General features: G+C 56.7%; 108 protein-coding genes and 1 pseudogene (2 of these 109 running past the window's edge). 39 read left to right on the top strand and 70 right to left on the bottom strand.

All coding sequences use genetic code 11. The features are described from left to right. Positions 1-336, top strand: partial view of a 3'-5' exonuclease gene (locus tag AACW30_RS30505; RefSeq protein ID WP_200624115.1) — the 3' portion only. The gene continues 213 nt to the left of window position 1, outside the view; 336 of the gene's 549 nt are visible here — the last part of the coding sequence; its start codon lies off the left edge, out of view; its stop codon occupies positions 334-336. A 29-nt stretch (positions 337-365) separates the two neighbouring features. Here AACW30_RS30505 and AACW30_RS30510 read toward each other — a convergent pair whose 3' ends face one another. The 12 genes from AACW30_RS30510 to AACW30_RS30565 all read right to left on the bottom strand — a co-directional run bounded on the left by AACW30_RS30510 (position 366) and on the right by AACW30_RS30565 (position 15,537). Further along, positions 366-848, bottom strand: coding sequence for a Mov34/MPN/PAD-1 family protein (locus AACW30_RS30510; protein ID WP_200624116.1), 483 nt, complete (start codon positions 846-848; stop codon positions 366-368). Next, on the bottom strand, positions 845-2,629 hold the full coding sequence (locus AACW30_RS30515; protein WP_200624117.1) for a ThiF family adenylyltransferase: 1,785 nt from the start codon (positions 2,627-2,629) through the stop codon (positions 845-847). The genes AACW30_RS30510 and AACW30_RS30515 overlap by 4 nt, the downstream gene beginning before the upstream one ends. After that, the gene (locus tag AACW30_RS30520) at positions 2,613-3,863 is read right to left on the bottom strand and encodes a nucleotidyltransferase domain-containing protein (RefSeq protein ID WP_200624118.1); all 1,251 of its coding nucleotides are present in this window, start codon (positions 3,861-3,863) and stop codon (positions 2,613-2,615) included. Before AACW30_RS30520 ends, AACW30_RS30515 begins: the two co-directional genes overlap by 17 nt. Then, positions 3,864-5,030 carry an SAVED domain-containing protein gene (locus AACW30_RS30525; protein ID WP_200624119.1) on the bottom strand — a complete coding sequence of 389 codons (1,167 nt, stop codon included), beginning with the start codon at positions 5,028-5,030 and terminating at the stop codon, positions 3,864-3,866. It lies immediately after the preceding gene. A gap of 354 nt (positions 5,031-5,384) precedes the next feature. Beyond that, complete coding sequence (locus AACW30_RS30530; protein ID WP_200624120.1) at positions 5,385-8,528, bottom strand: efflux RND transporter permease subunit; 3,144 nt, start codon at positions 8,526-8,528, stop codon at positions 5,385-5,387. Further along, complete coding sequence (locus tag AACW30_RS30535) at positions 8,525-10,009, bottom strand: efflux RND transporter periplasmic adaptor subunit (RefSeq protein ID WP_200624121.1); 1,485 nt, start codon at positions 10,007-10,009, stop codon at positions 8,525-8,527. The genes AACW30_RS30530 and AACW30_RS30535 overlap by 4 nt, the downstream gene beginning before the upstream one ends. Next, a complete protein-coding gene (locus AACW30_RS30540) occupies positions 10,006-11,262 on the bottom strand; it encodes a TolC family protein (protein WP_200624122.1) in 1,257 nt (418 codons plus the stop codon). The genes AACW30_RS30535 and AACW30_RS30540 overlap by 4 nt, the downstream gene beginning before the upstream one ends. A gap of 99 nt (positions 11,263-11,361) precedes the next feature. Continuing rightward, on the bottom strand, positions 11,362-11,703 hold the full coding sequence (locus AACW30_RS30545; RefSeq protein WP_234452563.1) for a hypothetical protein: 342 nt from the start codon (positions 11,701-11,703) through the stop codon (positions 11,362-11,364). Between the two features lie 74 nt (positions 11,704-11,777). Beyond that, positions 11,778-12,716 carry a copper homeostasis membrane protein CopD gene (gene copD, locus AACW30_RS30550; protein ID WP_200624123.1) on the bottom strand — a complete coding sequence of 313 codons (939 nt, stop codon included), beginning with the start codon at positions 12,714-12,716 and terminating at the stop codon, positions 11,778-11,780. A gap of 3 nt (positions 12,717-12,719) precedes the next feature. Further along, positions 12,720-13,103: a copper homeostasis periplasmic binding protein CopC gene (gene copC / locus AACW30_RS30555; RefSeq protein ID WP_200624124.1), complete on the bottom strand. Its 384-nt coding sequence runs from the start codon at positions 13,101-13,103 to the stop codon at positions 12,720-12,722. Positions 13,104-13,462: 359 nt separating this feature from the next. Further along, on the bottom strand, positions 13,463-14,851 hold the full coding sequence (gene copS, locus AACW30_RS30560) for a copper resistance membrane spanning protein CopS (RefSeq protein ID WP_200624125.1): 1,389 nt from the start codon (positions 14,849-14,851) through the stop codon (positions 13,463-13,465). Continuing rightward, a complete protein-coding gene (locus AACW30_RS30565) occupies positions 14,848-15,537 on the bottom strand; it encodes a heavy metal response regulator transcription factor (protein WP_200624126.1) in 690 nt (229 codons plus the stop codon). Before AACW30_RS30565 ends, copS begins: the two co-directional genes overlap by 4 nt. Before the next feature lie 206 nt (positions 15,538-15,743). Between AACW30_RS30565 and AACW30_RS30570 the strand changes: the two genes are divergently transcribed. The 5 genes from AACW30_RS30570 to AACW30_RS30590 all read left to right on the top strand — a co-directional run bounded on the left by AACW30_RS30570 (position 15,744) and on the right by AACW30_RS30590 (position 19,815). Continuing rightward, positions 15,744-16,097: a co-regulatory protein PtrA N-terminal domain-containing protein gene (locus AACW30_RS30570; RefSeq protein ID WP_200624127.1), complete on the top strand. Its 354-nt coding sequence runs from the start codon at positions 15,744-15,746 to the stop codon at positions 16,095-16,097. A 165-nt stretch (positions 16,098-16,262) separates the two neighbouring features. After that, entirely contained in the window at positions 16,263-16,799 is a 537-nt protein-coding gene (locus AACW30_RS30575) for a cupredoxin domain-containing protein (protein WP_200624128.1), read from the top strand. A gap of 91 nt (positions 16,800-16,890) precedes the next feature. Further along, positions 16,891-17,136, top strand: a complete 246-nt coding sequence (locus AACW30_RS30580) for a DUF2933 domain-containing protein (protein WP_200624129.1) — start codon at positions 16,891-16,893, stop codon at positions 17,134-17,136. 2 nt (positions 17,137-17,138) lie between these two features. Continuing rightward, a complete protein-coding gene (locus AACW30_RS30585; protein ID WP_200624130.1) occupies positions 17,139-19,502 on the top strand; it encodes a heavy metal translocating P-type ATPase in 2,364 nt (787 codons plus the stop codon). Between the two features lie 112 nt (positions 19,503-19,614). Continuing rightward, entirely contained in the window at positions 19,615-19,815 is a 201-nt protein-coding gene (locus tag AACW30_RS30590; RefSeq protein ID WP_200624131.1) for a heavy-metal-associated domain-containing protein, read from the top strand. Between the two features lie 30 nt (positions 19,816-19,845). Here AACW30_RS30590 and flgB read toward each other — a convergent pair whose 3' ends face one another. Further along, positions 19,846-20,259: a flagellar basal body rod protein FlgB gene (gene flgB / locus AACW30_RS30595; RefSeq protein ID WP_200624132.1), complete on the bottom strand. Its 414-nt coding sequence runs from the start codon at positions 20,257-20,259 to the stop codon at positions 19,846-19,848. A 399-nt stretch (positions 20,260-20,658) separates the two neighbouring features. Here flgB and AACW30_RS30600 point away from each other — a divergent pair, with 399 nt between their 5' ends. From AACW30_RS30600 to AACW30_RS30620, 5 genes are all read left to right on the top strand, one after another. Next, positions 20,659-20,865: a co-regulatory protein PtrA N-terminal domain-containing protein gene (locus AACW30_RS30600; RefSeq protein ID WP_200624133.1), complete on the top strand. Its 207-nt coding sequence runs from the start codon at positions 20,659-20,661 to the stop codon at positions 20,863-20,865. A gap of 178 nt (positions 20,866-21,043) precedes the next feature. Then, positions 21,044-22,996, top strand: a complete 1,953-nt coding sequence (locus AACW30_RS30605; RefSeq protein ID WP_016963499.1) for a copper resistance system multicopper oxidase — start codon at positions 21,044-21,046, stop codon at positions 22,994-22,996. Between the two features lie 12 nt (positions 22,997-23,008). Beyond that, entirely contained in the window at positions 23,009-23,257 is a 249-nt protein-coding gene (locus AACW30_RS30610; RefSeq protein ID WP_200624134.1) for a hypothetical protein, read from the top strand. Beyond that, positions 23,229-24,293, top strand: coding sequence for a copper resistance protein B (locus AACW30_RS30615; RefSeq protein WP_034116567.1), 1,065 nt, complete (start codon positions 23,229-23,231; stop codon positions 24,291-24,293). The genes AACW30_RS30610 and AACW30_RS30615 overlap by 29 nt, the downstream gene beginning before the upstream one ends. Before the next feature lie 129 nt (positions 24,294-24,422). Further along, positions 24,423-24,890: a DUF411 domain-containing protein gene (locus AACW30_RS30620; protein WP_200624135.1), complete on the top strand. Its 468-nt coding sequence runs from the start codon at positions 24,423-24,425 to the stop codon at positions 24,888-24,890. A gap of 345 nt (positions 24,891-25,235) precedes the next feature. Here AACW30_RS30620 and AACW30_RS30625 read toward each other — a convergent pair whose 3' ends face one another. Genes AACW30_RS30625 through AACW30_RS30635 form a run of 3 tightly spaced genes read right to left on the bottom strand, consistent with a single transcriptional unit; the run spans position 25,236 to position 26,713 of the window. Beyond that, positions 25,236-25,418, bottom strand: coding sequence for a DUF1289 domain-containing protein (locus AACW30_RS30625; protein WP_010565098.1), 183 nt, complete (start codon positions 25,416-25,418; stop codon positions 25,236-25,238). A 36-nt stretch (positions 25,419-25,454) separates the two neighbouring features. After that, the gene (gene dmeF / locus AACW30_RS30630) at positions 25,455-26,426 is read right to left on the bottom strand and encodes a CDF family Co(II)/Ni(II) efflux transporter DmeF (protein ID WP_200624136.1); all 972 of its coding nucleotides are present in this window, start codon (positions 26,424-26,426) and stop codon (positions 25,455-25,457) included. 11 nt (positions 26,427-26,437) lie between these two features. After that, positions 26,438-26,713: a metal/formaldehyde-sensitive transcriptional repressor gene (locus AACW30_RS30635; RefSeq protein WP_028621219.1), complete on the bottom strand. Its 276-nt coding sequence runs from the start codon at positions 26,711-26,713 to the stop codon at positions 26,438-26,440. A gap of 359 nt (positions 26,714-27,072) precedes the next feature. Between AACW30_RS30635 and AACW30_RS30640 the strand changes: the two genes are divergently transcribed. Then, the gene (locus AACW30_RS30640) at positions 27,073-28,389 is read left to right on the top strand and encodes an MFS transporter (RefSeq protein WP_200624137.1); all 1,317 of its coding nucleotides are present in this window, start codon (positions 27,073-27,075) and stop codon (positions 28,387-28,389) included. Between the two features lie 35 nt (positions 28,390-28,424). Here AACW30_RS30640 and AACW30_RS30645 read toward each other — a convergent pair whose 3' ends face one another. Genes AACW30_RS30645 through AACW30_RS30660 form a run of 4 tightly spaced genes read right to left on the bottom strand, consistent with a single transcriptional unit; the run spans position 28,425 to position 31,058 of the window. After that, positions 28,425-29,168 (bottom strand): TraX family protein, encoded by a 744-nt coding sequence (locus AACW30_RS30645; RefSeq protein WP_200624138.1) that lies wholly within the window; start codon positions 29,166-29,168, stop codon positions 28,425-28,427. Beyond that, positions 29,165-29,602 carry a YqaA family protein gene (locus AACW30_RS30650; RefSeq protein ID WP_200624139.1) on the bottom strand — a complete coding sequence of 146 codons (438 nt, stop codon included), beginning with the start codon at positions 29,600-29,602 and terminating at the stop codon, positions 29,165-29,167. Before AACW30_RS30650 ends, AACW30_RS30645 begins: the two co-directional genes overlap by 4 nt. A gap of 12 nt (positions 29,603-29,614) precedes the next feature. After that, positions 29,615-30,751, bottom strand: a complete 1,137-nt coding sequence (locus AACW30_RS30655) for a nickel/cobalt efflux protein RcnA (protein WP_200624140.1) — start codon at positions 30,749-30,751, stop codon at positions 29,615-29,617. Between the two features lie 7 nt (positions 30,752-30,758). Then, complete coding sequence (locus tag AACW30_RS30660; RefSeq protein WP_200624141.1) at positions 30,759-31,058, bottom strand: metal-sensing transcriptional repressor; 300 nt, start codon at positions 31,056-31,058, stop codon at positions 30,759-30,761. 143 nt (positions 31,059-31,201) lie between these two features. On the opposite strand from AACW30_RS30660, the gene AACW30_RS30665 reads away from it, so the two are divergent. The 3 genes from AACW30_RS30665 to AACW30_RS30675 are packed head-to-tail and all read left to right on the top strand — an operon-like array spanning position 31,202 to position 32,970. Next, on the top strand, positions 31,202-31,525 hold the full coding sequence (locus AACW30_RS30665) for a hypothetical protein (RefSeq protein WP_325167549.1): 324 nt from the start codon (positions 31,202-31,204) through the stop codon (positions 31,523-31,525). A gap of 47 nt (positions 31,526-31,572) precedes the next feature. Continuing rightward, positions 31,573-32,310 (top strand): HupE/UreJ family protein, encoded by a 738-nt coding sequence (locus tag AACW30_RS30670; protein ID WP_200624143.1) that lies wholly within the window; start codon positions 31,573-31,575, stop codon positions 32,308-32,310. A 12-nt stretch (positions 32,311-32,322) separates the two neighbouring features. After that, positions 32,323-32,970: a transmembrane anchor protein gene (locus AACW30_RS30675; protein ID WP_200624144.1), complete on the top strand. Its 648-nt coding sequence runs from the start codon at positions 32,323-32,325 to the stop codon at positions 32,968-32,970. A 288-nt stretch (positions 32,971-33,258) separates the two neighbouring features. Here the strand turns inward: AACW30_RS30675 and AACW30_RS30680 are convergent. The 27 genes and pseudogenes from AACW30_RS30680 to mnmG form a co-directional block, all read right to left on the bottom strand. Next, positions 33,259-33,644, bottom strand: a pseudogene (locus AACW30_RS30680) (KUP/HAK/KT family potassium transporter); the annotation flags it as partial. Positions 33,645-33,817: 173 nt separating this feature from the next. Next, positions 33,818-35,143, bottom strand: coding sequence for an OprD family porin (locus tag AACW30_RS30685; RefSeq protein WP_200624145.1), 1,326 nt, complete (start codon positions 35,141-35,143; stop codon positions 33,818-33,820). Between the two features lie 217 nt (positions 35,144-35,360). After that, positions 35,361-35,693: a DUF2790 domain-containing protein gene (locus AACW30_RS30690; protein ID WP_200624146.1), complete on the bottom strand. Its 333-nt coding sequence runs from the start codon at positions 35,691-35,693 to the stop codon at positions 35,361-35,363. A 317-nt stretch (positions 35,694-36,010) separates the two neighbouring features. Further along, positions 36,011-37,273: a hypothetical protein gene (locus tag AACW30_RS30695; RefSeq protein ID WP_200624147.1), complete on the bottom strand. Its 1,263-nt coding sequence runs from the start codon at positions 37,271-37,273 to the stop codon at positions 36,011-36,013. A gap of 2 nt (positions 37,274-37,275) precedes the next feature. Continuing rightward, positions 37,276-38,409, bottom strand: a complete 1,134-nt coding sequence (locus AACW30_RS30700; protein ID WP_200624148.1) for a nucleoid-associated protein — start codon at positions 38,407-38,409, stop codon at positions 37,276-37,278. Between the two features lie 778 nt (positions 38,410-39,187). Continuing rightward, positions 39,188-39,580 carry a DUF6957 family protein gene (locus AACW30_RS31705; protein ID WP_442793496.1) on the bottom strand — a complete coding sequence of 131 codons (393 nt, stop codon included), beginning with the start codon at positions 39,578-39,580 and terminating at the stop codon, positions 39,188-39,190. 537 nt (positions 39,581-40,117) lie between these two features. Continuing rightward, positions 40,118-41,788, bottom strand: a complete 1,671-nt coding sequence (locus AACW30_RS30705) for a TnsD family Tn7-like transposition protein (protein ID WP_200624149.1) — start codon at positions 41,786-41,788, stop codon at positions 40,118-40,120. 242 nt (positions 41,789-42,030) lie between these two features. After that, positions 42,031-43,782, bottom strand: coding sequence for a TnsD family Tn7-like transposition protein (locus AACW30_RS30710; RefSeq protein ID WP_200624150.1), 1,752 nt, complete (start codon positions 43,780-43,782; stop codon positions 42,031-42,033). 15 nt (positions 43,783-43,797) lie between these two features. Beyond that, positions 43,798-45,267 (bottom strand): ATP-binding protein, encoded by a 1,470-nt coding sequence (locus AACW30_RS30715; RefSeq protein WP_200624151.1) that lies wholly within the window; start codon positions 45,265-45,267, stop codon positions 43,798-43,800. After that, on the bottom strand, positions 45,267-47,432 hold the full coding sequence (locus AACW30_RS30720; RefSeq protein ID WP_200624152.1) for a Mu transposase C-terminal domain-containing protein: 2,166 nt from the start codon (positions 47,430-47,432) through the stop codon (positions 45,267-45,269). Before AACW30_RS30720 ends, AACW30_RS30715 begins: the two co-directional genes overlap by 1 nt. Further along, positions 47,429-48,286, bottom strand: a complete 858-nt coding sequence (locus tag AACW30_RS30725) for a TnsA endonuclease N-terminal domain-containing protein (protein WP_200624153.1) — start codon at positions 48,284-48,286, stop codon at positions 47,429-47,431. Before AACW30_RS30725 ends, AACW30_RS30720 begins: the two co-directional genes overlap by 4 nt. A gap of 278 nt (positions 48,287-48,564) precedes the next feature. After that, positions 48,565-50,397 (bottom strand): glutamine--fructose-6-phosphate transaminase (isomerizing), encoded by a 1,833-nt coding sequence (gene glmS / locus AACW30_RS30730; RefSeq protein ID WP_200624154.1) that lies wholly within the window; start codon positions 50,395-50,397, stop codon positions 48,565-48,567. Between the two features lie 10 nt (positions 50,398-50,407). After that, on the bottom strand, positions 50,408-51,175 hold the full coding sequence (locus AACW30_RS30735) for a DeoR/GlpR family DNA-binding transcription regulator (protein ID WP_106575964.1): 768 nt from the start codon (positions 51,173-51,175) through the stop codon (positions 50,408-50,410). Positions 51,176-51,386: 211 nt separating this feature from the next. After that, positions 51,387-52,754: a bifunctional UDP-N-acetylglucosamine diphosphorylase/glucosamine-1-phosphate N-acetyltransferase GlmU gene (gene glmU / locus AACW30_RS30740; RefSeq protein ID WP_124418817.1), complete on the bottom strand. Its 1,368-nt coding sequence runs from the start codon at positions 52,752-52,754 to the stop codon at positions 51,387-51,389. Between the two features lie 123 nt (positions 52,755-52,877). Further along, positions 52,878-53,294 (bottom strand): F0F1 ATP synthase subunit epsilon, encoded by a 417-nt coding sequence (locus tag AACW30_RS30745; protein WP_003177061.1) that lies wholly within the window; start codon positions 53,292-53,294, stop codon positions 52,878-52,880. Positions 53,295-53,338: 44 nt separating this feature from the next. Continuing rightward, positions 53,339-54,715 carry a F0F1 ATP synthase subunit beta gene (gene atpD / locus AACW30_RS30750; protein ID WP_017135118.1) on the bottom strand — a complete coding sequence of 459 codons (1,377 nt, stop codon included), beginning with the start codon at positions 54,713-54,715 and terminating at the stop codon, positions 53,339-53,341. A gap of 27 nt (positions 54,716-54,742) precedes the next feature. Continuing rightward, the gene (gene atpG, locus AACW30_RS30755; protein ID WP_003233565.1) at positions 54,743-55,603 is read right to left on the bottom strand and encodes a F0F1 ATP synthase subunit gamma; all 861 of its coding nucleotides are present in this window, start codon (positions 55,601-55,603) and stop codon (positions 54,743-54,745) included. Positions 55,604-55,653: 50 nt separating this feature from the next. Then, positions 55,654-57,198: a F0F1 ATP synthase subunit alpha gene (gene atpA, locus AACW30_RS30760; RefSeq protein ID WP_017135120.1), complete on the bottom strand. Its 1,545-nt coding sequence runs from the start codon at positions 57,196-57,198 to the stop codon at positions 55,654-55,656. Positions 57,199-57,219: 21 nt separating this feature from the next. Further along, positions 57,220-57,756 carry a F0F1 ATP synthase subunit delta gene (locus AACW30_RS30765; RefSeq protein ID WP_119741244.1) on the bottom strand — a complete coding sequence of 179 codons (537 nt, stop codon included), beginning with the start codon at positions 57,754-57,756 and terminating at the stop codon, positions 57,220-57,222. A gap of 12 nt (positions 57,757-57,768) precedes the next feature. Beyond that, on the bottom strand, positions 57,769-58,239 hold the full coding sequence (locus AACW30_RS30770) for a F0F1 ATP synthase subunit B (protein ID WP_200624155.1): 471 nt from the start codon (positions 58,237-58,239) through the stop codon (positions 57,769-57,771). A gap of 58 nt (positions 58,240-58,297) precedes the next feature. Next, positions 58,298-58,555 (bottom strand): F0F1 ATP synthase subunit C, encoded by a 258-nt coding sequence (atpE, locus tag AACW30_RS30775; protein ID WP_002555987.1) that lies wholly within the window; start codon positions 58,553-58,555, stop codon positions 58,298-58,300. A gap of 134 nt (positions 58,556-58,689) precedes the next feature. Beyond that, positions 58,690-59,559, bottom strand: a complete 870-nt coding sequence (gene atpB, locus AACW30_RS30780) for a F0F1 ATP synthase subunit A (protein WP_017848936.1) — start codon at positions 59,557-59,559, stop codon at positions 58,690-58,692. A 16-nt stretch (positions 59,560-59,575) separates the two neighbouring features. After that, on the bottom strand, positions 59,576-59,983 hold the full coding sequence (locus AACW30_RS30785) for a F0F1 ATP synthase subunit I (protein WP_010565865.1): 408 nt from the start codon (positions 59,981-59,983) through the stop codon (positions 59,576-59,578). Positions 59,984-60,131: 148 nt separating this feature from the next. Beyond that, entirely contained in the window at positions 60,132-61,004 is an 873-nt protein-coding gene (locus AACW30_RS30790; protein WP_094949087.1) for a ParB/RepB/Spo0J family partition protein, read from the bottom strand. A gap of 9 nt (positions 61,005-61,013) precedes the next feature. Then, the gene (locus AACW30_RS30795; protein WP_017477894.1) at positions 61,014-61,811 is read right to left on the bottom strand and encodes a ParA family protein; all 798 of its coding nucleotides are present in this window, start codon (positions 61,809-61,811) and stop codon (positions 61,014-61,016) included. Between the two features lie 18 nt (positions 61,812-61,829). After that, entirely contained in the window at positions 61,830-62,474 is a 645-nt protein-coding gene (rsmG, locus tag AACW30_RS30800; RefSeq protein WP_145158405.1) for a 16S rRNA (guanine(527)-N(7))-methyltransferase RsmG, read from the bottom strand. After that, complete coding sequence (mnmG, locus tag AACW30_RS30805) at positions 62,471-64,363, bottom strand: tRNA uridine-5-carboxymethylaminomethyl(34) synthesis enzyme MnmG (RefSeq protein WP_200624156.1); 1,893 nt, start codon at positions 64,361-64,363, stop codon at positions 62,471-62,473. The genes rsmG and mnmG overlap by 4 nt, the downstream gene beginning before the upstream one ends. Before the next feature lie 553 nt (positions 64,364-64,916). On the opposite strand from mnmG, the gene AACW30_RS30810 reads away from it, so the two are divergent. The 3 genes from AACW30_RS30810 to AACW30_RS30820 all read left to right on the top strand — a co-directional run bounded on the left by AACW30_RS30810 (position 64,917) and on the right by AACW30_RS30820 (position 68,892). Beyond that, positions 64,917-65,420 (top strand): sigma-70 family RNA polymerase sigma factor, encoded by a 504-nt coding sequence (locus AACW30_RS30810; protein ID WP_124418818.1) that lies wholly within the window; start codon positions 64,917-64,919, stop codon positions 65,418-65,420. Then, positions 65,420-66,364 (top strand): FecR domain-containing protein, encoded by a 945-nt coding sequence (locus tag AACW30_RS30815; protein ID WP_200624157.1) that lies wholly within the window; start codon positions 65,420-65,422, stop codon positions 66,362-66,364. Before AACW30_RS30810 ends, AACW30_RS30815 begins: the two co-directional genes overlap by 1 nt. A gap of 92 nt (positions 66,365-66,456) precedes the next feature. After that, positions 66,457-68,892, top strand: coding sequence for a TonB-dependent siderophore receptor (locus tag AACW30_RS30820; protein ID WP_200624158.1), 2,436 nt, complete (start codon positions 66,457-66,459; stop codon positions 68,890-68,892). Between the two features lie 88 nt (positions 68,893-68,980). On the opposite strand, the gene mnmE is transcribed toward AACW30_RS30820, so the two are convergent. The 5 genes from mnmE to rpmH all read right to left on the bottom strand — a co-directional run bounded on the left by mnmE (position 68,981) and on the right by rpmH (position 72,909). Next, complete coding sequence (gene mnmE, locus AACW30_RS30825; protein WP_106575971.1) at positions 68,981-70,351, bottom strand: tRNA uridine-5-carboxymethylaminomethyl(34) synthesis GTPase MnmE; 1,371 nt, start codon at positions 70,349-70,351, stop codon at positions 68,981-68,983. Positions 70,352-70,430: 79 nt separating this feature from the next. Then, on the bottom strand, positions 70,431-72,113 hold the full coding sequence (gene yidC, locus AACW30_RS30830; RefSeq protein ID WP_106575972.1) for a membrane protein insertase YidC: 1,683 nt from the start codon (positions 72,111-72,113) through the stop codon (positions 70,431-70,433). A gap of 2 nt (positions 72,114-72,115) precedes the next feature. Next, positions 72,116-72,361 carry a membrane protein insertion efficiency factor YidD gene (gene yidD, locus AACW30_RS30835; RefSeq protein ID WP_073636650.1) on the bottom strand — a complete coding sequence of 82 codons (246 nt, stop codon included), beginning with the start codon at positions 72,359-72,361 and terminating at the stop codon, positions 72,116-72,118. Then, a complete protein-coding gene (gene rnpA / locus AACW30_RS30840; RefSeq protein ID WP_197629997.1) occupies positions 72,354-72,758 on the bottom strand; it encodes a ribonuclease P protein component in 405 nt (134 codons plus the stop codon). Before rnpA ends, yidD begins: the two co-directional genes overlap by 8 nt. A gap of 16 nt (positions 72,759-72,774) precedes the next feature. Next, positions 72,775-72,909 (bottom strand): 50S ribosomal protein L34, encoded by a 135-nt coding sequence (gene rpmH, locus AACW30_RS30845; RefSeq protein ID WP_003213577.1) that lies wholly within the window; start codon positions 72,907-72,909, stop codon positions 72,775-72,777. Positions 72,910-73,494: 585 nt separating this feature from the next. On the opposite strand from rpmH, the gene dnaA reads away from it, so the two are divergent. Genes dnaA through gyrB form a run of 4 tightly spaced genes read left to right on the top strand, consistent with a single transcriptional unit; the run spans position 73,495 to position 79,703 of the window. Then, positions 73,495-75,015: a chromosomal replication initiator protein DnaA gene (gene dnaA, locus AACW30_RS30850; protein WP_119741254.1), complete on the top strand. Its 1,521-nt coding sequence runs from the start codon at positions 73,495-73,497 to the stop codon at positions 75,013-75,015. Positions 75,016-75,053: 38 nt separating this feature from the next. Further along, positions 75,054-76,157, top strand: a complete 1,104-nt coding sequence (gene dnaN, locus AACW30_RS30855; RefSeq protein ID WP_083355987.1) for a DNA polymerase III subunit beta — start codon at positions 75,054-75,056, stop codon at positions 76,155-76,157. A 20-nt stretch (positions 76,158-76,177) separates the two neighbouring features. Further along, positions 76,178-77,281 (top strand): DNA replication/repair protein RecF, encoded by a 1,104-nt coding sequence (gene recF, locus AACW30_RS30860; RefSeq protein ID WP_010565854.1) that lies wholly within the window; start codon positions 76,178-76,180, stop codon positions 77,279-77,281. A 4-nt stretch (positions 77,282-77,285) separates the two neighbouring features. Further along, on the top strand, positions 77,286-79,703 hold the full coding sequence (gene gyrB, locus AACW30_RS30865) for a DNA topoisomerase (ATP-hydrolyzing) subunit B (protein WP_106575975.1): 2,418 nt from the start codon (positions 77,286-77,288) through the stop codon (positions 79,701-79,703). A 102-nt stretch (positions 79,704-79,805) separates the two neighbouring features. Here gyrB and AACW30_RS30870 read toward each other — a convergent pair whose 3' ends face one another. After that, complete coding sequence (locus tag AACW30_RS30870) at positions 79,806-80,531, bottom strand: response regulator transcription factor (protein ID WP_106575976.1); 726 nt, start codon at positions 80,529-80,531, stop codon at positions 79,806-79,808. 333 nt (positions 80,532-80,864) lie between these two features. Here AACW30_RS30870 and AACW30_RS30875 point away from each other — a divergent pair, with 333 nt between their 5' ends. Then, positions 80,865-83,126, top strand: coding sequence for a CHASE2 domain-containing protein (locus AACW30_RS30875; RefSeq protein WP_200624159.1), 2,262 nt, complete (start codon positions 80,865-80,867; stop codon positions 83,124-83,126). A 181-nt stretch (positions 83,127-83,307) separates the two neighbouring features. On the opposite strand, the gene AACW30_RS30880 is transcribed toward AACW30_RS30875, so the two are convergent. From AACW30_RS30880 to glyQ, 4 genes are all read right to left on the bottom strand, one after another. Further along, on the bottom strand, positions 83,308-84,078 hold the full coding sequence (locus AACW30_RS30880) for a lysophospholipid acyltransferase family protein (protein ID WP_106575978.1): 771 nt from the start codon (positions 84,076-84,078) through the stop codon (positions 83,308-83,310). An 82-nt stretch (positions 84,079-84,160) separates the two neighbouring features. Then, on the bottom strand, positions 84,161-84,700 hold the full coding sequence (gene gmhB / locus AACW30_RS30885; RefSeq protein WP_200624196.1) for a D-glycero-beta-D-manno-heptose 1,7-bisphosphate 7-phosphatase: 540 nt from the start codon (positions 84,698-84,700) through the stop codon (positions 84,161-84,163). Continuing rightward, a complete protein-coding gene (glyS, locus tag AACW30_RS30890; RefSeq protein ID WP_200624160.1) occupies positions 84,700-86,754 on the bottom strand; it encodes a glycine--tRNA ligase subunit beta in 2,055 nt (684 codons plus the stop codon). Before glyS ends, gmhB begins: the two co-directional genes overlap by 1 nt. Continuing rightward, complete coding sequence (gene glyQ, locus AACW30_RS30895) at positions 86,751-87,704, bottom strand: glycine--tRNA ligase subunit alpha (protein WP_003187265.1); 954 nt, start codon at positions 87,702-87,704, stop codon at positions 86,751-86,753. Before glyQ ends, glyS begins: the two co-directional genes overlap by 4 nt. Before the next feature lie 81 nt (positions 87,705-87,785). Here glyQ and AACW30_RS30900 point away from each other — a divergent pair, with 81 nt between their 5' ends. Both AACW30_RS30900 and AACW30_RS30905 read left to right on the top strand, forming a co-directional pair. Further along, positions 87,786-88,343 carry a DNA-3-methyladenine glycosylase I gene (locus AACW30_RS30900; protein WP_200624161.1) on the top strand — a complete coding sequence of 186 codons (558 nt, stop codon included), beginning with the start codon at positions 87,786-87,788 and terminating at the stop codon, positions 88,341-88,343. A gap of 40 nt (positions 88,344-88,383) precedes the next feature. Further along, entirely contained in the window at positions 88,384-89,271 is an 888-nt protein-coding gene (locus tag AACW30_RS30905; RefSeq protein ID WP_106575981.1) for a lysophospholipid acyltransferase, read from the top strand. A 136-nt stretch (positions 89,272-89,407) separates the two neighbouring features. Here the strand turns inward: AACW30_RS30905 and AACW30_RS30910 are convergent, their stop codons facing one another. From AACW30_RS30910 to def, 5 genes are all read right to left on the bottom strand, one after another. Continuing rightward, positions 89,408-89,719 carry a hypothetical protein gene (locus AACW30_RS30910; protein ID WP_200624162.1) on the bottom strand — a complete coding sequence of 104 codons (312 nt, stop codon included), beginning with the start codon at positions 89,717-89,719 and terminating at the stop codon, positions 89,408-89,410. 137 nt (positions 89,720-89,856) lie between these two features. Then, entirely contained in the window at positions 89,857-91,230 is a 1,374-nt protein-coding gene (gene trkA, locus AACW30_RS30915; protein ID WP_106575983.1) for a Trk system potassium transporter TrkA, read from the bottom strand. Positions 91,231-91,251: 21 nt separating this feature from the next. Beyond that, a complete protein-coding gene (gene rsmB, locus AACW30_RS30920; protein WP_106575984.1) occupies positions 91,252-92,562 on the bottom strand; it encodes a 16S rRNA (cytosine(967)-C(5))-methyltransferase RsmB in 1,311 nt (436 codons plus the stop codon). Beyond that, positions 92,559-93,512: a methionyl-tRNA formyltransferase gene (fmt, locus tag AACW30_RS30925; protein ID WP_106575985.1), complete on the bottom strand. Its 954-nt coding sequence runs from the start codon at positions 93,510-93,512 to the stop codon at positions 92,559-92,561. Before fmt ends, rsmB begins: the two co-directional genes overlap by 4 nt. A gap of 69 nt (positions 93,513-93,581) precedes the next feature. Further along, positions 93,582-94,088: a peptide deformylase gene (gene def, locus AACW30_RS30930; RefSeq protein ID WP_016970668.1), complete on the bottom strand. Its 507-nt coding sequence runs from the start codon at positions 94,086-94,088 to the stop codon at positions 93,582-93,584. A 135-nt stretch (positions 94,089-94,223) separates the two neighbouring features. On the opposite strand from def, the gene AACW30_RS30935 reads away from it, so the two are divergent. The 3 genes from AACW30_RS30935 to AACW30_RS30945 all read left to right on the top strand — a co-directional run bounded on the left by AACW30_RS30935 (position 94,224) and on the right by AACW30_RS30945 (position 96,761). Then, positions 94,224-94,991: a peptidoglycan-binding protein gene (locus AACW30_RS30935; RefSeq protein ID WP_200624163.1), complete on the top strand. Its 768-nt coding sequence runs from the start codon at positions 94,224-94,226 to the stop codon at positions 94,989-94,991. A gap of 63 nt (positions 94,992-95,054) precedes the next feature. Beyond that, entirely contained in the window at positions 95,055-96,149 is a 1,095-nt protein-coding gene (dprA, locus tag AACW30_RS30940) for a DNA-processing protein DprA (protein ID WP_179676425.1), read from the top strand. Positions 96,150-96,203: 54 nt separating this feature from the next. Continuing rightward, positions 96,204-96,761, top strand: coding sequence for an L-threonylcarbamoyladenylate synthase (locus tag AACW30_RS30945; protein ID WP_106575988.1), 558 nt, complete (start codon positions 96,204-96,206; stop codon positions 96,759-96,761). A gap of 132 nt (positions 96,762-96,893) precedes the next feature. Here the strand turns inward: AACW30_RS30945 and AACW30_RS30950 are convergent, their stop codons facing one another. After that, positions 96,894-97,871, bottom strand: a complete 978-nt coding sequence (locus tag AACW30_RS30950) for an NADPH:quinone reductase (protein ID WP_106575989.1) — start codon at positions 97,869-97,871, stop codon at positions 96,894-96,896. A 176-nt stretch (positions 97,872-98,047) separates the two neighbouring features. Between AACW30_RS30950 and hemF the strand changes: the two genes are divergently transcribed. Together hemF and aroE are read left to right on the top strand one after the other, a co-directional pair. Beyond that, positions 98,048-98,980: an oxygen-dependent coproporphyrinogen oxidase gene (gene hemF / locus AACW30_RS30955; RefSeq protein WP_119741272.1), complete on the top strand. Its 933-nt coding sequence runs from the start codon at positions 98,048-98,050 to the stop codon at positions 98,978-98,980. Then, positions 98,980-99,804 carry a shikimate dehydrogenase gene (gene aroE, locus AACW30_RS30960; RefSeq protein WP_200624164.1) on the top strand — a complete coding sequence of 275 codons (825 nt, stop codon included), beginning with the start codon at positions 98,980-98,982 and terminating at the stop codon, positions 99,802-99,804. Before hemF ends, aroE begins: the two co-directional genes overlap by 1 nt. A 126-nt stretch (positions 99,805-99,930) precedes the next feature. On the opposite strand, the gene AACW30_RS30965 is transcribed toward aroE, so the two are convergent. From AACW30_RS30965 to betC, 3 genes are all read right to left on the bottom strand, one after another. Then, positions 99,931-101,499 carry a SulP family inorganic anion transporter gene (locus AACW30_RS30965; RefSeq protein ID WP_200624165.1) on the bottom strand — a complete coding sequence of 523 codons (1,569 nt, stop codon included), beginning with the start codon at positions 101,497-101,499 and terminating at the stop codon, positions 99,931-99,933. Between the two features lie 173 nt (positions 101,500-101,672). Further along, entirely contained in the window at positions 101,673-102,587 is a 915-nt protein-coding gene (gene choX, locus AACW30_RS30970) for a choline ABC transporter substrate-binding protein (RefSeq protein WP_124416082.1), read from the bottom strand. An 18-nt stretch (positions 102,588-102,605) separates the two neighbouring features. After that, positions 102,606-104,120 carry a choline-sulfatase gene (gene betC, locus AACW30_RS30975; protein ID WP_200624166.1) on the bottom strand — a complete coding sequence of 505 codons (1,515 nt, stop codon included), beginning with the start codon at positions 104,118-104,120 and terminating at the stop codon, positions 102,606-102,608. A 103-nt stretch (positions 104,121-104,223) separates the two neighbouring features. On the opposite strand from betC, the gene AACW30_RS30980 reads away from it, so the two are divergent. From AACW30_RS30980 to AACW30_RS31005, 6 genes are all read left to right on the top strand, one after another. Further along, the gene (locus AACW30_RS30980; protein WP_119741280.1) at positions 104,224-105,174 is read left to right on the top strand and encodes a choline sulfate utilization transcriptional regulator; all 951 of its coding nucleotides are present in this window, start codon (positions 104,224-104,226) and stop codon (positions 105,172-105,174) included. A gap of 30 nt (positions 105,175-105,204) precedes the next feature. Beyond that, complete coding sequence (locus tag AACW30_RS30985) at positions 105,205-105,531, top strand: DOPA 4,5-dioxygenase family protein (protein WP_106575995.1); 327 nt, start codon at positions 105,205-105,207, stop codon at positions 105,529-105,531. 162 nt (positions 105,532-105,693) lie between these two features. Next, positions 105,694-106,653, top strand: a complete 960-nt coding sequence (locus AACW30_RS30990; protein ID WP_200624167.1) for a 2-dehydro-3-deoxygalactonokinase — start codon at positions 105,694-105,696, stop codon at positions 106,651-106,653. Position 106,654: 1 nt separating this feature from the next. Beyond that, the gene (locus tag AACW30_RS30995) at positions 106,655-107,275 is read left to right on the top strand and encodes a 2-dehydro-3-deoxy-6-phosphogalactonate aldolase (RefSeq protein WP_106575997.1); all 621 of its coding nucleotides are present in this window, start codon (positions 106,655-106,657) and stop codon (positions 107,273-107,275) included. Between the two features lie 61 nt (positions 107,276-107,336). After that, complete coding sequence (gene dgoD / locus AACW30_RS31000; protein WP_017137927.1) at positions 107,337-108,485, top strand: galactonate dehydratase; 1,149 nt, start codon at positions 107,337-107,339, stop codon at positions 108,483-108,485. Positions 108,486-108,597: 112 nt separating this feature from the next. Continuing rightward, positions 108,598-109,908 carry an MFS transporter gene (locus AACW30_RS31005; RefSeq protein ID WP_200624168.1) on the top strand — a complete coding sequence of 437 codons (1,311 nt, stop codon included), beginning with the start codon at positions 108,598-108,600 and terminating at the stop codon, positions 109,906-109,908. A 205-nt stretch (positions 109,909-110,113) separates the two neighbouring features. On the opposite strand, the gene AACW30_RS31010 is transcribed toward AACW30_RS31005, so the two are convergent. The 3 genes from AACW30_RS31010 to trpB all read right to left on the bottom strand — a co-directional run bounded on the left by AACW30_RS31010 (position 110,114) and on the right by trpB (position 112,737). Further along, a complete protein-coding gene (locus tag AACW30_RS31010) occupies positions 110,114-110,563 on the bottom strand; it encodes an anti-virulence regulator CigR family protein (RefSeq protein ID WP_106575999.1) in 450 nt (149 codons plus the stop codon). A gap of 138 nt (positions 110,564-110,701) precedes the next feature. Continuing rightward, positions 110,702-111,511, bottom strand: coding sequence for a tryptophan synthase subunit alpha (gene trpA / locus AACW30_RS31015; protein WP_200624169.1), 810 nt, complete (start codon positions 111,509-111,511; stop codon positions 110,702-110,704). Next, a complete protein-coding gene (gene trpB, locus AACW30_RS31020; protein ID WP_200624170.1) occupies positions 111,511-112,737 on the bottom strand; it encodes a tryptophan synthase subunit beta in 1,227 nt (408 codons plus the stop codon). The genes trpA and trpB overlap by 1 nt, the downstream gene beginning before the upstream one ends. Before the next feature lie 109 nt (positions 112,738-112,846). On the opposite strand from trpB, the gene AACW30_RS31025 reads away from it, so the two are divergent. Continuing rightward, positions 112,847-113,743 carry a LysR family transcriptional regulator gene (locus AACW30_RS31025; RefSeq protein ID WP_200624171.1) on the top strand — a complete coding sequence of 299 codons (897 nt, stop codon included), beginning with the start codon at positions 112,847-112,849 and terminating at the stop codon, positions 113,741-113,743. A gap of 8 nt (positions 113,744-113,751) precedes the next feature. On the opposite strand, the gene AACW30_RS31030 is transcribed toward AACW30_RS31025, so the two are convergent. Next, complete coding sequence (locus AACW30_RS31030; protein ID WP_003170746.1) at positions 113,752-114,078, bottom strand: DUF883 family protein; 327 nt, start codon at positions 114,076-114,078, stop codon at positions 113,752-113,754. A gap of 154 nt (positions 114,079-114,232) precedes the next feature. Between AACW30_RS31030 and AACW30_RS31035 the strand changes: the two genes are divergently transcribed. Together AACW30_RS31035 and AACW30_RS31040 are read left to right on the top strand one after the other, a co-directional pair. Further along, positions 114,233-114,448: a dodecin gene (locus AACW30_RS31035; RefSeq protein ID WP_003187305.1), complete on the top strand. Its 216-nt coding sequence runs from the start codon at positions 114,233-114,235 to the stop codon at positions 114,446-114,448. 115 nt (positions 114,449-114,563) lie between these two features. Next, a protein-coding gene (locus AACW30_RS31040) for a DUF1161 domain-containing protein (protein WP_106576003.1) crosses the window boundary here: on the top strand, positions 114,564-114,621 show its 5' portion. The gene runs 170 nt beyond the window's last position; the window shows 58 of its 228 coding nt (coding positions 1-58); it begins with the start codon at positions 114,564-114,566; its stop codon lies beyond the right edge, outside the window.

Below are 114,621 nucleotides of genomic sequence, written 5' to 3' on the forward strand. Positions count from 1 at the left end.
CCTCAACAGGCGATGCTGACATTTGATGAATGGCTGAAATCATCCTGCCAAACGGGGCAGAAGGTCATTTTCGTAGGACTCAATGCACCGTTTGACTGGTCATTCGTCAATTACTACTTCCACAAATACTTGGAAACCAACCCCTTTGGTTTTACTGCTATCGATATGAAAGCCTACTTCATGGGAGCTGTAGGATGCAGCTGGCAGGAAACGAAATCTTCCAAGATGACCGCTGCGCTGAAGCCACTCAGCGAACCGAACCATAACGCATTGGATGATGCTCGCTTTCAGGCAGAGCTCTTCGCCCTAATGCTGGCTGGTAAAGGTAACCGCTGACCCTGCCTCCCACGGCACCGACGTGAAACTTATCTAAGCCAGGTTGCCTCAACATATCTGCCGCCCCTGAACGACCACGCCTTGATGCCTTCTGGTTTTTCGGACTTGCCAACGATAACGGCCATTGGGTGCGGCAGATCCTGCGTGTAACGCGCAGCAAATTTGGAGAAACTTCCTATGTCTGCCGGAGAAATCACCGGAACAGATTGGGGATGCGTATGCCAATAGCCCACCAGACGTAACCCTTGTTCGTTGGCAGACTGGATCTCCTGACGGCACCGCTCCGCATCCAGTTCTAGCCAAGACCACCCTGAGCGATCGGCGCGATGAGGCAACGTGGCCAAGGCCAGCAGCAACCCTTTCGGATTAACCGGGTTGACGAATAACTGTCCCCCTCGCTCCACGCCAAAAAGGCCTTGCCGATGACTATCCAAGATGTCCGCGACAGCTTGCGAGACCAATAGCTCGGAATCCACCTCCGCCCATCTCCAGCGCCAAGCGATATCCGTCATACCGTTTCATCCTTATGTTCCGGCCATCCGCGCTCGAGTAGGAGTTGCTGCGCCCCCTCTGGGAGTTTGGGCCCATGGTATTGGCCTCCGAGACTCGGCACATCTTCAGGCCTGTAGATACTGCTGACCCAAGATGCAGTGGCGATGTTGCCGGTCAATGCGCGTAAAGCCGTGTGCGACACCATAGAGGCGATATTGGTCATCCCTAGCGATCCGCCGGGAATAAAGCTCTCCCCACACGCGGGCAATGGAACCACACCTCCTCCCGGCCACTCTGTAAACTTATGGAGAAAATCGCCGATGTCCGTGAATAAATGACGGCCATCAAAGGTACCGGCTGGTGCGAATAGCGCATGGCCTACCTGGGTATACGGTTCGCTCCAGGCTTGTAAAAGTCCCCAAGAAACGCCGCTGGATTTGGCTCGCCATACAGTGACCTCCGACTGCCAGTCTGCTGTCGTGATCACCACCAGATCTGCGTTATCGAACACTTCTGGTTTGCTGCTCATCACTACTTCGGCAAAAGTCGAATAAGCGGTGCATTCTGTAGTCGGAAGATCTAACAGAATCTTGTCCCTCAATGCTGAGGCTTTCAGTCTCCCTAGGCTATCCGCTCCCAGAACATGCCTGCCCAGATTGGCTGACACCAAAGTGTCAGGATCGATGAGGGTAAGGTGGCCGACACCGGATCGTGCCAATTGTATTGCCACCGCACTGCCTAGCGAGCCAACACCAACACAAACTACCCGAGCAGTTTCAAGGTGCTGTGCAGTACCGCTTATATCGCGGGACAGAATGGACGCTCGATCAAGCACGTCCAGTGCAGTTGCTCGGACGAGCGCCGGAGGATGTGCATCTGCGATAGCTGGCCGGCGGCGCGCTGTACGCAAGCCAAACTTTGCCCCCCGCTCCTGCTGTACGCCGAGCGAGCGCACATTGAGGCAATATGTTGGAGCATCTGCCCCTCCCGGAAGCTCCAGAACAATCCATCGACTCGCCAACGTTCCATGCAGATCAAACCATGCCAGCAATTGCTCGGCATCGTCTGGTTGAAGGTGTGGCGTGAGCCACAGCAATAAATCTTCTGGATCCGGGGTGCGGATATCCGGATAAGTCTGAAGCTTGACGTAAAAACCGGGAGTTTCGGCCGCGCGAATGACAGCGGAGCGCCCGACAACCCGTCGGTAATGCCCTTTGAGTGCAGCTACGTTAGATGCTAGCCAAACCGTTTCCTGACCGGATGGCACCGCCCGGCGAGGATCACTGAGAGCAAACAACTGCGAAGCGGCCTGAGGTCGATCCAAAAGTAAGAGGTTCTGGAATGACTGACCGTGCTGAAAAGACCAATAGGTGGTGATCTCATTCTGAAATTCGATATCGCGCGTTGCCTGGCTTGATCCCATCTTGGACAACGAAACGATCTGGGCCAAGCGAGCAAGGCTGTCCTCTACCACGACCTCCGGGGAGCCCATAATGGGGCGCTCCTGAAAGCCATGAAGGCAAAGCCCCGACTTGGTGGCATGCGGCCAAACCAGCCATGGAGAGGGTTCGACGTTCAGCCGCAAGAGTCCACGGGGAAAGTTGGAGGGGAAACCGATACGCAGTCGCCGCTCCTGCCCCGTGTAATCGATGGGCAAGGGGAAGTGAAAGCACGCCGCTTCGTCAGCCCGCATGAGTGCGGGCTGGAGCAATGCATCGGCAGCATCCTGACCTAGGGTGTTTCGCAGTGCGGCAATTCCGCGCTGCAATGGCGTCTTAATAGGATCAGCCAAGGCGTCCAACTGGCTTTACGCTCGACTGAGAGGTTCCGCCACCGCTGGCCCCTCCGAAGAGCGAACCCATCGAAGCAGTGTTTCGAGTAGTGCCATCCGGTCGACCGGGCATCGTCCAATTCGCAGGGATTTCATTGTTCACTGCTGTGATGAACGCCGGCGCAATACCGAAGTTCTTTTTCACTGCCTCGGCAAAAGAATCATTGGATTCAAAACTTTCCAAACCTAATGACACAGATGCACTGGCGTCCGCATGCCACTTGGCGAATGCCTGACGGTAGCCTTGCCCCTCGCCCGGTCGATTCCACTTCTCTGCAAAGTTTTCGCCGTTATCGGCAGGGTTGCAGACATAGCAGTCGCTACCTCTATGCGCGATGTGCTGCGGCATTCTGCGAACGATTTCCAAAATTGCATCGAGCGGTGCCAGAGGCTTCGACTGCGACTCCTTTACGACATCCAGGTATGCGTGCGTGGCTAGGGTGGTGATGACCGCAGATATTGGGCGAGTATCAGCGCTCCTTGTCTTGATGGCCCATTCATCGCGATGCCGCTTGAGCAGCTTAATGGTCGCACGCAGGGGATCTTGATCGATGTAATCCTGATAATGCGGCAAAGGATCTTGTGTCGCGGCATCAAGCATCCGCTGGCTTTTGGCAACTACCAAGCTTTCCAGAGAGATTTTTTGGGCAGAAGCAACCTGCAACCAATTCGAGTAAGGGATAGGGCTGCTTGCTTTCCACCCTGTGACCCGATCCGGAACCTCCAGCTTACCTTCGCCGTTTGCTTCGCCATTTCCGTTGATCGCGCGGGCAGGCGTGACATCGATGTGGAAACCTGGATTTTCGTCGGCATAAACGATCCGGATGCCACGACGTAATTGCTTAACTTCTTCTTGAACGCGGGAGCCTTCCCTAAAACGCTGCTCAATCGCTTCTAGAACTTCCTTTGCACCAGCGCCCTGAGCGTGGGGAAGCCAAATAATCGCGTCCGCATCAATGGTGTCCAGATCCGCAGGCGCGCCGGGGATTGGCTTGATAGTCGTTTTTAGCCGCATCGAGCCTTGAACGAAGATATGGGCTTCAGCGAGCAGCGGGTTGTCGGAAGCCGAGAGAATTTTTTCCAGTTGGGAGTAGCGGTCATTGATTTTTTCGTACTGCGCTTCCGACAGCGAGATTTCCCGCGCGGCGCGAAGCAGAAAATATTCCCAACTGCTGCGCTTGGTCTGTTCGTTGCTCAAAAGCATTTACCTAGCCTCCTGGGCCACCGAGCCCAATTGCAGTGTTTGCGTAAACCGATCTTGGTTTTCTTTGTCCCGATCGAAGATCAGGTACGTATGTTGATGCTGTGTTGTGAGCAACGCACCAAACTCGATGGCCAATGCCGCAGGAATGGCGGCGAAGACGTGGATAGGGTCAGGAGTCAGAGCCTCAAGCTGGCTCAGTCGTATTTGAAGTGCGTCGCGAAAGGCATGAATCACCCGACGGTTTTGTACCATCGCATAGCTTGGTTCTGGGATCGACAGCTCTGCAATACGTGCATCGGGCAGAGCGTCGGTCACGTCGCGAACTGGAACCTGCGCAGAAATGGAGAGCACCAGCGCCAGTGGCCCGTCGCCGTCGGGGGGAGGTGTAAACAAAAAAGCGGGCGGCTCAGCGGACTGATCGGGCCAGCGCAAGAGATGCTCGCGGTGAAAGGAGAAGATCAAGCGCTTTGAACGGTCGCCGATACTCTGGCCCAACATCATCAAAGCCGGGATGTCGGCCAAGCCGACTACTGCTAGCGCAGGCGAGTCGCCATAAGTGCCGCCGCGACGCTTGAGTTGCTGCTCCAGCTCATACTGGACGCTGTCTTTGACGTTCTGCCAATAGGTAGTGTCCCTGCCACGTGGTCCGGGCGCAGCGAAGGCGATTTTGATGCCTTGATCGAAGGCGGTTAATCCCTCGGCGGACATCGCAGTCAACAGATCGCGAACGGGGATATCGTTGATCGTCTGAAAATGCTGACTCTGGACGATGAGAGGAATGGCTCTGCCACCATCGGGGGTCGTTGCGGCGAGTCGGATGCGTTCGAGGTACGCTTGGTGCAAACCGCTCAGATCATTTTCAGGGTAGCCATCTGCGTCACGATCAATTTTGTCATGACAGCCTGGGCACAGGAGCATCAGGTTAGCAGTATCGTTAGTGTGCGCCTCAGCATCATGATCCGCGCGTCCCCGAGGCCCCTTGGGACTGGCGGGTAGGATATGCGCCACTTCGCCCCATTTCATTGGCTTGCCGGCACGATAGTCGAACGTTAGATCTGTGCCGCACAGTTCACAATGACCAGCGGTCTGTGTCCATACGATCCGCTTCGTCTCATCATTCGTGTTAAAGCGCCCGCTCGCGGGCTTAGCGTCTTCTTGTTCTGCCATTCGACCTACCCCCGAGAAACATCCATGATTGAAAACGATGATGGCAAGATAAGATCATATTAGGGTCATTTGTCCCGATTTCAAGAGAGATCTGAGGGTGACGAATGCTGAGTCGCCTTTAAGCAGGATGCTTTTTTTGGCTCATCGAAATGGAGTGGTGGCAGCGTTCGTTTTTCTGGCAAGTGCTGGTGGGTAATGGCACTGACCACAGCGTATGTATCGAAATTAGCGAGTTTATGCAAAAGACATAAACTTGCTAATTTCGATACATACCGCGCGTAGGACTGATGAAAACGGGCTATGCAGCTCAAACGAGGCTGCAAGCGCAGCCCCTTTCGTATGCATTTTTACGCGTCAGTGCTTGCCAGGCTCAACGGACAAGTGTCGACGACGCATGAGGTGATAGGCCGCCGGGATCACAAACAGCGATAGCAAGGGTGCCGTAACCATACCGCCAATCATCGGGGCGGCAATGCGGCTCATAACCTCGCTACCGGTACCGCTTCCCAAAAGTATAGGTAACAAACCAGCGATAACCACTGCCACGGTCATAGCCTTAGGTCGAACGCGCTGGACAGCGCCTTCACGAATCGCGGCCATCAACCCGCGTTCTGTGTTGTCACCGAGGTCTTGACGCTCGGTCCATGCATTTTTCAGGTAGAGCAGCATGATCACGCCAAATTCGGCAGAAACACCGGCCAAGGCGATAAAGCCGACCCCGGTGGCAACCGACAGGTTGAATCCCAACAGATAGAGAAACCATGCCCCACCAGTCAGTGCGAATGGCAGAGTGGCCATGATCAGCAAGGCCTCATCAAAGCGAGAAAACGTTAGGTAGAGCAGCACGAATATGATCAACAGCGTGGCAGGCACCACCAGTTTGAGTCGTGCGTTGGCCCTTTCGAGAAATTCGAACTGTCCTGAGTAGCTCAGGCTCATACCGGGCTGCAACTTAACCTGCTCGCTGACGATCCGTCGAAGATCGGCGACTACTGAGGCAATGTCCCGGCCACGCACGTCGATATACACCCAGCCTGAAGGTCGTGCGTTCTCACTCTTGAGCATCGGCGGACCATCGCTGACCTTGATCTTCGCCACAGTGCCAAGGGTGATCTGACTACCCAAAGGTGTGTAGATCGGCAACTGCTCCAGGGCACCGAGTGAGTCACGCCACTCGCGAGGGTAACGGACGTTGATCGGGAAACGAGCCAGCCCTTCAATCGTCTCCCCGACGTTTTCACCGCCGATTGCGCCGGCCACGATCGACTGCACATCGGCAATATTTAACCCATAGCGGGCCGCAGCTTTACGATCTATATCCACGTCAATATAGCGGCCACCGGTCAGTCGTTCGGCCAACGCTGAACTGACACCTGGCACGTCCTTGGCCACACGTTCGACAGCTTGGGTTACGGCATCGATCTCCGTCAGATTGGTACCGGCAACCTTCACACCAATCGGGCTTTTGATACCGGTAGCCAGCATGTCGATGCGGTTACGAATCGGCGGTATCCAGATGTTGGTCAAGCCTGGGACACGCACCACTCGGTCCAGCTCCTCCACGAGCTTTTCCTGGGTCATGCCTGGCCGCCACTGTTCGTGTGGTTTGAATTGGATGGTGGTTTCGAACATTTCCAACGGTGCGGGGTCAGTCGCGGTTTCAGCGCGGCCGGCTTTACCGAAGACGTGTTCGACCTCTGGGACTGTCTTTATCAGACGGTCAGTCTGTTGAAGCAGTTGCGCGGCCTTCTGCGCCGATAATCCCGGCAGAGCTGATGGCATATAGAGCAGGTCCCCTTCGTCCAGCGGGGGAAGAAACTCACCACCCAGACGAGAGATCGGCCACAACGCGCTGACAAAGACCAGCAACGCAACCAGCAGCGTTACTTTGGGTCGACGTAACACGGCGTCCAGAGCGGGCTCGTAGATCCGGATCAGCCAACGATTTAACGGATTCTGCTGCTCATTGGGAATTCGTCCACGAATCCAATACCCCATCAACACCGGTACGAGAGTTACCGACAGTCCAGCCGCTGCGGCCATAGCGTAGGTTTTGGTGAACGCCAATGGACCGAATAGACGTCCTTCCTGAGCCTCCAGCGTGAACACCGGAATGAACGACAGGGTGATGATCAGCAGACAGAAGAATAATGCAGGTCCTACCTCGGCAGCCGCTTCGGTCATCACCTGCCAGTGATGCTCACCCTTGAGTTCCTCCCCAGGGTGGGCCACATGCCAGGCTTCTACCTTCTTGTGGGCGTTCTCGATCATCACCACTGCGGCGTCGACCATAGCGCCGATGGCGATTGCGATCCCACCCAAGGACATGATGTTGGCATTGATGCCTTGGTAGCGCATGACGATGAAGGCAATCAACACCCCCACTGGCAGGGAGATAATTGCCACAAGGGATGAGCGCAGGTGCCAGAGAAAGATCCCGCAGACCAACGCGACGACGATGAACTCTTCGATCAGCTTGTGGCTGAGGTTTTCCACGGCACGATCAATCAACTTGCTGCGGTCGTAGGTGGTGACGATTTCTACCCCGGCCGGCAGACTGCTTTTCAGCTCGTCGAGTTTGGTTTTGACCGCCGCAATGGTTTCACGAGCATTCTTACCGCTGCGCAGAATCACCACGCCGCCGACAGTCTCACCTTCGCCATCCAGTTCGGTGATGCCTCGACGCATCTCAGGCCCCAACTGAATCGTGGCAACATCGCCCAGAGTGACCGGCACACCGCCCGTGCCCAGTTTGAGTGGGATAGCGCGAAAGTCATTGAGCGTCTTCAGGTAGCCGGAAGCTCGTACGATGAACTCTGTCTCCGCCATTTCCAGCACGGCCCCACCGGTTTCCTGATTGGCCTTGCCGATCGCCTCGGTCACCTCAGACTGCGTGATACCCAAGTTCGCCAACTTAAGCGGATCGAGCTGGACCTGGTACTGTTTGACCATGCCACCCACGGTGGCCACTTCCGCAACGTTCGGCAGTGTCTTGAGCTCGAACTTGAGAAACCAATCCTGTAGGGCTCGCAGTTGCGCCAGATCGTGCCCACCGCTGCGATCAACCAGCGCGTACTGAAAAATCCAGCCAACCCCTGTGGCATCAGGTCCTAAGGCGGGCTTGGCACTGGCCGGAAGGCGACTCTGTATCTGGCTCAAGTACTCCAACACCCGCGAGCGGGCCCAGTACAAGTCAGTTCCGTCTTCGAACAGCACGTAAACGAAGCTGTCGCCAAAGAAGGAATAACCGCGCACAGTCTTGGCCCCAGGCACTGAGAGCATGGTGGTTGCCAATGGATAGGTCACCTGGTTCTCGACGATCTGTGGGGCTTGGCCTGGATAAGGTGTACGGATAATTACCTGAACATCCGACAGGTCTGGCAATGCATCGATGGGCGTACTTTGAACCGCCCAGATACCCCATGCCGTGACGAACAGCGTCGCCAGCAACACAAGAAAGCGGTTGGCCACCGACCAGCGAATAAGGGCCGCAATCATGGCTGGTTCCCAGAGCGTTCAAGACGCTCAACGCGCAGACCATCATCCGTCTGGCTGACAGCAATCCGAACCTTGTCGCCCGTTTTTAGGCCCTTCATCAGAGCTGGAGTGGCGAGAGGGAAAGTCATCGTCATGCCTGGCATACCCAATGTCTTGAAGGGACCGTGGGCGAGCGTGACTTCTTTGTCGTTGATCTCAACGATCTGACCATCGGCCTCATGCAAAGCTACGACGGTTACAGTAGATGGCGAAACGTCCAATGAGCTTGCGACAACGCCCTTGAGACTGGCCTCCGAGTCGAGCAGGAACTGGCCAGAGGTCACCACTTTCTGCCCCTCTTCCAAGCCTTTCAATATAGCCGTCTTGCCATCGTTATCCTGTCCTAACTGCACCTCCACCGGGCGATATCGACCAGCGTCTTCAGAGAGCATCACCAACGCACGTCGACCGGTACGAATGACGGCCTCGCTCGGCACCCACAAAACACTTTGCTCCGTCGAACGGTTGAGGCTTACCTGTGCGGTCAAACCTGGTCTGAGTCGACCATCCGGATTGGGTAACTCGACTCGAACGCGAAGTGTGCGACTGTCCGAACTGGTTTCCGGAAGAATCGCACTAACAACGCCCTTGAGCACAACTCCAGGGAACGCGGACAAACGCGCTTCAGCTGCTTGTCCTACGACGATTGACCCAGCTTCCGACTCTGGTACAGCCACGGCCAGCCAAACACTGCTCAAACCATTAACACGAGCCAGCGTCTCGCCTGCGGCCACCGTCATACCTTCACGCACACTCAGTTCTTGAAGCACACCACCGATAGGGGTGGTCAGAGTCAGGTTCGGCTGAACCTTGCCACTGCGCTCAACTTGAGCAATTAACGAAGTTGGCATTCCGGTAAGCCGCAATCGCTGACGGGCCGCTGTCAGCAAGCCAGCATCGCCAATACGCTTGAGGGCGAGAAATTCCTCCTGCGCAGCTGCCCACTCCGGCACCAAGATATCTGCCAAGGCGGCATTCGCCTTCAGCACATCACCAGGTGCATGGGCATACACGCGCTCGACAAAACCCGCCGTACGGGCCTGAATGACTGCAACGTCCCGTTCGTTGAAGGCCAGCACACCTACCACGTTCAGTGTCGAGTCAAATACGCCTCGACTGACGCTAGCCAGTCGCACACCAAGGTTCTGAGTCAGGCTTGGATCAATTCGAATGGCAGCGCTGTCCCCCTTGGTATCTGCGTATTGAGGGATCATCTGCATGTCCATGAAGGGTGACTTACCCGGTTTATCGAATTTCTGTTGTGGGTACATTGGGTCATACCAATACAGAACTTTTCGATCGGCAGAGGCTTTGGGTTCCTGATCCGACACGACACCAGCTACTCCGCTCATTCGCGGTTGAGCAAACCAGTAACCACCGGCAACACCCAGGGCAATCGAGATGCCGACGACTAAAGCCCCTTTCCAGACTTTAAAAATCATTGAGCGGACTCCCCGTAAGAGAAATACAGGCGAGCGCTGGTAAGAGCACGTTGCTCTTCAACGTCAATCTGCTTGAGACGGGCTTCGATGAGTTCGCGTCGAGCGGCCACAACCGAGTTCAAATCACCCTTGCCGGAGCGGTAGCTGGCCATGGTGAGTTCGACCTTTTCTTTAGCCAGCGGCAACAAGCTTTCCTGATTACGGTTGACTGCACGATTGAGGCGCTCGTAGTCGGCCAGCTCATCCTCCAGTTGCTGGGTATGCTCGCGTGACAGGGCTTCGCGCTCAGCCTCAAGTTGGTTTAGTTCGGCGTGCTTGGCCGCAATCTTGGGGTTTTGCCGAGAGTCAGGAAACAGCGGGAGATCCCATGAAAACTGCACGCTGACCATGTCACCGAATTGTTGGCGTCGATGCTGATAATCGAATTCCCAGCTCCAGTCAGATTGTTTTTCCGCCTCAGCTTCACGGATCTTGGCTTGTGCTTCACGGGTCATCGGCACAAAAGCCGCTAATTCGGGGTGATGTTGCAGCTTATGGGAGTAACCAGAGGTTTCGATGGGCCAATCAGGCAAGCTGCCCACCGGTTTGTCATTGGCGGCAGGGCCAATCCAGCGCTTGAGGGCAGCCCGGGCCTGTGCACGTTGGCGAACTAAATCATCCTGTTGCTCCGCCAGTTGAGCAGCTTCCTGTTTAGGTGTCACCGCATCGGCGGGTTGGGCGCGGCCACCCGCAATCTGAGATCTGACGGTATCGGTCAGAAGACGGTTTTCTTTGTAGAAGTCCTGGAACATCGCATCTTTACGCTCAACCGAGTAGCTACTGATCCAGGCCAATGCCGTGGACTGTCGGACGTTTAGACGCGCCACTCGGCGCTCGGCGGACGCTCGATCAACAGCCGCATCCGCGACCTCGATACGTGCTTTGCGCTTGTCGCTGTTGGGCATCTCCTGCCTGATCCCGACCACTTGCATGGTCATGAAGTCCTGGTCGATGCTCCATCTGTCGGGACCACCAATGGGGTAGTTCTGCACGCCCAGCAGCAACTTGGGATCTGGAAGTTCGCCAGCGGGAATGGCCGCGCTGGTGGCTGCTTGAATTTTGGCGTCTTGTGCGGTCAACGACGGTGCATTGTTTTCGGCCAGCCGCAAAGCTTCATCGAGTGTCAATGCGCCAGCGAGGCTCGGCAATGCCAGTACGCTTACCGCCAGGCCGGCCACGAGGGACCAACCTGTGCAATAGCACTTGGAGTTCATGTTCACGATTCCTGTGATGATCCACCGCGCGCTTCATAAGACATGCGCGCAGATATGCCATCCCGCTAACGCGGAATGAGGCTCAGTGTGGTACAGGAATCAAGTACGGGGCGGTCGCCATACCCCTGAAGGGGTTTGTACGAGTGGGAAATGGCTGGAGAAGGGCAGAACGAGAGGACTGGACAAGGTGATAGGAGGCTTGATGATCGAGACTTGCAGCATACCGCCAGTTTTGCATTCCTGACCCGGCTTACAAGGTTTGCCATGCTCGGTGGGACTTTTCATGTCGTGGCAGCAGTCTTGCCCCATACCATCCATCATCGCCATGCCCATGGTTCTCATCGGGCATGGTTCAGTCGATGCCTGAACACCCGCCATCCCACTGAGGGGAAGCGCCAAGCTAATCAGGAAAATCAGGCAAAACCGCAGATAGTATTTCATGGGCTGGAGTGTAGACGGTGCAAATGGCCCTTACAATTCACCCTTAAGACTCCTTTATTGGCTGCCACCAACCGCTATGCCGCGCTCATTTCCATTACTGGGCTTAAAGTACCTAACCATGCGACGAGACAAATAATGATGACTGCCATTGAAAATTCGAGCTTCATACTACGGCGCAAGGCATTGACCGCGACAGCATAGTCTCCATCTCGGACAGAACGTTCCAAGAGCGGGCTTAGGTGAAAGCGGTTGAGCGTCGCTAATACGATCATCCCGGCAAAGAGCAGGACCTTCAAAAATAGCAACTCGCCATAAGTGCTGAGCATCACCTCATCGAGATTTGGCCCAACGATAAATAGATAGTTCGCCACTCCCGTAATGCTGATGATCAATACAATCACTGCGCCGGCCGATTCAAACCCTGTCAGTACCCGAGCAAGAATTCGTGCTTCTCGCTCACCTTTCAGTGATTTCAAACGCAGCAGCAGGGCAAATGCCGCTAGCGCACCCAACCAACCGCCTGCGGCCAAAAGATGGAAGATGTCGCTAATAAAGTGCCAGTAGCGACGGCTTCCCTCGTCCATTGCTCCGTGTCCCGTCCATGCCAGCGTCGCTAGCGCAATCGCGCCACAGACAGTGACAATCCAAAGACTCAGTGTTGGAAAGCGCTTGTTCAGGGAAACGCCAATAATTGCCATCACCAACGCCCCTATTCGGACCATCCAGGTCAAACCGACGTCAGTCCCCATGAGAACCATTTGAAAAATATGGTGATGTAGCTCCATGAAGCCCGATACGCCACTCATTGCTTTCGCAAGCAACAGCATGGCTGCAAGGGACAGAGCTACACCTACAACAGATGTACCGTAAAGAAGCGACTCAAAATTCAAAACCGCTCCCGATACTCTTTCTTTACCCCTCAGGCTATAAAGACCGAAAATTGCCAGTCCAAATAAGAGCATAAGGTCGAAATAAAGAGCAAAGCGAACAGCGATATTTATTGAGTCGCTCATGAATCATTTCACTTTGAAGGAAAAGTTACCGGTAATCGGGTGAGTGTCCGATGAGACGGCACGCCATTCGACTTTATAAGTACCCGTGGTCAATGGCGATGCGGGCGTGATAACCATCGTCTTCGGATCACCGCCACCTGCAACGCCGGCTTTTACGCCCATAGGGGAGTTCGGCATGCCAGGCATATCGGTCATGATCAGTTTTGCACCAGAGAACTGAGTCGTTAGATTCTCAGAAAAGTGCAGTTCAATTTTAGAAGGAGCCGCCGCATCCGACCCTTCAGCGGGAGTAGAAGAAACCAGCTTTGGATGCGCCTGAGCAACTGCACTCAGAAGCAAACCCGCAGTCAGCGCAACAGCTACGGTGGTAGTTTTAAGGAATGACATGCAAGACTCCTCACAGCAAGAGCTGTTGGTTCTAGGTTTTTTAGGGAATATCTAGTTTTTACTTTTTGACGCTTGTTAAAGCCACTGGCGAATACCTAGCAGATTCCGTGTCCTAGGGCGGGCTGGACAGGAAGAAATCACAAGAACTCTAACGTCACAGTGCGAGTACACGATGCCACAGGAACGCAAACTATTCGATTACATTTCAGTCAGCTTGAGGTGGGATTTTGGACACTGATAAGCGCGTATACAGGGCCGAATACGTGACTCCCTTTGCGACGCGCCAAGAGGTTTCCGTCATCCACGAACGTTCCCTTTGAGCTAACCACATGCTGCTAGATATATATGATCAACGGGCCTTACGCCTTTTTTTCATCCGCACAAGGGAGTTCAATATGAAAGGCTGTTTTTCCGCTTGAAGACGTACACCAAATCTTGCCGTCATGCGCTTCTATGATTGATCGAGTGATCGACAAACCTAGCCCTGCATTGCTTGGGCTCCCTTCTCTGCGAGCCGGGTCCACGCGATAAAAACGATCGAACAACTTTTCAAGATGCTCAGGCGCGATTGGCTCTCCAGGGTTCTCCACGGAGACCGATATTGAAGTTCCCTTCTGCCGGATATCGACACTAATACACTCCCCTTCGGGGGTGTACCGGAGTGCATTTGAGAGCAGATTAGAGATGGCCCTGTCGAGCATAAGGACGTCACCTCGGACGCTCCCCCTCCCTGTGACTTTGAGGTCGATCCCTCGCTCATCAGCAAGCAAGCGGTAGTATTCGAGTAATTTCTCTACTACCGCTACCAGGTCTATCGGTTTGTTTTCATGTGTAATCAGACCGTTGTCTGATTTCGCCAGAAAAAGCATGTCATCAATCATCCGGCCCATACGTTTTAAATCATCAAGATTTGAGTACAGATTATCTTCGTAGTCCTCAATATTCCTTTTTCTAGATAAAACCACTTCAGTGTGAGTCATCAAATTACTGACCGGCGTTCGTAATTCGTGAGCAATGTCCGCAGAGAAGTTCGATAAACGAACAAACGCATCGTCCAATCTGGATAACATTGCGTTGAACGACAACACCATCTGCTGGAGCTCTTTAGGAACGGGACCTAACGGAATACGCTCTTTGAGTGATTTAGCTGACATTGAAGCCGCGACCTGAGTGACTAGGCGGATAGGCCGTAGGCCATTACTCGCGACCATCCAGCCCAGTGCAGCACTGACCAGCGCGCTGATCACCAGCCCTATCCAAAACCAGCGTTCAAGCGTCTCGAAGAAAGCCATATGTTGAGTAACATCAAAGATCAACATCACGGTCAATGGCTTGTCTTGCCCTGTCACAATGGCTTGTGCCGTCACTCCTCGAAATACCTGCTCCTCATCTCGCCACTCCCAGACATTGCTGTTTGTGATCGTTCGGTAGTCTTCCGGCACTACGATCGGACCAGGATCAGCAAACAAGAGCTTGCCGTCACCATCGATGATAAGGGCCGTCAAATCACGATGAGCACCAAGCAGCGCCTCCAGCTCGGGTTTAACATCACTGAACTGATCAATGCTATTCAACCCAGTCAAAATTCTTTGCGTCGAGTGAAGCTTTTCGTTCAGCGCCTGCTGATCCAGCATCTTGAAGTGATGCCGGCTGAGGTTGTTAAAACTGAGTCCGGCCACAGTGAGCACAGCGGTTACAGCAAGCATGAACATCAGGCTCATGCGGGTAGTCAGTGACATTCGCTTCATTCCGACCCCAAGTCCGGTGCGTCCAACATGTAACCCATCCCCCGAGAGGTGTGGATCAGCTTGACCTCAAAATCATCATCAATCTTCGCTCTGAGCCTCCTGACCGCGACCTCGATGACGTTGGTATCGCTGTCGAAGTTCATATCCCAAACTTGGGAAGCAATAAGTGACTTGGGCAGAACCTCGCCTCGACGACGGAGCAGCAATTCGAGTAACGCAAACTCTTTGGCTGTCAGATCTATGCGCTTGCCTCCTCGAATAACCCTGCGCTTGAGTAGGTCCACCTCCAGATCAGCCAATTTCATATAGGTTTGTGAGGGCGCACTAGTGCCGCGACGCAACAACGTTCGAACGCGTGCCAGCAGCTCTGAAAAGGCAAAGGGTTTAATCAGGTAATCGTCGGCCCCCAGTTCAAGCCCTTTTACTCGGTCCTCAACGCGGTCTCGCGCCGTGAGGAAGAGCACCGGAACATCTTTCCCGGATGCGCGCACTTTCTGAAGTACTTCCCAGCCATCCAGCCCAGGCATCATCACATCAAGAATCAGCAGGTCATACGCCTCGCTCAAAGCGTGCTGAAGCGCGTCTTGGCCATTGGTAAAGCGATCAACATTGAACCCCGCCTCAGTGAGTCCTTGCTGCAAATAGATACCTATTTTTGGTTCGTCTTCCGCAACCAGAAGTCTCATGGGGGTGGCTCTCAAATAATTGTGAGGCTGAGTCTGCAACGAAATGCTTCTGCCAACCAGCAACTGACAGAAAAGTAATATTGGCTTCAGGTAGTTGTCAGCGAGCGGTGTCTAGGGTTCAAACATGAGTACTTCCTGGTGCTCGACCGACTCTTCAGCATGAAACCTAGGGGGAGCCGGAAAATAAATCCATAAGGAGCTGTCCCATGAATAGCCTAAAAGTCCTTTTCTTTGTGAGCTCCATACTCGTCTCGGCTTCTGCGTTGGCTGAAGGTGGCGCAGACCGGATCGCGGAGCGTATGGAGAGCCTGCGCGACAAAGCAGAAGCAACCTTGGTACAAGCTGAAAAAGCCCCTGAAGGACAGCGCCATGTACACATGGCCGAGCATATGAAAATGCTGGGCGAAATCATGAGCCAGCTCCATCAAGATCACCCAAACGCATCAATGTCACCTCAGCAGCACCTTGCTTGGATGGAAAAACACGATGCTATGGTTGATGACGTTTTGAGCCAAATGCAGCGCGAGCACAAACTGATGCTTTCTGAAAACCATCAGTGACCAACCGGTCTCATTGGTTTTTCGAACCGGTCCTCTAAACACGGCGTCATTCGGACGCCGCGTTTTCTTTTGAAAACTGACAGAAATGTAGTGTTCAGGTCAGTTAAGTGGCAGCTCCGCCTCTTTAGCATAGCCAGTGATTCGCTCTTAACCCACGAGGTCACCATGAAAAATAAGCTTATTACCCCAGTTATTGCGGCAATCACCCTACTCTTCGGTGCTACGGCGATGGCCAGCGCAGGTCATGGGAAAGAGGATATTGGCCAGCCTGGAGTCGCCTCTGAGGTTACTCGCACGGTTGATGTGGAGATGGGTGATATTTTCTTCAAAACTAAGAACATCGACGTAAAGCCCGGTGAAACAGTTCGCTTTGTACTTCACAACAAAGGGGCGCTGCTGCACGAGTTCAATATCGGCCAGGCCGCTGCTCATGCGGCGCACCAAAAAGAAATGGCGAGCATGTTCCAGAATGGAACGCTTACACCCATCGGTGCTGGGAAGATGACGGGCAACATGGGCCACAGCATGGGAGGGATGAAGATGGTCGGGATGGAACACAACGACCCGAACAGCGTGCTGATCGAGCCAGGAGCAACCAAGGAGTTGATCTGGACCTTCAACAACACAGCTGGACTGCAATTTGCCTGCAATGTGCCAGGCCATTACCAGTCTGGGATGGTCGGTCAATTTGACTTGAACTAAACCTGAGCCGACCGCTAAAAGCGCGTCGACGCAAGAGTTGGCTACGCTCTGTGGCAGAGATCAGAGCAACTCGCACATTAGGGTTTAGATCATGAATAACCATCAGCATTCGGCTGGAAGCACCACCTCTCCATTCTGGAGGCGCAAAACAGGCGTTGTACTGATCATGCTCATTGCGATCGGTGCCTTCTACGTGGTGCGGGAACATTTCAGCCACGTTTATCCGTATTTGCCCTATCTCATTCTGTTGATCTGTCCATTGATGCATTTTTTTGGGCATGGACATAGCGGACATGACCATGGCGATCAGGCAGCAACCAACAAGGACGAGAAATAGCTATGCACACGACACCGAGCCACCACGATCACGATCACGGTCCCGCCCACGCTGCCTCGCCCCCTGACGGCGATATACGTGACCCGGTGTGCGGTATGACGGTTACGCCTCCAAGTAAATTTAGCGAGTCTTATCCGGGACAGATGTATCAATTTTGCAGCCAGAAATGCCAAGAGAAATTTCGGGCAGATCCAGAACACTACAGTGGCAGTCATCCCAGCACTGAACCCAGCATCGGCGCTACAGAGCCGGCGCTACAAGTAGCCACTGAATTTACCTGTCCTATGCACCCGGAAATAAGACAGCCAGGGCCCGGCAATTGCCCTAAATGTGGCATGACATTAGAACCGGTCATGCCCGTGCTTGATGAAGATGATCAATCTGAACTCCGGGATTTCACCCACCGCTTTTGGTGGTCGCTGCCTTTAACCGTGGTAGTGACCCTTCTAGCCATGGCGGGTCACTCATTACAACTGTTCCATGGTTCGGTCCAAAACTGGATCGAGTTCGCTCTTGCGACGCCGGTCACCTTATGGGCAGGTTGGCCCTTTTTTGTAAGGGCCATAGCATCTGTTAGAAATCGCGGTCCAAACATGTGGACTCTGATTGGTTTGGGTACTGCCGCAGCCTATCTTTACAGCGTCGCGGCAACCCTATTTCCCCAAAGTTTTCCCACCACCTTCATGCAAGATGGACGTATCGGCGTCTACTTCGAAGCCGCTGCGGTCATCATCTCGCTCACCTTGCTTGGGCAGATTCTTGAGCTCAAAGCACGTTCACAAACCTCCGCCGCCATTAAGTCCCTTCTAGGCCTGTCTCCCAAGACTGCACGCAAGATCAACGCCGATGGTCAGGAGGAAGACATTCCTCTTACCCATGTTCACTTGGGAGACCATTTGCGGGTCAGACCTGGTGAAAAGGTGCCAGTTGATGGCTCCGTACTCGAGGGAGAAAGTGCGGTGGATGAATCCATGCTCACTGGTGAACCGGTGCCGGTAATGAAAAGAGCAGGGGATAGTTTGATCGGCGCCACGCTTAATACTCATGGGAGCTTGGTGATGGAGGCGCAAAAGATCGGCGCCGACACCATGCTGTCGCAGATAGTACAAATGGTCGCTCTAGCCCAACGCTCCAAAGCGCCAATGCAACGAATGGCCGACTCGATTGCCGGTTACTTTGTGATGGGGGTTATCGCGATTGCGTTGCTAACACTCTTGGGCTGGGGGATCTTCGGTCCAGAACCTAGCTGGGTCTTCGGCCTGATCAACGCTGTCGCCGTACTTATCATCGCTTGCCCCTGTGCACTGGGTCTCGCAACACCCATGTCGATCATGGTTTCGACGGGTAAAGCCGCCAGTATGGGTGTGCTGTTCAGGGATGCCAGTGCCATCGAAAACCTTTGCAAGATCGACACACTGATTGTCGATAAAACGGGGACCCTGACAGAGGGAAGGCCGGTATTTCACAGTGTGGAGGCCACACCAGATTTCAATCCACACGATGTTCTTCAACTGGCCGCTAGCCTTGATCAAGGCAGCGAACATCCTTTGGCTCATGCCATCGTCGATCACGCCCGAACTGAAAATATTGCACTCACCAAGCCTGAATCGTTTGAGTCCGGCTCAGGGATTGGAGTCAGTGGCCTTGTTGATGGCAAGAAAGTACAGCTGGGCAACACTGCACTGATGGAAGCTGCCGGAGTGAGTACTAAGGCCTTACAATTCCGTGCAGAGTTGTTGCGCCTTGAAGGCATCAGCATCATCTATCTCGCCGTTGACGGAGCCTTGGCAGGGTTACTAGCGGTCTCAGACCCGATAAAACCGACATCCAAAGAAGCAGTCACCAAGCTTAAGGCTGATAACGTAAAAATCATCATGGCCACAGGAGACGGGCTCACCACCGCACGTGCTGTCGCCAAACAGATGGGTATTGAAGAGGTTCATGGTGAAGTGAAACCTCAGGACAAGGAGCGCCTGGTGGCGGACCTCCAGCAATCCGGTCGAAAGGTTGCCATGGCCGGCGACGGCATCAACGACGCACCGGCCTTGGCGCGAGCAGACGTGGGCATTGCCATGGGTACAGGGACTGACGTCGCGATGAATAGCGCGCAGCTCACGCTGGTAAAAGGCGACCTGATGGGGATTTTACGGGCACGAGCACTTTCGGTTGCAACGGTGAAAAACATGCGGCAAAACTTGGGATTCGCCTTCCTTTACAACTCAATGGGTATCCCCCTCGCCGCAGGCCTGCTCTACCCACTAACGGGGCACCTTCTGTCGCCAATGATCGCTGCGTTAGCCATGAGCGTCAGTTCTGCATCTGTAGTTTTCAATGCTTTGAGACTGAGGAATACCCGAATAGATTGAGCGTAACCGATGCTCGCAGCCCGTTAATACATAACCCTTGACCTTGCTATTGTGTCAACGTTGATGCTGGTGTTGCGGTGAAAAGAGACCGCTCAGCACAAGAGGAATAACCATGTTCGTCTTAAACGTATCAGGCATTGGTTGCGGTAGCTGCGTCAGCAAAATCACCAAAGCAATTCAGTCACTGGACAGCAAGGCTACGGTTTCCGTGGATCGCGCGGCAGGTAAGGTAACCGTTGAAAGCAGCGAAAACCCAGAGCAGGTCCGTAAAGCTGTGGAAGCACTGGGTTTCCCTTCCCAAATCAGCGCCTGAGGCGCTGATTCCATCGCTGGGTGAGGTTTATTAGTCACCTCTTAGAGCTTTGAGTAGCCCCTTAAATGCTCCATTCAATCGAGTAAAAGCAGTTTCGAAATGAATCGAATTTTCCGTATATTTTGCGACCTCGACCTGTTGATCCACAGTATTTTGATCAATGGAAGGTTGGTTCGGCGTGCTGTAAAGCAACGCGCCGCTATGAATATCACTTGCTAATTCGTTTACGGCAATATGTTTTGGGTTTGTTGTTTTCAAAGAGAACGGAGTAGCAAAACCTCCTTTTGTCTGGCTAGCCAGGACAGCGGAAAAGTCCAAATCTCTGGCCTTAAAATTAGGAGTGTCGGCATTAGCGATATTATTGCTAAGCACCTCAGCTCGTTGGCTGCGAAAAAGTAATGCTCTTTCTGCGGAGCCAAGCGCTTTTTCAAAATTAATACTCACCGGTGGCCACCTTTAGTTACGCTAAGTTACGCTGCCATTTAACATTCCCACCTATATCGAACACTCAAGTGCTTAACGTAGTGCATCCGAGTCGAGATACAATTCAAGTGCGAACGAAAAAACGTCAAACCTCCGCGAAAGTGACCGGAAGCTTACACAACCGCACAGGTAAGTTTTAAAGAATAAATGTCGGTTATGTGACGCTGGATGGCTTAGACCTTACGGACTAATCACTCTGTATCTCAAGAGAAATATCGCAACCTGACACAACTGTAATATTGGCCTAAGCTTCCTGTCAGGGGATGAGTCTTATAGTCCTATTGAGCCTCAAGCTCACCCCTTAGAGTCAACGATTGATGTGGATTCAGGGGGCATCAATACTCATCCGAGGAACCCCAAATGAATCCTATCAAAACCTTGTTCGTCATCGCTGCTCTGACCGTCTCTTCTTTGGCTATGGCCGAAGGCGGTGGTGACCGGACTTTCGCACGCATGGAAGTGGCCAGGAATAATTCGATGGAATCGTACCGAGTGGCTCAAACGCAAAATGCCCACCCCCCTGTCGCTGAAAGCAAAGCCAAGGCGATGGACCACAAGAATTGCTAAATAGCTGGGCCCTCCAAGCTGACAGAAATGTAATCACTGCGGTGGTTTAAATGTGGCAATTTCTGAGCTCGCTTGCCGTAAGAGTTTGTCTTTTGTGACGGTGGGCAAAGCTGATCCGGGCAACTCATGATCGGTTGTTTCGCACGGCTTCCCTTTTGACTGATTGGAAATAAACGGCATGCATTCCAAAACCTCTAGACGGACATTCGTAAAAGGCTTGGCCGCTGGTGGCATTCTCGGCGGCTTTGGCCTTTGGCGCACTCCTGTATGGGCGGTGACAAGTCCTGGTCTGCCGAGCGTACTCACCGGCAATGAATTTGATCTGTTTATTGGTGAAACCCCGGTAAACATCACCGGCTCGCCGCGAACAGCCATGACCATCAATGGATCATTGCCAGGACCTTTGCTGCGTTGGCGCGAAGGAGAGACGGTCACCCTGCGTGTAAAAAACCGCCTGGACCAAGACACCTCAATCCATTGGCACGGGATCATCCTGCCGGCCAATATGGACGGTGTACCTGGCTTGAGTTTCCATGGCATCGCACCCGACGGCATGTACGAATACAAGTTCAAGGTTCATCAGAATGGTACGTACTGGTACCACAGCCACTCGGGCTTACAGGAGCAGGCAGGGGTTTACGGGCCAATCGTTATCGACTCGAAAGAGCCTGAACCTTTTCAATACAACCGCGACTATGTGGTGATGTTGACTGACTGGACCGATGAAGATCCTAGTCGTGTCATGGCCAAGCTTAAGAAACAGTCGGGCTACTACAACCACCATAAACGCACCGTTGGTGATTTCATCGACGATGTCAGTAAGCAAGGTTGGTCAGCAACAGTAGCTGACAGGAAGATGTGGGCTGAAATGAACATGAGCCCAACCGACCTTGGAGACGTCAGCGCAGATACTTACACCTATCTCATGAATGGCCAGGCGCCCAACGGTAACTGGACCGGTATTTTCAAGCCGGGTGAGAAGCTACGCCTACGCTTTATCAACGGCTCGGCGATGAGCTATTTCGACGTCCGCATTCCTGGTTTGAAAATGACCGTTGTGGCCGCCGACGGCCAACACGTGAACCCAGTGAGCGTTGACGAATTCCGCATCGCCGTAGCTGAAACGTATGACGTGATCGTAGAGCCTGCCAGTGAAGAGGCTTACACCATCTTCGCCCAGTCTATGGATCGGACGGGTTATGCACGCGGAACCCTCGCACTTCGTGAAGGGCTAGTTGCTCAGGTACCTGCTATAGATCCACGTCCAATCGTCACTATGGATGACATGGGGATGGGCGGTATGGCTGGTATGGACCATGGCAGCATGGCCGGTATGGGCGGCGCCGAGAAGAAGTCAGGTGAAATGTCGGGCATGGCTGGCATGGACCACAGCAAGATGACCGGTATGGACCAAAGCGACATGACCGGGATGACCGGCATGGACAGCGGTGACATGACTAACATGGCGGGTATGGATCACAGCAAGATGGCGGGCATGGACAAAGGCGACATGTCCAGCATGGCCGGGATGGACCACAGCAAGATGGCTGGAATGGGTAGTGGTGATATGTCAGGGATGGCTGGCATGGGCGGTATGGGTGGAGAAATGCAGACACATCCTGCCTCCGAAACCAACAACCCCCTGGTTGACATGCAAGCCATGAATCCAACGCCAAAACTAAACGATCCTGGAATAGGCTTGCGGAATAATGGTCGTCGAGTGCTCACTTACTCCGACTTGAAAAGCACTTTCCAAGACCCTGACGGCCGCGAGCCAAATCGTACCATCGAGCTTCATTTGACCGGTCACATGGAGAAGTTTTCGTGGTCGTTTAACGGCATAAAATTCTCTGACGCCGAGCCGCTTCGCCTGAAGTACGGTGAGCGTCTGCGCATCACCTTGGTGAACGACACCATGATGACCCACCCCATCCACCTTCACGGTATGTGGAGTGACCTCGAGGATGAGAACGGCAAGTTCATGGTGCGCAAGCACACGATCGATATGCCGCCAGGTACCAAACGCAGCTATCGAGTTACCGCTGATGCCTTAGGCCGTTGGGCCTATCACTGCCACCTGCTTTTCCATATGGAAATGGGCATGTTCCGTGAAGTACGGGTTGATGAGTAAAGGAGACGATCTGTGAGCACATACCTTAATCGTAATTCCCTGGTGGGTTGCCTCTTTGCCATTGGCCTGCTGGGTGGACTCTCGTCCATGGTGCTGGCAGGGGAAAATGGCGGCGATCATTCAACCAATGTTCCTGCTACAGCAACGGACAAGCCAGCAATGACGGCGAACGATTCGAAGCTAGATCACGGGGCAATGGACAATAGCAAGATGAGCCATGAGTCGATGGATCATGACCAAAAAACCAAAAAGGCAGATTGAGATCATGACCAGTAAATTTTTACGCCCAACGTTGATGGCACTTGCAGTCTCTACCAGTCCTGCATTTTTCTTCATGGCCCAAGCTGCTGAGGAGATGGATCCGTCGATGGCGATGCCATCAAGTGCGGACGCGAAGCCTTCGACTGCGCAGAAATCCAAACCAGCCAAAGCAAAAGATGGCGCAATGGATCACTCCAAGATGGACCACGGCTCAATGGGAACTATGGACCATAACAAGATGGGGGCCATGGATCACAGCAAGATGAGCATGGACGACGGGCAAATGGACGGTATGGAAAGCATGGCTGGAGGGGCAACGACCACAAGCCGAACCCCTGTCCCCGTACTTACCGACGCTGACCGTGCAGCCGCCTTTCCAGATGTGGCAGGTCATGGTGTACACGACAAAAAAATCAACTCGTTCATCCTTCTGGATAAGTTTGAGTACCAAGACGCTGACAACGGGAGTGCGTTGGCCTGGGATGCCAAAGGGTGGATCGGCGGTGACGTTGATCGCCTGTGGCTGCGTTCGGAAGGTGAACGTACCAATGGCGTGACGGAAAACGCCGAACTCCAAGCACTCTGGGGGCACGCCATCGGTCCATGGTGGGATGTCGTCACGGGCGTTCGGCAAGACTTCAAACCCGGGTCGCCTCAAACATGGGGAGCGCTCGGTATTCAGGGCATGGCCCTCTATAACTTTGAAGCTGAAGCGACTGCCTATATCGGTGAAAACGGTCAAACCGCTGCTCGATTTGAAGGCGATTACGACATCCTGCTGACAAATCGCCTGATCTTACAGCCGACAGTCGAAGTAAACATGTATGGAAAAAATGATCCCCAGCGCGGCATAGGATCTGGATTGGCCAACACCGAAGTAGGGTTCCGGTTGCGTTACGAGATTGTTCGCCAATTCGCCCCTTATGTCGGGGTTACCTGGAATCGCTCCTACGGCAAGACCGCCGACCTGGCCAGCGATGAAGGGGAAAAGACCAACGAGGCTCGATTTGTAGCCGGTATTCGGATGTGGTTCTGAGTGGTTTGAGCAAAAGCCCTACGATTTTTGAATAACAGGGGGGCGGCTCCCCGACTCAAATATAATACCTTCAACCAAACCTTTGCAGCGGCATTCATCTCGCCGCCGCCAAGGGAAAAGGAAATATCCATGACAGGTAGCTTCCGACTCTCAAGTCGATTTCTGCGTATCGCAACGTTCGCCGCACTGTTCATCGGTTCAACCGCTCAAGCAGCACAGGCGTTGGCCATCGATGTTCACCGAGATGCTAACTGCGGATGCTGTAAGAAGTGGATTCAGCATCTTGAGGCCAATGGCTTCACCGTCATAGATCATGTAGAGACCAACATGAGTGCTGTCAAACAAGATCTGGGGGTCGCTCCACGACTCTCGTCTTGCCACACTGCGATGATCAACGGAAAGTTTGTTGAAGGTCACGTGCCTGCCGAGCAAATAATTGCGATGAGCAAACGTGACGACCTTCTCGGAATCGCCGCCCCTGGTATGCCAGCAGGTTCTCCAGGAATGGAAGTCGACGGAGTGCATGAGGTTTACCAGATCATCGGCCGGAACAAAGCTGGCACAGATCAGGTCATTGCTGAATACCCCGAAAACTAAACCCCCCGATCCCTCCCGTTACAGCATGGTCACCGTTCATGGCCATGCAGTGGGACTTGCTCTGTCGACATTATTCTCAAACAATTCGCCAAGGACGATCAGCAACAGTTGTACAGGCGCACTTAAACCACATCGGATAACCCCGCACCGCTGTCCTCAATAACAATTTGAGATGAGTTCAAGTAATTGGTGATGACGCCGTGCTCCGTATGCTGACACGCACTGCGCAGCAGATTGCTGACCGCGATAGTGATCGGTTTGGAAATGGCGTTGCCCCTCAGCTTGCCCTCCCAAACCAGGACATCTGTCTCGGCTGAAAAAGTTGAAAATGTAAATGACGGTGGTTTAAGAGTTCTTTTTTTGCAGGCTTTTCAGGCGCAGGGTCGCCCGTTGTACAGAGGCCATTTTTTCTGGACGCTTCATTCGTTTCCATTTTTTGATGTCTTCCTTGGTGCGACCGCAGCTGACGCACAGTTCGCTGTTCAGCTGGCAAACAGAGATACAGGGATTTTCGATGTCCTTGGCCATTGTTCAATTCCTCGTCGAACTCTACGTGCTACGGGTTCATTGCGAAGCAAGCACGGCGAGCTGATCGGGTGAATCAGCGACCAACTTCGTGCGGTACTCAACTGTCAAATGAGTGATCTCATGAACCGTTGCAAGCCGTTCTCGTATGTTTTCCGCATTCACTGCTGGGCTGCCCAGAACACTCACAATCGCAGCGCGGGCTTGCGGCCCCACCTGCCAGACATGAAGATCAATGATCGAAGCATCTCCCGGTTGCTCAACCAGTTCACGAATCTCTTCAGCGACATGATCATCTGTCTGATCGAGCAATACACCCGCAGTCACCCGCATCAACGACCAAGCCCAGCGCGCAATGACAACTGCACCCACAATCCCCATTGCAGGATCGAGCCATACCCAGCCAAGGTATCGACCAGCAAGCAGTGCTGCGATGGCCAGAACCGAAGTCAGTGCATCTGCAATGACGTGAACGTAAGCAGAGCGCAAATTATTGTCGTGACCATGCGCATGGTGAGATTCATCGTGGCCGTGGTCATGCCCATGGTGATGATCATGACCACCAGACAGCAAAAGCGCGCTCACCACATTCACTGCTAATCCTACAATTGCGATAAAAGTCGCTGTTCCGAATTGCACTTGAGTCGGTTGAAAGAGACGAAATAGCGACTCTCCGGCAATTCCCAAGGAGACCAGTCCCAAAATCAGAGCAGAGGCGAAGCCACCCAGGTCTCCCACCTTGCCAGTTCCAAAACTGTAGCGCGCACTTGAGGCATGTCTTTTTGCGTAACCGTAAGCAGCTGCGGCTATGCCAAGTGCTCCGGCGTGCGTTGCCATGTGAAAACCATCTGCCAGCAATGCCATTGAGCCAGTGAGATAACCGGCAGTGATTTCAGCAACCATCATTACGACGGTCAGAGCCACTACCCACAAGGTTCGCTTGGCGTTTTCTTCATGTGATTTCCCAAGGAACATATGGTCGTGGGAATAGTCGATGTACGCATTACTCATTTGGGTAAATCCTATTTGGAATACCGGCGAATGGCTTCGAGAAGCTCATCGACGCCTTTCGCTCTTTCTTCGTTGCTGAGTGTCGGATTCGCGACGTGTTCACGAGCGTGGTCTTCGATGATTTCATCCATCAGCCCATTGATAGCGCCACGGGTCGAAGCGACCAAAAGCAAGGTTTTCGAGCAGTCATCATCAGAGTCGAGTGCTCGCTCAATCGCCTGGATTTGCCCAGCGATTCGCTTCACGCGCTTAAGAAGATTGTCTTTGCTCGATCTCACATGACCCATACCATACCCCCCCTACCTATAATAAAAATATGATCACACGTTCCAACTAGCCATACAACCCAGGGAGGAAATACATCCGACCGGCAGCGTTGCAGCATTTGAACGCTGCAATCGAAACATTGAGCACGTCGCCTCGCCTTGCAGAACCAGTACAAGCCGTATGGGCAGGCCCGCACTCCAGTAATTCAATAGATAACGTATCGCCTATTTCTTGAGCTGCCATGGTCTATGGTTTAGGATCGAACCATATCCCCCCTGGGAGGATGCTCGCGCTCTTTAGAGACGAAACCAGCTGATTGCGTCTGTTCGTAAAAAGTCGGTAGCCACCTGCTTACGCACTTCGCCAATTGAGATATTTCATGTTGAAAATCTTAGCCAACCGAACCTACCGTCATCTCTTTCTCGCCCAAGTGATCGCGCTCGTAGGTACTGGTCTTGCCACAGTCGCGCTGGGCCTACTGGCGTTCGATCTCGCAGGAGCCCAAGCGGGCGCTGTCCTCGGTACGGCGTTAGCGATCAAAATGACGGCCTACATCGGCGTAGCCCCCATTGCAGCCGCTTTTGCAGAGCGCCTACCCCGTCGGGCAATGCTGGTATCGCTGGATCTGGTGCGAGCACTGGTCGCGCTCGCTCTGCCGTTTGTGACGGAAGTCTGGCAGATTTACGTTCTGATTTTTGTTCTCCAGTCAGCCTCGGCAGCGTTTACCCCTACGTTCCAGGCGACCATTCCAGACATCCTGCCCGACGAGGACGACTACACCCGCGCCTTGTCGCTATCGCGTCTGGCCTACGATCTCGAAAGTGTCGCCAGCCCGATGCTCGCCGCCACGTTGCTGACCGTGATCAGCTTTCATAACCTGTTCGCCGGCACCGTCATCGGGTTTCTCGCCTCGGCGGCCCTTGTCTCCACAGTGCTTCTGCCAAAGGCGAAGCCAACGCCGCGACGGAGCATCTACGAACGAACCACCCGAGGCATGCGTATATTCCTGGCCACACCTCGCTTGCGAGGGCTGTTGGCTCTCAATCTGACGGTAGCGGCCGCCAGTGCGATGGTCATCGTCAACACGGTGGTGCTGGTGCAGTCTCGCTTCGCTCTACCGCAGAGTTCTACGGCATTGGCGCTGGCTGCGTTTGGTGGCGGCTCGATGGTCGCGGCCCTGGTCTTGCCTCGACTCTTGAAAAACATCAAAGACCGAACGGCCATGCTGTTTGGCGGAGGAATATTGGTCGCGGGTTTAGCGGTTGGCATCAACCTGACCACCTATAACTTACTGCTGCCGCTGTGGATGGTGCTCGGGCTTGGCTACTCCCTAGCCCAGACTCCGAGCGGTCGACTGTTGCGTCGCTCGGCACATGCCGAAGATCGCCCGGCGTTGTTTGCCGCCCAATTTGCTCTATCCCATGCCTGCTGGTTGATTACCTACCCATTGGCGGGATGGCTGGGTGCCAATATCAGCCTCACCGCATCGTTTGTTGGGCTAGCTGTCGTGGCAGGCAGCGCACTGGTGATCAGCATGGTGATCTGGCGCCCTGCTCATGACCAAGAGACGATAAAACACACCCATGAGAACCTGTCAGACGATCACACACACCTAAAAGGTCAGGATGGCGTCGATCACGAACACCCGTATGTGATCGATGATCAGCATCGCCGATGGCCAGATAGACGTCAGTGAGTTCCTAGGATCTGCTAAGGCTGGTTGGTCAGCCTTCAGACCAGAAGACGTAGCGCTTGCAGAGCGACAAGATGGCCAGGATAGAACCAATAACCCCATTGCCGCACAGGCCAGACCTTGAAGATGAATGTTTGACGTAGAAGCCAGAGTCCAATCAGGGGGGCAACGAACGCAGTGCTCAAAGCCAACATTGAATAGATTTCCAAGTCCAACGCCCTGGTTACGATGCTACTGCGGGTATTGCTCAACAGGCATAGAGCCGCTGGCAGCAACCAAAGAGCACCGGGGGTTTTTATTGCTACTAAGACAGCCGCTGGAACAAGTGAACCGTAGAAGCCGTACATCAGAGAATCATCCAGCACGTAGGCAACAGCGGCGGCCATCAACGCGATAGCGCCGCTCAACAAGGTGCGATGTTGCCATCCCAAGGCAATCACCAGCCCCAATGCAAGCGTCACCAACACATTGAATGATCCCGAGGTGCTGATGTAGCGATAAAGCACTTCTGAAATGGCGGCAAAAAACAGCATCAACGCAAGGTATCGACCATTCGTCGCCGTCAGCAATTCGCCCGGTTTGGAGCGCGCTACGTTGGCCGCAATGGCGACACAGAACAGCGGAAAGGAAAGCCTACCCGGAATGAACAGGTTGCTCATTTCCGGCCACACCAATCGTAAGTGGTCGATAACCATTGTGAGCATTGCCAGCCACTTGATCAGATCCAGGCTACTGCTTCGACTCTTGAGTGGGGAGAGCGGGGTTGTATGAGCCGTCTTCATGTCCACCCCAGCGTGACGGCGGTCAGCACGAGATAACGCATGCCCTTGGCAAGGGTGACGATCAGTAGGAAACTCCAGAGTGGTTCGCGCATGACTCCGGCGACTACCGTCAGCGGATCGCCAATGATGGGCACCCAGCTCAGCAACAGTGACCAGCGCCCGTAGCGCAGATAGGAGTGCTGGGCTTTTTCTAACTTGCTCTCGCTCAAGGGGAACCAGGGCTTATGGCGGAATCGCTCAACAGAACGGCCCAGAAGCCAGTTCAGTGCGGAGCCAAGAACGTTGCCAAAAGTGGCGACCGCCAAGAGTGTAGATACGACGTATCGGTCGGAGAGCAACATTCCGACCAGCACGGCTTCAGACTGTATTGGCAATAACGTGGCGGCACCGAATGCAGCCAGGAAAAGGCCAACGTAGCTGGTGAGTTCGAACACTCAGACGTCGCCTTATGCGTTCAGGCCGATCCAGCCATGGAAGCCAACGTACAGACCAACACCGATGATCAGCACGCTGGACAGATAAGGGGCTCGACGCGCGACGGTGCCCATCCAAGGCCAGCGGTTGGAGGCCTGCTTGGCGCCAATTGCGGCGGCTGCACCGACGGTTACCAGTGTGAGCGCCAGACCAATACTGAAGCACAGGACTAGCACGCCACCCAACGCGACTTCTTTGACCTGAAGGCAGAGCAGCAGAACAGTAATGGCCGCTGGGCAAGGAATGAGCCCCCCCGTCAAACCGAACATGATGATCTGTCCCGTGGTGACCTCACGATTGGTGAATCGCTTGCGGATATCGTTGGCATGGGCACGCTCATGCGCATCCTGATAACCATCAATCGATAACTCCAACCCTTCCAGTTCTGAATGCGCGTGCCCGTGATCATGCTCCTGGAATTCCAAGTCGTAATCATGGGAATGGCCGGCATGGCCCAGACTCAAGCGTGCACTGAATTCATGGGGTTCCGGGATATTGACCGTAGACTCCAGGAAACCTTCGCGCTCAACAAATGAGAAGGTTTGCGTAATGCCATCAGGGCGGGTCGTCATCAAGCGAACGTCTGATGCTGACCAAGTATGCCCACTCAACGTTTTCACACGCCAGTGGGGAGGTATCCCCTCCTCGAATATCGACAGTTCTACGCGGCCATGGCCGGTATCAATTCGATGGGTTTCATCATGATGACCATGGTTATGCTCACCGTGGTGGTGATCATCACCTTGCTCGAACTCGAACATCTGCTCACCACGCCAGGTACGCCACAGCATCCAGAGCGCAATCATAATGATCAGGGCAGAGGACGCGAGCTGGAAGTACGGCTCCGTGGTTTGAGCGTCCAGGCCTTTGCCCAGATACATACCGCCGATGGCGACCAACCACACTACAGCGGTGTGCGACAGCGTCGCGGCCAGGCCCAACAATACGGCCTGTTTTACCGAGCCCCGGATGGCCACGATAAAGGCCGCCATCATGGTTTTTGAGTGGCCTGGTTCCAGGCCATGCAAGGCTCCGAGCAGAATGGCACTCGGAAAGTACAGCCAGGCGTGAGAACCACCCTGTTGCAAGAGTTCAGCGAAGTTGGGCATGTCAGACCTAGAGGTACTTGGTGATTTGTTTGAAAGCTTCTAGCGGAGCGCGCTCGCCGTTGTTCAGGGCCGACACGGTGTCCTCCAGACAGTGATCAATGTGATCCTGGATGAGCGTTCGCTTGGCCTGACATACTGCCTTCTCAACGGCATGCAACTGCTGAGCAATGTCCACACACTCACGACCCTCTTCGATCATGGTGATGATGCCGCGTAAATGGCCGTCCGCCCGCTTGAGGCGCTTAATGATTGCCTCGTGACTTTGGTGGGTGTGGGGATGGCTATGTTCGTGTTCTTGCTCACTCATGACTTGAGCCTCGGGCCTCAATGAATTACGCTGGCATCCTATCCCCCCCAGGGGGATATGGTCAAACGTATTGCGAACACGACAAACGAGTTAGAACCCCGGACACTATGCTCAGCAGATCCCTGACAACGACAGTGGTATTCGTGCTTGCTCTCGCCATGTTTATGGCTTGGGCTGGGCATGCCTATACGTTGTCGGTAACGACGACGTCACCTGCCTGGGAGATCGCGCAAGACACCTATCACGCCCATGACGGGCAGGCGGAGATGTCGAGCTTGAGCTACTCGGATCACTACCATTCCCCGCTGACTCCTGACCATCAGCATGAGACGCCGCAGTTCACCTCCGACTTGAGTTTGGCGGCACAACCAAAGCTCTCCATGCGAGTCGATGCCCCTCAATATTCCGTTCCTCGTCCGCCGATTTTCTTGATCGAGCGTCCACCCCGTCCGTCGTTCGCCTCCTGACCATGGCCGCACTGCGGCCTTCGATCTATGCAACGTAGGATTGATCTATGCATTCGCACTCGATGAGCGGCGTTGTCGCATTCACTGCGCCATCGCACCGCCCGCTACTGCTGTTGTTTTTACTTGTCGCTGCACTTTTCCTCGGGATGCCCGAGGCGATGGCTCACGCCGTCGCGGAAGGTGACAAGGGCTTCATCCAAGAAAATTCCGGCGTCATGTTGCTGCCCTTCATCTACATGGGCGCCAAGCACATGATGACGGGCTACGACCACCTGCTGTTTCTGTTCGGGGTGATCTTCTTCCTCTACCGCCTGAAAGACGTGGGGCTCTACGTCACGCTGTTTGCTGTAGGCCACTCGGTCACGCTGCTGCTTGGCGTACTGACCGAGGTCAGCATCAGCTCCTACATCATCGACGCTATCATCGGTTTTTCGGTGGTGTACAAGGCGCTCGATAACCTGGGTGCGTTCCAGCGCTGGTTCGGTTTCCAACCCAACACCAAGGTGGCCACGCTGATCTTCGGCCTGCTCCATGGATTCGGGCTGGCCACCAAGATCCAAGAGTACGAAATCTCGCCTGATGGCCTGATTCCGAACCTGATCGCATTCAACGTCGGCGTCGAGATCGGCCAATTGCTGGCTCTCAGCGCGATTCTCATTCTGATGGGGTATTGGCGGCGCACCGGCAGTTTCTGGCGCCACGCCTATACCGCCAACGTCGCCATGATGAGTGCTGGTTTCCTGCTGATGGGTTACCAGATCACCGGCCTGTTTGTCTCTGCGTAAGGAATTCTGACCATGTTCAATACTCCGCTTCCAACTGTTAATGAATTGCCAAGCACTCGCAAACTGGTGCGTTCGACCGTCATTGCACTGCTGACTGCCGTCGGCCTGCTGGTGACCGTTGTCATGCCTTCGGAATACGCCGTTGATCCAACGGGTGTGGGCCGAGCACTGGGGCTGACTCAAATGGGCGAACTGAAGATCATCCTTGCCCAAGAGGCTTTAGCGGATGCAGCTCCGCAGCAAGCATCAGCTCCAGCTCCAGCTCCAGCTCCGCATGTTGCGCAAGTTCAACCAGTTGCGAAACCTGCCCCTCAACCTGAAGCAACATCAACTCCTGCTTTGAAGGCGACCCAAATCACCGTAACGCTCAAGCCTGGTGAGGGGAAAGAAATCAAACTGGAAGTGCTGAAGGGCAAGACTGTCATCTATGAATGGACAGCATTTGGTGGGCCTGTGAACTACGACACCCATGGCGAGCCCTTCAACGGTGTAAAGGGTTACTTCCACAGCTACAACAAGGGCAAGCAGGTCAAAAGTGATAAAGGTGAATTCACCGCCATTTTTGACGGCACCCATGGTTGGTTTTGGCGTAATCGCAGCGACAGCGACGTGACCATCTCACTGAAAACGGCCGGCGATTACTTAAGCGTCAAACAGTAATTCGAAGCGCGCTGAATGTTCTATTTCCGAAAATGCAGCGTTCAGCCTGACCACAGACCATATATCTCATCCATTTTTTGAAGAGTCATTCCATGAAAACTCCAGCAACGCTGATTCGTTCGATGCTCCTGATCTGCTTTCTTGGCCTGATGACGGCATGCGGTGGCGGTGGCGGTGGCGGTGAGAAAGGAACAACCTCCGAAAGCGCTGAGCACGGACACGCACACGAGTAACACCCTGAATCAAACGAGGCCGCATATGCGGCCTTGTTTGTTTCTATATCTCAACCTACGTACCCAGTTCGATCACTCGGTTCAGCGGCAGATTAAAGTATTTAAGGTTGCCGTTGACGTTCTTCAATAGAAAAGTGAACAAGCTTTCTCGCCAACGAGCCATCCCGATACGCTTGATCGGAATAACCGTTTCACGGCTAAGGACGTAGGTGGGATGCATCGGGCAGAAATCCAGCTCATTCAAGTGTCAGAGACTCAAGGCTGCGGGTACGTCAGGCTCCACGATAAAGCCAAAGTGCAGGCTAACCCGGGAAAATCCTTCACCATAAGCATCAACTTCAAACCGCTGATCATCTGGCACGCACGGCTGTCTCCAGGTTCCACAGTTGGTAACACCACCTGCTCGTGCAGAACTTGTTTATGCAATAGATTGTGCGAAAGCGTACGAAGGGCAACATCAGCACTGGAATGACAGCCGGGACATACCAACAGTTATGTCAATCCACAAAAAAAGGCGCCACTAGGGCGCCTAAGCCGTCTCCAAAACCAAAGGAGAAACAAAGAGACGGGGTGTATCTGGTAATCGGACACCTGGTGCCGAGGGCTAGTGCCCGTTAAAGGAGTTGCAGTGGATATTCGACAATCAGTCGGACCTCGTCCAAATCAGATTCGAAATCGGTGGCTCGTGTCGTTGCCTGGCGAACACGCAAAGACATGTCCTTCAGAGAACCTGACTGGATGACGTACTTAGCCTCAATGTCTCGCTCCCAACGCTTTTGGTCCTGTAATGGGGCACCATCCGCTCCGCGCCGCATGTACACGCTGTTCGCGTTGGAATAGTCCGCGTCCCAACCCTTCGCGTAACGAGCCATGAAGCTAAGACCGGGGATGCCGAAAGCCTGCATATCTAGATCATAGCGTAGCTGCAAAGATTGCTCTTTCGGGGAGTTGAAGTCGCTGTACTGAATAGAGTTATCCAAGAAAATCGAATCTGATTGACGTAGGTAGTCAAAGTCGTCGTTGCCATTGTTACGCTGATACCCGACGGTCACCGTATGAGCTCCGAATTTGACCCCGGTCTTGCCGCTCCAGATGTTGTTATCGAAGCTCCCCAGAAGTTTTTTTCCCTCATCAACGGCTCGGTAATAATTAAAGCCACCGATCAGCGATACGCTGTCTGAGAGTGGATAGCTCAATGTGGTGCCCGCGTAATACTGGTTCCAAACATCCTTGAATTGGCTGGTGTAAAGACTTACACCTACGTGCTCATTGACGGTGTAATCGCCCCCTAGATAAGCAATCCACGGAGCATCAACCGCCCCGGCGTAGAAAGTCGAAAAGCCATCACGCATGCCACTGGAGTTGGGTTGGCTCATCGCATGCAGCCGACCACCCTGAAGGGTCAGGTCTTTGATGCTGGTGTTGGTAAACGTTGCACCACGGAAACTTTCCGGGAGGAGTCGGGAATCCCCATACGCCACGACAGGAGTCGACGGAAAGACATCCCCTACCTTGACGACTGTATCCAGGAAACGGACCTTCGCGGCCCCGCCTACTTTTGAATAGGCGTCTTCAGGTTGGCCTTTACTGTTGTGCGGCAAGACATCGACTGAACTTCTAGCTCCCGAGCGACCATCACCTGAATCAAGCTTGAGGCCTTCCATTGCAAACGCATCGATGCCGAACCCGATGGTGCCTTGTGTAAAACCAGACTCAAAACGACCGATAATGCCATGAGCCCATTCTGCTGAGTAGCCATTGCCCGTAGGACTTGACTGGCCTTTTCGATAATCTCGATTGAAATAAAGATTTCGATTGAGAATACTAAAGGTGCTCCCCTCAATGAACCCTTCAGGCTTTTGTTCAACGCCCACTGCAACTTGCCCCATGCTCATGCCAAGGGCAATGAGAGAAAGACCGTAAAAGCTTTTATTGTTCATTTAACACTCCAGGCTTTAGCTTGGCAGAGTTTCTTTGTGAAATATTTTTATCATTATAAAAGCCACCAGCACGTGAGGGTTTCCTCTACGCTCCGGCAGACATAATTTCATACAATAGATAACTCCAGCGTGACCTGAAAATTACTTCTATGTCAGCGAACAGTAAGCATGCCTAAAAATATATCGAGTAGTCTGGTGCAGTCATCGCTTATCTCTACTAGCTTCCGTGCGGGCAGTTTGTGCCCATGACCATGTACTCCAAGGTGTTGAGCTTGCCCGCCGAATCTTCATATGTCATGCGCGAAGGGCCTACGCTACAGGTTTTGTTAGCTTGCGTGACACTGACCACCTTCTGAACATCGAGGTTCATGCCATATTTATAATGCACAACTTCAGGTGCCGTCTTTCCGTTTTTTAAAGCGTACTGCTCCATCGCCTTCTGGTTCTCTTGCATCATTCGACCATAAACACGGTCACCGCCTCCTTCAGCCATGGCCAAAGAGGACAAGGCCAAAATGGAAACGGCAAAAAATACTTTTAATGATTTCATGAGTTTCTCCTAGAGTTCACTTACTTCTGACTAGAGGATAATCAATGATGCCTTTCAGTAAGCTGCCGCGAATATTACATATGTGTAAGCTGTCCCATAGTACTCGTGAGCTCGACTATTAAAAATTTAACTTTTTGGCGGAGTATGCTGAATGCGTCATACGAGCATCAGAAATCAACTCGCGTTCCACATGGAGTATCTACAAGCTTTTTATTAAAAACTGCATATCCTCCAGCTCATGGAGAGCTGCTTTACCGCTCCAGGTGGATAAGTCGTTGCGTGCAGCTAGATGTGACAACGAACGTATTACAAAAGCCTTATGGGTTGAGAAAATTAGGGGCTATGTTGAGCACCGAAAACACAATCGATAGGATGGTCTTTAACAGCCATAAAAAATCGTCCCTGTATTTTATCGCAGCCAGCAGCAAAGCCCCGACGATTGGCAGCAAGGACAACCCCTTGAGCAGCCGAAAGGTCCTGGTGAGGGTTCGGCCCTGCTTGTCGACTTGGTCGATAGTGATCCTGAGCAGGCCCTGTAGTTTCGGGGGATAGGTTTTTATCTTGTCCTTAAAATCATCGAAGATGACATTGAAGCTATGCAGCAGGCGCTCGGTTTGCAACATTTGATTGTGAAGGATTGCAAGCAGAACCACAGAGACCACTGCCAGCCCAAGGACAAGGATAAAACCTTCGAATCTTGAGGTCGTTTTCTCCAGAACGACCAAACCCGCTAACGATATCGGCAGAGCGAGCATCTTGCCGGCGATGTCGCCCAGCACCCCGCTAAGCTTAGTGCCATAGTCGATTTCAGCTTGGGCCACCTCGCGCCGGGCCCGCTCAAACGAGAAGCTATAGACATAGGTTTGCAGATTCGCACGGTACGTGGCGAGGACCTCCCGCCACTCCCGCACGATCACCAAGAACAGATTCGGCTCGCTCTCAAACTTCTCGATGACGCTAGCCACCGCCATCCGAATCATTAATTTTCGTTCGGAGAGGTGTGCCTTGTTTTCGTTTTTCCGATTGAGTATTTCTTCCAACAAGCTCAGGTGGTTGAGCTCATAGTCAAGAACCTTGATGTCAACCTGAGTAGGCAACAGAAAAGTTCTCGGAGGCTTAGCCCCATCAGGAGGCAGGGCAAAGAACAGATTATAACCATCTTGACTGCTGTCTTTGTCGACACCGATCGCTAGCAGTGCAAGCAGCTCGATCAGCCGGCAGACGCGTCTGAGCGCATTAATCGTCGGAGGTTCAGTGTCATCACTGTCCGCCCAACTTAGCTCAACAATGAATACGTTGCTCGGGAATTGGCCCTTGCCCAGTGAGCCATTGCGAGCGACAAACTCGCCTAAGTTAGTGTAGAACCGGCCCGACTCGTTCGATGGCAAGCGGAACTCAATATCGAGAGAGTCTGCTTCTTCAGAGCGATGCTCGAACTTGCCATAGGCTGCGGGAAGGCCATCACACATTCGCAACGCACCGATAATTTCAGGCGTTGGCCTCCCTTCATAGCGGATGACCCCGTCCTCAATGGCGGGCGCTCCGATGGCGCGGTAAAGAGCTACCACATTAGAAAACATTCTTAGCCGACCCTTGCCAGCAATTCTTTCTCGATCACACCAACCAGTTCGGCAGTCAGATTGGACAGGGTCAACTTCTTCCGTCCCTCATCATAATAAACGTCTGCGGCCGGATCCTTACCTAACGCCCCACGCTCGAATTGCAACGACCAGTTAGCCGCATCCCCCTTGATACGGGTCTTCTCTTTCAGCGATTTCGCATTGACCGTAAAGTCGTCTGGCACCTTATGTTTCTCACTATTCAAATAGTCTTTCAGACCAACAATTTCATCCACAAAGTCAGCGGGTACGTGTGCGACAGCGACGTGGCAGATAGCGTCCAAGCGCGCAGACTTGCCTGCGGCCAACTGCTCCTCCAGATACTTGATAACCGCCTCTTTAGCCTTATAACCAAAGCCTTTTAACGTTTTGTTGTCACGAAAAAACCGTGCAACGTTATCAATCGCATTTTTGGTAGCGCGTCCGGAAGCTACTCCTTTCGCACAACCAAGTGCGGAAATGAAATAGTCGGATGCCTGACTATCACGGCCGCGACTGATGAAGCACAGATAAGTTGAATCCACCTCATCCTCTACCTCATCCTCATTCTGCTCAGGCGCAGCAGCGGCCGCAGCTGCCATAGCCTTTATGGCCACGAAGCTCGCTAAGTTTATCCTGGCAGCCTGCTGAACCTTGTTGAGATCGACCTCTTGAATTTCCTTAGGCACATAGTTTTCGTCCAGCTGAATACCACCGCGCTCCTTCATGCTGGCGACCAGGAAAAAGTCGGTTGCGCCCGCGGTGTACTGGGCGCAAAGGATATGTCCACCAGTCGATAAGACTTGATTACCGGCTTGCTCCACCAGTTGGTCCATTGCCAAGTGGGTCAAGTCGATAAATTGCGCTTCATCATCTTGTACTTCTACGAACGCAGTGAAGCGCTCTGGAAACGGTCCCTGACGGTCATCATTGGCAAACTGGCCGTAGACCACGCTGTTGCCTTCTTTGCCGATGAGGCCGTGGATACCATTGACCAGAAAATGCAACGCGGGATTTTCAGTATCGAGCGCCACATCCTTCTTGACCACCTCGGAGATAAAGCTGGTCTTGGCCAGCTTCTTGAAGCTGTGAATAATGGCAGTTTTCAGCGTGATCATAGGTCGAATTCCGTTCCGATAGTATCAATATGGAATCACTGAAAATAACACCTTAACCAGCAAACTTCAGGGCTTATCTCGACACTCGACACCACTTACGGGCTTCAACACTTAGGTGATCAGTAAGACCGCACGAACCCATTAACTGTATATGCATACAGCTTAATAAGCTATGCCGTTCATTAACACGAAGATCGGAGCGTTGAAGCGCGGACCGCGTCATCTCGGAGAGTCACAGACCATGGTCTTTATCATAGACTCAGTCTGAGAAAGTTTTCCCAGCCTTATCCGTCGGTGCTGGAGCTCAACTGGGGCGTGTGGACCACTATCGCGAACTCTCGCGCTTGATCGCTTTGAAGCAACTTTTCAATGGAACCTATCCCAAAGATCCCCATGGTTCTGTGTAATGCCGCAAGAGGCCTTTTGCCTGCTGACGAACAGATTCTTGAGGGTCTGATCTCGAGACAGCTCACGCAAGAGCTCGCACGTTTGGACAATACTGCGGGTGCGCTCGCAGGGCATGGCCATATGTCACCACTCCGCTAGAATTTGCACTTAACCTTAGAAATCCCACTACCATCGTCAAGGCCTCAGTGGGTGCGAGCCATTCGTTTGAATTGAAGCAAGCACGCCGCTTGACTCACCAGAAGTAAACAAGGTCCCCATGGGCCTATTCTCAGGGACGATTACTGATACGTGGCCAACACGATGTTTTGGTAAGCACCGAGAAAATACCGGGATGGTTGAGTCGGTCGAAGCCTAAAATATTAAACGACTCTCAGTACAGGCTCTGCACTACGTCCAGGTTTGCTCGTACCCTTCGGCCGGGCCCCATCAACACATAAACGGTGTTTTTTGTCTCGAACAGGCAATCGTGAGTGAAGGAAACACCCAATGAGGTTCTTACCCAATGACCACGTGGGAAACGTCCTTTGCTATCGTGGAGAACAAATAAAGCGTTGACCAGAGTAGGAGTCACTCCTCTGCTAACAACGACCTTTAACTGACGGGGGGAGACCGCTAAATCAAACACCGCCCATTCAGCGACTAGGCAGTAGGGGCGTCCTGGGAAGTGAAATCCGACCAGAGCCACCGCGTCTGAATGAGCAAGGTCACATCCAGGTATTTTTTCACCCCCGGAAAGCAGTTCTACTAGGTCCGCCAGATTCATTCGTCCCTCCGACCCACTACAAAAATCGAGTCGAATGATCAATCACACCAATCAGCATAGCTGCCCGTAAATCGCCCGGTCTTAACTCCGATGAACAGCAGGCAAAACTTCGCTCATCTCCTCAACAGCTGACGGTTAGCCCTTTCGCTATGGTCTGATTTACGCCGAGATATCACTGATTGTGGGCTCACGTTCTCAAGACCTACAGCTCTACGTATACCCCGCCTCACTGAACACCACTATTTCAATGGGTGATGTTGCCGTCTGGAGTGGATTGCGCCAGCTACCGACGTAATGCCATTGCACATGCTTGAATCCGACGTAGAGATAGATGCCGATGTCTGCGGCATTGACTGGGCGATATTGGCGTGTGCGGCATAGACCCGTATCTGCGGAAGCCGCTGATATCGGTGCACGTCCAATGCCCCATCGATACGCAATTGGCGTCGGTATAAATAGTGACATCCACCGCGCAGCAATTCGCCTCAGAGATCATCGGATCCAGAGCATTGCTGTGCCATTTCATAAAAATGTCTACTAGAGCTTTGTATTGGACGCGATCATCTCCAAGTATGCATTGCCACCCATGGGAATATCATAACCTGGTGGCCCTTCCCATTGCCGAGAGACGCCGGTATTTCTAAGCGTAACTTCACAATCAATACCTTCTTTAACCATGTTATCTAAATCCCACTCAAAGTGATTTATGAAAGCTTGGCAGGCCACATGAGGTACTGTAGTCAATAACCTTAAGCTGGAGCTGTTTGGGGGTAACTTAAGTCTCGCGATCTCCGACATCGTCCATATAAATCTCCGTAACCGGAAATGCCAAAGAGATTCTAGATGAAGTTCAAGTTGTTCTGACACCAACGGAAACGACTTACGAGTCGCACGCTCCCTACTTACTTTTCGCGGCAAAAGTGCAAGCATGTTAGTGATATTTACTCGAACCTGTTTTTGGGTGATGCGGTACAAATTTTCAACACCTTTCTTAAGAATGGTTGCGTATTTTTCGTCCTCATCGCTCACCACCGACTCGATACGATTTTTCTGCTTTACGTCCCTTGTAATTACACTCAACAACCAATCCTTATCGTTTTCGTTGAGCCAGCGTGTTACTTGATAGGCATTGACCCAAAGATAGTCCATACCAATACCTGGCTTAACCTCAAGTAGTATTGAGATTTTCTCTCGATAAGCCTTTTTTTTACTTTCTGGCAAAGCTTTCCCTTTAAGACGGACCGTCGGGTTTACTGAGCTAGTAAGTAGAGCCTCTTCCGCTAAGCATTTCTCAAATTTCTCTGCACTATCAAAAAGATGGAGAGATATTAGAAGGTGCCGCGCCAACGGCATATCGATTTGACCTCTTGTTGTCGATAGTCTAATCCATTGGCGTCGGATGCCAGCTCCGTATGCCAGGTCAATTTTCGAAATAGTTTCATCGCCGAACCTATCGCGAATACTGCTAAACAATTTAGCAGTGCCAATGAGATTTCCGTGAACAAACCCACGTTTCTTTGCTTGACGCCGATAACAGGCCGCCAAAACCTTATAATCCACCGATGGCAGATTGCATTGCAGAATATCGTTTACAAAAACTGCATACTGTCGCTCTTCAGATGAGGCCAGTAAACGGTTCGCAGGTGTAATAGCGTTCCATCCACAAGTACAATCCTCGGTTAAAACAGGTAATAACTTGTTTTTACGAAAGAAAGGGTGAGAGCAATTCGGACAAGATTGAAGAAGCTCCTCGCCGTGCCGCCAGCAGGCCGTAACGCCCGGCACATGATGAGCGCGGTGCCAATATGCATAACCTGACTCTATGAGGTCGGCTTGCACACAGGCTAAGCAAATCTTGGCTCTGCTATTTTTGGTGCCCTCCCACCTAGGCACTCGAGCAACATCTGACAAAACTCTGTCCAGTTCCTTAGAGGGGTCTTTTGATAACCCTATAAAAGGCCTGTATGCAGGAAAATGAGTATTAATTTCAAGCAACTCATTAAAATTGCTTTCTTTAATTCCGGGCAATCGAGATGCAAGATTTTCTAATTGCTTTGGTATAATCGAAAGCTGAAATGGCGCAACTCCAAAAAGATCATGAAACGTTTCTGCCTCAGTTTTGTTTCCGGACAAAAAATGGTACCTCGTAATACGAGATAACAGTGTCTCGTCTGGCATCGATATTGGGAAAAAAAGAATACTGGACATGAGTAACCGACTTTCTAGCGTGGGTTCTGGTAGGACGTGGATCCTGTGAAGGAGTACTTTTATCACATATCACCCTGTACCCAGGCAAGGATTTTTATGAACGCAGCACAGAGCGAGCAGCCATCGACTACAACTTTAAAAACCGGCCGTTTTATTCGGTGTCATAATATAATACCGAACACATATAAATATCCTTCGTGTATCGCTTCGCCAAAAATTCACACAGCCAATCTACTCGCTGCTCATTGACGGGACTTCTGGCGACGGCGTTTCAGAACAACATCCATACTAGAATCAGAATGCAGCTCACCTGTGTACGGTTTTCTGATACACGCAGTTCGATATATCGATGATTGAGTAATGGGTTTGCCGTCCAGTTTTAGCTTACGCTTGGCCCAGCTCGAACGCCTCATATGGAATGCATCAAGGGTTTCGCATTCGGCTGCCAGCGCGGCCGCACAGAGCGGCAGCTTGTTGAGCTGCTTTTCAAACCTAGATAACACATGAAGCTCTCTACCTATTTTTGTCCGTGAGATACGAACAGGTTTACCTGGAAGCGTTCGTAACATCTCAGCGCATTGAACCACTTCGTTGGCAAGGTTAAGGTCGAGGGCCTTGAATCTATCTGCCCGCTGTCCGCACGGTTTGTGGGCTTTACTTGGCTCTTGTGTACGCTCGGACAGCCATTGCCGATCGTTTCGATGAAGCCACACATAATCTCGACACTCATGAGCTAGGCGAGCTCTGTAGTCCCCCTCAAATCGATTCCTCCTATCGCCCAGCTGTTTCGAAAGCCTCGCCTCTTTCCATCGGTCGGGTCCATCCGAAATCGCGCGTATCATTCGGTAGACGCATGTAACCGAATTCCTTGTTTCTGACGCTATGGTCTTCGCGTTAGCCCCCGAGAGCGCCAGCGTCCAGATCGCTTCAGATGCCTCACTCTTATACTCATTGGTGTTTGAGCGATTGGTTGGAGATCCGTTGGCAGCTCGTCCACCAGGAGTTTCTGTACTGGCTGTTCTATTAAGCGACTCGGTAATAGGCCCGTTCTGCCGCAGTATCCTTTCCATGTCGACCTTAAGCGCGCAGGCCAGCAGGATGAATTTCAGCGGATGATGGGTGCCCCTCGGCTTACGCAAAAGCTTCACAACCCAGGCCGCCGGTATATCCGCAGACGATTCGCTCAGTATCGAGTACTCCCCTGAGGAAGGGAGAGTCTCAAAGAACGCAGACATGTGCCGTGCCAATCTGCCTAAGTGCAGCCGACCAGTGTCAGAAGCCATTTCTAAGGCAATAGCGCTATCCAGAAACACCGATCGAATGGCATCAGGACATAATGGAGGAACATCGGTCTCAAGCACCTGCATCGAACGCCGCGCTATTTCGTGCAGAGCACTTTGTAGATTTTGAGGGATGTCTAACGAAATGGAGTGAGACTGAACGTCCTCATCGTCCGGCAAGTGCATTCTTCGAGAATTTCGGCTCAACCAGCGGTAATCAAGGAACTTCAACGGGTTTCTATGGTGGGGACAGATCAAAACACCTGGAAGCTGATGCACACGGTGCCAGTACGCTGCTCCCACACAGGCCATGTCCTGGACGATACAGTCGAAGCAAAATCGCACTCTCGAAGCGAACTCGAGTCGACTCGCGATTAACCCCAACTTTAGCATCAACCCCTCGCCGTTTCCCGCCATCAAGGTAATGGCGTCGTCCACCTGTTGCTTGGTCAAAAAAGGTTCGTAGTAGGGCAGCTGCGTATGACGCTTTATGACTGCGTCTAGCGATAAGCCCGTGCCACACGGCAGCGCGTCGGCAAGCTCAGCTAGTCGACATGGAAAAGCCACGTTCTGCGAGAAGAAGCTCGCGGACTGCGCTCCATCGAAAACTGCTCCGCAGCTACGTACGCCACAGAGCCGGGCGTATCTTGAAAGGACGCTGTGAAGCGTCTCATCAGGAAAAACGGCCGGAAAGAAATGGAATTTGAGCCCCATTTCGTCACCTTTTATTCACCCCTTCCGGTACAACGGAGAGAACTCAAATAGATCACTGTTTATCCAACCGGCGCTCTTCAACGCCTCAATGGAGTCTTCACTTTCACTTAGCGCCTGTGCCTCTGACGTCTCAACCGCCACCGCCATAGGCGACTGCGATTTGACTTGGTTAACGGCCGCCACATTAGATTTGGTGGCACTACTGTCGCTGCGATTGATGACACTGCGCAGCAGCGCCAGTCGCTCCGGCCGAGCCAAACCATCGAACGTCATCATGTCGCTTAGCTGGTCTTCAATCGGAAGCAAATCATCGAACTGCCGCATCCGTTTCGGATCTCGGCTTCGCAGGGCGGACAAAGCTGGCTTCAATATCTGCATCTTGGTGTTGCTCACCAACGCGATTGTCTCGGCGGTGACGCATTCCAAACCGCTCTGGATAGCATACCTCTGACTGAGCACCAAAAGCTTGACCAAAAAGTCGGTGACGCCTTGTGTATGCTCATACAGCGCATCAAACACATCCTCGTTCAGTTCGGCCGGCTGCTGGTACCACTGATAGCTCCAGAGGTTTACAACGAGCATGCGCCACTCGTCATCGTCCTTCTCAAAGCGTTTAAATTCGAGTACCCCTACACCGCAGCAACGCCTTGCGTTGCGCATGACGTCCGAAAATAGGCTGATCATCGAATTCGTCCCGATGAACACCACGGGAATGCCGATGTTGTTCACTAGATGGAGGAAGAAGTTCAGCATGTTGTCCTTGCCCCCAGTTTTCGCCAGGTGCAGGTTCTGAAGTTCGTCGATCAGCAGAGCGCCGATGAAAAATGTACTCGCAACTTGTTCCATTTGTTGCAACGAGTCATTGATGTTCCGAGCCCGATACCGCTTGTAGTAATCCTCATCACCTAACGCTCGCCCGACCGCATAGAAAAATTGCTGACAGAAGCCTGCCAGCGATCCATCTCGGGGGCAGTCAAGCTTGAGCCAGGTGATCTGGGTATGGACGAACTGCTTTCCTTCATAACGCTCGTGTCGAATCGTTTGAGGGTAGAGACTCAAAATGGCTTCGAGTGCGGTGGACTTTCCAATGCCACTAAGGCCGACCAGACTGAACGTTTCGGCAGTGGACTTGAATCCATCGTGGTAGCGCTGTGCGCCCGAAAGCGAGTGTAGATGTCTCACAGTGTCTGGAGAGGTCGGATTGCGTCCGACGTACCCACGTCGGACCAACAATGAAAATACGGACTCCAGATCAATATGGACTAACAGAGGCTGAACCACCGTCCTCAACCGGTCGATACAGTGGATCCGAGCCGATGGGGCAAGGGTGAGCTCCTCGGGATCAACACGACGGGGAAAATTAGAGATCAGCTGGCCTGCCACCTCCTCTGAGAAGATCGGTGGCAGCGCTTCAATAAGCGGATTTCCCGCGTAGTCCGCTATCACCTGCTTGGTGTAGCTTGCGAAAACTTGGGCGCCTTTCATTAGTTTTGTCCTGGGCGGAGTCGTTTGAGCATATCGATGACCTGAGCGCTGCGAGGGCCGGCAAAGTTCTCCGAGCGTTCTCGGGCGGTCTCTGCCTTCTGCCCAGACGGTTCAACCCTCACACCCTCTGGCACATGGGCGGTCTCCCGCTCCTTGAGGCGTTCAACAGCGCGGTTCTCACGAATATTTCCAATCATCTCGGCTTTGGTCGCAGGCGCTGGCTCTTCCTTTCGCTCAGCCATCGCACCGCTGACGATTTGATTAACTTCCTCTAGAAGCGAAATCCGACTCTCCAACTCAGCGCGTTTATGAGCCGGTGGAGTCTGACGGTAAGCTTCGAGCAGGTCGAAAATTTCATCGGATCGATAATCAGCATATTTGCTATCAGACTTACGCAAATCGCAACGGATGAACTGTTTGTTGTCTCCCCGGATCCAAATATGTGCTGAGGAATTCGGGTCATACCAACACTCTATCGACCAAACCCCGCGGCTACGGGCTTTCGCAAACCAGTTGTTCTCGATTGCTACATCACAGACGTAGTGCATCCCTCGGAATAGCACACCACTCTTTTGCACCGTTGCTTGCTCGCGCGGAAGCAAATGGAGATAGACCAGCTCGTCGGGATGATTGTTTGGTTCGACATGGCCATTTTCTAATGCCCAAGTCCAGATACCTATCGGCGTCGGATCGACACCGTCGTTCATCATCTCTTGAGTGAGCCTGTCGGGCTGTCTGTTGAAGCGGTTATAGTGAAGGACGCACTGGATGATGATCTTGGTGAACTCTTTAATACTCAGCGTCGCGTCGAGTCGGTAATCGCGCTCGCCACGCTCCTTCTCCCTAGCCGCTACACCACCTGGAAGCCACCTGATACCTGTCAGATCGTTCAGGATACCGAACCGGCTCTCCACCATCGACTTCCAGTCCGGTCGGTAAGGCGGAGCGATTCCCAGCTCGATATTCAGGCCAGTGGCAAGACCTTCAGCTGCTTTCCCCAACATCTCGCCTCGATCAGCGTAGATGTGATGTGGGAGGTGGTGACAGGCCCATTCCTCTGGATCGATCGTGACCCCATTGGTAGCGCAAAACTGAACCTTCGAAGTGAAAGCGTTGAACAACGCTTGCCTGGCTCCGTTCCAACTCGGCCCCTCCAACCCGATGTAGAGACCGACGATCATGCCGGAAAAGCTATCAATGACGACGTACACAACCGGCCGTCCAATGAGCATTCGCCTGGAATAACCGTTCACGAGATAAATGTCAGCAATGGTGGCATCGATCTCAAACTGATGGCAGGGGCCGCGAAGCCAGTCACGCACGGTTCCAGAAAGGGGGCGGCAATCTTTTAGCCACTTCCGCATTCCCTTACGGCCACGTTCAGTTTCAACCTCGTCGAAATATTGCTTTCCCCAATAATCGAACTGTCTAAAGGAGGGAATTTCCGATTCGGGCAGGAGACGACCACTCGATTCTGGGTTTTTCGACAGGTCTTTCGCTGTGTAGAACCTCCTGAGCATCTCGACATAGGAGCTGGTTATCGTAGAAGTCTTATCCCCCACAAATAACGAGTAACCGATACGGATACAACGCTTATCCAAGGTATCGATAACCTTGGTCGGTGAAACGGCAATACCTTGATACTTTGGTTTCCTGCCCGGGGGTTTTGCGGGATCATACTTGCGCTCAGGAACTCCGACGCCCGCGTAGTTTTTCAAGAGCGCATTTCGAACTTGGCCATTGATCCAGTAACGGTACAGAAGTCGATAGATACTCTTGCGCTGTAAACCGAGCTCAACAGCTCTAGCGCCGACCATTCGCCCCATCTCACCGGGAGCAAATATCTGACCTGGATAACCTGAGTCGATCAGGGGTGCGATGATGTTCCACTTTTCATCCCTTTCCCGCTTCTTTTTCTCATCCAGGTCATCCTCTAACACTAAGAGAAACTCAGGCGTAACAATCTTGGCTGGCTTCGTATCACCTGCAATGAGGGAGCCGCGAAGCTCCTCCAAGCCCACACCAATCGGTTGGCGGGGCGGGGCCGTTAATTGGATCAAAACGACCGCATCGTATAGCTCATTGACGTACAAGACCCTAACAATGCCCGGCACAACTGAAAACTCAGTGAGCGGTTCGAAACAATCATTGACTTGGACTTTCATGATAAGCCCTCCGCCGCCAGTGAAATTTTTATTGGGCTTTCGATGATTTCAAAGGTTGGTAGTGGTGCAGTCATTTGAATTGGAGTACCAACCAAATCTACCTTGATCGACTTGGCCCATATCAGGTGATGGTACAAAGCCCGAGAATCTTGATAGGTGATAAATAAACGTGCCGCAATCTTCCGCAGACTTTCAGCAGTACTCCACGGGTAAGGACGACAGCTCGCTAAGTGCCCCAGAAAATCGGAGTGTAATGATGGCTCTGCCAAGGCGCGCGGCAGCTGAGCGAACTTTCTAAGTAAGCCTAAATTCTTGATCAAATCGGGGCTGAACATTTCTTCAGTGACAATGGCCCAATCAACGTGCTGGCCAGCCCAGAAACGCTTTTCGATCTCAAATTTTTCCAACGTCCTCTTGGCTGGTTTGCCTTCGAGGTCGCTGCGGTATTTGATTGTTCGGGCTACAGATTTAAAGCTGCCGTCAGGCTTTTTTATTGTTAATAAAAAATCCGTGGTCATGACGTAAGGAAGCACTGTCTTCGGATACCTGGGGTATCGCACTCCGATAGAGCTCGCGATTGCTTGAGCGCTTTCTCGCGGCAGCAATGGATACTGCTCGCGTATATCCACAACATCCTCCGAAAATTCGCATACCAAAAAATAGGCGCGTTCTAGGTCAGAAAAGAGGTGATGGAGGCGATCGATCTTCACACCTTGGATCTTGTGGGAGCGTCCTCTGGAAGGCACGTCTTGGACGCGCAGCCACGGCAGATAACTGGCACCAGCTCCGCTACCGAATCCATTCGAAATATGCCGCTGAATATCTGTCTCAGACGAAAACCTACGACCGCGCAATGCTACCTCCTTCGTCCGCCGGGACCGCCTCTCCTCCCCATGAAAATAGTGATAGGAAAAAATCGTCCACCATCTACCGATGGTACAGCGATCTTTAGCCTACTCCCGGAGCGGAACGAAGCGGAGAATCTAGACCGATGGCTCAGCCCCAAAATGGAAACCCCCTAGATACGGGGGTTTCGGCCTTGTGTCAATCTATGTTGTGTCGTGTCAATCTTTATTGTTTTGTGTCAATCTTTATTGTTAGAAACCAGTGCGGGCCTCCAGCGTGTGCCGTGTTACTCCACCGTCACCGACTTCGCCAGGTTACGCGGCTGGTCCACGTCGGTGCCCTTGAGCACGGCAACGTAGTAGGACAGCAACTGCAGCGGGATGGTGTAGAGGATCGGCGACAGGGTGTCGTGGATGTGCGGCATGTTGATGACGTGGGTGCCTTCGGCGTTGGTCATGCCAGCTTTTTCGTCGGCGAACACGATCAGTTGGCCGCCACGGGCACGCACTTCCTGCAGGTTGGATTTGAGCTTTTCCAGCAGTTCGTTGTTCGGCGCGACGGTGACCACTGGCATGTCGTCATCCACCAGGGCCAGTGGGCCGTGCTTCAGCTCGCCGGCTGGGTAGGCTTCGGCGTGGATGTAGGAGATTTCCTTGAGCTTGAGCGAGCCCTCCATCGCCACCGGATATTGCGCGCCACGGCCGAGGAACAGGGTGTGGTTTTTGTCGGCGAACAGTTCGGCGACTTTTTCCACGGTGCTGTCCATGGCCAGGGCTTCGCCCAGGCGGGCTGGCAGGCGGCGCAGTTCTTCGACCAGCGTGGCTTCGACGCCTTCGGCAAGGGTGCCGCGAACCTGGCCCAGGGACAGCGTCAGCAGCAACAAGCCAACCAGCTGGGTGGTGAAGGCTTTGGTGGAAGCCACGCCGATTTCGCGACCGGCCTGGGTCAGCAGGGTCAGGTCGGACTCGCGCACCAGGGAGCTGATGCTGACGTTGCAGATCGCCAGGCTGGCGAGGAAGCCCAGCTCTTTAGCGTTGCGCAGTGCCGCCAGGGTGTCGGCGGTTTCGCCGGACTGGGAGATGGTCACGAACAAGGTGTCGGGTTGCACCACCACCTTGCGGTAGCGGAACTCGCTGGCGACTTCGACCTGGCACGGGATGCCGGCCAGTTCTTCGAGCCAGTAACGCGCAACCATACCGGCGTGGTAGCTGGTGCCGCAGGCGACGATTTGCACGTTGCGTACTTTGGCGAACAGCTCGGCGGCTTGTGGGCCGAAGGCGTTGACCAGCACTTGGTTCTGGCTCAGGCGGCCTTCCAGGGTGCGTTGCACCACGGACGGTTGCTCGTGGATTTCCTTGAGCATGAAGTGGCGGAATTCGCCTTTGTCAGCGGCTTCGGCACCGTCACGGTATTGCACGGCTTCGCGCTCGACGGAGTTGCCGTCAACGTCCCAGATCGCCACGCTTTCGCGGCGGATATCGGCGATATCGCCTTCTTCCAGGTACATGAAACGGTCAGTCACTTGGCGCAGCGCCAGTTGGTCGGAGGCGAGGAAATTTTCGCCCAGGCCCAGGCCGATCACCAACGGGCTGCCACTGCGCGCGGCAACCACGCGGTCTGGCTGGCTGGCGCTGACCACGGCCAGGCCGTAGGCGCCGTGCAGCTCTTTAACGGTGGCCTTAAGGGCGACGGTCAGGTCGCCGAGGTCCTTGAGCTTGTGGTTCAGCAGGTGAGCGATGACTTCGGTGTCGGTGTCCGAGGTGAACACATAGCCCAGGCCTTTGAGCTGCTCGCGCAGCACTTCGTGGTTCTCGATAATGCCGTTGTGCACCACCGCCAGGTCACCGGAGAAATGCGGGTGGGCATTGCGTTCGCACGGCGCACCGTGGGTGGCCCAGCGGGTGTGGGCAATGCCCAGACGGCCGACCAGCGGCTCACCTAGCAGGGCTTGCTCCAGTTCGCTGACCTTGCCCGGGCGACGCATACGCTCAAGCTTGCCGGCGTTGGTGAAGACCGCCACACCGGCGCTGTCGTAACCGCGGTATTCCAGGCGCTTGAGGCCTTCAAGCAGGATGGCGGTGACGTTGCGTTCAGCGACTGCGCCTACAATTCCACACATGGTTTTTCTCCTAGATGATTGCCGCGCATATCAGCGTAATGCCGCGGGCTTGGATCTGGTCGCGGGCCTCAAGCGGCAGGCGATCATCGGTAATAAGGGTATGGACGCTGCTCCAGGGCAGTTCCAGGTTGGGAATCTTGCGGCCAATCTTGTCGGACTCGACCATCACCACCACTTCACGGGCGACCTCGGCCATCACGCGGCTCAGGCCCAGCAGTTCATTGAAGGTGGTGGTACCGCGCTGCAGATCGATGCCGTCGGCGCCGATGAACAGTTGATCAAAATCGTAGGAGCGCAGCACTTGCTCGGCCACCTGGCCCTGGAACGAGTCCGAATGCGGGTCCCAGGTGCCGCCGGTCATGAGCAACACCGGTTCGTGTTCAAGCTCGCTCAAGGCGCTGGCCACGTGCAGGGAGTTGGTCATCACCACCAGGCCGGGCTGATGGCCCAGCTCAGGGATCATGGCGGCGGTGGTGCTGCCGCTGTCGATGATGATGCGCGCGTGTTCACGCAAGCGCATCACGGCCGCACGCGCGATGGCGCGCTTGTAAGCCGAGATGGGCTGGGCCGCGTCCCCCACCAGTTCCTGAGGCATGGTGATGGCGCCACCGTAGCGGCGCAGCAACAGGCCATTGCTTTCCAGCGCGGCCAGGTCCTTGCGGATGGTGACTTCCGACGTTTCGAAACGCTTGGCCAATTCGTCCACGCTGACTTCGCCCTGTTCATTGAGCAAGGTCAGGATGTTGTGGCGTCGTTGGGGTGTATTTCGTTTCGACATGGTGATGATAAGTTTCGTTTCGAAAGATAACGAGGGCAATCAAAACCTATTGGCGAAAGATCGTCAAGCGGGGCGAACAAAATTTTTAAGCCCACCACACAGCACATGTGGGAGGGGGCTTGCCCCGATAGCAGAGTGTCAGTCGATTCATAAGCTGACTGATCTACCGCCATCGGGGGCAAGCCCCCCTCCCACATTGGTTGTGGATAACTCAGGTCTTTTTGATTTTGACCGGGCGTTTCCAACCGTCGATGTTGCGCTGGCGGGCGCGGGCCACAGCCAGTTGAGACTTATCCACATCCTGATTAATGGTGGAACCCGCTGCGGTATTGGAGCCATCGCCGATAGTGACGGGAGCAATCAGCGAGTTATTGGAGCCGATGAATACATCCTCACCAATCGTCGTCTGATACTTGTTCGCGCCGTCGTAGTTGCAAGTGATCGCCCCCGCACCGATGTTGCTGCGAGCACCAATCACCGCATCGCCCAAATAAGCCAGGTGGCCGGCCTTCGCGTCGTCGCCCATGCGCGCGTTTTTCAGTTCGACAAAGTTACCCACATGCGCCCTGGCCCCCAGCACGCTGCCCGGACGCAAACGCGCGAATGGGCCAGCATCGCTGCCCTCGCCCATCACCGCACCGTCAATATGGCTGTTGGCTTTGATCACCACGCCTTTGCGCAGGGTGCTGTCCTTGATCACGCAGTTCGGGCCGATCACCACGTCGTCTTCAATGATCACGCGGCCTTCAAGGATCACGTTGATATCGATCAGCACGTCGCGGCCGACGGTGACTTCACCGCGCACATCGAAGCGGGCGGGGTCGCGCAAGGTCACGCCTTGGGCCATCAGACGGCGGCCTTCACGCAGCTGGTAATGACGTTCCAGCTCGGCAAGCTGCTTGCGGTCGTTGGCGCCCTGCACTTCCATGGGGTCGTGGGGCTGCTCGGTGGCGACCAGCAGGCCATCACTCACGGCCATTTCGATCACGTCGGTGAGGTAGTACTCGCCCTGGGCGTTGTTGTTGGACAGGCGGCTCATCCAGTCGGCCAGTTTGTTGGCCGGCACCGCGAGAATCCCGGTGTTGCCTTCAGTGATAGCGCGCTGGGCTTCGCTGGCGTCCTTGTGCTCAACGATGGCCGCCACCTTGCCATCGGCATTGCGCACGATGCGGCCATAGCCGGTCGGGTCATCCAGCTCTACGGTGAGCAGGCCCATCTGGCCAGGCACTACGTGCTTGAGCAGACGTTGCAGGGTTTCCACTTCGATCAACGGCACGTCGCCGTAGAGGATCAGCACCGTGTCGGCGCTGATGAACGGCACGGCCTGCGCGGTGGCGTGGCCGGTGCCCAGTTGTTTGTCCTGCAGCACGAAATTCAGGTCATCCGCCGCCAGGCGTTCACGCACCACGTCGGCGCCGTGGCCGATCACTACGTGAATCCGCTGGGGGTCCAGTTGCCGGGCACTGTGGATAACATGACCGAGCATGGAATTACCCGCGACCGGGTGCAGCACCTTGGGCAGGGCCGAACGCATGCGAGTGCCCTGGCCTGCGGCGAGGATGACGATTTCAAGAGACATGAATGGCTACCAATCCTGGGCGGTCCGGCTTCAGACCAGAGAAGTGTTTTGCTAAAAAAGAAAAAGGGTAGCCGAGGCTACCCTTTTTAATCAATCGCACATGAAGCATGACGGCTGGGCCGCTTACTTCTTGCGGATCTGCTGGAGCGTGCGCAGCTGAGCTGCAGCTTCGGCCAGACGTACAGCAGCAGCGCTGTAGTCGAAGTCCGCGCCCTTTTCGTTCAGGGCCTTCTCGGCAGCCTTGACGGCTTCCTGAGCGGAGGCTTCATCCAGGTCGCCAGCACGTTGCACGGTGTCGGCAAGTACCTTGACCATGTTCGGCTGAACCTCGAGGAAACCACCAGAGATGTAGAACACCTCTTTTTCCCCGCCTTGCTTGGTCAGAGTGATCGGACCTGGCTTCAAGCTGGTGATCAACGGCGCGTGGCCCATGGCAATACCCAGGTCACCGAGTTCGCCGTGTGCAATCACCATTTCTACCAGACCGGAGAAGATTTCCCCTTCCGCGCTGACGATATCGCAATGGACTGTCATAGCCATCTGATTGCCTCAACCTGATGAGCGCCCGTTGCCGGGCGCCGGGATTACAGTTTCTTGGCTTTCTCGATCGCTTCTTCGATGCCGCCGACCATGTAGAACGCTTGTTCTGGCAGGTGGTCGTAGTCACCGTTGAGGATGCCTTTGAAGCCAGCAATGGTGTCTTTCAGGGAAACGTATTTACCCGAAGCACCGGTGAAGACTTCAGCCACGAAGAACGGCTGCGACAAGAAGCGTTGGATCTTACGAGCACGGTTTACCAACTGCTTGTCGGCTTCCGACAGCTCGTCCATACCCAGGATCGCAATGATGTCCTTCAGTTCTTTGTAACGCTGCAGCACGTACTGAACGCCGCGAGCGGTGTCGTAGTGCTCCTGGCCGATCACGTTCGGGTCCAGCTGGCGCGAAGTCGAGTCGAGTGGATCGACCGCTGGGTAGATACCCAGGGAAGCGATGTCACGGGACAGAACGACGGTGGCGTCCAAGTGGGCGAAGGTGGTCGCAGGCGATGGGTCAGTCAAGTCATCCGCAGGTACGTATACCGCTTGGATCGAGGTGATCGAACCTTCTTTGGTCGAAGTGATACGTTCTTGCAGAACGCCCATCTCTTCAGCCAGGGTCGGCTGGTAACCTACTGCCGAAGGCATACGGCCCAGCAGTGCGGATACTTCAGTACCGGCCAAGGTGTAACGGTAGATGTTGTCGACGAACAGCAGAACGTCGTTACCTTCGTCACGGAACTTCTCGGCCATGGTCAGGCCAGTCAGTGCTACGCGCAGACGGTTTCCCGGCGGCTCGTTCATCTGACCGTAAACCAGTGCCACTTTGTCCAGAACGTTGGAGTCCTTCATCTCGTGGTAGAAGTCGTTACCCTCACGAGTACGCTCACCCACACCGGCGAACACGGAATAACCGCTGTGCTCGATGGCGATGTTACGGATCAGTTCCATCATGTTTACGGTTTTGCCTACACCGGCACCACCGAACAGACCGACTTTACCGCCTTTGGCGAACGGGCAAACCAGGTCGATAACCTTGATGCCGGTTTCCAGCAGATCGTTGCCGCCAGCTTGCTCGGCGAACGAAGGAGCTGGACGGTGAATGCCCCAGCGCTCTTCGGTGTCGATCGGACCAGCTTCGTCAATCGGGTTGCCCAGTACGTCCATGATCCGGCCCAGGGTCGCTTTACCGACCGGTACGGAGATGGCTGCGCCAGTGTCGACAACGTCCAGACCGCGCTTCAAGCCTTCGGTGGAACCCATCGCAATGGTACGAACTACGCCGTCGCCCAGCTGCTGCTGAACTTCCAGAGTAGTTTCCGCGCCTTGTACTTTCAGCGCGTTGTAGATGCTCGGTACGCTGTCGCGTGGAAATTCCACGTCGATAACGGCGCCGATGATTTGAACGATACGTCCGCTACTCATAGCTGGATCCTCTGAATATTTGAACCGTTAAACCGCGGCAGCGCCGCCGACGATTTCCGAGATCTCTTGGGTGATCGCAGCCTGACGCGCCTTGTTGTAGATCAGCTGCAAATCGCTGATCAGATCACCGGCGTTATCGGTAGCGTTTTTCATCGCGATCATCCGCGCCGCTTGTTCAGCTGCGTTGTTCTCGACCACCGCCTGGTACACCTGCGACTCCACGTAGCGCACCATCAAGCCGTCAAGCAGCTCTTTGGCGTCTGGTTCGTAGAGGTAGTCCCAGTGGTGCTTGAGTTCCTGATCCGGAGTCGCCACCAGTGGAATCAATTGCTCCACGGTTGGCTGCTGGGTCATGGTGTTGATGAACTTGTTGGATACCACGGACAGGCGGTCAATCCGGCCTTCCAGGTACGCATCCAGCATCACCTTCACACTGCCGATCAAATCATTGATCGACGGCTCTTCACCCAGGTGGCTGATAGCTGCAACGACGTTACCGCCGAAGTTACGGAAAAAGGCCGCACCCTTGCTACCAACAACACACAGATCGATCTCGACGCCGTTTTCGCGGTTTACCGCCATGTCCTTGACCAGGGCCTTGAACAGGTTGGTATTCAGACCACCGCACAAACCACGGTCACTGCTCACTACCACATAACCCACACGCTTAACGGCGCGGTCGATCATGAACGGGTGGCGGTATTCCGGGTTGGCGTTGGCCAAATGCCCAATTACCTGGCGGATACGCTCCGCATAAGGACGGCTAGCAGCCATGCGCATTTGTGCCTTGCGCATTTTGCTGACCGCCACTTTTTCCATGGCGCTGGTAATCTTTTGCGTGCTTTTGATGCTCGCAATCTTACTGCGAATCTCTTTTGCGCCTGCCATGTAACACCTATCAGGTTAGCAAGCGGGAGCCTTGCGGCTCCCGCTGCGGCTTACCAGGTTTGGGTGGCCTTGAACTTCTCGATACCGGCTTTCATGCCAGCGTCGATTTCGTCATTGAAGTCACCCTTCACGTTGATCTTGGCCAACAAGTCGGCGTGATCGCGGTTGAAGTAAGCAATCAGCGCTTGTTCAAAGCTGCCGACCTTGGTGATTTCGACGTCAGTCAGGAACCCACGCTCAGCGGCATACAGCGACAACGCCATGTCAGCGATCGACATTGGGGCGTATTGCTTCTGCTTCATCAGCTCGGTAACGCGCTGACCATGCTCAAGTTGCTTACGGGTGGCTTCGTCCAGGTCAGAAGCGAACTGGGCGAATGCCGCCAGTTCACGGTACTGAGCCAGAGCGGTACGGATACCACCGGAGAGCTTCTTGATGATCTTGGTCTGAGCGGCACCACCCACACGGGATACCGAAACACCGGCGTTCACAGCAGGACGGATCCCGGAGTTGAACATGGCCGATTCCAGGAAGATCTGACCGTCAGTGATGGAAATCACGTTGGTCGGAACGAACGCGGAAACGTCGCCAGCCTGGGTTTCGATGATCGGCAGTGCGGTCAGGGAACCGGTTTTGCCGGTCACTGCGCCGTTGGTGAACTTCTCTACGTACTCTTCGGATACGCGGGATGCGCGCTCCAGCAGACGGGAGTGGAGATAGAACACGTCGCCTGGGTAAGCTTCACGGCCTGGTGGACGGCGCAGCAGCAGGGAAATCTGGCGGTAAGCCACTGCTTGCTTGGACAGATCGTCATAAACGATCAGCGCGTCTTCACCGCGGTCGCGGAAGAATTCACCCATGGTGCAACCGGAGTACGGTGCCAGGAATTGCAGCGCAGGAGATTCCGAAGCACTGGCAGCCACGATGATCGTGTTGGCCAGGGCGCCGTTTTCTTCCAGCTTGCGAACCACGTTGGCGATGGTCGATTGCTTCTGACCAATGGCTACGTAGACGCAGAAAATGCCGCTGTCTTTCTGGTTGATGATCGCGTCGATCGCCAGAGCGGTTTTACCGATCTGACGGTCACCGATGATCAGCTCACGCTGGCCACGGCCGACCGGAATCATGGCATCGACAGCCTTGTAGCCAGTCTGTACAGGCTGGTCTACCGACTTACGCCAGATCACGCCTGGAGCAACTTTCTCGACCGCGTCGGTCTCGGTGTTGCCCAGTGGACCTTTACCGTCAACAGGGTTACCCAGTGCGTCGACTACGCGACCCAGCAGTTCCTTACCAACCGGAACTTCCAGGATGCGGCCTGTGCACTTGGCGCTCATGCCTTCAGCCAGACTGGTGTACGCGCCCAATACAACGGCACCTACGGAGTCTTGCTCCAGGTTGAGGGCCATACCGTAGACGCCGCCCGGAAACTCGATCATCTCGCCGTACATTACGTCGGCCAGACCGTGAATCCGCACGATGCCGTCAGATACGCTGACGACAGTGCCTTCGTTACGGGCTTGGGAGGTCACATCGAGCTTGTCGATGCGGCCCTTGATAATTTCACTTATTTCGGAAGGATTGAGTTGCTGCATTGCTCTGCTGCCCCTTCAAACTCAAGATTTCAATGCTTCGGCAAGTTTCGCGATTTTGCCGCGAATCGAGCCATCGATAACCAGGTCGCCGGCACGGATAACAACACCCCCAATCAGGGATGCGTCCTCCGACGCTTGCAGGCGCACTTCCCGATTGAGTCGTGCACTGAGAACCTTGGCGAGTTTGTCTTGCTGTTCTTGGTTCAATGCAAAAGCACTGGTCACTTCAACGTCTACCGACTTCTCTGCGTCGGCCTTGTACAGGTCGAACAGAGCGGCGATCTCCGGCAATAGCGAGAGACGGTCGTTTTCGGCAACGACGTGGATGAAGTTCTGCACTTTCACATCAAACTTGTCGCCGCACACTTCAATAAAAGTGGCGGCCTTGTCTGCGCTCGTCAGGCGCGGGGCCTTGAGCACGCGCTGCATGGTGTCGTCTTGCGACACTGCTGCAGCCAGGCCGAGCATGGCTGACCAAGAGGCCAGCTGCTGGTGGGCCTGGGCGTGCTCGAAGGCTGCCTTAGCGTAAGGTCGGGCCAACGTGGTCAGTTCTGCCATGATCGCCCTCGCTTAAATTTCAGCAGCCAGTTTGTTAACCAGCTCCGCGTGCGCGTTTTGATCGATTGTGGCACCGAGGATCTTCTCAGCACCGTCGACCGCCAGAGCACCCAGTTGGGCACGCAGCGCGTCTTTGACGCCGTTCAGTTCCTGTTCGATCTCGGCATGAGCCGAAGCCTTCACACGGTCAGCTTCGACGCGGGCTTTATCAACAGCCTCTTCGACGATCTGGTTACCGCGTTTCTTGGCTTGCTCAATGATTTCAGCTGCCTGTGCTTTAGCTTCGCGCAGTTGATGACCCGCTTTCTCTTGGGCCAACTCCAGGTCGCGAGCTGCACGGGTGGCAGCGTCCAAGCCGTCTGCGATCTTCTTCTGACGTTCGTGCAAAGCCGCGATGACCGGAGGCCACACGAACTTCATGCAAAACACTACAAAAATGAAGAACGCAACGGATTGGCCAATCAGGGTTGCATTAATGTTCACGCCAACACCTCGCTCATTCGTTGTCCATCACCCCAATCAACTCGAAAAATTCGAGTGATTAGCCAGCGAGTTGACCAACGAAAGGGTTCGCGAAGGTGAAGAACAGAGCGATACCAACGCCGATCATGGTCACGGCGTCGAGCAGGCCGGCGACGATGAACATTTTAACTTGCAGCATTGGAACCATTTCTGGCTGACGCGCTGCGCCTTCCAGGAATTTGCCGCCCAGCAGGCCGAAACCAATGGCAGTACCCAGGGCGCCCAGGCCGATCAACAGTGCAACAGCGATAGCGGTTAGACCAACTACAGTTTCCATCTTTCCTCCCGACTTTTACGTCGTATGGTTTAGGTTTTTTAGATTTTAAAGCGGTAAAACAAATCGTTTCATAGCCCGGTAGGGCCCACCTTCCCGTGTTACCGGGAAGGACATCAGACTAGTCGAGACTGGTCTTAATGGTTCTCTTCGTGCGCCATCGACAAGTAGACGATGGTCAGCATCATGAAGATGAAGGCCTGCAGGGTAATGATCAGGATGTGGAACACAGCCCACGCCCACTGCAGAACTACGCCCAGGCCGCTAAGCCAGAGCAGACCACTGCCGAACATCACAGCGATCAGAATAAACACCAGCTCGCCGGCATACATGTTGCCGAACAGTCGCAGGGCCAGGGAAATCGGCTTGGCGACCAGCGTTACGAACTCCAGCAGGAAGTTCACCGGGATCAGCAGGGCTTGAACAAAGATGTTCTTGCTGCCGAACGGGTGCAGGGTCAGTTCGCCGATGAAGCCGCCGATGCCCTTGACCTTGATGCTGTAGAAAATGATCAACGCAAACACCGACAGGGCCATGCCCAGGGTGGCGTTAGGGTCCGTGGTGGAAACCGCACGGAATGGAATGTGGTGATCGCCGGTGATCAGGATGGCCAGCTGAGGAATCCAGTCGACCGGAATCAGGTCGACGGCGTTCATCAGGAACACCCAGACGAAGATGGTCAGTGCCAGCGGTGCAATCACTGGGCTACGGCCATGGAAGCTGTCTTTCACGCTGCCATCGACGAATTCGACCAATACTTCAACGAAGTTCTGCAAAGCACCCGGCTGACCGGAAGTCGCCTTCTTTGCCGCCATGCGGAAAATCAGGACGAAGATCAGACCCAATGCGACAGACCAACCCAGAGTATCCAGGTGGAATGCCCAGAAGCCCATTTCTTTGGCTTCTGCTGCGGTGTGGGCGAAGCCCCAGCCGCCGTTGGGAAGCTGACCGAAGGTCAGGTTCTGCAAGTGGTGCTGGATATAGCCCGAAGCGGTTGTTTCTGCCATGGTTGCCTCAAACGCCCTAAGGTTTCGAAAGTCTTGTTTTCATTAGCAGGGGAGCGAACCAGCTGACCAGTTGGGTCAACACGAAGACGCCGAATACAGCCAGCGGCGCCAATGGCTTCACACCTGCAAAGGTCAGTGCAAACAGCACTGCCGTCAAAATCAGTTTCCCTGCTTCGCCGGCATAAAAAGACCGGACGATAGCCTGGGCTGCTCGGGCGCCGGAAAACCGAAAGGCCCTGTGAGCAAAATACATATTGGGCAGCAAGGCTATCAGGCCTCCGCAGAGTCCTGAATATCCGGCTACGACTCCATGCCAATACCAAAGCGCCAATGCGGCGATCAGCAAAATGACAAATTGAGCCAATAAAACCGGGAAAACGGCCAAGCGATGGAACGGCAACGTGTTTGGCGTGCGGGTTTCCATCACTCTTGCTCCTCAATGGTCGGCTGCCGAGAATCAATAACTTGGCATAATTTGTGCCGACAAAATGCGCGCAGAGTATAGGGGCGGTTCAGCCCCTATTCAACTGTCGGGTAGTGTTTTCCGATCGCGCGCTACATAAGCAAATGTTTCAGCGGATGTGGGCAAGGACGCCCTGAAGCTCATCGAGTGAGTTATACCCGATGACCAATTGCCCTTTGCCTTTCTTGCCATGCCGGATTTGCACCGCAGAGCCCAGCCGCTCGGCCAGGCGCTGCTCGAGGCGCGCAATATCCGGATCAGGTTTGGCCGTTTCGACCGGTGCAGGTTTACCGCTGAGCCACTGGCGAACCAACGCCTCAGTCTGACGAACGGTGAGGCCGCGTGCGACAACGTGTCGCGCCCCTTCAACCTGTTGATTTTCCGGCAAACCGAGCAAAGCACGGGCGTGACCCATTTCCAGGTCGCCGTGGGACAGCATGGTCTTGATGACTTCCGGCAGCGCAATCAGGCGCAACAAGTTGGACACGGTCACACGGGACTTGCCCACCGCATCCGCGACTTCCTGCTGCGTCAGTTTGAATTCCTGTTGCAAGCGCTGCAGGGCGATCGCTTCCTCAATGGGATTGAGGTCTTCACGCTGGATGTTTTCGATCAACGCCATGGCGATCGCAGTTTCGTCCGGCACATCGCGCACCATCGCCGGGATGGTGTCCTTGCCCGCCTGTTGGCTGGCGCGCCAGCGGCGTTCACCCGCGATGATTTCAAAGCGACCGCCGCCAATCGGGCGCACCACGATCGGCTGCATCACGCCTTGGGCTTTGATCGAATTGGCCAGTTCCTCCAGCGCCTGGGGATCCATGTCCCGGCGCGGCTGGTATTTGCCGCGCTGGATCAGGTCCAGCGGCAGGTGCTGCAGCTCGCGCTCGTCGGCCTGCACCGCTTGTTCTTCAAGCGAAGTGACAGTCGGACCACTCAGCAGTGCATCCAGTCCACGTCCGAGACCTCGTTTCTTGACGGCCATGGGGATTCCTTAAGTTGGCTGGGCTGCAGCGGTGCGTGAGTTGCGGCGTTGACGGCGAACCATCTCGCCGGCCAGTGCCAGGTAGGCAATGGCGCCGCGGGATGACTTGTCGTACGCCAGCGCGGGCATGCCATAGCTTGGCGCTTCGGCCAAACGGATGTTACGTGGGATCACCGTGTCGTAAAGCTGATCGCCAAAGTGCTCTTTGAGCTGCGCCGACACATCATTCATCAGGCTCAGGCGCGGATCGTACATGGTCCGCAACAGGCCTTCGATTTGCAGGTTCGGGTTAAGCAACTCGGCAATACGCTTGATGTTATCCACAAGGTCGCTCAAGCCTTCGAGTGCGAAGTACTCGCACTGCATGGGGATAATCACCCCATCGGCTGCCACCAAGGCGTTCAACGTCAGCATCGACAGCGACGGTGGGCAGTCGATCAAAATGTAATCGTAGTTCTCGCGGATCGGCGCCAGGGCGCTGCGCAGACGGCTTTCTTTCATCTGCATTTCCAGCAGCACCACTTCGGCCGCGGTCAAATCGCGGTTGGCCGGCAGCAGTTGGTAACCACCGTGCTCGGAATAGTGCATAGCCTGGGCCAGGTCACACTCGCCAATCAGCAAGTCGTAGACCGAGTTTTCCAGGCCGTGTTTATCCACACCGCTACCCATGGTGGCGTTGCCCTGTGGATCGAGATCGATCAACAGCACCCGGCGCTTGGTAGCGACCAGGGATGCTGCGAGGTTGATGCAGGTGGTGGTTTTGCCCACGCCACCTTTCTGGTTCGCTATCGCGAATACCTTAGCCATTCTTGCTTGTGTTCCCAATCATGCCGTGCGGCGCAGTATCAGCAGATGGCGTTGGCCTTGGCAACCGGGTACGGCCAAGGCGTGTTCGCTATCGAGGTGGAAGTCTGCCGGCAATGCTAACAGCTCGTCGCTTGGATGAACGCCCTTCATTGCCAGCCAACGGGTGTCGCGGTCGCCTAAGTGGCGGGTCCAGTTGCTGAAGTTCTCCATGCTGCTGAACGCCCGGGAAACAATCCCGTTGAAAGGCTGTTCAGGCACGAAGGCTTCGACGCGACTGTGGATAACATTCAGGTTATCCAGCTTGAGTTCGAGTTTGACCTGGGTAAGGAAGCGGGTTTTCTTGCCGTTGCTGTCCAGGCACGTCACTTGTGACTCTGGAAACAGGATGGCCAGCGGAATGCCAGGCATGCCGCCGCCGCTGCCAACGTCCAACCACCGGCCGTTTTCGATAAACGGCATCACGCTCAGGCTGTCGAGCAGGTGACGCGAGACCATTTCGTCCGGGTCGCGCACCGCTGTGAGGTTGTAAGCCTTGTTCCATTTGATCAACAGGGCCAGATAGCCCAACAGCAAGTCGTGCTGTGCATCGGTCAGGTCCACGCCCAACTGGCGTGCACCTGTGGATAACTCTTCGGCGTGTTGCGAGGTGACCAACGAACTCAAGCGCTTTGCTCCAACTGACGGCCCGCGCCGCGTTTTTTCAAATGAATCATCAACAGCGAAATGGCTGCCGGCGTGACGCCAGGGATACGTGAAGCTTGGCCGAGTGTTTCCGGCCGAGTTGTCCCCAGCTTGCTTTGGATTTCTTTCGACAGCCCGGAAATCCCGGTGTAGTCGATGTCCACAGGCAGCTTGGTGTCTTCACTGGCGCGCAAGCGAGCGATCTCGTCCTGTTGGCGGTCAATGTAACCGGCGTATTTGGTCTTGATTTCAACCTGCTCGGCGACCTGTGGGTCTTCGGCACCGTGACCGGTCACTTCGACCAGGCCAGCGTAGTCGATTTCCGGACGGGACAGCAGGTTCAGCAAGTTGTATTCGTGGGTCAGCGGCGTGCCGAATTTTTCGGCAATCGCGTCGCCTTGCTCGGTGCCGGGGCGAACCCAGGTACTTTTCAGGCGCTGCTCTTCCAGTGTGATGCTTTCGCGTTTTTTGCAGAAGGCGGCCCAGCGTGCGTCGTCGACCAAACCCAGTTCGCGACCTTTTTCGGTCAGGCGCAGGTCGGCGTTGTCTTCGCGCAGGATCAGGCGATATTCGGCCCGGGACGTAAACATCCGGTACGGTTCCTGAGTCCCGAGAGTAATCAGGTCGTCGACCAACACACCGATGTACGCCTCGTCGCGGCGCGGGCACCAGCTGTCTTTGCCTTGTGCACGCAGTGCCGCGTTGGTTCCGGCCAGCAAACCCTGGGCGCCGGCTTCTTCGTAACCGGTGGTGCCGTTGATTTGCCCGGCGAAGAACAGGCCGCCGATCACTTTGGTTTCGAGGCTGTATTTCAGGTCACGCGGGTCGAAGTAGTCGTACTCGATGGCGTAGCCCGGACGCACGATGTGTGCGTTTTCCATGCCGCGAATCGATTGCACGATCTGGATTTGCACGTCGAACGGTAACGACGTGGAAATCCCGTTCGGGTACAGCTCGTGAGTGGTCAAGCCTTCGGGCTCGATAAAGACCTGGTGGCTTTCCTTGTCGGCAAAGCGGTGAATCTTGTCTTCAATCGAAGGGCAATAACGCGGGCCAATGCCTTCGATCACACCTGAATACATCGGCGAACGGTCGAGGTTCGCGGCAATGATTTCGTGGGTGCGGGCGTTGGTGTGGGTAATCCAGCAACTGACCTGTTTTGGGTGCTGTTCCTTGGAGCCCATGAACGACATCACCGGGATTGGTGTATCGCCGGCTTGTTCGGTCATCACCGAGAAATCCACAGAACGCCCGTCGATACGCGGCGGGGTCCCGGTTTTCAAGCGGCCGACACGCAACGGCAATTCACGCAGGCGTTTTGCCAGGGCAATCGACGGCGGATCACCGGCGCGACCGCCCGAATAATTCTGCATGCCAATGTGGATAAGTCCGCCGAGGAAAGTACCGGTGGTCAACACCACGGATTCTGCGAAGAAACGCAGACCCATTTGGGTGACAACACCGCGTACCTGGTCTTGTTCGACGATCAGGTCATCCGCTGCTTGCTGAAATATCCACAAGTTCGGCTGGTTTTCCAGGGTTTCACGTACCGCGGCCTTGTAGAGGATGCGGTCAGCTTGTGCCCGGGTAGCCCGAACGGCTGGGCCTTTGCGGCTGTTGAGCACGCGAAATTGAATGCCACCTTTGTCGGTAGCCATGGCCATCACACCGCCAAGGGCATCGATTTCCTTGACCAGATGGCTTTTGCCGATCCCACCAATGGCGGGGTTGCAACTCATGGCACCGAGGGTTTCCACGTTGTGCGTCAGCAACAGGGTTTTTACGCCCATGCGTGCTGAGGCCAGTGCTGCCTCGGTACCGGCATGACCGCCGCCGATGACGATCACTTCAAAACGGGAAGGGAAATCCACCACGCACCTCGTGCCTGCTTATGTAGGTAATCAGGAATTGATTGTTGAAAGAGTTTTAGAGCTTTGGCGGCAAGTATAGGGACTTAGCCCTTCCTAAAGAACCCTTTGCACAAAATTTAACCAGCTGTGGATGAATCACAGACAATAGAAATTAAAAGAGAGAAATTTATAAGATCTTTGTTTTTATGTTTATTTCTACTGAGCCTACTTTCTGTGGATAGATCTCTACAGGCCTTGATTTACTTTATGTACAGAGATTCAAAAGTCTGTGGTCATGTGGCAATGAGGCCATTGGATAAGTGCTTTAAGCCTGTGGATTAAACAGGTGGTTATCCACAAGGGGGTTTTTACTCAGGTTTCAAGCCCTGTTATCAACTGGGCACAGGGGCGGTTATTCACAGGGCTTAATCCACAGAAACCGCGTGTTTCACCCACGGCGAAGCCACCGCGTTTTTTGAACCCAGTGAGGAATGCTGAAAAAAGAGAGCTATTGTGAGAAACAGACGGCGCAGTTAATAATAGCGATTATCATTAACCTGCCTTAACGCGCCCTATGCCACCTTCACACACGGCTGCAGTCCAGCACATCTATGAGCATCACCATTCGTGGCTGCAGGGATGGCTCAACGGTAAATTGCATAACGCTTGCGATGCGGCCGATGTGGCACACGATACTTTCGTGCGTATTTTGGGCGGGCGCAATGCGGCGCAGATCCTCGAACCCAGGGATTACCTGGCAACCATTGCCAGGGGCTTGGTTATTGATCGTTATCGCCGGCATGCGATTGAACGCGCTTATCAACAGTCGCTGGCCGATCACCCTGAAGCTGTCGCCATCAGTGAAGAAGACAAGGCCATCATCATTGAAACGCTAGTAGCTGTGGATAAAGCTCTGGCTGATCTGGGCGATCGGGCCCGGCGCATTTTCATGCTGTCGCAGATCGAAGGCCTGACTTATCAACAGATCGCCGACCAGTTGCAGGTGTCCCTGACCACTGTGAAGAAACACATGATCCGCGCGCTTACCGAGTGTTCACTGATCATGGCTAGCCTGTAATGGTTGCCCCGGATCGAAAGGTCTTCGAAGCCGCTGCCACTTGGTATGTGCAGTTTCAGTCACAGCCGCCAACGCCTGCTGAACACTGTGCCTGGCAACAATGGCTCAATGACGACCCGGCACACTTGGCCGCGTGGAAACAGATGGAACAGCTGCAACGCAGCCTGGGCACCCTGCCTCAGGATCTTACCCGTCGCGCCTTATCGGCCACGCAGCAACGACGGCAGGTACTCAAGTGGATGCTGGTGCTCGGCGGCACCGGCTACCTGGGCTGGAATGTTCAACACGCGCCTTCCCTGGGCAACGTGTGGGCGGACTACCGCACGCACATCGGCGAACGGCGCCGGATCGAACTGGCCGATGGCACTCAAATAGACCTCAATACCGGCACCGCCATTGATGTGGTGTTTGACGGGCGCCAGCGTTTGATCCGCCTGCGCGAAGGCGAAGTGCTTATCCACACCGGAAAGCAGGGTGGGCAGACGCCCTTTTATGTTGAAACCCGCCAGGGCCGAGTTCAGGCATTGGGAACCTGGTTTACCGTGCGCCAACTGGCGGATTCGACGCGAGTTGGGGTACTGGAAGACCGGGTGAGCGTCTCGCCTGCCGACCAACCTGATCGCACTCGGCTGCTGGCGGCCGGCGAAAGCGTTGACTTCGACCGGGAGAATGTCGGCCCCAACCACGCCTATCGCCGAACCCAAGCGGCTTGGGTCGATGGCCAAGTGATCGTCCTGGATGCGCGACTTGGGGATCTAATCGACGACCTGGCACGCTATCGCTCAGGTGTTCTGCAGTGCGATCCCGCCTCGGCGCACCTGCGAGTTTCTGGCACGTTCCGCCTCGACGCTACCGATGCAGTGCTGGCTAACCTGCAAGCTACGCTGCCGATCCAGGTGAAATATTTCACCCGCTATTGGGTTTCGGTGACGCGCGTTGCTTGAGCGCAAAAAATAATCCACAGGGGGGTTATCTTTTTTTTACCTGGCCCGGCCCTACAGGTAATCACGACGCTACCTTCAGGGCTTATCTACCTATGCGCCTTCCCACCAAACTCCGCCAGCGACTCTGTTACCACGGCATGACCTACGGTTTACTGCTGTCCTCGGCCGCCACCGCCGGTGCCTTTTTGTCCACAGGCGCCCTGGCAGCCAGTGCCACGCATTACACCATTGCCGCGGGGCCCCTCGATGCAGCGTTAAGCCAATTTGCCGCCAAGGCCAACGTGATCCTGTCCTTCTCACCCCAGCAGACTGCGCGCTTGAATACGCCGGGCCTGGAAGGTGACTATTCGGTGGATCAAGGCTTTGCGCTATTGCTGCAAAACTCGGGGTTACAAGCTGTAACGCAGGCGCCCGGAAGCTATGTACTTCAGGCCTCGCAAGATGGGCTGTTGACCCTCGCCCCCACCACCGTTAGCACTTATCAACAGGCCGGTTTCAATCAGGACATTGCCGGTGATGTTGGCTATAAGGCGCAAAACAGCCGCGTCGGTACCAAAACCAGCACGGCACTGTCGGAAACCCCGCGCTCGGTATCGGTGGTCACAGGCCAACGCATCAAGGACCAGAAGTCGCAGACGCTGACGGAGGTGCTGGGGTATGTGCCGGGGATCTTCGCGCCACCGTTTGCGGCCGGTGATAGCCTTGCGGGCGACCTGTTTTTCATTCGTGGTTTCAACGCCACGGATTATGGCTACGGCCTGTTGCGCGATGGCCTACGTGTGCAGGGCAATCGGTATGACACCACCAGTGAACCCTATGGCCTGGAGCGCGTAGAGATTTTCCGCGGCCCTTCTTCACTGCTCTATGGGGAAAACGCGCCCGGCGGGTTGGTCAACCTGGTCAGCAAACACCCCACCGCCACGCCCCAAGGCGAAGTGCAATTGGGTTACGGCTCCAACAATCGGCGCCAGCTGGGTGTGGATATCTCAGGGCCACTCAATGACAGTGACAACGTCCTGGGCCGCGTGGTCATGTTGGGTCGAAAATCCGACACTCAGACCGACCACGTGCCCGATGATCGCCTGTACATCGCGCCATCGCTGACCTTGAACTTTGATGACTACAACACGCTGACGCTGCTGACCAACTATCAGAAGGACCACACCAATCTAGAACTGGGCCTGCCCGCGGCCGGCACTTTACTGACAAACCCTAACGGCAAGCTGTCCAAACACACCATGCTCGGCGACCCGGACTGGAACACGTTCGAACGCGAAGCCTGGAGCGCCGGTTACGAGTTCAGCCACAGTTTCAATGACGATTGGCAGTTCCGACAGAACTCGCGCTACATGCAGTCGCGCATCAACCGTCATGAAACCTGGCCCGGCGCGCTGAACAATCGCGGCTTTGGCACCCAGCTGAACATGACCGCCTACGACCGCTACAACAAGTCGATGGTGTATTCCCTGGATAACCAGCTCGAAGGCAAATTTCAGGTGGGTGACCTGGAAAATACCCTGCTGGTTGGCGCCAGCTACGACCGCACCTCGTTCAATCAGGACTGGGATGCGGGCTTCGCCGGCACCATCAATGTGTATAACCCGGTCTACCTGCGTGACCCGCTCACCCCAATCGCGGTACAGAACACCCTGCTCGAACAGCAGATGAAAGGCGTTTATGCACAGGTCCAAAGCAAATACGACCACTGGTTGTTCCTGCTCGGCGGTCGCCAGGATTGGGTGGACAGTGATTTTCGCGACAAGGTGAACAAAGCCAGCAACACAGGCTCCGACGACAAGAAGTTCACGTATCAGGGTGGAGTGATGTACCAGTTCGACAACGGCCTGACGCCGTATGTCAGCTATTCCACCGCCTTCGTCCCGGTGCAGCAGATTTCCAACGCGGGTTCGCCGCTAAAGCCGATCACCAGCAGCCAGTACGAAGTGGGTGTGAAGTACGAGCCGATTGGCTGGGACACCGCCATGACGCTGTCGGTGTATGACCTGCGCAAGCAGGATGACACCTACCTCGATGCCACCACCAACAGCTATCGCCAAGTGGGCGAAAGCCGCGCCAAAGGTGCGGAGGTGGAAATCAACAGCAACCTTACGCCGAACTTGAACGTCACCGCGGCCTACACCTATACCGATGCAAGGATTACCAAGGATTCCGCGACTTCACTGGTCGAAGGGCGTCAGATGACCGGGGTGCCACGTAACCAGGCGTCGGTGTGGGGCAAGTACCGCTTTCTGGATGGCCAGCTCAAGGGCTTGTCCCTGGGTGGCGGGGTGCGCTACTTCGATAGCACTTTTGCCTACACAGCGCCGACGCTGTACGGGAAATTGGATGCCGGAAGCGTGACGTTGGTGGATGCCGCGATTGGTTATCAGCTCGACAAACACTGGTCGGTGGATCTGAACGCGAAGAATCTGTTCGACAAAGAATATGTATCCGGTTGCAACGATGCAGGCCGCTGCTACTGGGGCGACAGTCGGACACTGCTTGGGACGGTTTCCTATAACTGGTAAAGGCGCACAGTAGCCCTGAAGAACTCAGGCGTTCTTCAGGGCATTGTTGCCGGCAAGCCGGTTCCCATGGGATGTGTGGATAACGGGGCTATTTGCCGATGCAGAAACTGGAAAAAATCCGTCCCAGCAGATCGTCCGAACTGAATGCGCCAGTGATCTCGCCCAGCAGCTGTTGTGCCTGACGTAAATCCTCAGCCAGCAGCTCCCCTGCCCCCGCCAAGGTCAGCTGCGCCCGACCGTGCTCCAGCGCCGCGCTGGCATGGCGCAACGCCTCCAGATGCCTGCGACGTGCACTGAAGCTGCTTTCCGAGGTTTGCTCATAGCCCATGCAGGCTTTGAGGTGGTCGCGCAGCAGCTCCAGGCCATCGCCGGCCGACTTCGCACTCAGGCTGATGGTGACATGGCCATCCTCGCTGGTTTCCATGGCAATAGCTTCGCCGGTCAGGTCGGCCTTGTTGCGAATCAAGGTGACCTTGGCCGGGTCCGGCCGTTGCTCGAGAAATTCCGGCCACAAGGCAAAAGGATCCACAGCCTCTGGCGCGGTGGCATCCACCACCAGCAGCACTCGATCCGCTTCGCCGATGGCCTTGAGTGCGCGCTCTACACCAATCTTTTCGACCTGGTCGTCGGTGTCGCGCAAACCTGCGGTGTCGACCACGTGCAAGGGCATGCCATCAATGTGGATATGTTCGCGCAAGATATCGCGGGTGGTGCCGGCGATCTCGGTAACAATGGCCGCCTCGCGACCTGCCAGGGCATTGAGCAGGCTCGACTTGCCGGCATTCGGCCGTCCAGCGATCACCACGGTCATGCCATCGCGCAGTAGAGCGCCCTGCCCGGCTTCGCGCAGCACTGTGGATAACTCATCGCGGACCTTGTCGAGCATGGCCAGAACGTGCCCATCGGCGAGGAAGTCGATTTCTTCTTCCGGAAAATCAATTGCTGCCTCGACGTAGATACGCAGGCTGATCAACTGCTCGGTCAGGTTATGCACACGCAGCGAAAAGGCGCCCTGCAATGAGCGCAATGCGTTGCGCGCGGCCTGTGCAGAACTCGCCTCGATCAAATCGGCAATGGCTTCAGCCTGGGCCAAATCAAGTTTGTCATTGAGGAAAGCCCGTTCGCTGAACTCCCCCGGACGCGCCAGGCGGCAACCCAATTGCAGGCAGCGCTGCAGCAGCATATCCAGCACGACTGGACCACCGTGCCCCTGCAATTCAAGCACGTCTTCGCCGGTGAACGAGTTGGGGCCGGGAAAATACAGCGCCAGGCCTTCATCCAGTACGGTTGCATCGGCGTCCAGAAAAGGGCCGTAGTGGGCGTAGCGCGGTTTCAACTCGCGGCCGCTGATGGCCTGGGCCGCATAACCGGCGAGCGGCCCGGAAATTCGAACGATACCGACGCCGCCGCGACCTTGAGCGGTAGCGACAGCAGCGATGGTTTCACGAGGAGCGCTCATCAGCAGGTTCCAGAACAAAAGTGACGGAAAGCAAAACGCCCCACTAGGGGGCGTCTTGAGTGGTTATCCACAGAGTAAATTACGCCGCAGCTTTTTTGGTAGCCGCTTCGATTTTACGTGTGATGTACCACTGTTGAGAGATCGACAGGCAGTTGTTGACGACCCAGTACAGCACCAGACCAGCAGGGAACCACAGGAAGAAGAAGGTGAAGATGATTGGCATCATTTTCATCACTTTGGCCTGCATCGGATCCGGCGGAGTCGGGTTCAAGCGCTGCTGGATGAACATGGTCGCGCCCATGATGATCGGCAGGATAAAGAACGGGTCTTTGATCGACAGGTCAGTTATCCACAGCATGAACGGAGCCTGGCGCATTTCCACGCTTTCCAGGAGTACCCAGTAAAGCGACAGGAATACCGGCATCTGCACCAGAATCGGCAAGCAACCACCCAGCGGGTTGATCTTCTCTTTCTTGTACAGCTCCATCATGGCTTGCGACATTTTCTGCCGGTCATCGCCATGTTGCTCTTTCAGAGCGGCCAGTTTCGGGGCCACGGCACGCATACGTGCCATCGACTTGTAGCTGGCGGCCGACAGAGGGAAGAAGATCCCCTTGATCAGCATGGTCAGCAAGATGATCGAGAAACCCCAGTTACCGACGATGCTGTGGATATGTTGCAGCAGCCAGAAAATTGGCTGGGCAATGAACCACAGAATCCCGTAATCCACAGTCAGTTCCAGACCTGGGGACAACTCTTTCAGCACAGCCTGGCTTTTCGGGCCGGCATACAGCGTGGCGCTGGTTTCAGCCTTGGCACCTGGTGCGACGGTCAACGCCGGGCCAGTAAAACCAATGATGTAGTTGCCTTGGCTGTCTTTGCGGGTTTGAACCAGGTTGGCTTCACCCTTGTTCGGGATCCATGCGGTCACAAAGTAGTGTTGCAACCAGGCAACCCAGCCGCCTTGTACAGTTTCTTTCAACGCGCCCTTGTCGATATCTTTCATCGACACTTTTTTGTACGGCTCGCTACTTGTCCACAGGGCAGCGCCCAGGTAAGTCGCGGTGCCGGTGGCAGTGCTGGAAGATGGGTCGGCGCTGTTGTCACGCTTGAGCTGGGCAAACAGGTTGCCGCTCCATGGCTTGGCGCTTTCGTTGTCGATCAGATAAGTGACTTTCAGATCGTACAAACCGCGGGTAAAGCTGAAACGTTTGATGTAGTTGACGCCGTCCTGACTGAATTTCAGGTCAACGTTCAACTGGTTCTGGCCGTCAGCCAGTTGATAAGTCTTCTGTTCGGTCGAATAAACCGGACGACCGGTAGCACGAGCATCCGGACCGTCAGTGCCGGTCAGGCCGCTTTGTGCCAGATAAGTGCGTTCACCACCGTTGTCGAACAGTTGGAACGGCACATCTGGATGGTCTTGGCGACGTGGATACAGCGGCAGTTTCAACTGCGCGATATCACCACCTTGTGGGTCGATAGCCAGGTCGAGCACATCCGTTTTCACGTGGATGAGGTCTTTGTTGGTGACCACTGGCGTTTCTAGAGGGGCGCTTGTCTCGCCATTCGCGCTGGGAACATCGGCACTCGCGGACGCATTGTTACCCAACGGGGTGTCCGGAATAGCCGGCGCAGCCTGATTGGCAGCAACATTCTGAGTCGGCAGGGCAGCCTGGCCGTAGTCCTGGTTCCACTTAAGAACCATGACGTAGGACACGATTGCCAGGGCGACGATCAGGATCGTGCGTTTAATATCCATGATTACTCGGCCATCGAAGAAGAACGGGAGGTAGGGATAGGTGGAACCGGGTCAAAACCACCGGGATTCCACGGATGACAGCGGCCTAAACGACGAAAGGCCAGCCAGCCACCGCGCAGAAGACCATGATTTTCTATGGCCTCTAACGCGTAGCAGGAACAACTGGGGTAGAAACGACAGTGGTCGGCCATCAGAGGACTAATGGCATAACGGTAAAACTGGATCGGAACGAGGGCCAGTTTACGCATTGGTGCTGTCTACCCCTACAGTTTCGGTGCTGACTGCTGGTGCTGGCTTGTTGGTACGCGCCAAACGTTTCCAGAGCTTGCCGAAATGCTGAATCAATTCGGGGTTTTCTACATCCCCCAAGCCTTTGCGCGCGACGATAACAATATCCCAACCAACCAGAGTTTCCTGGTGGAGGCGAAACGATTCGCGCATCAGACGCTTGAGGCGATTGCGCTCAACGGAGAGCTTTACGCTCTTCTTGCCGATCACCAACCCGAGGCGGGGGTGATCCAGATCGTTGTTACGCGCAAGGAGCAGGAGATTTTTCCCCGGAACCTTGCCGGTGGGGGAGTCAAAGACTGCCTTGAAATGCCGGGGGGTTAGCAGACGCTTTTCCCGACTGAAGTCCTGACTCACCACCAGTACCGGATTATCAAACTGCCAGACGCGCACGACCTTTGGCGCGGCGACGCGACAGGACAGCACGGCCGTTCTTGGTGGCCATGCGAGCACGGAAGCCGTGAGTACGGGCGCGTTTGATGGTGCTTGGTTGGAAAGTACGTTTCATGGCGTTGTTACCTGGTTCGTCCACAACGGGCCGGAATGGCCCCCGTTTTAAGAGACCGGCGATTCTAGAGAAAGCAAGCCTCTAGGTCAATTTCCAACCAGCTTTTCCTTTAATTAGATCTCTGCAGGCGATTGGGCCTTTTCGGCTCGCCCGGCTTTCACGAGCAATGCCATAGATATAAAAATAAAGAAGGAAGTTATTTAAAGCTTTTCTGTAAAGCTTATAAAAGCTAGGGAGGCGATCCTCTGTGGATAACTGCTCTGAGCCCATATTCCACCTGATGTACAGAGAATGACAACTAGGGGGAGAAACGGTGCTCTGCCTGTGCTGCGCTGTCGGATAACCTGTGCGTGGAATGGGTTGTTATCCACAGGCCAGTTACCCACAGACTTTCGACCCCACTTGTACAACGAGCTTAGGTGCGCTTATCCACAGAGCTTATGCACAGACCATTGGTCGGCTTTTTTGCGCTTAACGCATTGATTTTGGGTGCCCTGTGAGCAACCTACATGTGGATAAGTGGGCGGCTGGCCGCTACAATGGCGGCTGTTTTTGCCTCACCGGCTTTCAACTTAGGGGATATCCGTGTCAGTGGAACTTTGGCAGCAGTGCGTGGAGCTTTTGCGCGAAGAGCTGCCTGCCCAGCAATTCAACACCTGGATCCGTCCGCTACAGGTCGAAGCCGAAGGCGACGAGTTGCGCGTCTACGCGCCGAATCGTTTTGTTCTCGATTGGGTTAATGAGAAGTACCTGAGCCGCGTTCTCGAATTGCTCGACGAACACGGCAATGGCCTCGCGCCCGTACTCTCCCTATTAATAGGCAGCAAACGTAGCTCTGCCCCGCGTGCCGCGCCGAATGCACCGTTGGCAGCGAGCGCCTCGCAGGCTCAGGCCGCAGCCGCGCCTGTTAATAACTCGCCAGCACCCGTTGCCCAGACGCCTTCGAAATCATCGGCGCAGAAAAACGCGCCTATAAATGAAGAACCGTCCCGCGACAGCTTCGACCCAATGGCCGGCGCCAGCTCGCAGCAAGCACCGGTACGCGCCGAACAGCGCACCGTGCAGGTAGAAGGTGCGCTCAAGCACACCAGCTACCTGAACCGTACGTTCACCTTTGAAAACTTCGTCGAAGGTAAATCCAACCAGTTGGCCCGCGCGGCCGCCTGGCAGGTCGCCGACAACCCCAAGCATGGTTACAACCCGCTCTTCCTTTATGGTGGCGTCGGCTTGGGTAAAACCCACTTGATGCACGCTGTGGGTAATCACCTATTAAAGAAGAACCCGAATGCCAAGGTTGTGTACCTGCACTCGGAGCGTTTCGTCGCTGATATGGTCAAGGCCTTGCAGCTCAACGCAATCAACGAGTTCAAGCGGTTCTACCGCTCGGTTGATGCGTTGCTGATCGATGACATTCAATTTTTCGCCCGCAAGGAACGTTCTCAGGAAGAGTTTTTCCACACCTTCAACGCCTTGCTCGAGGGCGGTCAGCAGGTCATCTTGACCAGCGACCGTTACCCGAAGGAAATCGAAGGCCTGGAAGAACGTTTGAAGTCGCGCTTCGGCTGGGGCCTGACCGTTGCGGTAGAACCGCCAGAGCTGGAAACCCGCGTCGCGATCCTGATGAAAAAGGCAGACCAGGCGAAAGTTGATCTGCCACACGATGCGGCTTTCTTCATTGCTCAACGCATTCGTTCCAACGTGCGTGAGCTCGAAGGCGCGCTCAAGCGGGTCATTGCTCATTCGCACTTTATGGGCCGCGATATCACCATCGAGTTGATCCGCGAATCCCTCAAAGACTTGCTGGCCCTGCAAGATAAGCTGGTGAGTGTGGATAACATCCAGCGCACGGTGGCTGAGTACTACAAAATCAAGATTTCCGACCTGTTGTCCAAGCGCCGTTCGCGCTCGGTGGCACGTCCACGTCAGGTGGCGATGGCGCTCTCCAAAGAGCTGACCAACCACAGCCTGCCGGAAATCGGTGATGTGTTTGGCGGTCGCGACCACACCACGGTCTTGCACGCGTGCCGCAAGATCAACGAACTTAAGGAATCCGACGCGGATATTCGCGAGGACTACAAGAACCTGCTGCGAACACTGACTACGTGATGACACCAGCGCAGCTTATTAAGGCAAGGGACTAGACCATGCATTTCACCATTCAACGCGAAGCCCTGTTGAAACCCCTGCAACTGGTCGCAGGCGTCGTCGAGCGCCGACAGACCTTGCCGGTGCTTTCCAACGTATTGCTGGTTGTCGAAGGCCAGCAATTGTCTTTGACCGGTACCGACCTTGAGGTCGAGCTGGTCGGTCGCGTACAGCTGGAAGAGCCTGCAGAGCCGGGCGAGATCACCGTACCTGCGCGCAAGCTGATGGACATCTGCAAAAGCTTGCCAAACGAAGCGCTGATCGACATCAAGGTCGATGAGCAGAAGTTGGTGGTCAAGGCCGGCCGCAGTCGCTTTACGCTGTCCACCTTGCCAGCCAATGACTTCCCGACCGTCGAAGAAGGTCCGGGCTCGCTGACTTGCAGCCTGGAACAAAGCAAACTGCGCCGTTTGATCGAGCGCACCAGCTTCGCCATGGCCCAGCAGGACGTGCGCTACTACCTCAACGGTATGTTGCTGGAAGTCTCTGAAGGCATCATCCGCGCCGTGGCCACCGACGGTCACCGTCTGGCGATGTGCTCGATGCGCGCTGATATTGGTCAGCCAGATCGCCACCAAGTTATTGTCCCGCGTAAAGGTATCCTCGAGTTGGCGCGTCTGCTCACCGAGCCGGACGGCAACGTCAGCATCGTTCTGGGCCAGCACCACATTCGCGCCACTACCAGCGAATTCACCTTCACCTCCAAGTTGGTCGACGGCAAGTTCCCGGATTACGAGCGCGTGCTGCCTAAAGGTGGCGACAAGCTGGTGATCGGCGATCGTCAGGCCTTGCGCGAAGCGTTCAGCCGTACCGCGATTCTGTCGAACGAAAAGTACCGCGGTATCCGTCTGCAACTGGCCAACGGTCAGCTGAAAATTCAGGCGAATAACCCCGAGCAGGAAGAAGCGGAAGAAGAAGTAGGCGTTGATTACAACGGCGGCTCGCTGGAGATCGGCTTCAACGTGAGCTATTTGTTGGACGTGCTGGGCGTGATGACCACCGAACAGGTTCGCCTGATTCTGTCCGACTCCAACAGCAGCGCCCTGGTGCAAGAATCTGATAACGACGACTCGGCTTACGTAGTTATGCCGATGCGCCTGTAATCATGCTCAGCAGAAGCTAGATGTCCCTTAGTCGCGTCTCGGTCACCGCGGTGCGCAATCTGCACCCGGTGACCTTCTCCCCCTCCCCCCGCATCAATATCCTCCACGGCGCCAACGGCAGTGGCAAAACCAGCGTGCTGGAAGCCATTCATTTGCTGGGGCTTGCCCGCTCTTTTCGCAGTGCACGTCTTTTGCCGGTGATTCAATACGAGCAGTTGGCATGCACGGTATTCGGCCAAGTTGAATTGGCTGAAGGCGGACACAGTAGCCTGGGCATATCCCGTGATCGCGGCGGGGAATTTCAAATTCGCATTGATGGGCAAAATGCGCGCAGCGCGGCGCAGTTGGCGGAAATTCTGCCTTTGCAGCTGATCAACCCCGACAGCTTCCGCCTGCTGGAAGGTGCACCGAAGATCCGCAGGCAGTTCCTCGATTGGGGAGTGTTCCACGTGGAACCGCGTTTCATGGCCACTTGGCAGCGCCTGCAGAAGGCCCTGCGGCAGCGGAACTCATGGCTGCGGCATGGTACACTTGACGCCGCTTCGCAAGCAGCCTGGGACCGGGAACTGTGCCTGGCCAGCGACGAAATAGATGAATACCGCCGCGCCTATATCAAAGCCTTGAAACCAGTCTTTGAGCAGACCTTGAGTGAGTTGTTGGATCTCGAAGGACTGACGCTGAGCTACTACCGTGGTTGGGATAAAGAACGTGAGCTGAGCGCAGTGCTCGCCACGTCCTTGCAACGGGATCAGCAAATTGGCCATACCCAGGCAGGCCCCCAACGGGCTGATCTGCGCCTTAGATTAGGCGCACATAATGCCGCGGATATCTTGTCCCGCGGTCAGCAGAAGTTGGTGGTGTGCGCACTGCGTATCGCCCAGGGGCATTTGGTCAGCCAAGCCCGACGCGGTCAGTGTATTTATCTGGTGGATGACTTGCCGTCCGAACTCGACGAGCAACACCGCCGCGCGTTATGCCGCTTGTTGGAAGACTTACGCTGCCAGGTATTTATTACCTGTGTAGACCACGAATTATTGAGGGAAGGCTGGCAGACGGAAACGCCAGTCGCTTTGTTCCACGTGGAACAAGGCCGTATCACCCAGACCCACGACCATCGGGAGTGAAGGCATGAGCGAAGAAAACACGTACGACTCGACCAGCATTAAAGTGCTGAAAGGTTTGGATGCCGTACGCAAACGTCCCGGTATGTACATTGGCGACACCGATGATGGTAGCGGTCTGCACCACATGGTCTTCGAGGTGGTCGACAACTCCATCGACGAAGCGTTGGCCGGTCACTGCGACGACATCAGCATCATCATCCATCCGGATGAGTCCATCACCGTGCGCGACAATGGTCGCGGCATTCCAGTAGACGTGCACAAAGAAGAAGGCGTTTCGGCGGCAGAGGTCATCATGACCGTGCTCCACGCCGGCGGTAAGTTCGACGACAACTCCTATAAAGTCTCCGGCGGTTTGCACGGTGTAGGTGTGTCGGTAGTGAACGCTTTGTCTGAAGAGCTGATTCTGACCGTTCGCCGTAGCGGCAAGATCTGGGAACAGACTTACGTGCACGGCGTGCCACAAGAGCCGATGAAAATCGTCGGTGACAGCGAATCCACCGGTACGCAGATCCACTTCAAACCATCGGCTGAAACCTTCAAGAATATCCATTTCAGCTGGGACATCCTGGCCAAGCGTATTCGTGAACTGTCCTTCCTCAACTCCGGTGTAGGCATCGTTCTCAAGGACGAGCGCAGCGGCAAGGAAGAGCTGTTCAAGTACGAAGGCGGCCTGCGCGCATTTGTTGAATACCTGAACACCAACAAGACTGCGGTCAACCAGGTGTTCCACTTCAATATCCAGCGTGAAGATGGCATCGGTGTAGAAATCGCCCTGCAGTGGAACGACAGCTTCAACGAGAACCTGTTGTGCTTCACCAACAACATTCCTCAGCGCGATGGCGGTACTCACTTGGTGGGTTTCCGTTCCGCGTTGACGCGTAACCTGAACACTTACATCGAAGCCGAAGGCTTGGCCAAGAAGCACAAGGTCGCCACCACCGGTGACGACGCACGTGAAGGCCTGACCGCGATTATCTCGGTAAAAGTGCCAGATCCTAAGTTCAGCTCCCAGACCAAAGACAAGCTGGTGTCTTCCGAAGTCAAGACCGCTGTGGAACAGGAGATGGGCAAATACTTCTCCGACTTCCTGCTGGAGAACCCGAACGAAGCCAAGCTGGTTGTCGGCAAAATGATCGACGCTGCACGTGCCCGTGAAGCCGCGCGTAAAGCCCGTGAGATGACCCGTCGTAAAGGCGCGCTGGATATCGCCGGCCTGCCGGGCAAACTGGCTGACTGCCAGGAGAAGGACCCTGCCCTCTCCGAACTGTACCTGGTGGAAGGTGACTCTGCTGGCGGTTCCGCCAAGCAGGGTCGTAACCGTCGCACCCAGGCGATCCTGCCGTTGAAGGGTAAGATCCTCAACGTTGAGAAAGCCCGCTTCGACAAGATGATTTCCTCTCAGGAAGTCGGCACGTTGATCACAGCCCTGGGCTGCGGTATCGGCCGTGACGAGTACAACATCGACAAGTTGCGCTACCACAACATCATCATCATGACCGATGCTGACGTCGACGGTTCGCACATCCGTACCCTGCTGCTGACCTTCTTCTTCCGTCAGCTGCCTGAGCTGATCGAGCGTGGCTATATCTACATCGCTCAGCCGCCGTTGTACAAAGTGAAAAAAGGCAAGCAAGAGCAATACATCAAAGACGACGACGCCATGGAAGAGTACATGACGCAGTCGGCCCTGGAAGATGCCAGCCTGCACTTGAACGACGAAGCCCCGGGTATCTCTGGTGAGGCGCTGGAGCGTCTGGTTAACGATTTCCGCATGGTGATGAAGACCCTTAAGCGTCTGTCGCGTCTGTACCCTCAGGAGCTGACCGAGCACTTCATCTACCTGCCGGCCGTCAGCCTGGAGCAGTTGGGCGATCACGCAGCGATGCAGGATTGGCTGGCCCAGTACGAAGTGCGCCTGCGTACCGTCGAGAAGTCTGGCCTGGTGTACAAAGCCAGCCTGCGTGAAGACCGTGAGCGTAACGTGTGGCTGCCTGAGGTTGAACTGATCTCCCACGGCCTGTCGAACTACGTCACCTTCAACCGCGACTTCTTCGGCAGTAACGACTACAAAACCGTCGTTACGCTCGGCGCGCAATTGAGCACCTTGCTGGACGATGGTGCTTACATTCAGCGTGGCGAACGCAAGAAGCAGGTCAAGGAATTCAAAGAAGCCCTTGATTGGCTGATGGCAGAAAGCACCAAGCGTCACACTATTCAGCGATACAAAGGTCTGGGCGAAATGAACCCTGATCAGCTGTGGGAAACCACCATGGACCCAGCTCAGCGTCGCATGTTGCGCGTGACCATCGAAGACGCCATTGGCGCAGACCAGATCTTCAACACCCTGATGGGTGATGCGGTCGAACCTCGCCGTGACTTCATCGAAAGCAACGCCCTGGCAGTGTCCAACCTGGACTTCTGATCAGGTCAGCCTGCTAAAACAAAAAGGCCAACGCTCAGCGTTGGCCTTTTTTTATTGCGTCGAAATAAGCCGTTTTTCCAATGCTCCACGTGGAACATAAGCTTATTGGTTCGAGTTTACTGCCGCCACACTCTCCAACCGATAACCGTATCCGTAGATGGTCAACAGTTGCCAGCCACGGTCGGCGGTCAGTCCCAGCTTGTTGCGCAGGCGATAGATATGAGTGTCCAGCGGCCGCGAAGAGACCATCTCCTCATGAGACCAGAACCGTTCATACAGGTATTCACGAGACAACGGACGCGCTAGATTGGCGAACAAGCAACTGGCCAGGCGGTATTCACGCTCAGTCAGGTTGATAGGTTTGCCCGCACGAGTGACGGTCAGCTCAGCATCGTCGAAGGTCAGATCGTTGAAGCTCTGCACTTCATGGGCAGTCGCTTTTTGCAAACCATGGCGACGCAGAACGGCCGTGATCCGGGCTTTCAGTTCATTGGGCCGGAAAGGTTTACTGACGTAATCATCCGCCCCACTGTTCAACGCCGTGACGATATCGCTCTCGGCGTCCCGACTGGTGAGCATGATCACGGCGGGCGGTGATTCCATGTGCTCGCGGGTCCAGCGCAGCAACGCGATACCCGTGATGTCGGGCAGTTGCCAGTCGAGTATCAGCAAGTCAAAGGTCTCCCGGCGCAGCTGGCGCAGCAGATCTTCACCACGCTCGAAGCAATGCACGGACCACGGCTGTTCCGCGGTGCTGGGAATCTGTCGCAGTGTCTGCTCAACCCGGCGCAACTCAGCGGGCTCGTCATCCAGTATTGCGACACGCATGGGTGGGTCCCTTCTACTAAAAAAACGGCGCAAATGCCGGCCATCGAATCTGAATAATTGTGGTCAGATTCAGCGGACCATGAATCTATCGATACGCTGATATCAAAGAGCCTTTAATCCGTTGGAAGACCTCGATACCTTGGAGGAAAGATACCCACTCCTGCCCGTAAGGAAAAGGTTCAGCATGAAGCGCTCAGGAAAGTCTAACAGTGAGACCGATATGAGCTTCACTGGGTTCAGTACACCGCTCATATCGAACAGGGAGAAGCCGGGGCATATGGCGCGTTCAACTATCCACTCTCGACACCTCTACACGCCTGCGACGGTGGCCCGGTGATGCTGTGGCGAAAATCCGAAAAACGCCAACCCACCCGAGCGCAACTGCTGTTCCACGGTTTGATACGTGAGTGGCTGTTGATTGGCCTGGTCCTGCTGCCCTTCACGGTTTACCTGTCTTTGAGCCCAGGTCTGGCCCTCAATAACCCGCTGTACGACAGCCTTCGTCGCCTGACACCATTGCCGGTCGACCCGCGGATCCTGCTGGTGACTATTGATGACCAAAGCCTGAAAAAGCTAGGCCAATGGCCCTGGCCACGCAGCGTGCATGCTGACCTGATTGACCGGCTCAGTGCTGCTCGACCGGCAGGCATATTGTTTGATGTGATCTTCAGCGAGCCCGGCGAAGCGGCGGATGACCAACGACTGGCCGACGCGGTGTGCAAGGCCGGCAATGTGTTGTTGCCCACGGCGAGTTCAGACGCGCCGGATGAGCAACTGTTGCCACTGCTCAAATGCGCCAAAGGCATGGGCCAGATCAATGTCGAAGCCGATAACGATGGTGTCGTACGCAGCCTGTATATGCGCGAGGGGCCGCCCGGTAACACGCTTGCGCAGCTGGCATGGCTCGCCTATACGTTGACTGGGCAAACATCACCCATGCCGGGGCTCGCCAAGGCACCTGACGGTCAGCATTGGCATCGTGAACACGCGGTTCGTGTTCCTTATACCGCGCAGGGCCATTTTCCCAGCGTGTCCTACGTCAGCGTATTACAGGGCGAGGTACCGCCCGACGTGTTGCGTGGCCGGTTGATATTGGTCGGTGCCACGGCCTATGGAATGGGTGATCGCTTTGTCACGCCCCTCTCCTCCACGGTGGGCTCCACGGCCGGAGTGGAGATCCAGGCCAACATCCTAAATGGATTGCTGCTGGGGCGCAGCATCGTCGATCTTCCAGGCTGGCTTGCCGCATTGATGGCCGCTTCGCTGGTGGCGTTGCTGCTGGGGCTGCTGTTGTATCGGCCGCGCTATGCGCTATGGATGACCCTGGCTTGCATGGTCACCGCACTGCTCGGCTCATGGGCCTTGCTGCGCCTGGGGCATTGGTGGTCACCCGCAGCGTGTCTGATCGGGCTGCTGCTCAGCTATTTGATCTGGAATTGGCGCCGCCTGAGCGTGATCCTTGCTTACTTCGGCTGGGAACTGGCACGCCTGGATAACGAACCCAAAGTGCTGCCCGAGCGTCGCCGTGCGCCCGCCAGCAAAGGTGACGTATTGCAGGGGCGGATCTTTGCGCTTGAGCAGGCGGTAAGCCGCACGCGCGACACGCGGCGCTTTATGGCGGACGGGTTGGAGTGCCTGCCGGTGGCGACCCTGATTACCGATCCCCACGGCAGCATCCTGCTGGCCAACCGCGTCGCCCGTGAGGTGTTCGGCAACGATCTGGTGGCCACAAATCTATTGGAGCAACTCGCCGACCTCGGCTACCCGCCGCTGCACAATGGTGTTCGCCCTGCCCTGTCGGCGCTGCAGCTTATCGAGTTTCGTGATATCCACCAGCGCAGTCTGCGCATGGAGCTGGCACCCTTGCTGCCGGCCGAAGGTGATGTCGCCCTTGGCTGGCTGCTGAGCCTTACCGACTTGAGCAAGGAGCGTGAAGCCCAACAGCACCGCGAGACGATGTTGCGCTTCCTGTCCCATGACCTGCGTGCACCGCACTCGGCGATCCTGGCATTGCTGGATGTGCACAACGGCGATTCACCGATATTTGCCCAGATCGAACAACAGGTGAAACGCGCATTGAGCCTCACCGAATCCTTCGTGCAGTTGGCCAAGGCCGAAGCTGACGGCTACCACTTCCAGCCGACGCTATTTGCCATGCTGGTCATGGATGCCTTTGACCAGGTGGCAGTGATCGCGCAGCTCAAAGGCATTCACCTGGTGCACGACCTTGATGAGGCGGACGAGGGCATGGTGTCAGCCGATCAATCATTGCTGACACGGGCGCTGTTCAACGTGCTGGAAAACGCCATCAAGTACTCCCCGTCAGGCACCACCGTCACGCTGAGCCATGGCAGCGCGCAAGGTTGGTTGGAATGTCGCATCAGCGATCAGGGGCCAGGCATCGCGCCTGGGGATTTGCCGGAGTTGTTCAGCCAGTACCGACGCTTCGATTCAGCCCAGGGCAGTGAGGGTTTGGGACTGGGGCTGACCATGGTCAAAGCCGTGATTGAGCGCCATGGCGGTCGTGTCCTGTGCGAGAGCGAGTTAGGCAAAGGCTCGACCTTCAGCCTGAAACTGCCACTGCTTGATACGTAAAAACCTGGTTTTCTGCTGTGCATAAAAAACCGGTCAAAAGGACCGGTTTTTTAATGCGCAAAAAAACTTATGCACGTTTTTCGCGATTTTATTAGCTTCAGAAATATGTAAGTAAATCAGCTTCTTATGAACCAAAAACGTCGATTCGCCAACAAACCGTACACAGGTTATCCACAGACGCTCAAATCGCCGGCGTCTCTACCACCACAGGCTCGGGAGGCAATGAGCCCATGGCTCGTTGCTGCGCTTCATTCCACGCTGCGGCGCGGTCATTCAACGCTGCAATGGCACGTGGTCCTTCGCCTTCTGCGTACATCGGCTCGCCAATCACCACCGTGATGGTGCCTGCGCGTTTGGCCCAACCGGTCTTCGGCCAGAACTTGCCGGCGTTATGCGCAATCGGCAATACCGGCAGGTTGGCGTTGACCGCCAGGGCGGTGCCGCCCCGCGAGAATTTACCTACGGTGCCGTAAGGCACACGCGTGCCTTCCGGAAATATCAGTACCCAGACGCCATCCTTGAGCAACTCATCGCCTTTTTTGGCGACGTGCTTGAGCGCGGCCTTGGGGTTGTCACGATCAATGGCGATCGGGCGCAACATGGCCATGGCCCAGCCGAAGAACGGCACATACAGCAGCTCGCGCTTGAGCACCTGGCTCAACGGCGAAAAGTACGCGGAGAGGAAGAACGTTTCCCAGGTGCTCTGGTGGTTCGACAGAATCACGCAGGGCTGCTCCGGGACATTTTCAGCGCCCTTCACTTCGAAACGGATGTTCAGGAACACCTTGGTCAGCCACAGCGCACAGCGGCACCAATAAACGTTGATAAAGCGATAGCGCGCCTTGAACGGCAGGAACGGCGCAATAAAAAAGCTCAGGGTGCACCAGAGAAACGAACTGGTGCCCAGCAGCAGGTAAAAGAAAAAGGTTCTGATGGCCTGCAAGATCGACATGGCGGCATTTACCGTTGCGGGACACGGCCCGCCTGTTAAAAGCGCACTCCCGAACAGTCCTTGGTCAGGAAGTCGAGGGCGGCTAGTTGTTGATAAGTTCTGCGGCAACTGCCGCCAGATCGTCAAAAATCAAAGTGCCTACCGGCAGGTCTTTCGCCTGGGTCTTTTCGCCTTTCCCGGTCTTAACCAAAACTGGCTGAGAGTCGACGGCTTTGGCCGCCTTCAGGTCACCGAGGCTGTCCCCGACGAACCATAGCCCAGCCAAGGGCACCTTGTAATGTTCTGCAATGGTTTTCAACATGCCAGGCTTGGGTTTGCGGCAATCGCAGCCCTCATCCGGCCCGTGGGGGCAGTACACCACCAGCCCCACCTCACCGCCCTGCTCGGCCACCAACGTGCGCAAGCGCGCGTGCATGGCGTCCAGGGTAGCGATGTCGTAATAACCACGGGCGATGCCGGACTGGTTGGTGGCGATGGCCACTGTCCAGCCGGCTTTGCTCAACTGCGCGATGGCCTCGATCGAGCCGGGCAGTGGAATCCATTCCGCCACCGACTTGATGTAAGCGTCGGAGTCGTAATTGATCACTCCGTCTCGATCGAGAATCAGCAGTTTCAACATGATCAGCCCAGTACGGAAATGTCAGCGATGTTGATGAACAAACCACGCAGACGCGCCAGCATGGCGTAGCGGTTTTTCCGCACGCCGGCATCGTCGGCATTGATCATCACGGCTTCGAAGAACGCATCCACCGGCTCACGCAAGGTGGCCAGGCGCGCCAGTGCTTCGGCGTAGTTACGTTCAGCGAGCAGCGGCTTCACTGCGTTTTCGGCCTTGGCGATGGCCGAGTTCAACGAGAACTCCTTGGCATCGGCAAACAGGCCCGGGTCGACTTCGGTATTGCCGAGGTTGTCGGCCTTGCTCAGCAGGTTCGACACGCGCTTGTTCACGGCAGCCAGTGCATCGGCTTCCGGCAGCTTGCGGAAGGCCTGTACGGCCTGCACTCGCTGATCGAAGTCCAGCGCCGAGCCGGGTTGCAGGGCACGGACCGACAGGTACACCGAAACGTCCACGCCTTCGTCTTCGTAACGCGCACGCAGGCGGTCGAACACGAACTCCAGGACTTGCTCGGCCAAACCGGCTTGCTTGACCTTGCCACCGAACTGGCCGACCGCAAACACCACGGCCTGGGTCAGGTCGAGGTCGAGCTTTTTGTCGATCAGGATACGCAGCACGCCCAAGGCAGCACGACGCAGGGCGTACGGGTCTTTGCTGCCGGTGGGCAACATGCCGATACCGAAGATACCGACGAGAGTGTCCAGCTTGTCGGCGATGGCCACGGCCGCACCGGTCAAGGTGGTTGGCAGCTCAGCACCGGCACCGCGCGGCATGTACTGCTCGTTCAGCGCCAGGGCTACATCGTCCGGCTCGCCGTCGTTGAGGGCGTAGTAGTAACCGGCAACGCCTTGCATCTCCGGGAACTCGCCGACCATTTCGGTGGCCAGGTCACACTTGGACAGCACGCCAGCGCGGGCAGCCCAGGCAGCGTCACCGCCAATGCGCGGCGCAATGTAGGCCGCCAGCTTGGAAACGCGCACGGCTTTGTCGTAGACGCTGCCGAGTTTTTCCTGGAACACCACGTTCTGCAGGCGCAGGTTGAAGTCTTCGAGCTTCTGCTTCTTGTCTTGCTTGAAGAAGAACTCGGCGTCGGTCAGGCGCGGACGAACGACTTTCTCGTTACCGGCGATGATCTGCTGCGGGTCCTTGCTTTCGATGTTGGCCACGGTAATGAAGCGCGGCAGCAACTTGCCGTCCACGTCCAGCAGGCAGAAATACTTCTGGTTGTCCTGCATGGTGGTGATCAGCGCTTCTTGTGGCACGTCGAGGAAACGCTCTTCGAACGAGCACACCAGCGGCACTGGCCACTCAACCAAAGCGGTCACTTCATCGAGCAGGCTTGGCGGCACGATGGCGGTGCCTTCCTGCAGGCGGGCCAGCTCTTCGGTGCGCTTGCTGATCAGCTCGCGACGCTCATTGGCATCGGCCAGCACGTAGGCGGCGCGCAGGTCGGCGGCATAGTTGGCGGGCGAAGTGATGCGCACGGCTTCTGGGTGGTGGAAGCGATGACCACGCGAGTCACGGCCCGCCTGCTGAGCGAGGATCGTGCAGTCGATGACCTGATCACCGAGCAGCATCACCAGCCACTGGGTTGGGCGTACGAATTCTTCTTTGCGAGCACCCCAGCGCATGCGCTTGGGGATCGGCAGGTCGTTGAGGGAATCTTCAACGATGGTCGGCAACAGGCTCGCCGTCGGCTTGCCGGTGATGACCTGGCTGAAACGCAGTTTCGGGCCGCTCTGGTCGATCTCGCTCAGCTCGACGCCGCACTTCTTGGCAAAGCCCAGGGCTGCTTGAGTCGGGTTGCCTTCCGCATCGAAAGCGGCCTGGCGCGGCGGGCCGTCGAGGTTGATGCTGCGGTCCGGCTGCTGGGTTTCCAGCGCGGTCAGCAACACAGCCAGACGACGTGGCGCGGCGTAGACTTTTTTCGCCGCGAATTTCAGGCCAGCGCTGTGCAGGCCTTTCTCAATACCGGCCAGGAACGCGTCGGCCAGGGTGTTGAGTGCCTTGGGTGGCAGCTCTTCGGTGCCCAGTTCAACCAAAAAATCTTGAGCACTCATTGTGCAGCCTCCAGCTTAGCCAACACTTCATCACGCAGGTCCGGGGTTGCCATCGGGAAGCCCAGCTTGGCGCGCGCCAGCAGGTAGGCTTGGGCGACGGAACGCGCCAGGGTGCGCACACGCAGGATGTATTGCTGGCGCGCGGTGACCGAGATGGCACGGCGGGCATCCAGCAGGTTGAAGGTATGGGAGGCCTTCAACACCATTTCATAGCTTGGCAACGGCAGCGGCTGGTCAAGTTCGATCAGACGCTTGGCTTCGCTTTCATAGAAGTCGAACAGCTCGAACAGCTTGTCGACGTTGGCGTGTTCGAAGTTGTAAGTGGACTGCTCCACTTCGTTCTGATGGAACACATCGCCATAGGTGACCTTGCCGAACGGGCCGTCAGCCCACACCAGGTCGTAGACCGAGTCCACGCCTTGCAGGTACATGGCCAGGCGCTCCAGGCCGTAGGTGATCTCGCCGGTCACCGGGTAGCACTCGATGCCGCCCGCTTGCTGGAAGTACGTGAACTGCGTCACTTCCATGCCGTTGAGCCAGACTTCCCAGCCCAGGCCCCAGGCACCCAGGGTTGGCGATTCCCAGTTGTCTTCGACGAAACGGATGTCGTGCACCAGTGGGTCCAGGCCGACATGTTTCAACGAGCCCAGGTACAGCTCCTGGAAGTTGTCCGGGTTGGGCTTGAGTACCACCTGGAACTGGTAGTAGTGCTGCAGGCGGTTCGGGTTTTCGCCGTAGCGGCCGTCAGTCGGGCGACGACTGGGCTGCACATAAGCGGCGTTCCAGGTTTCCGGGCCAATGGCCCGCAGGAATGTAGCGGTGTGGAAAGTGCCGGCGCCTACTTCCATATCGTAGGGCTGAAGTACCACACAACCTTGCTCGGCCCAGTATTGCTGGAGGGCGAGGATCAAGTCTTGGAAGGTACGCACGGCTGGCGTAGGCTGGCTCACGAAATTCACCTGTTACTTGGGCTGCGATTTAAAGAGCGGGAGTATACCCGATTCGGCCGCGCCACCATCCCCTGGAGCCTTATGCCACGCTGCTTTTGGTGTTCTGAAGATCCGCTGTACATGGCTTATCACGATCAGGAGTGGGGAACGCCGCTGCGCGATGCGCAGGGTCTGTTCGAGTTGCTTTTGCTCGAAGGGTTCCAGGCGGGCCTGTCCTGGATCACCGTTTTACGCAAACGCGAGCATTATCGAAAGGTCCTGTTCGGCTTTGATGCACAGCGTCTGGCGCGCCTCAGCGATGCCGAGATCGAGGCGCTGATGCTCGACCCTGGCATCGTGCGCAATCGCCTGAAGCTCAACGCGACCCGCCGCAATGCCGCGGCCTGGCTGGCGCTGGAAGACCCAGTGGGTTTGCTCTGGTCGTTCGTGGGCGGCGTGCCCAAGGTCAATCACTTCAAGGACCGCAGCGAGGTCCCGGCAATCACGCCCGAGGCTCAAGCCATGAGCCGAGCCTTGAAAAAAGCCGGCTTCACCTTCGTCGGCCCGACCATTTGCTACGCCTTCATGCAGGCCAGCGGGATGGTCATGGACCACACTCAAGACTGCGACCGTTACGCGGACTTGGCCAACGCCGGTTAGAATGCCGGCTTTGCGCACCACACACGATCAGGAGTGACCTGTGGAAAAGTTTAAAGGCGCCTTGCTGGTAGGCGCTCTTCGGTTGTTTGCCTTGTTGCCTTGGCGCGCTGTTCAGGCCGTGGGCACGGCAATTGGCTGGATCATGTGGAAAACCCCCAACCGCTCCCGCGAAACAGTGCGGATCAATCTCTCCAAATGCTTCCCGGACATGGACCCCGCCGCCCGCGAGCGCCTGGTCGGCCAGAGCTTGATGGACATCGGCAAGTCCCTGACGGAAAGCGCCTGCGCCTGGATCTGGCCGGCCCAGCGCTCCATCGACCTGGTGCGTGAAGTCGAGGGCCTCGAAGTGCTGCACGAAGCCCTGGCCTCGGGCAAAGGCGTGGTGGGCATCACCAGCCACCTGGGCAACTGGGAAGTGCTCAATCACTTTTATTGCAACCAGTGCAAACCGATCATTTTCTACCGCCCGCCCAAGCTCAAGGCGGTGGATGAACTGCTGCAAAAACAGCGCGTGCAATTGGGCAACCGCGTGGCGGCGTCCACCAAGGAAGGCATTCTCAGCGTGATCAAGGAAGTGCGCAAAGGCGGTCAGGTGGGCATTCCCGCCGACCCGGAACCGGCGGAATCGGCCGGGATCTTCGTGCCGTTCTTCGCCACCCAGGCGCTGACCAGCAAGTTTGTACCGAACATGCTTGCGGGCCATAAGGCGGTGGGCGTATTCCTGCATGCGCTGCGGCTGCCGGACGGTTCAGGTTACAAAGTGATTCTGGAAGCGGCGCCGGAAGACATGTACAGCACCGACACCGCCACATCCTGCGCGGCGATGAGCAAGGTGGTGGAGCGCTATGTCGGCGCCTACCCGAGCCAATACATGTGGAGCATGAAACGCTTCAAGAAACGCCCGCCGGGTGAGGCGCGGTGGTATTGATACTCGACTGACTCAAGGTCGATGCAAAACCAATGTGGGAGCGGGCTTGCTCGCGAAGGCGGTGTATCAGCTACACATTCAGTGACTGACACTCCGCCTGCGCGGGCAAGCCCGCTCCCACATGTGTGATCGCCATTCAGGCCTGGCGGTCGAGCTTTTTCAGGAACACTGTCATCTCTTTTTCGGCCTGCTTGTCGCCATGGGCCTGGGCCGCTTCAATGCCCTTCTCCCACGCCAGCCGCGCCGCCGCACTATCGCCCAACGCCGCCTGCGCCTTGCCCAACAACTTCCACGCCGCCGAATACTTCGGATCAAACTCGACACACTTGTGCAAATGCTCGGCCGCCTTGGCGTTGTCCTTCGCGTCCAGATAACCCTTGCCCAAGCCAAAGCGCAGCAATGAATTATCCACACCCTTGGCGAGCATTTTTTCCAGGGATTCGAGCATGGTGGCGTGTCCTTTCAGCTGGGTAAGGTTTTCAATCGCGTCATCGCGGGCAAGCCCGCTTGCGCGCTGAAAACGCGATCACCTGTGGGAGCGGGCTTGCCCGCGATGACGACGGCAGGCTCACCTGAATGTTTTGATCAGAAAAAGCTCAAGCCCACGTGGAACAACTTCTCCACATCGCGGATATGTTTCTTGTCCACCAGAAACAGAATCACATGGTCGCCCGTGACGATCACCGTATCGTCGTGGGCGATGAGCACCTCTTCGTCACGAATGATCGCGCCAATGGTGGTGCCCGGCGGCAAGCCGATATCGCGGATGGCCTTGCCGATCACCTTGCTCGACTTTGAGTCGCCATGGGCAATCGCCTCAATGGCTTCCGCCGCGCCCCGGCGCAGTGAGTGCACGCTGACGATATCGCCACGGCGCACATGAGCCAGCAAGGTGCCAATGGTGGCCAGTTGCGGGCTGATGGCGATGTCGATATCGCCACCCTGGATCAAGTCGACGTAGGCCGGGTTGTTGATGATGGTCATCACCTTCTTCGCCCCCAGCCGCTTGGCCAACAGCGAGGACATGATATTGGCCTCGTCATCGTTGGTCAGTGCCAGGAAAATATCGGCGTCGGCGATGTTCTCTTCCATCAGCAGGTCGCGGTCCGAGGCGCTGCCTTGCAGTACGACGGTGCTGTCGAGGGTGTCGGACAAATGCCGGCAGCGCGCCGGGTTCATCTCGATGATCTTTACCTGGTAGCGGCTTTCGATGGCTTCGGCCAAGCGCTCGCCGATCTGCCCACCGCCGGCGATGACGATGCGTTTGTAGGTCTCGTCCAGCCGGCGCATTTCGCTCATGACCGCGCGAATATTCGCTTTGGCGGCGATGAAAAATACTTCGTCGTCGGCCTCGATCACGGTATCGCCCTGGGGCAGGATCGGCCGGTCGCGCCGGAAAATCGCCGCCACGCGGGTTTCTACATTCGGCATGTGCTCGCGCAACTGGCGCAGTTGCTGGCCCACCAGCGGACCGCCGTAATAGGCTTTAACGGCGACCAATTGCGCCTTGCCCTCGGCAAAGTCGATCACCTGCAAGGCACCCGGAATTTCGATCAGGCGCTTGATGTAGTGAGTCACCACTTGTTCGGGGCTGATCAGCACGTCCACTGGAATCGCGTCGTTGTCGAAAAGCCCTGCACGGGTCAGGTAAGCCGCCTCACGGACGCGGGCGATTTTGGTGGGCGTGTGAAACAGGGTGTGAGCGACCTGGCAGGCGACCATATTGGTCTCGTCACTGTTGGTGACGGCCACCAGCATGTCGGCATCGTCGGCACCGGCTTGGCGCAGCACCGTCGGGAATGATGCGCGGCCTTGCACGGTGCGGATGTCGAGACGGTCGCCGAGGTTGCGCAGGCGCTCGGCATCGGTGTCGACCACCGTGATGTCGTTGGCTTCGCTGGCCAAATGCTCGGCCAGCGTGCCGCCGACCTGCCCTGCCCCAAGGATGATGATTTTCATCCGGTCACTCCCTTAAACCCATTAGCCGCGCGCGGCGGCAATCTTGATCAGTTTGGCGTAGTAGAAGCCATCGTGTCCGCCTTCTTGCGCGAGCAGCTGACGGCCGTGAGGCTGCTTGATGCCGGCTGCCGTGGCGAGGTCCAGCTCGCGCGCGCCGCTGGTGCGGGCGAGGAAGGCTTCGATCACTTCGGTGTTCTCGGTGGGCAAGGTCGAGCAGGTGGCGTAGAGCAGAATGCCGCCGACTTCCAGGGTTGGCCACAGGGCGTCGAGCAATTCGCCTTGCAGCCCGGCCAGGGCGGCGATGTCGTCGGGTTGTCGGGTCAGCTTGATGTCCGGGTGGCGGCGAATCACGCCGGTGGCGGAGCACGGCGCGTCCAGCAGGATGCGCTGGAAGGGTTTGCCGTCCCACCAAGTGGCGGTGTCGCGGCCGTCAGCGGCGATCAGCTCGGCGCTCAGGCCCAGGCGGGCGAGGTTTTCACGCACGCGCACCAGGCGCTTGGCCTCCAGGTCGACGGCAACGACAGCGGCGAGGTCTTTTTCGACTTCCAGAATGTGACAGGTCTTACCGCCCGGCGCGCAGCAGGCGTCGAGCACGCGTTGGCCGGGCGCCAGGTCGAGCAGGTCTGCGGCCAGTTGCGCGGCTTCGTCCTGCACGCTGATCCAGCCTTCGGCAAAACCAGGCAGGCTGCGTACGTCGGTGGCCGCTTCCAGCACGATGCCGTCGACGCTGTACACGCACGGCGTGGCGTTGATGCCGGCGTCGGTGAGCAGTTGCAGGTAGGCGTCGCGGCTGTGATGGCGACGGTTGACCCGAAGAATCATTGGCGGGTGCGCATTGTTGGCCGCGCAGATGGCTTCCCATTGCTCAGGCCAGAAGGCTTTCAGGGACTTTTGCAGCCATCGCGGGTGTGCGGTGCGCACCACCGGGTCGTGTTCCAGCTCGGCCAGCAGCGCCTCGCTCTCACGCTGGGCGCGGCGCAGCACGGCGTTGAGCAGCGCCTTGGCCCAAGGTTTTTTCAGCTTGTCGGCGCACCCAACGGTTTCACCGATGGCGGCATGGGCCGGCACGCGGGTGTAGAGCAATTGATAGAGGCCGACCAGCAGCAGCGCTTCCACATCCGCATCCGCCGCTTTGAACGGCTTTTGCAGCAGCTTGGCCGCCAGCGCCGACAAGCGTGGCTGCCAGCGTGCGGTGCCAAAGGCCAGGTCCTGGGTGAAACCGCGATCACGGTCTTCAACCTTATCCAGCTGCGTTGGCAGCGAACTGTTCAGTGAAGCCTTGCCATTCAGTACGGCGGCGAGGGCCTTGGCGGCGGCCAGACGCGGGTTCATTGAGCGACCGCCCCGAGAACCGTGCCCAGGGCAAATTTCTCACGACGGCTGTTGAACAAATCGCTGAAATTAAGCGCTTTACCGCCGGGCAATTGCAGACGGGTCAGGCACAGCGCCTGTTCACCGCAGGCGACCAACAGGCCTTCTTTGCTGGCGCCGATGATTTCGCCGGGGGCGCCCTTGCCTTCAGCCAGGGTGGCGGCCAGCACTTTCAGGGCTTCGCCACTGAGTGTGCTGTGGCAGATCGGCCATGGGTTGAAGGCGCGCACCAGGCGCTCCAGCTCTACGGCCGGGCGGCTCCAGTCGATGCGCGCTTCGTCTTTATTCAGTTTGTGGGCGTAGGTGGCGAGGCTGTCGTCCTGCACTTCGCCTTCGAGGGTGCCGGCAGCCAGGCCGGCGATGGCCTGGACCACAGCGGGCGGGCCCAGCTCGGCTAGACGGTCATGCAGGCTGCCGCCGGTGTCTTGGGCGGTGATCGGGGTGGTGACTTTCAGCAGCATCGGGCCGGTGTCCAGGCCCGCCTCCATGCGCATCACGGTCACACCGCTTTCACGGTCGCCGGCTTCCACGGCGCGCTGGATCGGCGCCGCACCGCGCCAGCGTGGCAACAGCGAAGCGTGGCTGTTGATGCAGCCCAGGCGCGGGATATCCAGCACCGCCTGAGGCAGGATCAAGCCATAGGCCACGACCACCAGCAGGTCTGGCTTCAACGCCGCCAGCTCCGTCTGGGCCTCGGCGTTGCGCAGGGTTGGCGGTTGCAGCACAGGGATGTTGTGTTCCAGCGCCAGCTGCTTGACCGGGCTCGGCATCAGTTTTTGCCCGCGACCGGCCGGGCGGTCCGGCTGGGTGTACACCGCGACAATGTCATAAGGGCTGGCAAGCAGCGCCTTGAGGTGTTCGGCAGCGAATTCGGGAGTGCCGGCAAAAACAATGCGCAGTGGCTCGGTCATGGGAGGTCTCGGTTAAAAACAGTCACAAAAGAAAAAGGCTTGCCGCAGCAAGCCTTTGGAAGAAGGGCATCAAGCTTGCTGGCGATGCTTTTTTTCCAGCTTCTTCTTGATCCGGTCGCGTTTAAGCGTGGACAGGTAATCGACAAACAGCTTGCCGTTGAGGTGGTCGCACTCGTGCTGGATGCACACGGCCAGCAGGCCATCGGCGATCAGCTCGTAGGGCTTGCCGTCACGGTCCAGCGCCTTGATCTTCACGCGCAGCGGGCGTTCGACGTTCTCGTAGAACTCCGGCACCGAGAGGCAGCCTTCCTGGTATTCGCCCATCTCTTCGGTCAGCGGTTCGAACTCGGGGTTGATAAACACCCGCGGTTCGCTGCGATCTTCCGACAGGTCCATGACCACGACGCGCTGATGCACGTTGACCTGGGTGGCGGCGAGGCCGATGCCCGGGGCTTCATACATTGTTTCAAACATGTCATCGACCAACTGACGAACCTTGTCGTCCACTACGGCCACCGGTTTGGCGATCGTGCGCAGGCGCGAGTCGGGAAATTCGAGGATGTTCAAAATAGCCATAAGCGTAATTGCTGCACATGTGAGGTAGAGGCAAATCGGCGGTGGGATGGACCCAGGCAGCCGGTGTGAAAGGTGCGAAAGCCGCGAAGGCTATGGCATTTCACGCGAACGCACATAATAAAGGAGATTGACCCCATGAGGAAATCGCTACTCGTCTTGCTGCTGTGGACGCCGCTCACGATGGCCTTGATCCCACCGTCCGGCCAGCGCCTGGAGCCGGCGACGCAGCAGGCCATCCAGTACTTTTTACTGCACAACCGCATACTCGACACGGCCCACGACCTGGACAACGCGCCTTACATTGTCGCGGCCGACGCGGGCCGGGTGCTGGGTGCCAACGGCGACCGTGTGTATGCAAGGGGCGCCCTGGACCCCACACAGCCCAATTACGGGATTTTTCGCCGCGCCAAGGTCTACACCGACCCCGACACTCAGGAATTGCTGGGCATCAACGCCGACAACATCGGCACCGCGCGCTTCGTAATGGCCGGCGATCTCACTACGCTGGCGGTGCAGCGAGTCACCCAGGAAGTACGTCCCGGCGATCGGCTGCTGCGCGCCGAACCTCCGGTTGACCCGGCCCCGGTGAAGCGTGCGTCCTTTGTTAAGGGGCACATCATCGACATTCCCAAAGGCGTCACCCAGATTGGCGTACTGGACGCCGTTACCCTGAACAAAGGCCGACGCGACGGGCTGGTTGAAGGCCAATTGCTGACCGTGATCAAAGCCGGCGAGACGATCCGCGACACCCTCACCGGAGCGGCAACCCAACTCCCCGATGAACGCGCCGGCACGCTGCTGGTGTTTCGCACCTATGAAAAGCTCAGCTATGGCCTGGTTCTCAGCGCCTCACGCTCGCTGGCAGTCATGGACCGATTCGAGACTGCCCAACAAACACAATAAATAGCCTGCTAAATAAGTTACCAACAGAGTTATCCACAGCTTGTTCCGGTCAAGGATGATCAAATGTATCCGATAAACAGCAGCGAAATTTCCCCGTCAGAACTGGAAGCTCGACTACGCTTGCACAGGCTGCCAGAACTGGGTTCCAAGCGTTTTCGTGTGTTGCTCGAAGCCTTCGGCTCTGCCTCAAAAGCCATCAGCGCCCCTGCCAGTGCATGGCGTTCCCTCGGGTTGCCGGCCGTGAGCGCCGATGCCCGCCGCAGCCCTGAAATACGCGACGGTGCCAGTGAAGCATTGGCGTGGTTGGAGCAGCCGGCCCAGCATTTGCTGATGTGGGACCAACCTGAGTACCCGGCACTCCTCGCCCAGATCGACGATGCCCCGCCGCTATTGTTCGTCGCCGGTGACCCCAAAATCCTGGAAAAACCGCAGTTGGCCATGGTCGGCAGTCGCCGTGCGTCGCGACCCGGCATGGACACCGCAGCGGCCTTTTCCCGCAGCTTGGCGAGCGCCGGTTTTGTCATCACCAGTGGTCTTGCGTTGGGCATAGACGGCGCGGCTCACCAGGCAGCGCTGGATGTCGGCGGCCAGACAATCGGCGTGCTCGGCACCGGGCTTGAAAACTTTTATCCACAGCGCCACCGGCAGCTCGCAGCCACGATGATTGCCCAGGGCAGCGCGGTGGTTTCCGAGTTTCCGTTGGACGCCTCGCCACAGGCTGGCAACTTCCCCCGGCGCAACCGGATCATCAGTGGCCTGTCGCTGGGCGTGCTGGTGGTGGAAGCCAGCATGGCCAGTGGCTCGCTGATCACCGCGCGGCTGGCGGCGGAGCAAGGGCGCGAGGTGTATGCGATCCCGGGTTCGATCCATCACCCCGGTGCCAAGGGCTGCCACCAATTGATCCGCGATGGCGCGACGCTGGTGGAATCCATCGAGCACATTCTGGAAGGATTACGTGGCTGGCAGGCGCTGTCCCGTCCGGCGCCCATGCCGGTCACGCATCCGCTGGTGGCGTTGCTGCATGCCGCGCCTCACACCAGCGAGGGCTTGGCCCTTGCCAGCGGGCGGCCGTTGTCCCAGGTGCTGGCTACTCTCACTGAGCTTGAGCTCGAAGGCCAGGTGATCTGCGAAAGCGGGCGCTGGCTTGCGCGCTGCTAGGTTTTGTAAAGAAGATCGGTAAACTGCGCAGAGCTTTAGTCCGGAGAGTGAGTAATGGTCAACAGGTGGCGTGTGCTGGAAACCGCACGGGAAATTCGCGCAGGCGCGGTGATTGCCTACCCGACCGAAGCGGTCTGGGGCCTTGGCTGCGATCCGTGGAACGAAGAAGCGGTGGACCGGCTGCTGGCGATCAAAAATCGGTCGGTGGACAAGGGCCTGATCCTGGTGGCGGACAATATTCGCCAGTTCGATTTTCTCTTTGAAGACTTCCCGGACACCTGGATCGAGCGCATGGCCAGCACCTGGCCTGGGCCCAATACCTGGCTGGTGCCCCATCAGGACTTGCTGCCTGAGTGGGTAACGGGTGTGCATGACACGGTGGCGTTGCGGGTGACTGATCATCCGCTGGTGCGGGATTTGTGCTCGCTGGTCGGGCCGCTGATTTCCACCTCGGCTAACCCGCAAGGGCGCCCGGCTGCGCGCACGCGGCTTCGCGTGGAGCAATACTTCCGTGGCCAGGTAGATCGGGTATTGGGCGGCGCTCTGGGTGGGCGCAAGAACCCGAGCCTGATTCGCGATTTGGCGACGGGTGAGGTGGTGCGGCCTTCCTGAGAGCCCGGTGCGGCCATCGCGGGCAAGCCCGCTCCCACATTCGGTCGCGTTCCTTCAGTTGGAATGCGATCAAAGTGTGGGAGCCGGGCTTGCCCGCGATGAGGCCATTACTGACCCCAGCGATCTATCGCCTCACGGCAACAAAATGGTCGACCCGGTAGTCCGCCGCCCCGACAGCTCAGTCTGCGCTTTCGCCGCGTCCGCCAGCGAAAACCGCTGGTTGATGTCAATGCGCACCTTGCCGCTCTTGATCATCGAGAACAAATCATCTGCCATCGCCTGCAAGTCTTTCGGGTTGCTGGCGTAAGTCGCCAAGGTCGGCCGGGTGACATACAGCGAGCCCTTGGCCGCCAGAATGCCCAGGTTCACCCCGTCCACCGCGCCCGACGCATTACCAAAACTCACCACCAGCCCACGTGGCGCCACGCTGTCCAGCGAGGTCAGCCAGGTGTCCTTGCCGACGCCGTCGTACACCACCGGGACTTTTTTGCCGTCGGTCAATTCCAGTACGCGTTGTGCGACGTTTTCCTTGCTGTAGTCGATCGTTTCCCAGGCGCCGAGGGATTTGGCCAAGGCGGCTTTTTCCGGCGAGCTCACCGTACCGATGAGCTTCACGCCCAGGGCTTTGGCCCATTGGCAGGCCAGCGAGCCCACACCACCGGCGGCGGCGTGGAACAGAATGGTTTCGCCGCCCTTCAATTCGTAGGTTTGACGCAGCAGGTACTGCACGGTCAGGCCTTTGAGCATCGCACCGGCAGCCTGTTCGAAGCTGATGCCGTCCGGCAGGTGCACCAGGTTGGCGGCGGGCAGTACGTGCAATTCGCTGTAGGCGCCCAGCGGGCCGCTGCCGTAAGCCACGCGGTCGCCGACTTTGAATTGCGTAACCTCGCTGCCCACGGCATCGACCACACCGGCGCCCTCTGCGCCCAGGCCCGAGGGCAGGGCCGGCGGCGCGTAAAGGCCGCTGCGGAAGTAGGTGTCGATGAAGTTCAGGCCGATGGCCTCGTTGCGCACACGAACCTGCTGCGGGCCAGGCTCTGCCGGCGTGTAGTCCACATATTCAAGCACTTCGGGGCCGCCATGGGCGCTGAACTGGATACGTTTGGCCATCTGCACTTCTCCTGAGGTCGAATTCGCGTAGCCCTCTATCCCACTCCTATGCTTGATCTTCGTCAACTGCGGCGCACCTAAGTGCAGTGCCACGTAATCGCAGTGGTATCCTGTGCGCCCATTTGCCGCCGACGCCGCATGGCCTCGCGTAGCTTTGCCCGATTCAAGGTGATGCCATGACTACCCGCACCGAGGCTGTTAAAGCCTACCTGCTCGACCTGCAAGACCGCATTTGCAGCGCCCTGGAAACCTTCGAGACGGACACTCGCTTTATCGAAGACGCCTGGACCCGGCCTGCCGGTGGCGGCGGTCGCACCCGTGTGATCGAAAACGGTACGGTCATCGAAAAAGGCGGCGTTAACTTTTCCCACGTGTTCGGCAGCGGTCTCCCACCGTCCGCCAGCGCGCATCGCCCCGAGCTGGCCGGTCGCGGGTTTGAAGCCTTGGGCGTGTCGTTGGTGATCCACCCGCACAACCCGCATGTGCCGACGTCCCACGCCAATGTGCGCTTTTTCATCGCCGAAAAAGAAGGCGAAGAACCGGTGTGGTGGTTCGGGGGCGGCTTCGACCTCACGCCCTACTACGGCAACGAGGAAGACTGCATCCACTGGCACCGCGTTGCCGAGCAGGCCTGTGCGCGGTTCGGGCCGGACGTGTACTCGCGCTACAAAGCCTGGTGCGATACGTATTTCCATATCAAGCACCGCAACGAACCGCGCGGCATCGGCGGCCTGTTCTTCGACGATTTGAACGAGTGGGACTTCGACACCTGCTTCGCCTTCATACGCGCCATCGGCAATGCGTACATCGACGCCTACCTGCCGATCGTGCAGCGCCGCAAGGCCATGGCTTACACCGAACAGCAGCGCCAGTTCCAGGAGTTCCGCCGAGGACGCTACGTCGAATTCAACCTGGTCTACGACCGTGGCACCCTGTTCGGCCTGCAGTCGGGCGGGCGCACCGAGTCGATCCTGATGTCGCTGCCACCGCAAGTGCGCTGGAGCTATGACTGGAAGGCCGAGGCCGGTAGCGAAGAGGCGCGTCTCACCGATTACTTCCTGCAAGACCGCGACTGGCTCGGCCTCGCCGCGCCCAAGGCGGCTGTCTGATGGACCGTTATGTGGTGTTCGGCAACCCTATCGGCCACAGCAAGTCGCCGTTGATTCATCGCATGTTCGCCGAGCAGACCGGCGAGCAACTGGACTACAGCACCTTGCTCGCGCCTTTGGAGGATTTCACCGGCTGTGCCCGTGAGTTTTTTCAGCAAGGCCGTGGCGCCAATGTCACGGTTCCATTCAAGGAAGACGCCTACCGCTTGGCCAACAGCCTGACTGAGCGTGCCCAGCGCGCCGGCGCGGTGAACACCCTGAGCAAGCTGGCCGACGGCACCCTGCTGGGTGACAACACCGACGGCGCCGGCCTGGTGCGCGACCTGAAGGTGAATGCCGGGTTGAACCTGCAAGGCAAACGCATCCTGTTGCTCGGTGCTGGCGGCGCGGTGCGTGGGGCGTTGGAGCCCCTGCTGGCCGAGCAGCCTGCCGCGCTGATCATCGCCAACCGCACGGTGGAAAAAGCCGAGTTGCTCGCCGAGCTGTTTGACGATCTGGGCCCTGTGTCGGCCAGCGGTTTCGACTGGCTGCGTGAGCCGGTGGACCTGATCATCAATGCCACGTCCGCGAGCCTGTCAGGCGATGTACCGCCGATTGCCAGCAGCCTGATCGAGCCGGGCAAGACCTTTTGCTACGACATGATGTACGCCAAGGAACCCACCGCGTTCTGCCGTTGGGCGACAGAGCATGGCGCAGCAGTGGCGATGGATGGCCTGGGCATGCTCGTGGAGCAGGCGGCGGAAGCGTTCTTCCTGTGGCGCGGTGTGCGCCCGGATTCGGCGCCGGTCTTGGCTGAGTTGCGCCGCCAGTTGGCTGCGGCCTAAATCTAAAAGTGAACACGGTCTAATGTGGGAGCTGGCTTGCCTGCGATGGCGGTGTAACAGATACAGAGGTGCTGGCTGATCCACCGCTATCGCAGGCAAGCCAGCTCCCACATTGTTTAACCGTGTTTATTCTTCGAAATGGATGGGGCAGTTGTCGGCCCCTTCGAGTTTTTTCAGCTCTTCCACCACCTGCGGCCTGGCCCTGCGCAACGTCAGGCTACGCCCCAACCCCTTCAATCGACGCGCCTCCTGGTGCAGCATCTCCACCCCGGAATAGTCGATAAAGTTGATCTGCTGCGCTTCGATCACCACCCGCTCACCCTGCAAGCTCTGCAGGCGCATTTGCAAGTAATGGCTGGCGCCAAAAAAGATCGAGCCTCCCACCCGCAATACATCCTCATCACCGTCGCGCCACTGCTGAACACGCGGTTGTGAGGTGCGTTTGAGGTAGAAGAACAGCGACGCCAGCACCCCGGCGTAAATCGCCGTTTGCAGCTCCAGCAGCAAGGTGGCAACGCACGTCAGGCTCATCACCACAAATTCTGCGCGGCTCACGCGAAACAGCGCGCGGATGCCGCGATGATCCACCAGGCCCCAGCAAATCAGCAGGATGCTCGCGGCCATGCTGGGGATTGGTATGTGCGCGATCAATGCCGCCCCAAATACGGCAAACAACGCCACCCAGCCGGCGGAAAACACGCCCGCCAAGGGTGAGCAAGCGCCCGCCTCGTAACTGAGGCCGGAGCGTGTAAAGGAACCGGCCGACAAGTAGCCAGAGAAAAACCCGCCGACGATATTGGATAAGCCCTGCGCGCGGACTTCCTGATTGGCGTCGAGCAATTGCTGCGAACGTGCCGACAGCGAGCGCGCAATCGACAAACTGGTCACCAGCCCGAGCATGCCCACCGCCACCGCGCTCGGCAGCAGGCGCAGGAGCATGTCCAGGTCCATTGGCAATGGGCTGAACGGCGGCAGTGTGCCCACAAACGAACTGACGCGCGCCACATGCCCGAACATCGACGGCCACAACCACGCCGCCAGGCTGCCCAAGGCCAGGGCGATCAACAGTGTTGGCCAGCGCGGCACCCGGTATTTGAGCAGCGCGCCCACCAGCAAAGTGCCCAGGCCCAAGGCGAGGGAGGTGTGGTCCCATTCGCCGGCGTGATCGATGAGCGCCAGCAAGCTCTTGATCGCTGTGGCTTGGCTGGGCAGGTCCAACCCCAGCAGGTTGGGCAACTGCCCCAAGGCGATCACTACGGCCGCGCCGAGGGTGAAGCCCAGCACCACCGAATGAGAGACGAAATTGACCAGCGCGCCGAAGCGCAGCAGACCCAGCAGCCACTGGAAAACGCCGGCGAGGACGGTCAGCAGCAGGATCAGCGTGATGTAGTCCTTCGACCCTGGCACGGCCAAGGGGCTGACGCTGGCGTAGAGCACGATGGAGATGGCGGCGGTAGGCCCGCAGATCAGGTGCCAGGAGGAACCCCACAGACAGGCGATCAGTACCGGGACGATGGCGGCGTACAAGCCGTATTCGGGTGGGAGACCGGCGATCAGCGCGTAGGCAATCGACTGCGGCAGCGCGAGCACGGCACCGCTTAAGCCAACCATCGCGTCCCGGCCGACGCTGGCGCGGGTTTGGCGCGGGAGCCAGGCGAGGAAGGGGAAGAGAGTGTGTCGGTTGGGCCGGGGCATGAAAGGCTCGGTTCGAAAGGTTTGCATCAGGGTATCAGCACACACAGCCCCCCGTGGGAGCTGGCTTGCCTGCGATAGCATCATCTCTGTCTAATTGACAGACCGAGTTGTCTGCATCGCGGGCAAGCCAGCTCCCACACAAGCCAGTTCCCAAAAGGATCGATGTCGGGGGGTTAGAGCTTGGCTTTGACTGCCGCCAACGCATCCTGGCCGTCCACGGTTTTTACGCCATCGAGCCACTTATCCAGCACCGCCGGATTGGCCTTGATCCACGCCTTCGCCGCATCAGCGTTGCTGACTTTTTTATTCACCACCTCCGCCATGATGCTGTTCTCCATTTCCTGGGTGAAACTCAGGTTGGTCAGCAGTTTTCCGACATTCGGGCAGGCTTGTGCATAGCCCTTGCGGGTCAAGGTATAAACGCTGCCGGTGTCACCGAAGTACTTCTCGCCACCCTTGAGGTAATGCATTTTCAACTGCACGTTCATCGGGTGCGGCGTCCAGCCGAGGAAGGTCACGAATTTCTGTTTTTTAACCGCCCGCGACACTTCGGCCAGCATCGCCTGTTCACTCGACTCGATCAGCTTCCACTGGCCGAGGTCGAAGTCGTTCTTCTTGATGATGTCCTGCAGCGAGATATTGGCCGGCGCGCCGGAGCCGATGCCGTAGATCTTCTTGTCGAACTTGTCGGCAAACTTGTTCAAGTCAGCAAAGTCATGCACCCCGGCGTCCCATACGTAGTCCGGCACGGCGAGGGTGAACTCGGTGCCGTCGAGGTTTTTTGCCAGTTGCACCACATCGCCATTGGCCACGAACTTGTCATAGAAGCCCTGCTGCGCCGGCATCCAATTGCCCAGGAACACATCCACCTGGCCGTCCTTGAGCCCGCCAAAAGTGATCGGCACCGCCAGGGTGTCGACCTTGGCCTTGTAGCCCATGCCGTTCAACAGAAAACCGGTGATGGCATTGGTGGCGGCGATATCGCTCCAGCCTGGATCGGCCATCTTCACCGTGTCGCAGCCAGTGTCCGCGTACGCATTGGCGCTACTGAGCACCAACATGCCCAGCACTACAGTCAACTTTTGCATGGCCTTCCCTTTGTCTATTTATGGGTGTTGGCAGGGTTGTGGGTAACGTGCCTCGCGCTCCAGGTCGTCGAGGTCGATGTGGTTGCGCATGTATTGCTGACTGGCGTCCACCAGTGGCTGGTGATCCCAGCTCTTCAGCTTGCCTTGGGTCAGCGCCTCAAACACCAGGCGGCGACGGCGTTGGCTGGCGAGCACCTGCTGGTGGATCGCCGGGATGTCCCATTTGGCCCGCGCCTCACTCAAAAACGCCTCGAACAGTGGCCGGTGTTCCGGTGACTGGCTGAGGTTTTCCCGCTCGTGCGGGTCGTTGTGCACATCGAACAGTAGACAAGGATCGTCCTCGCTGTAGATGAACTTGTACGCGCCACGGCGAATCATCATCAGCGGGCTGATGGTGCCTTCGGCCATGTATTCGCCAAACACTTCGTCGTGCCCGCCCTGCCCCTGCAAGTGCGGGACCAGCGAGCGTCCGTCCAGCGGCAAGCGTGGGTCCAGCTCGCCGCCGGCCAGCTCCACCAACGTCGGCAACAGGTCGGCCGTGGAAACCGCTTTGGTTACGCGGCCCGCCGCAAACTGCCCCGGCGCACTGACCAGCAGCGGCACGCGGGCGGCCATTTCAAACCAGTGCATTTTGTACCAGAGGCCGCGCTCGCCGAGCATGTCGCCGTGGTCGCCGGAGAAGATGATGATCGTGTCATCGGCAAGGCCGGTGTCTTCCAGGGTTTGCAGGAGTTTGCCGACGTTGCTGTCGATGTAGCTGCACGCGCCAAAATAGGCGCGGCGCGCATCACGGATCTTGTTCAGCGGCAGCGGCTTGTCCCACAGGTCGTAGACCTTGAGCAGGCGCTGCGAATGCGGGTCGAGGTCGGCCTGGGCCGGCGTCGTAGGCAATGGGATGTCGGCATCGTCGTACAGGTCCCAAAACGCCTTGGGAATGGTGTACGGGTCGTGTGGGTGAGTCATCGACACGGTCAGGCAGAACGGCTGGTCACCCTCATTGCGGATATGGTCGAACAGGTACTGCTGGGCCTTGAACACCACCTCTTCGTCGAAATCCAGCTGGTTGGTGCGCACGCACGGGCCGGCTTGCAGCACCGATGCCATGTTGTGATACCAGGTGGGGCGCACGTCCGGCTCATCCCAGTTCACCGCCCAGCCATAGTCGGCGGGGTAAATGTCGCTGGTCAGGCGTTCTTCATAGCCGTGCAACTGGTCAGGGCCGCAGAAGTGCATCTTGCCCGACAGCGCGGTGCGGTAGCCGAGGCGGCGCAGGTAGTGGGCGTAAGTCGGCACATCGCCAGGGAAATCTGCCGCGTTGTCGTAGGCGCCGATCTTGCTCGGCAACTGGCCGCTGACCAGCGTGAACCGCGATGGCGCGCACAGCGGGCTGTTGCAATAGGCGGCGTCGAACACCACACCCTGTTCGGCGAGGCGGCTCAGGTTTGGCAGTTTGATCGGGGAAGGTCCGTAGAACGGAAGCAGCGGCGCGGCCATTTGATCGGCCATGATGAAAAGAATGTTCTTGCGCTTCATGAGTCTTCGGCATTCCATAGGCGGTGTTTATGCGAATGAGCATGCGGCCCATGGAAAATGGGGTAAAGCCCATGAAAAGCAATGTCTAGGATAAGCACAGCTTATGTATGAAGCCCTCGGCGATGTATCCCTCGACCTGCTGCGCGCGTTCGAGGCGGCGGCGCGTCATCGCAGCTTCACTGCTGCGGCCATGGAGCTGGGCACTACCCAGCCTGCCATTAGCCAGCAGATCAAGCGCCTCGAAGAACAGCTGGCGATTCGCCTGTTTGATCGCATTTACCGTGGCATTGAATTGACCGATGCCGGCGCCCTGCTGTTCGAGCATGTGCAAGGCGGGTTGCAGACCATCAACCAAGGCCTGAGCGCGATCACCCAGCAGGACCAGCATGAAGTGCTGCAAGTGGCCACCGACTTCGCCTTCGCCGCCTATTGGCTGATGCCGCGCCTGCACCGCTTTCACCAGGCCAACCCGCAGGTAGACGTGAGCCTGGTCACCAGCGAACGCAACCATGCCACTTTGCGCAGCGATATCGACGTGGCGGTGTTGTTTGGCGATGGACGTTTCAAACAGGGCGACAGCCTCTGGCTGTTCAACGAGGAAGTGTTCCCGGTGTGCAGCCCGCAATGGCTCAAGGACCAGACCACGCCGCTGACCGTGCAGACGCTGCAGGACTGTCCGCTGCTGCACCTGCGCCAGGAAAACAATAGCCAATGGTTCGACTGGAGCGGCGTGTTTCGCGAGCTGGGCATTACCACCGCGCCCACACCCGGCCAACTGCGCTTCGACAACTACACCCTGTTGATCCAGGCCGCGATTGCCGGCCAGGGCGTGGCCATTGGCTGGCGCCACTTGGTGGATAACCTGCTGGAGCAGAACTGGCTGTGTCGGCCGATCAGCGACACGGTGATCTCACGCTTCGGTTATTACGTGGTCCAGCCCCAGCGCAAACGTCGGGGGCAGTTGGTCGAACGCTTTGTCGACTGGCTGGTGGCCGAGCAAGCCCGCAGCGCACAGTCGCTGACCGGGCTGGCCCTGCCGTCGATTGCGGTCTAGGATCGGCGCATATTGGATCCGGATTTCGCCATGCAACGTATCAAGGGCTACCACGCTCATATCTACTTCGACGCCAGCACCATCGACCAGGCGCGCCAGCTCTGCGAGGACGCGGCCAAGCTGTTTCCGTTGCGCATGGGCCGCGTGCATGAACGCCCGGTGGGCCCGCACCCGGACTGGAGTTGCCAGCTGGCGTTCGAGCCGGAATACATCGGTGTGGTGTTGCCATGGCTGGCTTTGCATCGCGAGGGGCTGGTGGTGTTCCTGCACCCTGATACCGGCGATGACCTGAAGGATCACACCGATTACGCGATCTGGATGGGCGCGATGCGCGAGCTGGACCTGTCTATTTTTTAACCAGTGCGTATAAAAATCCCATCCCCTTGGGCAGAGGCGGTGGGATTTTTTATGATTTAGCCCACTATATGGGACTGTTATTTATATATTGAGATATCGCCAGTCATAGGTTTATATTCGCCCATCTGCTTTTTTCAGCACCCACTCATTTCAGGTGAAGCGATGCAGGCGCAATTGATCGCGCTCGACTGGGGGACCAGCTCCCTTCGTGCTTATAAACTCGGCCCAGCCGGCAAGGTGCTCGACCAGCGCGCACTGGCGTTCGGCATCATGCACCTGCCCAGCGAACCCCGGCACATTGCCGGCGTGTGTTGCAGTGATGGCTTCGAGTTGGCGTTTGACGCGGCCTGCGGCGACTGGCTCGACGCCCAGCCCGACTTGCCGGTGATCGCCTGCGGCATGGTCGGCAGTGCCCAGGGCTGGAGTGAAGCGGCGTATCGCAACACGCCGGTCGATGTCGCGAGCCTCGGCCAGGCGCTGCACAGCGTGCGCAGCCTGCGCGGCGTGACGGTGCATATCGTGCCCGGCGTGATCGAACAGGTGGGCTTGCCCAATGTGATGCGCGGCGAAGAAACCCAGGTGCTGGGCGTGCTGCAAGGCCTCGCGGCTGAGGTATTGATCGGCCTGCCGGGCAGTCATTCCAAATGGGTCGAGGTGGTGGATGGCTGCATCACACACTTTGACACCTTCATGACCGGCGAACTGTTTGCCGTGCTGAGCCAGCACAGCATTCTCGGCCGTACGCAAAAAACCTCCGACCACTTCCAGGCCGAGGCCTTTGATCGCGGCGTGCAGGTGGCACTCTCCAACGACGGCCAGCGTGGCGTGCTCTCGACATTGTTCAGCGCCCGCACACTCGGGCTGACCGCCGAACTGGCTCCCGACCAGCAACCGGATTACCTGTCCGGCCTGCTGATCGGGCATGAACTTGCCGGTTTACCGGCCCCTGCAAAACACAAGCCCATCGTCCTGGTCGGCACCGCAGCGCTCTGCGCCCGTTACCAGCGCGCCCTCGCCCTCTGCGGCTTCGCCCACGTCAGCCTGGCGCAAGCCGCCACCGAACGCGGCCTGTGGCAATTGGCCGTGGCGGCCGGGCTCACTCAACCGGCCCTGGAGGCCTGACATGCTCAAGCAAGCACTCGCACACAACGGTTTGATCGCAATCCTGCGCGGTGTACGGCCGGACGAAGCTGAAGCAATCGGCCAAGTGCTCTATCAGGCCGGCTTTCGCGTGATCGAAGTTCCGCTCAATTCGCCGGACCCTTACACCAGCATCCGCACGCTGCGCGACAGCCTGCCCGCCGATTGCCTGATCGGCGCGGGCACCGTGTTGACGCCCGAGCAGGTCGAGCACGTCAAAGCCGCCGGTGGCCAAGTGATCGTCATGCCCCACAGCGATGCCAAGGTGCTACGCGCCGCGAAAGCGGCGGGCTTGTACCTGTCGCCGGGTGTGGCCACGCCCACCGAAGCCTTCGCCGCGTTGGCCGAGGGCGCCGACGTGCTGAAGCTGTTCCCGGCCGAGCAAATGGGCCCGGCAGTGATCAAGGCGTGGCTGGCGGTATTGCCGGCCGGCACATTGCTGCTGCCGGTCGGCGGCGTGACCCCGGACAACATGCAGGTGTATTTCGACGCAGGCGCCAAGGGCTTCGGCCTGGGGTCCGGGTTGTTCAAGCCGGGCATGTCTGTGGGTCAGGTGGCGAGCAGTGCCCAGGCGTATGTCGCCGCCTGGAATGCGCTGAATTGATGCCCTGAAAAGAACGCAAGTTTTGCGCCCTCGGCGCTGCATCGACAAGAGAGATAAGAAGATGAAAATCACCAAACTGACCACCTTCATCGTCCCGCCGCGCTGGTGCTTCCTAAAGGTCGAAACCGACCAGGGCGTGACCGGCTGGGGTGAACCTGTGGTCGAGGGCCGCGCGCACACTGTGGCGGCGGCTGTCGAAGAACTTTCCGACTACCTGATCGGCAAAGACCCACGCAATATCGAAGACATCTGGACGGTGCTCTATCGCGGCGGCTTCTACCGGGGCGGCGCCGTGCACATGAGCGCTCTCGCCGGTATCGACCAGGCGCTGTGGGACATCAAGGGCAAGGCGCTCGGCGTGTCGGTCAGCGACCTGTTGGGCGGCCAGGTGCGCGACAAGATTCGCGTGTATTCATGGATCGGCGGCGACCGCCCCGCCGATACCGCGCGTGCCGCCAAAGAGGCCGTGGCCCGTGGCTTCACTGCCGTGAAAATGAACGGCACCGAGGAGCTGCAGTTTGTCGACAGTTTCGAAAAAGTCGACCTGGCCCTGGCTAACGTTGCCGCCGTGCGCGATGCGGTGGGCCCGAACGTCGGCATTGGCGTCGACTTCCATGGCCGCGTGCACAAGCCCATGGCCAAGGTGCTGATGAAAGAACTCGACCCTTACAAACTGATGTTTATCGAAGAACCGGTGCTCAGCGAAAACTACGAAGCGCTCAAAGAACTGGCGCCGCTGACCAGCACGCCGATTGCCTTGGGCGAGCGCCTGTTCTCGCGCTGGGACTTCAAGCGCGTGCTCAGCGAAGGTTACGTCGACATCATCCAGCCGGACGCCTCCCACGCCGGCGGCATTACCGAAACCCGCAAGATCGCCAACATGGCCGAAGCCTACGACGTGGCCCTGGCCCTGCACTGCCCGCTCGGCCCGATCGCCCTGGCGGCCTGCCTGCAATTGGACGCGGTTTGCTACAACGCGTTTATCCAGGAACAAAGCCTGGGCATCCACTACAACGAGAGCAACGACCTGCTCGACTATGTGCGTGACCCGGGCGTGTTCGACTATGACAAAGGCTTTGTGAAAATCCCCAACGGGCCAGGCCTGGGTATCGAGATCAACGAGGAATACGTGATCGAGCGCGCGGCTATCGGCCACCGCTGGCGCAACCCGATCTGGCGGCATGCCGACGGCAGCTTTGCCGAGTGGTGATCAACCCCTGACGAAATCGGACACAAAATGTGCGAGGGGGCTTGCCCCCTCCCACATCCCGGTTTACTCAGTAAGACCTGTCCTCAATAAACATAAGAAGAGGCAACCCCCCATGCACCCTGAATCCTTCACCGGGCAGGCTTCTCTCGTCACGCCCAGCAGAAAGCGTTTCTTCATCATGGTGCTGCTGTTTATCACCGTGGTGATCAACTACCTCGACCGCAGCAACCTGTCGATTGCCGCCCCGGCGCTGACCAGCGAGCTGGGCATCGACCCGGTGCATGTCGGGCTGATCTTCTCGGCGTTCGGCTGGACCTACGCCGCCATGCAGATCCCCGGCGGCTGGCTGGTGGACCGGGTGCCGCCCCGCATTCTCTACACCGTGGCCTTGCTGCTGTGGTCGATTGCCACCGTGATGCTCGGTTTTGCCGCCAGCTTTATCGCGCTGTTTGTGCTGCGCATGGCGGTCGGCGCGCTGGAAGCGCCGGCCTATCCGATCAACAGTCGCGTGGTCACCACTTGGTTTCCCGAACGCGAGCGTGCCACGGCCATTGGCGTTTACACCTCCGGCCAGTTTGTCGGGCTGGCGTTTCTCACGCCGGTACTGGCCTGGCTGCAACACGCGTTCGGCTGGCACATGGTGTTTGTCGCCACCGGTGGCGTGGGCATTGTGTGGGCGCTGATCTGGTACGCGGTATACCGCGAGCCGAAGGACTTCAAAGGCGCCAATGCGGCTGAAATCGAGCTGATTCGCGAAGGCGGCGGGCTGGTGGATATGCAGGCCAAGGCGGTCAAGGCGCCTTTCAGTTGGGTCGATCTTGGGATCGTACTGAGCAAGCGCAAACTGTGGGGCATCTACCTGGGGCAGTTCTGCCTGAACTCCACGTTGTGGTTTTTTCTGACGTGGTTCCCGACCTACCTGGTGAAATATCGCGGCATGGACTTCATCAAGTCGGGCTTGCTGGCGTCGCTGCCCTTTCTGGCGGCGTTTGTGGGTGTGCTGTGTTCGGGGCTGTTTTCTGACTGGCTGATTCGCCGCGGCACGTCGGTAGGCTTTGCGCGTAAGTTGCCGATTATTGGTGGGCTGTTGATTTCCACGGCGATCATTGGCGCCAACTATGTGGATTCGACGGCGTGGGTGATTGCGTTTCTGGCGGTGGCGTTCTTTGGGAATGGTTTGGCGTCGATTACCTGGTCGCTGGTATCGACCTTGGCGCCGGCGCGGCTGCTGGGGTTGACCGGTGGAGTGTTTAACTTCATCGGTAACTTGTCGGCGATTACTACCCCGATTGTGATTGGCTTTTTGGCCAGTGGTGATTCGTTTGCGCCGGCGATTACCTACATTGCGGTGCTGGCGTTGTTGGGCGCGCTGTCCTATGTGTTGCTTGTAGGCAAAGTCGAACGTATAGAACTGAAGCAATAGCCTGTCGCGAGCGGGCCTCCTGTGGCGAGCGGGCTTGCCCCGCGTTGGGCTGCGCAGCAGCCCCATCAAGGCTACTGCGGTCTTTCAGGGACACCGCGTTATCCGGTTCCGGGGGCGCTTCGCACCCCAACGCGGGGCAAGCCCGCTCACCACGCCAAGCTCCGTCGCCACGACAAGCCCGCTCACCACAGGGTAGTGCGAGGGATTAGTTGAGTACGCCGTCCAGAATCTCGTAGACGATGCCGGTGCCGACTGCGATCAAGACCACGTCCGGGCCGGAACGGCGCCATTCATAACCCTGGTAAACCGGCAGGCGTGCCAGGGCGCGGTTGTCCAGGCGTTCGCCGTAGTAGCCGCGTGGCAGTGGCTGGCCGCGGACCAGGCGTACATTCGGTGGCGGCGGTGCGCCACGGGCGAACTGGCCGTGGTTGTCGTGGATGATCTGCCGTACCGGGCCGAAGTCCTGAGGCGGGCCGCGACGGTTGTCCTGCGGGCCACGGTGGTCATCGCCGCGTTGCTCGTGCTGGCCTTGCGGACCGCCACGGCCAGGGCCATTGTCATCGCCCCGTTGGTCGGGCGGCGCGGCCTGCACCAAGGCACTCGCGCCGAGCATCAGCACGCCGAGACCAGCGATCAAGCGTTTAGGCATTTTCATGGGGTGTTTCCTCAGTACTGCACGAACAAAAAAGGGATTTCGAACCGGGCTCGAAATCCCTTGGTCTTGTCAGTTTAGGTACTGATTCGACAGTATGATTCCTCTGTATCAGGAACTTTACCTACTGCTACACGGCGTTTACTTACGGGCGTTGAGAACGCCTTCCGACAGCGCCGCGCACAAGGTCAACACGCCATCAATTGCCTGCTGATCATTTTTGGCAGTGGCGATGTGATCGATCAACGCCGAACCGACCACCACACCGTCTGCCAGGCGCGCGATAGCGGCGGCCTGTTCCGGCGTGCGGATACCAAAGCCAATGCTGATCGGCAGATCGGTATGCCGACGCAGGCGAGTCACGGCTTCTTCAACGTGCTCCAGGGTGGCCGCACCGGCACCGGTCACACCGGCCACCGACACGTAGTACACAAAGCCGGAGCTGCCATTGAGCACGGTCGGCAGACGCACGTCATCGGTGGTCGGCGTGGTCAGGCGGATAAAGTCGATGCCTGCTGCCTGGGCCGGGTCGCACAGCTCGCCGTTATGCTCAGGCGGCATGTCGACCACGATCAGGCCGTCTACGCCGGCTTCCTTGGCGTCGCTGATGAACTGTGGCACGCCATATTTGTGGATCGGGTTGAAGTAGCCCATCAGCACAAGCGGCGTGTCGTTGTTGTCTTTGCGGAACTCGCGAACCATCTGCAGGGTTTTCGCCAGGTTCTGCTTGGCTTCCAGCGCGCGGATGTTGGCCAGCTGAATCGCCGGGCCGTCGGCCATCGGGTCGGTGAAGGGCATGCCCAGCTCGATCACGTCGGCACCAGCTGCCGGCAGGCCTTTGAGGATCGCCAGCGAGGTGTCATAACCCGGGTCGCCGGCAGTGACGAAAGTCACCAGGGCGGCGCGATTTTGTTCTTTGAGTTGCGCAAAACGTGTTTGCAGGCGGCTCATCAGTGTTTCTCCTGCTTCGACTGTTCCATGTGGTGCATCACGGTTTGCATGTCTTTGTCGCCACGGCCGGAGAGGTTGACCACCATCAGGTGATCTTTCGGCAGGTTCGGTGCGCGTTTGAACACTTCAGCCAGGGCGTGGGCGCTTTCCAGTGCAGGAATAATCCCTTCCAGGCGGCAGCATTTGTGGAACGCCTCGAGGGCTTCGTCGTCGGTCACCGAGGTGTACTGGACACGGCCGATGTCATGCAACCAGGCGTGTTCAGGGCCGATGCCCGGGTAGTCGAGACCGGCGGAAATCGAGTGGGCGTCAATGATCTGGCCGTCGTCATCCTGCAGCAGGAAGGTGCGGTTGCCGTGCAGCACGCCAGGTACGCCACCGTTTAGGCTGGCGGCGTGCTTGCCGGTTTCGATGCCGTGGCCGGCCGCTTCAACGCCGATGATCTCGACGCTGGTGTCATCCAGGAACGGGTGGAACAGGCCCATGGCATTGGAGCCGCCGCCGATGCACGCCACCAGGCTGTCCGGCAGGCGGCCTTCCTGGGCTTGCAGTTGGTCGCGGGTTTCTTTGCCGATCACGGCCTGGAAGTCGCGCACCATCGCCGGGTAGGGGTGTGGGCCGGCTACGGTGCCGATCAGGTAGAAGGTATCGTCGACGTTGGTTACCCAGTCACGCAGGGCTTCGTTCATCGCGTCTTTGAGGGTGCCGGTGCCGGCGACCACCGGGATCACTTCGGCGCCCAGCAGCTTCATGCGGAACACGTTGGCCTGCTGGCGCTCGATGTCGGTGGTGCCCATGTAGATCACGCAGTCGAGGCCAAAGCGCGCGGCCACGGTGGCGGTGGCCACGCCGTGCATGCCGGCGCCGGTCTCGGCGATGATGCGTTTCTTGCCCATGCGCCGCGCCAGCAGGATCTGGCCGATGCAGTTGTTGATCTTGTGCGCGCCGGTGTGGTTGAGCTCTTCGCGCTTGAGGTAAATCTTGGCGCCGCCGCAGAATTCAGTCAGACGCTCAGCGAAATACAACGGGCTTGGACGTCCGACGTAGTCGCGCTGGAAGTAGGCCAATTCTTCGTTGAATGCCGGATCGATCTTGGCCGCTTCGTATTCGCGGGCCAGGTCGAGGATCAACGGCATCAGGGTTTCAGCGACGTAGCGGCCGCCGAACGCGCCAAACAAGCCGTTGGCGTCTGGGCCGTTGCGTAGATCGGTCTGGGACTGAGTCATGGGGCGCTCCAGTAAAGAATGTGAGGAGAGGCAATGAGCGCCACTCTACCCCTGACGCGCTACGCTGAAAACCGATAAGATCGCCGCAACCTGTCAGGAAAACTCACAGATGAGCCGAGACCTTCCACCCCTCAATGCCTTGCGTGCATTTGAAGCCACAGCCCGGCTCAACAGCGTTAGCCAGGCTGCCGAGCAACTCCATGTGACCCACGGCGCCGTCAGCCGCCAGTTGAAGGTGCTGGAGGAGCATTTGGGTGTCAGCCTGTTCGCCAAAGATGGACGCGGCCTTAAACTCACAGATGCCGGTGTTCGGCTACGCGATGCCAGCGCAGAGGCGTTCGAACGTTTGAGGGATGTCTGCGCCGAGCTGACCCAGGCCAGCGCCGACGCGCCGTTCGTGCTGGGCTGTTCGGGCAGTTTGTTGGCGCGTTGGTTGATCCCGCGCCTGGGCCGCTTGAACGCCGACCTGCCGGACTTGCGCTTGCACCTGTCAGCAGGTGACGGCGATCTCGACCCCAGGCGTCCCGGCCTCGACGCCCTGCTGGTGTTCGCTGAGCCGCCGTGGCCGGCGGACATGCAGGTGTACGAGTTGGCCAGTGAGCGCATCGGCCCGGTGATGAGCCCGCGCTTCGCCGGTTACGAGCGTTTGCGCCAAGCCCCGGCGCAAGCCCTGTGCGGCGAAGCCTTGTTGCACACCACCTCGCGCCCGCAAGCCTGGCCCAGTTGGGCGCAGCAATACGGCATCGCACCCGGCGCGTTGAAACACGGCCAGGGGTTTGAGCATTTGTATTATTTACTGGAGGCGGCAGTGGCAGGGCTTGGGGTGGCAATTGCACCAGAACCGCTGGTGGCAGAGGACCTGCGTGCGGGTCGCCTGGTGGCGCCGTGGGGTTTCAGCGAAACCCCGGCGCACCTGGCGCTGTGGCTACCCAAGCGCGCCGCAGACGGGCGCGCGGGTCAACTGGCGCAGTGGCTCAAGGCAGAGCTGTTGCGCCAGCCGATGTAGCCGGTATTTCAGTCGCCGCGTTTGCACAGCAGGTAAGCCGCCAGCAGACCCAGCGCGCCAACGGCGACGCCGGCGGTAGTCCATGGATGCTCTTGTGCGTAGTCCCGGGTTGCAACACCGGTTTCGCGGATTTTGACTTTGCTTTCTTCGTAGGCATCGCTGATCAGATGACGGGAGTGCTTGAGGGCATTCTCGGCATTGCTTTTCAGGGCCTTCAGCGTTTTGCGCGACTCGTCGGACGCATCGTCCTTAAGGCTCTCAAGGGACTTGAGAAGGCTCGAAATCTCGGCTTCCATGCTTTCCAGCGACGCTTTGCGTAAAGAAGTGTTGGCCATGTGGACTCTCCTGAAGTGATTGAGTGGCATGTGTAGATACCGACTCCAGCGTTTTCAGAAAGTGCAGTAAATCTGAACTTTTGAGTGGGAATAGTCGCCAGAAGCAGTACGAACATTGACTGCTACGCTCACTAAAGACCTCAGGAGAAACGCCATGTCTGATCATCACACGTACAAGAAAGTCGAATTGGTGGGTTCGTCGGCGACCAGCATCGAAGACGCCATCAACAATGCCCTCGCCGAAGCGAACAAAAGCATCAAGCACCTGGAATGGTTCGAAGTGACTGAAACCCGTGGGCACATCAAGGACGGCAAGGCCGCGCACTTCCAGGTCACGCTCAAGGTGGGATTCCGAATCGCCAGTAGTTGATCACGTCGGTTGAACTTTGCCGACTGGCCGATTGCCATAACCTGCGCTACAACCAATGGGTGCCGATGCGAAAGCGTCGGCACGCTCTTTTCGATCAGCGCAAGGAAAGTAACGGATGAAGAAGTTCCTGTTAGCGGTAGGTTTGTTGAGCATTGCGGGCACAGCCCTGGCGG

This window comes from Pseudomonas sp. MF6747, assembly GCF_963890955.1.
Classification (GTDB): domain Bacteria; phylum Pseudomonadota; class Gammaproteobacteria; order Pseudomonadales; family Pseudomonadaceae; genus Aquipseudomonas.

What these genes read in the sequence shown, in the direction of transcription:
- AACW30_RS30625 (WP_010565098.1), bottom strand. Translation starts at nt 25,418, where the DNA reads ATGGCCAAGGACATCGAAAATCCCTGTATCTCTGTTTGCCAGCTGAAC.
- trkA (WP_106575983.1), bottom strand. Translation starts at nt 91,230, where the DNA reads ATGAAAATCATCATCCTTGGGGCAGGGCAGGTCGGCGGCACGCTGGCC.
- AACW30_RS30985 (WP_106575995.1), top strand. Translation starts at nt 105,205, where the DNA reads ATGCAACGTATCAAGGGCTACCACGCTCATATCTACTTCGACGCCAGC.
- AACW30_RS31705 (WP_442793496.1), bottom strand. Translation starts at nt 39,580, where the DNA reads ATGAATCTGGCGGACCTAGTAGAACTGCTTTCCGGGGGTGAAAAAATA.
- copC (WP_200624124.1), bottom strand. Translation starts at nt 13,103, where the DNA reads ATGTCATTCCTTAAAACTACCACCGTAGCTGTTGCGCTGACTGCGGGT.
- def (WP_016970668.1), bottom strand. Translation starts at nt 94,088, where the DNA reads ATGGCTATTTTGAACATCCTCGAATTTCCCGACTCGCGCCTGCGCACG.
- copD (WP_200624123.1), bottom strand. Translation starts at nt 12,716, where the DNA reads ATGAGCGACTCAATAAATATCGCTGTTCGCTTTGCTCTTTATTTCGAC.
- AACW30_RS30670 (WP_200624143.1), top strand. Translation starts at nt 31,573, where the DNA reads ATGCATTCGCACTCGATGAGCGGCGTTGTCGCATTCACTGCGCCATCG.
- AACW30_RS30590 (WP_200624131.1), top strand. Translation starts at nt 19,615, where the DNA reads ATGTTCGTCTTAAACGTATCAGGCATTGGTTGCGGTAGCTGCGTCAGC.
- fmt (WP_106575985.1), bottom strand. Translation starts at nt 93,512, where the DNA reads ATGACCGAGCCACTGCGCATTGTTTTTGCCGGCACTCCCGAATTCGCT.
- AACW30_RS30735 (WP_106575964.1), bottom strand. Translation starts at nt 51,175, where the DNA reads ATGTCGAAACGAAATACACCCCAACGACGCCACAACATCCTGACCTTG.
- AACW30_RS30820 (WP_200624158.1), top strand. Translation starts at nt 66,457, where the DNA reads ATGCGCCTTCCCACCAAACTCCGCCAGCGACTCTGTTACCACGGCATG.
- AACW30_RS30510 (WP_200624116.1), bottom strand. Translation starts at nt 848, where the DNA reads ATGACGGATATCGCTTGGCGCTGGAGATGGGCGGAGGTGGATTCCGAG.
- atpE (WP_002555987.1), bottom strand. Translation starts at nt 58,555, where the DNA reads ATGGAAACTGTAGTTGGTCTAACCGCTATCGCTGTTGCACTGTTGATC.
- glmU (WP_124418817.1), bottom strand. Translation starts at nt 52,754, where the DNA reads ATGTCTCTTGAAATCGTCATCCTCGCCGCAGGCCAGGGCACTCGCATG.
- AACW30_RS30910 (WP_200624162.1), bottom strand. Translation starts at nt 89,719, where the DNA reads ATGCTCGAATCCCTGGAAAAAATGCTCGCCAAGGGTGTGGATAATTCA.
- AACW30_RS31010 (WP_106575999.1), bottom strand. Translation starts at nt 110,563, where the DNA reads ATGAAAATGCCTAAACGCTTGATCGCTGGTCTCGGCGTGCTGATGCTC.
- AACW30_RS30995 (WP_106575997.1), top strand. Translation starts at nt 106,655, where the DNA reads ATGCTCAAGCAAGCACTCGCACACAACGGTTTGATCGCAATCCTGCGC.
- AACW30_RS30575 (WP_200624128.1), top strand. Translation starts at nt 16,263, where the DNA reads ATGAAAAATAAGCTTATTACCCCAGTTATTGCGGCAATCACCCTACTC.
- mnmE (WP_106575971.1), bottom strand. Translation starts at nt 70,351, where the DNA reads ATGAGCGCTCCTCGTGAAACCATCGCTGCTGTCGCTACCGCTCAAGGT.
- yidC (WP_106575972.1), bottom strand. Translation starts at nt 72,113, where the DNA reads ATGGATATTAAACGCACGATCCTGATCGTCGCCCTGGCAATCGTGTCC.
- glmS (WP_200624154.1), bottom strand. Translation starts at nt 50,397, where the DNA reads ATGTGTGGAATTGTAGGCGCAGTCGCTGAACGCAACGTCACCGCCATC.
- AACW30_RS30675 (WP_200624144.1), top strand. Translation starts at nt 32,323, where the DNA reads ATGTTCAATACTCCGCTTCCAACTGTTAATGAATTGCCAAGCACTCGC.
- AACW30_RS30765 (WP_119741244.1), bottom strand. Translation starts at nt 57,756, where the DNA reads ATGGCAGAACTGACCACGTTGGCCCGACCTTACGCTAAGGCAGCCTTC.
- AACW30_RS30980 (WP_119741280.1), top strand. Translation starts at nt 104,224, where the DNA reads ATGTATGAAGCCCTCGGCGATGTATCCCTCGACCTGCTGCGCGCGTTC.
- AACW30_RS30535 (WP_200624121.1), bottom strand. Translation starts at nt 10,009, where the DNA reads ATGATTTTTAAAGTCTGGAAAGGGGCTTTAGTCGTCGGCATCTCGATT.
- atpA (WP_017135120.1), bottom strand. Translation starts at nt 57,198, where the DNA reads ATGCAGCAACTCAATCCTTCCGAAATAAGTGAAATTATCAAGGGCCGC.
- dnaN (WP_083355987.1), top strand. Translation starts at nt 75,054, where the DNA reads ATGCATTTCACCATTCAACGCGAAGCCCTGTTGAAACCCCTGCAACTG.
- AACW30_RS30815 (WP_200624157.1), top strand. Translation starts at nt 65,420, where the DNA reads ATGGTTGCCCCGGATCGAAAGGTCTTCGAAGCCGCTGCCACTTGGTAT.
- dmeF (WP_200624136.1), bottom strand. Translation starts at nt 26,426, where the DNA reads ATGAGTAATGCGTACATCGACTATTCCCACGACCATATGTTCCTTGGG.
- atpG (WP_003233565.1), bottom strand. Translation starts at nt 55,603, where the DNA reads ATGGCAGGCGCAAAAGAGATTCGCAGTAAGATTGCGAGCATCAAAAGC.
- AACW30_RS30990 (WP_200624167.1), top strand. Translation starts at nt 105,694, where the DNA reads ATGCAGGCGCAATTGATCGCGCTCGACTGGGGGACCAGCTCCCTTCGT.
- aroE (WP_200624164.1), top strand. Translation starts at nt 98,980, where the DNA reads ATGGACCGTTATGTGGTGTTCGGCAACCCTATCGGCCACAGCAAGTCG.
- AACW30_RS30660 (WP_200624141.1), bottom strand. Translation starts at nt 31,058, where the DNA reads ATGAGTGAGCAAGAACACGAACATAGCCATCCCCACACCCACCAAAGT.
- AACW30_RS30600 (WP_200624133.1), top strand. Translation starts at nt 20,659, where the DNA reads ATGAATCCTATCAAAACCTTGTTCGTCATCGCTGCTCTGACCGTCTCT.
- AACW30_RS31005 (WP_200624168.1), top strand. Translation starts at nt 108,598, where the DNA reads ATGCACCCTGAATCCTTCACCGGGCAGGCTTCTCTCGTCACGCCCAGC.
- AACW30_RS30720 (WP_200624152.1), bottom strand. Translation starts at nt 47,432, where the DNA reads ATGAAAGTCCAAGTCAATGATTGTTTCGAACCGCTCACTGAGTTTTCA.
- dprA (WP_179676425.1), top strand. Translation starts at nt 95,055, where the DNA reads ATGTATCCGATAAACAGCAGCGAAATTTCCCCGTCAGAACTGGAAGCT.
- AACW30_RS30945 (WP_106575988.1), top strand. Translation starts at nt 96,204, where the DNA reads ATGGTCAACAGGTGGCGTGTGCTGGAAACCGCACGGGAAATTCGCGCA.
- AACW30_RS30695 (WP_200624147.1), bottom strand. Translation starts at nt 37,273, where the DNA reads ATGTTTTCTAATGTGGTAGCTCTTTACCGCGCCATCGGAGCGCCCGCC.
- AACW30_RS30540 (WP_200624122.1), bottom strand. Translation starts at nt 11,262, where the DNA reads ATGAACTCCAAGTGCTATTGCACAGGTTGGTCCCTCGTGGCCGGCCTG.
- AACW30_RS30615 (WP_034116567.1), top strand. Translation starts at nt 23,229, where the DNA reads ATGACCAAAAAACCAAAAAGGCAGATTGAGATCATGACCAGTAAATTT.
- AACW30_RS30570 (WP_200624127.1), top strand. Translation starts at nt 15,744, where the DNA reads ATGAATAGCCTAAAAGTCCTTTTCTTTGTGAGCTCCATACTCGTCTCG.
- AACW30_RS31030 (WP_003170746.1), bottom strand. Translation starts at nt 114,078, where the DNA reads ATGGCCAACACTTCTTTACGCAAAGCGTCGCTGGAAAGCATGGAAGCC.
- AACW30_RS30715 (WP_200624151.1), bottom strand. Translation starts at nt 45,267, where the DNA reads ATGAAAGGCGCCCAAGTTTTCGCAAGCTACACCAAGCAGGTGATAGCG.
- AACW30_RS30785 (WP_010565865.1), bottom strand. Translation starts at nt 59,983, where the DNA reads ATGGAAACCCGCACGCCAAACACGTTGCCGTTCCATCGCTTGGCCGTT.
- AACW30_RS30520 (WP_200624118.1), bottom strand. Translation starts at nt 3,863, where the DNA reads ATGCTTTTGAGCAACGAACAGACCAAGCGCAGCAGTTGGGAATATTTT.
- AACW30_RS30965 (WP_200624165.1), bottom strand. Translation starts at nt 101,499, where the DNA reads ATGCCCCGGCCCAACCGACACACTCTCTTCCCCTTCCTCGCCTGGCTC.
- AACW30_RS30565 (WP_200624126.1), bottom strand. Translation starts at nt 15,537, where the DNA reads ATGAGACTTCTGGTTGCGGAAGACGAACCAAAAATAGGTATCTATTTG.
- AACW30_RS30685 (WP_200624145.1), bottom strand. Translation starts at nt 35,143, where the DNA reads ATGAACAATAAAAGCTTTTACGGTCTTTCTCTCATTGCCCTTGGCATG.
- AACW30_RS30525 (WP_200624119.1), bottom strand. Translation starts at nt 5,030, where the DNA reads ATGGCAGAACAAGAAGACGCTAAGCCCGCGAGCGGGCGCTTTAACACG.
- dgoD (WP_017137927.1), top strand. Translation starts at nt 107,337, where the DNA reads ATGAAAATCACCAAACTGACCACCTTCATCGTCCCGCCGCGCTGGTGC.
- AACW30_RS30620 (WP_200624135.1), top strand. Translation starts at nt 24,423, where the DNA reads ATGACAGGTAGCTTCCGACTCTCAAGTCGATTTCTGCGTATCGCAACG.
- AACW30_RS30605 (WP_016963499.1), top strand. Translation starts at nt 21,044, where the DNA reads ATGCATTCCAAAACCTCTAGACGGACATTCGTAAAAGGCTTGGCCGCT.
- AACW30_RS30810 (WP_124418818.1), top strand. Translation starts at nt 64,917, where the DNA reads ATGCCACCTTCACACACGGCTGCAGTCCAGCACATCTATGAGCATCAC.
- AACW30_RS31035 (WP_003187305.1), top strand. Translation starts at nt 114,233, where the DNA reads ATGTCTGATCATCACACGTACAAGAAAGTCGAATTGGTGGGTTCGTCG.
- AACW30_RS30880 (WP_106575978.1), bottom strand. Translation starts at nt 84,078, where the DNA reads ATGTCGATCTTGCAGGCCATCAGAACCTTTTTCTTTTACCTGCTGCTG.
- AACW30_RS30530 (WP_200624120.1), bottom strand. Translation starts at nt 8,528, where the DNA reads ATGATTGCGGCCCTTATTCGCTGGTCGGTGGCCAACCGCTTTCTTGTG.
- AACW30_RS30745 (WP_003177061.1), bottom strand. Translation starts at nt 53,294, where the DNA reads ATGGCTATGACAGTCCATTGCGATATCGTCAGCGCGGAAGGGGAAATC.
- AACW30_RS30700 (WP_200624148.1), bottom strand. Translation starts at nt 38,409, where the DNA reads ATGATCACGCTGAAAACTGCCATTATTCACAGCTTCAAGAAGCTGGCC.
- AACW30_RS30655 (WP_200624140.1), bottom strand. Translation starts at nt 30,751, where the DNA reads ATGCCCAACTTCGCTGAACTCTTGCAACAGGGTGGTTCTCACGCCTGG.
- AACW30_RS30580 (WP_200624129.1), top strand. Translation starts at nt 16,891, where the DNA reads ATGAATAACCATCAGCATTCGGCTGGAAGCACCACCTCTCCATTCTGG.
- hemF (WP_119741272.1), top strand. Translation starts at nt 98,048, where the DNA reads ATGACTACCCGCACCGAGGCTGTTAAAGCCTACCTGCTCGACCTGCAA.
- AACW30_RS30690 (WP_200624146.1), bottom strand. Translation starts at nt 35,693, where the DNA reads ATGAAATCATTAAAAGTATTTTTTGCCGTTTCCATTTTGGCCTTGTCC.
- AACW30_RS30545 (WP_234452563.1), bottom strand. Translation starts at nt 11,703, where the DNA reads ATGAAATACTATCTGCGGTTTTGCCTGATTTTCCTGATTAGCTTGGCG.
- AACW30_RS30645 (WP_200624138.1), bottom strand. Translation starts at nt 29,168, where the DNA reads ATGAAGACGGCTCATACAACCCCGCTCTCCCCACTCAAGAGTCGAAGC.
- copS (WP_200624125.1), bottom strand. Translation starts at nt 14,851, where the DNA reads ATGAAGCGAATGTCACTGACTACCCGCATGAGCCTGATGTTCATGCTT.
- AACW30_RS30870 (WP_106575976.1), bottom strand. Translation starts at nt 80,531, where the DNA reads ATGCGTGTCGCAATACTGGATGACGAGCCCGCTGAGTTGCGCCGGGTT.
- trpB (WP_200624170.1), bottom strand. Translation starts at nt 112,737, where the DNA reads ATGACTCAGTCCCAGACCGATCTACGCAACGGCCCAGACGCCAACGGC.
- AACW30_RS31025 (WP_200624171.1), top strand. Translation starts at nt 112,847, where the DNA reads ATGAGCCGAGACCTTCCACCCCTCAATGCCTTGCGTGCATTTGAAGCC.
- trpA (WP_200624169.1), bottom strand. Translation starts at nt 111,511, where the DNA reads ATGAGCCGCCTGCAAACACGTTTTGCGCAACTCAAAGAACAAAATCGC.
- AACW30_RS30705 (WP_200624149.1), bottom strand. Translation starts at nt 41,788, where the DNA reads ATGTCCAGTATTCTTTTTTTCCCAATATCGATGCCAGACGAGACACTG.
- AACW30_RS30790 (WP_094949087.1), bottom strand. Translation starts at nt 61,004, where the DNA reads ATGGCCGTCAAGAAACGAGGTCTCGGACGTGGACTGGATGCACTGCTG.
- AACW30_RS30635 (WP_028621219.1), bottom strand. Translation starts at nt 26,713, where the DNA reads ATGGGTCATGTGAGATCGAGCAAAGACAATCTTCTTAAGCGCGTGAAG.
- glyS (WP_200624160.1), bottom strand. Translation starts at nt 86,754, where the DNA reads ATGAGTGCTCAAGATTTTTTGGTTGAACTGGGCACCGAAGAGCTGCCA.
- recF (WP_010565854.1), top strand. Translation starts at nt 76,178, where the DNA reads ATGTCCCTTAGTCGCGTCTCGGTCACCGCGGTGCGCAATCTGCACCCG.
- AACW30_RS30640 (WP_200624137.1), top strand. Translation starts at nt 27,073, where the DNA reads ATGTTGAAAATCTTAGCCAACCGAACCTACCGTCATCTCTTTCTCGCC.
- atpD (WP_017135118.1), bottom strand. Translation starts at nt 54,715, where the DNA reads ATGAGTAGCGGACGTATCGTTCAAATCATCGGCGCCGTTATCGACGTG.
- AACW30_RS30710 (WP_200624150.1), bottom strand. Translation starts at nt 43,782, where the DNA reads ATGGGGCTCAAATTCCATTTCTTTCCGGCCGTTTTTCCTGATGAGACG.
- choX (WP_124416082.1), bottom strand. Translation starts at nt 102,587, where the DNA reads ATGCAAAAGTTGACTGTAGTGCTGGGCATGTTGGTGCTCAGTAGCGCC.
- yidD (WP_073636650.1), bottom strand. Translation starts at nt 72,361, where the DNA reads ATGCGTAAACTGGCCCTCGTTCCGATCCAGTTTTACCGTTATGCCATT.
- rsmB (WP_106575984.1), bottom strand. Translation starts at nt 92,562, where the DNA reads ATGAACCCGCGTCTGGCCGCCGCCAAGGCCCTCGCCGCCGTACTGAAT.
- AACW30_RS30900 (WP_200624161.1), top strand. Translation starts at nt 87,786, where the DNA reads ATGCCACGCTGCTTTTGGTGTTCTGAAGATCCGCTGTACATGGCTTAT.
- AACW30_RS30795 (WP_017477894.1), bottom strand. Translation starts at nt 61,811, where the DNA reads ATGGCTAAGGTATTCGCGATAGCGAACCAGAAAGGTGGCGTGGGCAAA.
- AACW30_RS30935 (WP_200624163.1), top strand. Translation starts at nt 94,224, where the DNA reads ATGAGGAAATCGCTACTCGTCTTGCTGCTGTGGACGCCGCTCACGATG.
- rpmH (WP_003213577.1), bottom strand. Translation starts at nt 72,909, where the DNA reads ATGAAACGTACTTTCCAACCAAGCACCATCAAACGCGCCCGTACTCAC.
- betC (WP_200624166.1), bottom strand. Translation starts at nt 104,120, where the DNA reads ATGAAGCGCAAGAACATTCTTTTCATCATGGCCGATCAAATGGCCGCG.
- AACW30_RS30585 (WP_200624130.1), top strand. Translation starts at nt 17,139, where the DNA reads ATGCACACGACACCGAGCCACCACGATCACGATCACGGTCCCGCCCAC.
- atpB (WP_017848936.1), bottom strand. Translation starts at nt 59,559, where the DNA reads ATGGCAGAAACAACCGCTTCGGGCTATATCCAGCACCACTTGCAGAAC.
- gyrB (WP_106575975.1), top strand. Translation starts at nt 77,286, where the DNA reads ATGAGCGAAGAAAACACGTACGACTCGACCAGCATTAAAGTGCTGAAA.
- AACW30_RS30950 (WP_106575989.1), bottom strand. Translation starts at nt 97,871, where the DNA reads ATGGCCAAACGTATCCAGTTCAGCGCCCATGGCGGCCCCGAAGTGCTT.